The organism is Pseudomonas lurida (assembly GCF_002563895.1).
GTDB lineage: Bacteria > Pseudomonadota > Gammaproteobacteria > Pseudomonadales > Pseudomonadaceae > Aquipseudomonas > Aquipseudomonas lurida.
In genome coordinates, this window is record NZ_PDJB01000001.1 from 3,761,690 (window position 1) to 3,874,980 (window position 113,291).

Consider the following 113,291-nt stretch of genomic DNA (forward strand, 5'->3'; position numbering starts at 1 on the left):
AGAAATTCCAGGTCGGTGACTTCTGGATCACCCTGGCCACCCTGATGTTGCTGGGCGGTGCCGTGGGTAAATCCGCGCAACTGCCACTGCAAACCTGGCTGGCGGACGCGATGGCCGGCCCTACCCCGGTTTCCGCACTGATTCACGCGGCAACCATGGTGACTGCGGGTGTCTACCTGATCGCCCGTACCCACGGCCTGTTCACCCTGGCGCCGGACATCCTGCACCTGGTGGGCATCGTCGGTGGCGTGACCCTGGTACTGGCCGGCTTCGCCGCGCTGGTGCAGACCGACATCAAGCGGATTCTCGCCTACTCGACCATGAGCCAGATCGGCTACATGTTCCTGGCCCTGGGCGTCGGTGCCTGGGACGCGGCGATCTTCCACCTGATGACCCACGCGTTCTTCAAGGCCCTGTTGTTCCTGGCGTCCGGTGCGGTGATCGTTGCCTGCCACCACGAGCAGAACATCTTCAAGATGGGCGGCCTGTGGAAGAAACTGCCACTGGCCTACGCCAGCTTCATCGTCGGTGGTGCCGCACTCGCCGCCCTGCCACTGGTGACCGCTGGTTTCTACTCGAAAGACGAAATCCTCTGGGAAGCCTTTGCCAGCGGTAACCAGAACCTGCTGTACGCAGGCCTGGTGGGTGCGTTCATGACCTCGCTGTACACCTTCCGCCTGATCTTCATCACTTTCCACGGTGAAGCCAAGACCGAAGCACACGCAGGCCACGGCGTCTCGCACTGGCTGCCATTGTCGGTACTGATCATCCTGTCGACGTTCATCGGCGCCATGATCACCCCGCCTCTGCACGGTGTACTGCCACAAAGCGTCGGCCACGCCGGCGGCGAAGCCAAGCACAGCCTGGAGATCGCCTCGGGTGCCATCGCCATTGCCGGTATCCTGCTGGCGGCCCTGCTGTTCCTCGGCAAGCGCCGCTTCGTGACCGCCGTTGCCAACAGTGGCATTGGCCGCTTCCTCTCGGCCTGGTGGTTCGCTGCCTGGGGCTTCGACTGGATCTACGACAAACTGTTCGTCAAGCCTTACCTGGCTATCAGCCACATTCTGCGTAAAGACCCGCTCGACCAGACCATCGGTTTGATCCCGCGTGCCGCCAAGGCCGGCCACACCGCCCTGAGCCGCAGCGAGACGGGCCAATTGCGTTGGTATGCAGCTTCCATGGCGGCGGGTGCCGTGCTGGTGATCGGCGCCATCGTAGTGGTAGCGGTCTGATATGAACTTTGCGAACTTGCGAAAGGAAACGAGCCCGTCATGATTCTGCCCTGGCTAATCCTGATCCCCTTTATCGGCGGCCTGCTCTGCTGGATGGGTGAACGCTTCGGCGCCACCCTCCCCCGCTGGATTGCGTTGCTGACCATGTCCCTGGAACTCGCGCTCGGCCTCTGGCTGTGGGCCCATGGCGACTATTCATTTGCTCCGGCACCGGGTGTCGATCCCACCTTCGCGCTTGAATTCAAGCACGTGTGGATCCAGCGCTTCGGCATCAACGTGCACCTGGCCCTCGACGGCCTGTCGCTGTTGATGATCCTGCTGACCGGCCTGCTGGGTATCCTCTCGGTACTCTGCTCCTGGAAAGAGATCCAGCGTCACGTGGGCTTCTTCCACCTGAACCTGATGTGGATCCTGGGCGGTGTTGTCGGCGTGTTCCTCGCCCTCGACCTGTTCATGTTCTTCTTCTTCTGGGAAATGATGCTGGTGCCGATGTACTTCCTCATCGCGCTCTGGGGTCACAGTTCTTCGGACGGCAAGAAAACCCGGATCTACGCAGCGACCAAGTTCTTCATCTTCACCCAGGCTTCCGGCCTGATCATGTTGGTGGCGATCCTGGGCCTGGTACTGGTCAACTTCAACAACACCGGCGTGATTACCTTCAACTACGCCGACCTGTTGAAGACCAAGATGTCCCTGACCACCGAGTACATCCTGATGCTGGGCTTCTTCATCGCCTTCGCGGTGAAGCTGCCGGTGGTGCCGTTCCACTCCTGGCTGCCTGACGCTCACGCCCAGGCGCCGACCGCAGGTTCCGTGGACCTGGCCGGTATCCTGTTGAAGACAGCTGCCTACGGCCTGCTGCGTTTCGCGCTTCCGCTGTTCCCGAATGCCTCGGCCGAGTTCGCGCCGATCGCCATGACCCTGGGTCTGATCGGGATCTTCTACGGTGCGTTCCTGGCGTTCGCGCAAACCGACATCAAGCGTCTGATTGCCTTCTCGTCCGTTTCCCACATGGGTTTCGTACTGATCGGCATCTATTCCGGCAGCCAACTGGCACTGCAAGGCGCAGTGATCCAAATGCTGGCCCACGGTGTTTCGGCTGCGGCGCTGTTTATCCTGAGCGGTCAGCTGTACGAGCGCCTGCACACCCGTGACATGCGTGAAATGGGTGGCGTGTGGTCGCGCATCGCGTACCTGCCAGCGATCAGCCTGTTCTTCGCCGCTGCGTCCCTGGGCTTGCCAGGCACCGGTAACTTCATCGGTGAGTTCCTGATCCTGATGGGTGCCTTCGTGCAGACGCCGTGGATCAGCGCCATTGCCACTTCCGGCCTGGTGTTCGGTTCGGTCTACTCGCTGATCATGATCCACCGCGCCTACTTCGGCCCGGCCAAGTCCGACACCGTCCTGCAAGGGATGGATGCGCGCGAACTGATCATGGTGCTCGGCCTTGCGGTACTGCTGATCTACATCGGCGTGTACCCGCAACCGTTCCTGGACACTTCTGCCGCAACGATGCATGGCGTGCAGCAGTGGTTCGGCACCGCCTTCTCTCAACTCGCTTCGGCCCGGTAAGAGCGCTATGGAATTCACGATCCAACACTTTATCGCGCTTGCGCCGCTGCTGATCACCAGCCTCACCATCGTGGTGGTGATGCTGGCGATCGCCTGGCGCCGCAATCACTCGCAAACGTTCCTGCTGTCCTGTGCCGGTCTGAACCTGGCCCTGCTGTCGATCATCCCGGCCCTCAAGGTCGCGCCACTGGCGGTCACGCCATTGATGATGGTCGATGACTTCGCGTTGCTGTACATCGCGCTGATCCTGGTCGCGACCCTGGCCTGCGTCACCCTCGCCCACGCTTACCTCGGCGAAGGCGGCACCGGCTACCCAGGCAACCGCGAAGAGCTGTACCTGCTGATCCTGCTGGCTGCGGCCGGTGGCATCGTGCTGGTCAGCGCACAGCACCTGGCGGGCCTGTTCATCGGCCTGGAACTGCTGTCGATCCCGACATACGGCCTGGTGGCCTACGCCTTCTTCAACAAGCGCTCCCTGGAAGCCGGCATCAAGTACATGGTGCTGTCGGCGGCCGGTTCCGCGTTCCTGTTGTTCGGTATGGCCCTGCTCTACGCCGAAGCCGGCAACCTGAGCTTCACCGGTATCGGTCACGCCCTCGCGGCCACCAGCATGCCTGCGCCGATTGCCCAACTGGGCCTGGCCATGATGCTGATCGGCCTGGCGTTCAAGCTGTCGCTGGTGCCGTTCCACCTGTGGACCCCGGACGTGTACGAAGGCGCCCCGGCGCCAGTGGCTGCGTTCCTGGCCACCGCGTCGAAAGTGGCTGTGTTTGCGGTGATGGTACGTCTGTTCCAGATCTCCCCTGCCGCCAACACCGGTGTGCTGAGCACTGTACTGACCGTGATCGCCATCGCATCGATCCTGTTCGGTAACCTGCTGGCCCTGACCCAGAACAACCTCAAGCGCCTGCTGGGTTACTCGTCCATCGCCCACTTCGGCTACCTGCTGATCGCCCTGGTGGCGAGCAAAGGCCTGGCCGTTGAAGCCATGGGTGTGTACCTGGTCACCTACGTGATCACCAGCCTCGGCGCGTTCGGCGTGATTACCCTGATGTCCTCGCCGTTCAAAGGCCGTGACGCCGACGCCCTGTACGAGTATCGCGGCCTGTTCTGGCGCCGCCCGTACCTGACCGCCGTACTGACCGTGATGATGCTGTCCCTGGCCGGTATCCCGCTCACTGCCGGCTTTATTGGCAAGTTCTACATCGTCGCCACCGGCGTTGAAGCTCACGAGTGGTGGTTGGTAGCTTCCCTGGTCCTGGGCAGCGCCATCGGCGTGTTCTACTACCTGCGCGTGATGGTCACCCTGTACCTGATCGAGCCAAACCTGCGCCGCGTGGATGCCGAGTTGCATTGGGAACAGAAGGCAGGCGGTGTAATGCTGCTGGCCATCGCCCTGCTCGCGTTCTTCCTGGGCGTGTACCCGCAACCGTTGCTCACCCTGGTGCAGCACGCGGTGCTGGGCGTTTGATCGCTTAGCGGGATGCAGTAAACAAAAACGGCGCCTTAGGGCGCCGTTTTTGCGTTATGGGGAACAGTCAGGACACCGCAGCGCGGTGAATCGACGCGTTAAAACGCGATACCGACCTTGAACCCGTACTCATTACGCTTGAGCTTGGTGTTGTCGGCCACTTCGGAATCACCGTCGAGCTTGTACTCGGTGCGGGTGTAGTACAGGCCCGCGACCACCGGCAGGTCACCCTTCTGGTTCATCAGCAGGCTGACTTCGGCGTAGGGATTGGTGCGGTCCTTGAGGTCCACGGTGTCGCTGCCAAAGTCATCCACCTTGAGCTTGGTGCGGCCATCGATGGTACGACGGGCGCCGGCTTCGACACGCAGGGTCATATCGTCGAACTGGTGGTTGTAGCCCAAGGCCGCCTTGGCGAACGGGGACTTGTTGGTGAGTTTCACATCGAGGTCGTTGATTTCTGGCTCGTAGCGGGTCCAGGTGTAGCCACCGCCCACGATCACGTCGACAAAATTGCGCGCATCCAGCGCGGCTCGCCAGCCGAGATCCAGGTCGGCCTGGCCTTCCTTGAGCTTGTTGTCGCTCTTCTCGCCGTACTTGGCTTCAATGCCGGCCTGGTAGATAAAGCCGGACTCCGCGGTGAGCTTGTTACCGAAGTTGTAGAACAGGCCCGCTTCGGGCATGTGGCTCTTGTCGCTTTGGCTGCCGCCTTCGAATTTGAAATCGTTGTAGCTGCCCAGGATCCCGAAGGTGGAAATCGGGTCGGTGGACGGTGCGGCGAACACCGCAGCAGGCGCAGCGACCAGCGCCAGCAGCGAGGAACCCTTGAGGAATTTTCCGAATAGCTTGGACATCGTTTACATCTCCTTGTCTGGTGAGCAAATTATTCAGGAACCGCTTCGAACCCCGCCTTGCACGAAAGGTTCGAATTAATTTGCACCGACTTGAAGATAAAACGGTTCAGCGAAGGCTCTAGCTCAATATTCTCAAGCGACAGGCAATACAAGACGATCAAGCGCTTGGCGAAGCGTGGCTGAAACCGGCACCCGAACTCCAAAGGTCGCAGTCAGCAAGTCCAACAGCTCATCGGCGCTTTCGAGCGTGCGTTTTTCACTCGGCCGATCCAGGTAATGCACCGCATAACTGGCGTTGTTCAGGGTATGCCGCTTGCCTGGCGCCAAGCGCGCAACTTTCAGTTGACCCACAAAAGGCGAATCCGGGTGTGTGGAGACGTACCAGTTGCCGATCTCGTAGTCGATGGCCGCCTGCACTTGCAAGTCGAACACATACAGCCCGCGCCACTCCCCTGCCACCTGCGCCCACAGCGTGTAGCTGCCCTGCCCGTCGAAGGTCAAGCGGTAGGGTTCATGCGCCGTGGCCTGTACCGTGTCGGTATCCAGCTGCAACGGGCTGCTGGGCACCATGCCGCCAAAGCCGACGTCGCTGATGTAACGCACACCCTCCAGCGTCACCAGGCTCAACCGATGGGTGCGCGCGGTGTGTGCCTCCGGCGGCCCGCCCATCACTACCCGACCGGTAATGCCGCGTGCGTCAAAGCCGAGTTCCTGCAAGAGCGCCAGGAACATCTGGTTCAACTCATAGCAATAACCGCCCCGCCCTTCCAGCAGCACTTTTTGCTCGACGCTGGGCAGGTCGATAGGCACCGGCACGTGCATCAATGTCGACAGGCTCTCGAAAGCAAACGTGCACACGTGGCGCAGTTGCAACGCCTGCAAGGTTTGCAGGGTCGGCGCGGGCGGTGCGTCATAGCCCAGGCGTTGCAGATAGAGGCGGCTATGGGTCAGCAGGGGCATGGTGCAATCCTTGGGCGCGAAGGGATGGCATCACTATGCCGCGCCACCATGCAGATTGTCATTTTGAATGAACCTTTTTGAACGCTCCCGTATCCATCTATAACAACACAGGGAGGCAACATGAGTACCGCAAAAATCTACACCATCCACTACCAGCTGCATGGCAAACCGAAGTCCTTTGTGGTGCGCGCCGAAGTGATGAACAACGCCGAGGCCTGGCATTGGGCGGCCGTTGATGCCGACATTGCGCACGTGAGTCGCGTTGGGCGCGTGGGGCACGAGCAGGTGAAGAAGACGACTCGGCCTTGGGCGGAGAAGTTTGGCATTACCGAGGTAACGTGGGTTGCACCCAAGTAAGGGGGAAAGCCCCGCTATATAGGGCGGGGCTTTCGGCCAACAGCGAAGATTAACATTCGGCACAGAGTCAGCCATGCCCAACGGCTTAACGCCAAGGACAGTGGGTCAGGGAACCTGGTCGTCTACAAGACTTCCACCAGCTCAAACTCTTCGGCGACAAGCTCCATGGCCTCGTCGAACGAGCCCTCTCTTTGAAAAAAATCTCTATGCCCCTGCATCCAGTACGGGAGGCTGAGATCCCCTTCACCTTCCTTCCGTGCAAAATCTTGATCAACGTCGCAGTAACGAACGACACGCAGCAAGATAACCCGAATGACACATACCGGTTCGCGCCTACTGTTGAGGATGATGCTGTAGCCGCCAATGGTGGGTGATTCATCTTCACGGTTGAATGACGAAAGCGAGCAACACGTGGCCGTTTTTATTCCGCTGACAACACGTTCAGCCAGCTCATCGGCCATTTCAGGAGTATCCCCAAATGACCATGCAATGGCGCCGGGGTACCTGGCCTTTAAATCCTCAAGGGTGCTCATGACTAAATCCGTTTAAATCAGGTTGTTGGCGATCTCGCATAAGCCCTGGCTAAATGATCACGGTCGAGGCCTGTGCGCCACTCGGTTGCTGAAGATACTTTATTCTGGTCCAGCAAGGAGGTGATGAAAAAAAACGCCAACCTATGTCGACGTTCAAGATAAAAAAGTGCGCCAGGCCAGCGTTTAAATAGCCAAAGAGAGACTCAAAAACGCACCGTGGCGATGCTTCATTCGCCCACAGCGCTGAGCAACACGGTATCTAGCTCACGGCTTCAAATCGCCCAGAGGATCGTAAGGTGGCTTCTTCTCGTCCTCATCCTTTTTCTCCTTGTCCAATGGCGCAATAGCCGGCCCGATAGGGTCAACCTGCGGATCCGACACATCCGGCGAGTCCGGGTCAAAACCCAGCTCATCCTTGCCACTTGCATGCTCGTCTGAAGACGGGCCTTTCGGCGTATGACTCACGGCGTTCTCCTTGTTTAAAGCGGACGGGCTTTGTCGTGGAGGTTTTCCAGGTTTTCTTCGACGCGCTCTACATCGTCATTGTCTTCGCGCTCTTTCGGGTCGTTGGGGCGCAACGCATCGTTGTCGCGCTCCTCTTCACCGGGTGTGCGGTCAGGGTTTGGGGTACCGGGGGGTGGCTGGTTGTAGTCAGACATGATGGTTCACCTCAAAGGGTCTACACAGGTTTAGAGAAACCGCCGTGCGCCATCGTTCAACTTGTTTGCCCAGGCGTGAGATGATGCCGGCCCCTCCTGGAGACATGACCCGGATGTTCGAACTCAAACCCTGCGACCCCGTGACCTTCCGCCAACAGACCCGGCGCAGCACGCTGATCGTCGCCGTGCTGTTCCTGGCCCTGGCCATGGTGCTGTCGAGCCTGGCGGTAATGCTGTTCGGCGAACCTGGCGGTGACAATTTGCGCTTCAACGTCGGCGGTGTGTTTGCCGGGGTACTGATCACCGTAGCCCTGGTGCGTGGCCCGTTCTGGACCCAGCCGTGGCTGGCGTCGGCGGTGTATGGCTGGCAACTCAAGCGCAGCCTGATGAGCGTGACCAATGTGATGCACAAGGTGAACGAGCGCGTCCAGACCAATGACCCGACGGCGATCAAAGTGCTGCGCTTCTATCACCTGGGCCTGACGCAGATGCATGAACTGGATGCCAACTCCAGCGCCCAGGTGCAGTTGGTCGCCGAGGTTGAGGCACACAAGGCCAAGATGCAGGCACTGGGGATCGATACCGAGCAAACCCGCTTCGACCCTGCTTGGCTGGAAGCCTTCAAGACCGCTTAAGCCAATACACCGTCAGCTGGAAACCTTTGCCCGCCAGCAGAACACCGCGCTCACTGCAATCGCCGCGCCCGCCAGGCCAAACACCCAGGGGGCGGAGGCAATCGGCAGCAAGAGGCCGGCGAGCAATGGGCCGAGGCCAGCGCCGATATCCCGCCACACGGCATTCGAGGCCAAGGCCGACACGCGCATCGAACCTGGGTTGCGCTCGGCCACGAGGGTGGTCACCAGTGGCAGTTGCAGCGCGCGCAGTACCAGCACCGCCGCCGCGCCGACAATGACCCAATAACTGCCGAACGCGGTCAGGGCCAGGGCACTCAAGAACGAAAACAGCAGCAACATCGACGTGGCGCCAAATCGCTGGGCCGCGCGGCCGCCCAAGGGGCTCAGGAGCATTTCCGAGACATAACGCAGCGCCATCAGGCCACCGGCGATGAGTACCGCATCACCCCCCAGCAGCTTCTGCGCCTGGATCGACAGGCCGAAGATAAACAGGCCATCCAGTGCCACCCCTTCGATAAACGACCACACCGCCACACTGTCGGGCCACTTGAAGCGCCGCCCCGGCGTGGTGTGCAGATCATGCCCCGCCGCAGGCAAGCTGCGCGCCACCCACACCCCCACCAGGCAACACCCGGCCAGAATCACAAAGATCGGGCGCGGCCCCGCCCACAGCGTCAGCCAGCCGCCCAGTGGCAGCGCCAGCATCGGCCCGAGGGCAATCAGCGCGCGGGAACGCCCAGCCCGGCGTGCGGCACCGGCCGGCTCCGACGTGGCCAACACTTGGGTCGACAGGTTCAGCGCGGCGAAGCACAGGCCCCACACCAGTCGCAGCCCCAGCAACGCGGCGAAGCCCGATAACACCGAGTTGCCCAAGGCACACAGGGTCGCGGCACCGGCGGCGATCATGCAGGTCAGGCGGTCGCCGTTGCGTGCGTAGAAATTGAGCACGTGCCGGTAGCCGAAAATCCGCACCAGGCGGTTGGCCGCCAGTAATACCCCGGCCTGGGCCAGGGTGATACCAAAGGCCTGGGACTCCATCGGCAGCAGCAGGTAGAGCAACACGTCACTGGGCAAGCATAAAGCCAGGGTCAGCGCAGCTCGGCGCGAGTGCGTATCAGCAGTACGGAGGGCCAGGCTGGACATAAATCTGAAACATCCCGAAATACTCAGGTCGCCACGGTAGCCTTCCGCCGCTCTGTTTTACAACGCCCAATCACGTCTTTTTGCCGTAGGGCAGCACACGCAAGCCACTGGCCACGGCCCCCACCAGGGCAAACCCGCAGCCCAGCCACAACGCATAGTGCGGCCCGCTGCCCAGTGACAGGTGGAAACACAACGCCACCAGTGACGCCCCCAGCGTTTGCCCCAGCAACCGCGAAATCGCTACGATGCCACTGGCCCCTCCGCTGCGAGCCAACGGCGCGCTGGTCATCAATGCCTTGAGGTTGGGCGACTGGAAGAACCCGAAACCGGCGCCACACAGCGCCATGCGCCAGCCGATATCGAACGCCGAGGCCCCACTGCCCAGGGTGGCCAACGCGGCCATTCCCACGCTGAGCATCAACAGGCCGATGCCGCACAGCACGCCAAGGGACACACGGTCGGCCAGACGTCCCGCCACCAGCGCCATCACCGCCACCACGGCCGGCCACGGCGTCATCAAGAAACCGGTTTCCACTTGGCTATGGCCCAGCACCGCCTGCAACATAAATGGCAACGACACAAACGCCAGGCCCTGGGCGCTGAAAGCACAGATAGCGGTCAGGGAAGACAACGCAAAGACCGGACGCTTGAACAGGTCCAGCGCCAGCATCGGCGCCGGGTGCCCGGCCTGGCGCCGCAGCAGCAAGGCGCCGCACACCAGCGCCACGGCGATCAAGCCCAACGTCAGCACGCCCTGGGCCCCGTGCACCGCTGTGCCCAACCCCAACACCAACAAGGCAAACAGCCCCGCGCACAACACGGCGGCAAGACGGTCGAAGGCATGCCCGGTCATTGGCAGGGTCGGCAACGAGCGCAGGCCCAATAGCAGCGCCAGCAACCCCAAGGGCACATTGATCAGGTACAACCAGTGCCAGGTCGCCACCGACAGGATCGCTGATGCGGCGGTTGGCCCCAAGGTAAACGCCAACCCCACCACCAGGGAGTTGTAACCCAGGCCACGCCCGAGCATTTTCGAAGGGTAGATATGCCGCAACAACGCCGTGTTCACGCTCATGATCGCCGCCGCCCCAAGCCCCTGCGCCACCCGTGCGGCAGTCAGGGTGACCAGCGAACCCGCCAGCCCGCACAACAGCGACGACACGATAAACAGCAGTAACCCGCCGAGATACACCCGGCGATGCCCCAGCACGTCACTGAGCGAAGCAAACGGCAGCACCGTGGCAATGATCGCCAACTGGTAGGCATTGACCACCCAGATGACCGAGGCGGAATCGGTGCCAATCCCCTCGGCCAGGGTCGGCAAGGCCGTGTTGACGATGGCCGTGTCCAGTGTCGCCATGCCGATCCCCAGGGAGATCGCGATCACGGCCGGCAAGCGTTTATTGAGGGGCAACCCATCGGCAACAGAAGACATGAACAATCCGCGCAGGTGACAAAGGCTCCAGATTACGGGCAGGCGAGCATTTTTTCAGTGGACAATTGCCTGGCTGTCAAAATATTCATGTTCAGCCGGCACAGCCGCGCGCTACCAGAGTTCTCCTACAGCTTCCCACCGCCTATTTTGCAACCTTGGCGGTTTCTCCCCGCTCTTGAGAACCCAGCCCGTGTCCAAGACTCACGAACCCGCTCCATCCGTCTCGAGCAATGACCGTCGACAATTCCTGCAGCTGGCCGGCGCTGGCGCAGGGGCACTTTTGCTCGCAGGGGCACTGCCCAGCGTTGCGGCGCCTACCGCACCCGTTACACCGCCCAAGCCTGGCGATGAGGCTGACCCGCACCAGGCGTTGGCCCGGTTGATGGCAGGCAATCACCGCTTCGCCGCCAATGTCACTCAGCGCCACGACTTCATGACAGAACGGGAAATACTGGTGAGTCACCAACACCCTTTCGCGACGGTGCTGGGTTGCGCCGACTCAAGAGCTGCCCCCGAGCACATCTTCGACACCGGCCTGGGCGAGCTGTTTACCGTACGAGTAGCGGGCAACTTCGTGACCGACAACGAACTCGCCAGCCTCGAATATGCCGTCGCAGTGCTAGGCACGCCTGTGGTCATGGTGCTCGGACACGACAGTTGCGGCGCACTCTCGGCCGCGGTCAAGGCCATCCAGGAAAACGCCACTTTCCCCGGCAAGATCCAGGGCCTCGCGCAAGCCTTCAAACCCTCCGTGAACAAGGTATTGAAGGCTCCTGGCCCATTGCTTGCCAATGCCATCGCGCAAAACGTCATCGACACCGTCGCGCGCCTCAAGCACGAGCCTGGCCTGCTGCGCGAGGCCGTGGCCCAAGGCAAACTCGGCATCGTCGGCGGCGTTTACCGATTGCACAGCGGAGTCGTGGAGTTGATCGCTTAAGGCCCTCAGGTTCGCCAGTGTCCACTGTTCGCCATCACTCCCACAGCGTCGGCAAAACCGGCCTGGGGCGTGGTATTCAAGGTCACCAGTCCCACGCACCGACTCGGCTTCAGCGTCGCCGCGCGCGTGGCCACCCGCCCGCCCGCTTCCACGCCTGCCAGGACCGCTTCGGGGATGTGCAGCGCATTCATCAGGTCCAGCACATCCTGGCCGAGCACGGCGTCGTCTGCAGTGCGCAGGTACGGAACGATCACGCGAAAGCCCTGGGCGGCCAGCGGCGCCGTCAGGTCGGCAAACACGTGGACATCGGCTGCCAGCAAAATGATCGCCCGTCCCTCCTGCGCCCCGAACTGCTCATAACGGATCTCCTGGTCATCGGTACTCACCTGTTGCACCGCAAACGCCGGTGCGGCGATCACCACCGCTGCCAGCAGTAAAAAATCACGACGATCAAACATGACTCACCCCCACAATCAATTCACTGCCGAGCCAACCGGCCAGGTACTCGCCCGCCTGTATCACGCCCGCCTCTTCGCCCAGGCGCTGCACCAGCCATTCACACAGCCCGGCAAAACTGCCGTCGGCCTGCACGTGCTGCAACGCCTGAAGTTCCTGCGCATCCACCTGGCGCAAGCGCGAGGTGAATTGACGCCGCCACACCAGCAAGCCGCCCGGTTGCGCCAGCATCACAGCTTCGGGCGCGGGCACGTCCTGCCACAACGCCGACCAGACCGCCTCGGCATTGGTGGTCAGGCCGTGGCAACGCAACGACGGCGTCAGTTGCAGCACCGCTGTGTCCCAGTCCAGCCCAACCAACGCCTGCGGCGTCAGGGGCAGCGCATCAGCGGCGACGAAAGCTTCGTTCAGGGCGGACTCGATCCAGGCCAGCTCATGCACATCCGGATTGCGCGGGAACACGTGCCTTAACGTCGCGTAGAACCCCTCGGGGTACGCGTCCAGTGTCCAGGCATGAGGCGGGTGGCGGTCGATGTGGGTGATGCTCGCAGCCAGGAAGACCTCCTCCCCGAGCCAGCGGCGCAGGTTGGGAAACGCCTGTTCCAGGCAACCCACCAACTGTGCGCGGTAGTTGTTCTGGTACACCGCCAGGCCTGCGTGATCATCGCCCAATAATTGCGCGGACGCGTCCGAGGCGCTCACCAACCACTCGCGAAAGGTCTGCTGTAGCTGCGCCAGGTTCATCGCTTTGCCCCCAAGGTGCGGGCCAACGCCAGTTCGTGAAGCAATTCGGCGAGCGGTGGGATCTCGTCATCGCGCTCGATCATGGTCGCCACCGGGCCGAGCCGGGTAATGGCGTGCGCGTACAGCGCCCAGACCCCGGAGCACACTGGGCTGTCATGGCTGTCGATCAAGAGGCCGCGGCCCTGGCTGTGGCCCGCCAGGTGCACCTGGCGCACCCGCTCGGCAGGGAGGCCCTCGAGAAACGCCAGGGCATCGAAACCGTGGTTGCTGGCACTGACAAACACATTGTTGACGTCCAGTAGCAGTTCACAGCCGGTGCGCTTGGCCATGGCCCCGATAAATTCCCACTCGGTCATGGAGGCGCCCTCAAATGCCAGGTAACTGGAGGGGTTCTCGAACAGCAGGGTGCGGCCGAGCACGTCCTGGGCCTGGTGGATATTGGCGCACACGCGCGTCAGTGCTTCGTCGGTGTAGGGCACGGGCAACAAGTCATGGGCGTTGAAGCCTCCGCTGCGCGACCAGCTCAGGTGGTCGGAGACAGACAGCGGCTCGACCTCGTCCACCAGCGACTTGAGGCGCAGCAGGTAGTCCATGTCCAGGCCCTCGGCCGTGCCGATGGACATGGACACCCCGTGCAGCGCCACCGGGTAGCGCTCGCGCACCTGGCGCAGGATATGCCGGGGCTGGCCGCCCGCGACCATGAAGTTTTCGGAGATCACTTCGACGAAATCCACGGGCACCGAGGTCTCCAGGAAGTCGCCGTAGTGCTCCTTGCGCAGCCCCAGGCCATAGCCTGAGAAGTGAGGGTTGGATATCGGCATCGCGGACCTTCGCAAAGAATAAGTGGCGAGCCCGCAGGGGGCTCGCCGGGTGGTTTACTTCGGTTCGGTCAGGGTGCCGCCGGCCTTCAGGCACTCGGACGGGGTCTTGACGATCACGCCTTCGCCCTTGCAGCTGTTGAGGCCCTTGCAGTCGTTCTTGGCGGTGGCGCACAGGCTGGTGCCCTTGCACGTGTTGACGCCGTAGCAACGGCCGGGTTTTTCCTGCGAGTCGGCAGCGCTGGCGGCCGTGGCGAACGAGGCCGATGCCATGGCGATCAGGGCAGCAGCGGCAGCGAGGCTCAGGCGGGATTTGAGTGCAGTGCTCATGGGTGTTTCTCCGGGGGGTGGGGTGAATTACTGGATAACGGAAGCCGCGTCTTCGATGACCTTTGCCACAGCCTCAGGCTGGGAGATGTACACCGAGTGGCTGGCTTTGATTTCGGTGACCTTGGAACCGGCACGCTTGTACATCCAGCGCTGCAGGTCCGGGCTCAGGGCACGGTCTTCGGTGGAGACCACCGCGTAGGTCGGTTTCTTGTGCCAGGCCGCGGCCCAGACGGTGCCGCCGAACAACGCCGTGGTCGCGGGCACTTGGGAGGCGGCCATGAAGTCGGTGCGGTTAGTCGTCAGGTCGGCGGCAAAGTCGGCGTTGAATTGGGTGCGATCAAAGAACAGGTGACCGTCGCGGCTGGCCTTGATGTCATCACTGGGCGCCGGCATGGAGCCGATCAACTGGGCCATGTTCTCGCCCACTTCCGGCTGCAGTGCCGACACGTAGACCAGCGACTTGACCTTGTCGCGGTCGCCGGCAATCGAGATCACCCCGCCACCGGAACTGTGGCCCACCAACACCACCGGGCCGACTTGCTGCTCCAGCACTTCGCGCGCCTCGGCCACATCGGCAGCCAGGCTCTCGTGGCCCTGGTGCACCACGGTGACCTTGTAGCCCTTGTGGATCAGAATGTCGTGCACCACGCGCCAGCCTGAACCGTCGACAAATGAACCGGGCACAATCACGACGCTTTTACCGGTGCCGGGCAATGGCGCGTCGGCCGCCTGGGCCAACATCGGAACGGTCAGGGCCATGCCAATGGCCAGGGAAGAAAGCATGCGCATTGGAAATCTCCATCAAAGTTACGAACGTTTGCCCGAGATCAGGCGGTCCAGCGACCAGGCTCCACCGCCGTACGCCAGCAGTGGCAACAGCAGGCCCGCCCAGGTCAGGTGCACCGGCCAGGCATCGGGGTACACAAACACCTCGATCACCAGGGTCATGCCCAGCAGCACGGCGGCGGCCGGACGGGTCAACAGGCCCAGCACCAGCAACAGCGGGAACACATGCTCGGCGTAGGTCGCCAGGTGCGCTGCCCACTCCGGCGGGATCAGCGGCAGGGCGTATTCCGAGCGGAACAGCGTGTAGGTCGACGGCTTGAGTTCAAGGAACCCGCTGACCTTGGTGCGTCCTGACAGAAAGAACACCGCCGCAATGCCCACCCGAGCCACCAGCAACAGCAGGGCCTGTGGCAGCAGTCGCTGGATCACCCTCGTCGAGGCCGCTCGGCTCACGGCTGCTCCGTCAGGCTGCCGAGGCCTTTAGGCGTCTTGATCTGGGTGCAGGTGCCCTTGTCGACCAGCACCCACGCGTTGCCTTGGTAGTCGGCGGTGGCGGTGCCGGCACACGAAGTGCCTTTGCCCGCGGCGCAATCGTTGGCACCGGCGAGGGACACGCCGAAGCATTTTTCCTGGGGCTTGGGCTCATCGGCATGGGCCACGGCCGCAAAGGCGCTGATGGACAGGGCGAGGGTTGCCGCGAGGGCTGCGTAGGGACGCTTCATGGGGGGTGAGTCTCCTGGCTTGACTGAGTGTGGCCAGGGCGCCTTGGGGTCGGTGACCGCCTGCGCCAGCTGGTGGACAGAGTTAAAGCCAGGCGTGTATCCGCTCTGTGTCGCGAACGCGATAGAACGTCATGCGGGTGTATCAGGGGGGGACGGGGATACAGTCCGATACACAGTCGATAAAACAGTGCCAAGACAAGGGCGCTTTATTCGGCATCCCGAACGCCACCCCCTGCGAACTATCCGTCTTTGCGCAAGCGTGCGTTTCGGCGGCGTCGGTTACCGCAAAAATCACCACGAATGGGTAACGCGCCCCCCGCCCCCAGCCTTCAGATGGGTGTTGCCGGAAACATCGTACTCAGGTCCAGATGACCATCCTTCAACGGTGGGCACCAGTAGTACCCACCGGTCAACGGCTTACTGATGCGATACAGACCATCGACAATCCCATCCTCCAACCCACTCATCCGCCGCAACTGCGCTTCGAACGCATTGAACGAATGGCCAAACGCAAGGAACATCAGCCCAGCCTGACCGTTCTCGGCCCACGGCATGGAACGGCGTACCACGAAGGCTTCCGGCGTGAAGCTCTCCTGGGCGGTGCGCTTGGTGTGGGCAGATTCGGGCGCGTCGTCCAACTCTTCGTTGTCGCCATGCCGGCGGCCAATGATGTGGTCGCGCTCTTGCGCAGGCAAGGCGGCAAAGCCGTCGAGGTCGTGCTGCCATTGCTGGATCGCGGCGAAGCTGGCACCGCTGTCGGTCAGGGCGGCTTCGACCGCTGCGTCGTCGTGGGGGTTTTCGGTACCGTCTTCGTAGTCGGTGAGGTCGAAGCCGGTCTTGTAGCGGAAACCTTCGGTCATCTGCACCAGGCGAAACGCCGGGGCCAATGCCTTTTCCAGTGCACGGCTGCGCAACAGCAATTCACCGCGGTCCTCACCCTGCTGCCATACCCACAATGCCTGCTGGGTAGACGGGTTATGCGCGCCCGGCCCACTGACCGTGGGGAATGGGCGCAGACCGTCAATGCGGGCGCCCAGCGCGGTGACCAGCGGCTCGCCAACACCGACCACTGTCGCCGTGTCGGCCAGCTGTACCAACGCATCCAGCGCAGCGGGCACGGCTGCCAGGGTATCCACGGCGAAAAACAGATGGCGTGCCTGCAACGGCACCGGTGTGACAAGAATGCCCGGCTGGTACTGACTCATGTGAACTCCTTCAAGAAAGCCGCGCAGTTTAACCTTCAGGCGCAGTGCGACGCACAAGAAAGCGCGCGAGCCTTGCCATAGAGCCTATTGTTGGGTGACTCTCTAGTCATGTTTTGCAACTATTCCAGGGGTAGCGACATGACCACCAGCAACCTGCTCGCCCAGCTGTTTCCCACCTGCGCCGCCGACATTCCCGAACAGTTCCGCCTTGCGGCGCCCATCGAACAGCGTGATTACCTGGTCGACGGCCAGTTGAAGGTATGGAACGGTCCCTTGGCCAAGGTGCAAAGCCCGGTGCAACTGGGCGACGAACGCGTGCACATCGGCAGCACGCCGCTGCTGGATGCCGAAACCGCCCTCACCGCGCTCGACGCCGCGGTGCGCGCCTATGATCGCGGCCAGGGTGAATGGCCGACCCTGCGCGTGGCAGATCGTATCCAGCATGTCGAAGCGTTCCTGCGGCGCATGCGGGAACAGCGCGACGCGGTGGTCAAGCTGCTGATGTGGGAGATCGGCAAGAACCTCAAGGATTCACAGAAAGAGTTCGACCGTACCTGCGACTACATCACCGACACCATCAATGCCCTCAAAGAGTTGGACCGCCGTTCCAGCCGCTTCGAGCTGGAGCAAGACACGCTTGGCCAGATCCGCCGCGTACCACTGGGCGTGGCGTTGTGCATGGGGCCCTATAACTACCCGCTGAACGAAACCTTCACCACCCTGATCCCGGCGCTGATCATGGGCAACACCGTGGTGTTCAAGCCGGCCAAGCTCGGCGTGCTGTTGATCCGCCCGTTGCTGGAGGCGTTCCGCGACAGCTTCCCGGCCGGGGTCATCAACGTGATCTACGGCAGCGGCCGCGAAACCGTCAGCGCGCTGATGGCCAGTGGCAAGATCGATATCTTTGCGTTTATCGGCACCAACAAAGCCGCGAGCGACCTGAAAAAGCTGCACCCGAAACCACACCGTCTGCGTGCGGCACTCGGCCTGGACGCAAAAAACCCAGGCATCGTGTTGCCTGAGGTGGACCTGGACAATGCCGTGAGCGAAGCCGTGACCGGGTCCTTGTCGTTTAATGGCCAGCGCTGCACCGCGCTGAAAATCCTGTTCGTGCATGAAGACGTCGTCGACCGCTTCATCGAGAAATTCAACCAGAAACTGGCCACGCTCAAACCCGGCATGCCGTGGGAAGACGGCGTGGCGCTGACGCCGTTGCCTGAAGTGGGCAAGGTGGACTACCTCAACGAGCTGGTGGCCGACGCAGCGCAGCACGGTGCCAACGTAGTGAATGAGAATGGCGGCAGCAGTCGAGGGTCATTTTTCTACCCGGCGGTGCTGTACCCGGTGAACCCGCAGATGCGCGTGTACCACGAAGAGCAGTTCGGCCCGGTGGTGCCGATCGTGCCTTACCGCGACTTGCAGACAGTGATCGACTATGTGCTGGACTCGGACTTCGGCCAGCAACTGAGTATCTTCGGCACCAGCGCCGTGGAGGTCGGGCGCCTGGTGGACACCTTCGCCAATCAGGTCGGCCGTATCAACATCAACGCGCAGTGCCAGCGTGGTCCCGACACCTTCCCCTTCAACGGGCGCAAGAACTCGGCCGAGGGCACGCTGTCGGTACATGACGCGTTGCGCGTGTTCTCGATCCGCACGCTGGTGGCGACCAAGTTCCAGGAAAGCAACAAGGCGCTGGTCAGCGACATTTTGCGCAACCGTGACTCAAGCTTCCTGACCACCGACTACATTTTCTGACAGCACCTGGGAGCCTGTGTGAAAGCAGGCATCTGTGGCGCTGGCTTGCCTGCGATGCAAGCACCGTGGTGCTCCCGCCACACTGGGTCTACGCGATCGCAGGCAAGCCAGCGCCCACATTTGATCGAGTCACCCCTGACTTTTTGAGGCCACTTTAATACCGATGAACCTGCACCTACCTCTGTTTGCCCGGCGCCTGCTACGTCCCCTGCTCGACCCCTACCGTCGCTATCGCCACGCCAAGCTGATCCACGCCGTGCGCGTGTCCATCGGGTTGCTGGCGACGATCCTGCTGACCACGGGCATCAACCTGCCCCACGGTGAGTGGGCGTCGGTCACCATGCTGATCGTGATCGGCGGTTTGCAGCACCACGGCAATATCGGCAAGAAAGCCGTGGAGCGCGCCTATGGCACGTTGATCGGCGCCAGCGTCGGCTTGTTGCTGGTGGTGCAGCAGGCCTACTTTGGCCAGCCGTTCTTGACCTACCTGTTGATGTCGGCGGTGTGCGGGTTCTTTTCGTATCACGCCATCGGCAAGGGCGGCTACATTGCGCTGCTGTCGGCGATCACCGTGTTTATCGTCGCGGGCCATGGAGACAACCCGATCTCGGATGGCTTGTGGCGCACGGTCGATATCCTGATCGGCATCGTCCTGGCCCTGGCGTTCTCCTTTGCCTTGCCGCTATACGCTGTGTACTCGTGGCGCTACAACCTGGCCAGCGCGTTGCGCGATTGCGCGGCGATCTACAGCCGAATCATCAATGGCCAGTCGGTCACCGACGATGAACACCTCAAACTGCTCAACCGCTTGAACGCGGCGATGGTGCAGTTGCGTTCGCTGATGCCGTCGGTGTCCAAGGAAGTGCGGATTTCGATGACGGAACTGGACGCGATCCAGCGGCATTTGCGCATGTGCATCAGCACCCTGGAAATCCTCGGAAATACCCGCCCAGATCCCCGGGACGAACAAGCGATGGCGAGGATGCAGGTGATGCTGAAAGCCGAACACCGGCAGATTCGAGTGCAGCTGGTAGGGATGGCGCGCGCCTTGAAGTCGGGCGTGACGGAGCGGTTGGAGCGGCCCAGTCACATCACGGGCGCCGAGCCAGCGCTGGATGCGCCGGTGTACAGTGCCCTGGATGGTTATCGGTTGTTGACGGTGCAACTGGCGGCAAACATTGATGCAATGCGCCAACGCCTGGCCAAAAGTGCCGGACACTGGAAGATTTAGAAGGTGGCGCGTCGACGCTGTTAACCGCCTCAGCACTTTCATACTTTTTCCTACATATTTTTCACGATTTATTCACATCCAGAGACGTAGGGTGAAGCCTCATCCGTTACAAACGTTGCACATCAAGCCCGCCGCCCCAGCGGGCTTTTTTTTGCCTTGCAAAAACACGTCTGCAAAACACGGCAGGCTTGAGGTGGCCCCAACAGGGATCAGCGCGAAACCTTGGCGGCGGGCGCCGACGCTTGTTCACGAATAGCCCGCTGGGTGTCGAGCACCCTGGCCAAGGCATTTTCCGCTTCCGGGCTTTGCTGCGGCACGCGAATCGCCGCCGACACCAGGGTGATCAACTTGGCCATCACTTCGGCATCCGTGGCCGGGCGCCCCAGGCTCATGGAGTTCATCAGCAGGCGCAGTTCAGTGCCGGCCATCACGCCGGATATCGCCTTGAGGGCAAATTGCAGGCGCACCCCCAGTTCATTGCGCGGCAGCTCGGGCAAGGCCAGGGCAAAGGCTTCGAAGAAGCGCTGGAACACCGGCTGGTAATGCACCTTGAGGTATTCCTGGATAAACGGCGATGTATCGCTGTAGACCCGCCCCAGGAACCGGATGAACGAACGCCCTTCCCCACTGGCGCTCGCCGGATCGCTACGCTCAAGGCCCATGGCCGGGGCAAACAGCACGCCGAGCAGGGTGTCGCAATCCAGCGGGCCGTCGGACTCGGCCTCACAGCGCGCGAGCAATTCCAGGCGCTGCTCGTTGAGCGGCTCCAGGCGCTGCATCAGCAGGGTTTTCATCAGGGAGTCCTTGTCCCCGAAGTGGTAGTTCACCGCAGCCAGGTTGACCTGGGCACGCTCGGTAATCTGCCGCAACAAAACCGCATCGTATCCGTACTTAATGAAGAGAGCCTCTGTCGCATCCAGCAGTCGAGTCTTGGTAATGTTTGGAGCGCTGACTTTCTTCGCGACCATAGAAGTTCCACGTGGGAAATATTGTTTTAAAAAATAATTTGATTTTTTATACCGGTGCCGTCGTCCGAAAGCAAGTAGTGACACACCGCCATATGATCGAAAGCCTTTGCTGGCGGGCTCGTTGAGCCTAGTCGAACGGATTCTGGACGGCCTGCAGTGCCATGGCAGAAATCGTTTCAAGGGGTGAAACCGCTCTATATCGATGGCTGGCGAAGCCGCTGGAACACGGTTAGTATTCAAACAATATTTTAAAAACAAGAAATAAAACCAGTCCGTGACGCGTACCAGGCAGCTCCCGAACTTGTAACAATGCTTTTCCAGGGACAGCACGGCACCGTCGAGACTGCAGGCGTAGTCATGATGACAGATACCCGCGCGCACCCAGGCTTGATCTCACTGCACGGCATCGGCAAAAGCTATCAGCTGGCCGGGCAACACCTGTCCATTCTCAATGATGTCTGCCTGTCCATTGCCAGCGGTGACAGCTGCGGCATCCTCGGCGCGTCCGGCTCCGGCAAAAGTACCCTGCTTAATATCCTTGGCCTGCTGGACCTGCCCAACTGCGGCGAGTACCGCTTTGCCGGGCACGACATTTTCAACGCCACCCCCGATGAGCTGGCGGCGATCCGCAACCAGCAAATCGGTTTCGTGTTCCAGAGCTTCAATCTGCTGCCACGCCTCAGTGCCCTGGACAACGTCGCGCTGCCCCTGGGTTATCGCGGCGTGTCGCGCCATGAGTCGGTGGAGCAGGCCCTGCGCATGCTCGAACAGGTCGGCCTGGCCGACCGCGCACACCACCGCCCCGCCGACCTCTCCGGCGGCCAGCGCCAGCGGGTCGCCATTGCACGGGCCCTGGTGGGCAAGCCTTCGGTGATCCTGGCCGACGAGCCGACCGGTAACCTCGACAGCACCACGGCCCAGGAGATCATGGACCTGTTGCTGGCACTGAACCGCGAGCAACAGGTCACGCTGATCATCGTCACCCACGACCCGCACATCGCCGAGCGCCTGGACCGCAAGATCCTGGTGCGCAATGGCGTGGTGAATGAGGCCGGGCGCCCATGAGCCTGCGGGTCGAACAGAGCGTCAGCCAACTGCTGCATGAAGCGTTCGTCAGCCTGCGCACCCTGGGCAAGCGCTCGGTCCTGGCACTGCTGGGCATTGTCATCGGCAGCTCGTCAGTGGTGGCGTTGATCAATATCGGGCACAACGCAGCAGTGGATGCCGCGATGATTTTCAAGGACATGGGCACCGACACCCTCGTCGCCCAGTTCCCGTCCAAAGGCAGCGGCACGGTGATGATGCCCGCCCGCCTCGACCTGGACGCCGTGCGCCAAACGGTGTCGGGCATTGCCCATATCGGCGCCCTCACGTTGTTCAGCGGGCCCATTGTGTTTCACGGCCGTACCGTCAATGCCAACTTCGTCGGCAGCACACCGGGCATCCAGGACGCGATGCGCCTGGCGGTGCAACAAGGGCGTTTCCTCTCAAGTTTCGATGCCAGTGAAACCTACGGCGTGATCGGCAGCCAATTGGCCGAGGCCCTGGGGGCGCCGGGCGACCCGCTGCAACTGGGCGACCGCGTGCGTATCAACGACTACCTGTTCCTGATCGTGGGCATCCTGCGCAGCCAGCCCCGGGCGATGTTGATGCCGGTGCAGGCCAACGAGTCGCTGTTCATCCCCGCCGAAGGCATGCGCCGCATCTATGCCCTGCCGCAGATCGGCAACGTGATCATCCGCGCCATGCCCGGCCAGGACATGGAACGGCTCGCCCAGGAGGCGGCCACCGCGTTGAGGCCCCAACTTCCCGACCACGATGTGGATATCCAGGTGCCTCAGCAAATGATCGACGGCATGACCCGGCAAAGCCGCACCTTCGCCTATCTGCTGCTGGCCCTCGGTGCAATCTCCCTGGTGGGCGGTGGCGTGGGCGTGATGAACGTGATGCTGATGAACGTGTCGGAGCGGCGTCGCGAGATCGGCATTCGCATGGCACTGGGCGCGCGTCAGCGAGATATCCGTAACCTGTTCCTGCTCGAGGCCGTGACCCTCACCGCCGTCGGCGCGCTGTGCGGCGCGGTCCTGGGCATGACCGCTGCCTGGCTGTACGCCTGGCTGTCGGGCTGGGCGTTTGCCCTGGCCGTCGCCGCCCTGCCGCTGGGAGTAGGCAGTACGTTACTGGTGGGGCTGTTTTTCGGCATCTACCCGGCGGTCTCTGCCTCACGGCTGCAGCCGGTGGAGGCCCTGCGCGATGAATAGGTGGCTGTTCTGGCTTGCCCTGGTCAGCCTGCCGGGCATGGCCGCCGACGTGGTGATCAAACCGTCGGCACCGAGTACGACCCGCAGCGGCTACGACCGCAGTGTCTCGCTGAATGCCCAGGTCACCACCATGACCCTGGGTGATGCGGTGTACCTGGGCTTGCGCAATAACCCGGCGATCCGCAGTGCGTACCTGCAACGGGTGGCGCAGAAATTCGACCTGCGCGTGGCCGAAGATGTGTTCAACCCCAAGCTCACGCTCAACAGTTACTACCGCAGCACCCGCGGCTCCGCCGACAATGCGCGCAATGCCAACGTGGCGCCGGCCACCAGCCTGCTCGGTGAGTACGGCACGCGCTTGAGCATGGCCTGGACCCAACAATTGAACAACGCAGACCGCGCCGGCCGCTACCGCAGCGACGGCCTGGACCTGGCAATCATCCAACCGCTGATGCGCGGCGCCGGCTGGGACGCCACCACCGCGCCGCTGCGCCTGTCGCGCCTGGCGGAGCAGGCCAACCGCCTGAACCTCAAGGCCACCGTGGCGCAGACCATCAGCCAGATCATCGCCACCTACCGCGAATTGCTGCGCGCCCAGGAGCAATTGAGCATCGTGCAGGACGCCCTCAAGCGTTCCGGCACCTTGCTGGAAGTGAACAAGGCGCTGATCAGCGCCGGGCGCATGGCCGAATTCGAAATCGTACAGACCGAAGCCGATATCGCCACCCAGCAACTGGGTGTGGAAGAGGCGCAGAACCAACTGGACTCCAGCCGCCTGGCCCTGCTGCGCCTGCTGGCCCTGGACCTGTCCACGCCGATCCGCGCCACCGAAGCCCTGGAGGCCAGGCCCATGCAGATCGACAAGCGCCAGGCCTTCAACCTGGCGCAAACCCAGCAACCGGAATACCTCGCCGCCCTGCTCGGCAGCCAGCAGGCCGACCTCGACCTGGTGATCGCCAAGGACTCCGGGCGTTGGCAGGTGGACCTCGTGGCCGGTGCCAACCAGGTGCGCGACGCCTACGATAACGATGCCGGCCGCTCCAACAACCGCACCTGGGAGAGCTACGCTGGAGTGCAGGTGCAAATCCCCATCGGTGATATCAGCACGCGCCAGGCCGAAGTGCGCGCGCGGGTGAATGTGGAGGACCAGGAGATCCGCATCACCGATGCCCGCCAGGAACTGGAACGCAGCGTCAACGACGTGGTACGCGACCTCGGCACCCGCTGGCGCCAATATGAAATCTCCCAGCGTGCGGTGGAGTTGTCGCGACGCAAGATCGAGATCGAGCGGGAAAAACTCAGCGCCGGGCGTTCCACCAACTTTCAGGTGCTGAGCTACGAGACCGACCTGCGCAACGCCGAAAACGCGCAACTCAATGCGCTGATCGCTTATTTGAACGCCCAGACCCAGCTCGACTTGACCCTGGGCATGACGCTGGAAAGTTGGGAAATCGCCCTCAATGACTACTAATCAGAAACGCCTGCTGGGTGCTGTATTGATCGTGCTGCTGGGCGGCGCGGGCCTGGCCTTGCGCAGTCCGGCCTCCGACCCAGCCAGCACCGCCGAGCAGTGGCTGGCCATCAAGCCCGACGCGCTGGTGCACCAGATCGGCCTGGTGGGCAAGATCGAACCCGACACCACCATCACCCTCACCGCGCCCTTCGACGGCAATGTGCAAGCCAACCTGGTGGAACAAGGCCAGCGGGTCGAGGCCGGCCAGGTGCTGTTGCGCATGGACCCGGCCACCCTGGAAGTGCAACTGCGTGACGCCCTCTCGGCCCAGCTCAAGGCCCGACGCACCGTGCAAGAGATGCATGACTGGGACAGCAGCCCCGCAGTCGGCCGCGCGCGCCGCAGCCTGCGCACCACGGAAATGAACGCCGGCAATACCCAGCGCAAACTCACTGAAAGCGAAAACCTGTTCAAGCGCGGCATCATCCCACGCAACGAACTGGACGACCTCAGGCAGCAGGTCCAACAGCAACAGCTCGACCTTGCTTCGGCCCGCAGCGAACTGCAGCAGGCCATCGAACAGGGCAAGGGCGAATACCGCCAGATCGCCGACATGGAACTGACCAATGCCACGGTGAAATACGACGCCTTGAATAAGCTGCTCGAGGGCAAGGACGTCAAGGCGCCGTTCTCAGGCATCGTGGTGCCACCGCCCGGCAATACGTCCGCCCAAGGGGGTGGCAACAACAATGCCCCGGTCCAGGCCGGCAGCAAGGTCAGCCAGGGTCAGGTGCTGTTCGGCCTGGCGAATATCGAACGGCTGAAAATCGTCGCCAAGGTGTCGGAACTGGACATCAACCAGCTGCACCAGGGCCAGGCGGTGGAAGTGCTGGGGGACGGGTTCGATGGCGAGCGGCTGACCGGTTCGGTCAGCGCGGTCAGTGGCTTGGCGATTGCCGGTGACAGCCAGGGCAGCGCGCAGTTTCCGGTGACCCTGTCGATCCCCAAGCTCACGCCGCAGCAGTTGCAGCGGGTGCGGCTGGGGATGAGCGCGCGGTTGACCATCGTGACCTACAACAATGCGCAGGCGATTGTGATTCCGAGCCAGGCGATCCAGCCGGACATGACGGTCGAATACCGCGAGGCCATGGACAAGCCGGTGGAGCAGGTAAAAGTGACCACCGGGCAATCGACTGCCCAAGGCGTGGAAGTATTCGGCCTAAAGCCAGGGTTTGTGAAAATCCCCAGGTAAATGAAGTGCCAAATGTGGGAGCGGGCTTGCCCGCGAAGGCGGAGTGACAGTCGATACATTCATTGACTGATCCGACGCATTCGCGGGCAAGCCCGCTCCCACATTTAGATTTGTGTCAGCCTGGCGGCAGGCGCCTTGGCCTGAATCACCCCTGTGCATCCACCACTGCCCCCGGCATCCGCCGCAATCCCCCAACGCCAGCGGCCCGGTCTGGATCAGCCAAGTGACCACCGGGCAATCGACTGCCCAAGGCGTGGAAGTGTTCGGCCTAAAGCCAGGGTTTGTGAAAATCCCCAGGTAAATGAAGTGCCAAATGTGGGAGCGGGCTTGCCCGCGAAGGCGGAGTGACAGTCGATACATTCATTGACTGATCCGACGCATTCGTGGGCAAGCCCGCTCCCACCTTTAGATTTGTGTCAGCTTGGCGGCCAACGCCTTGGCCTGGATCGCCACATCGGTCACCGCCGTACTCTCCCACCACATCCCCCGCAACGGCGGGCCCATGGCGAATAACCGCTGGCTGACCCGCCCCTGTGCATCCACCACGGCCCCGCAGGCATCCGCCGCAATCCCCAACGCCAGCGGCCCGGGCTGGATCAGGCCACGCTTGAGCAACTGTTGCGGCAATGGCCGAGCCACCCGGCGCCAGTCGTATTCGATGCCACTGGAGTTGATCAGCGCTGCGCCCGAGACCAGGGTGATCCCTTGCTCGCCGCGATGACGCAAACGAATTGTCACGCCTTCAGCCGAAGGTTCCAAGCCCTTGAAGGAGGCAGCCCGGATGCGCAACCGCCCCTCGTCATGCAAGCGCGCCACCAACTGCGCGCTCAGCGGCGGCGAGCGGTGGTGATGACTTTCCCACCACGGCCGCACATGCCTCACGAACTGGCGTTTCTCGCGCTCGCTGGCCTGGCTCCACAACCGGCCGATGTGTGCACGCACCGTGTCCAGCGGCGCTTGCCAATCGATCCCCTGCGCTTGTGCAATGCCACATTGCCGACGCACCTCGCGCAGCAATTGCCGTGGGCTGCGCAGGCGCTGGTCCTCGCTGAGAAAATCCACCCAGCCCGGCGGTTGCCGGCGCACATGAGGCAGTAGGCCGTGGCGCGAGAAAACCTCGATCGGCCCACGATGCCCAGCCTGCTCCAGGGAGACTACGGCGTCGACCATGGTGAGCCCGGAACCGATGATCAGCACCGGCGCTTGCGGGTCAATCTGGGTCATCGCTTGCACGTCCCAGGGGTCAACCGCCGTCGCGTTCAACCCGCTGGACTGGGTCTGCGGTGTACGCGCCGCCGGGAACATGCCGGTGGCCAGTACCACAAGCCCGCCGCGCAGTGGCTGGCCGTTATCGAGGGTCAGCAGCGTTGAGGCGTCCTCCCTTTGCAGGTCGACCACTTCGCCGCGCACGTGCTCAACGCTGGAGGCGGAACGTGCCTTTGCCTCGGCCAGGCGTTGCTGGGCATACAAACCAAATATCCCGCGCGGCGGGAATAGTTCGCTGATCGGCACGTGCTGCTGGTCCGACTCGGGCCAGCCGCCAGCGCCGATGTAGTCGGTGAGCCATTGGGTCAGGTCGTCGGGGTTGTCCGGGTCGACGCTCATGCGCGCCGCATTGCCGTTCAAGGTGTGGCCCAGTTCGACGGCGCTGTAGGCCTCGCCACGCCCCAGTTCAGCGCGCGGCTCGATTACCAGGATCCGGCGCTTGCCGGGCAGGCGCAAGAGTTGCACGGCCAGCATCGTGCCGCTCAGGCCGCCGCCGATGATCAGCACATCAGCGTTGCGGATGGATTCAGTCATGCAGGGTCGCCCTTACTGTTTGCCCAGGTAAAAGTCATGCAAATCGCCGCGCGCCAGCAGTTCAGCGGCGCTGCCACTCAAGGCTACGCGCCCAGTATCCAATACGTAGCCGTGGGACGCATAGGTCAACGCAACGTTGATATTCTGCTCGGCGACCAGGAAGCTCACCTGCTGCTCGCGGTTGAGCTGCGCGATGATCTCGAAAATCTCCTGCACGATCATAGGCGCCAACCCCATGGACGGCTCGTCGAGCAGTACCAAAGCAGGACGGGTCATCAACGCCCGGCCGATGGCGACCATCTGTTGCTCGCCGCCCGAGGTGAGCCCGGCGCGGGTGTGGCGCTTGGTCTTGAGCCGCGGGAACCAGGCATAGAGGCGTTCCAGGTCGTGCTCCATGTCCCGGCGGCTCAAGCGCCTGACAAAGCCGCCGCTGCGCAGGTTGTCCTCGACGGTCAACTGGCCGAACACATGACGACCTTCCAGCACATGGACCATGCCCTGGCGCACGCGTTGGCTGGGGTCGATCCCGGCCAGGTCGACGCCTGCGTATTCGATCACCCCACGGCTGACCTCGGCCCGCTCGGCACGCACCAACCCCGAGATGGCCTTGAGCGTGGTGCTCTTGCCGGCGCCGTTGGCACCAAGCAAGGCCACGATCGCGCCCTTGGGCACGTTCAGCGACACCCCGGCCACCGCCAGGATCGCGCCGTCGTAGATCACTTCGATATCGTTGACGGTCAGCAGCGACGGGCGCGCGACGTCGATGGCGGGTTGGTTCATGGTTTATTCATCCCCGGTGCAGGTACGCGGCGTCAGGCCTTTTTCCTTGGCGAACGCGGCTGACTTTTCATCGATCAACGGACGCAACAGCGCGCGGTCGGCGGCGATCCAGTCGCTGATCAGCGTCCAGTTGGCGCCGTCCCACTGTTGCACCCGCGCCGAGCCGCCGCCTTCGTGGTCGCGGCACGACAGCTTGAGGTTCTGCATCAGGCCCAGGTAGCCCATGTCTTTCAAGCGCGCGTCGTCGATGTTCAGGTGCTCCAGGCCCCAGCGACCTTCTTCGCCATTGAGCGGGCGCTTGCCGAACTTGGCCTGGCCGGTGCGAATCGCTTCCACCGCGACCGCGGCATTCACCAGGCCGGAGTTGTAGTAGACGCTGCCGAAGTTCTTCAGGTCCTTGAGGTCACTGTGGCCCTTGTCGAGGATGTACTGCTTGAGGCGTTTGTGGATCTCGAAATCAGCCCCGGCCGGGTATGGCGTCAGGGCCAGGTAACCCTTGGCGGCGGCACCGGCAGGCAATACGTCCTCGCTGGAGCTGGCCCAGATGTCGCCGACGATGTGGTCCACCGGGAAGCCGAAGCGCGCAGCGGTCTTTACCGCGACCGGTGTGGACACGCCCCAGGTGCGCAGGAACACCCAGTCCGGGTTGGCCTGGCGCACCTGACGCCATTGCGCGGATTGCTCGTTGCCTGGGTCGGCGACCGGGATCTGGATATTGTCGAAACCGTATTTTTCCGCCAACAACTTCAGCGGTCCGAGGGTTTCGCGACCGTAGGCCGAGTCGTGGTAGACCGTGGCGATCTTCTTGCCCTTGAGTTTGTCGAAACCGCCTTCACGCTGGGCGATGTAGTTCACCAGCGTCGAGGCTTCGCTGTAGAAGGTCAGCATCACCGGGAAGTTATAGGGGAATACCGTGCCGTCGGTGGCTTCGGTGCGGCCGTAGCCGAGGGTGATCAGCGGGATCTTGTCCACTTCGGCGCGCTCGCTCAGCGCATACGCCGCCGGTGCGCCGTTGGGCTGGTACACCGCGACCGGCGCGCCATCCAGGCCATTCTTGAAGCGCTCGTAACACTCGATGCCCTTCTCTGCCGTCCACTCGGTCTCGCACTCCTGCCACACCAGCTTCACACCGTTGATGCCGCCTTCGACTTCGTTGATGTAACGCAGGTAGTCGATCATCCCGGCCCACACCTGCACGCCACTGGAGGCATACGCGCCAACGCGGTAGGTGGCCAGGGGGATGAATTGCTGGTCGGGCGAGGCCATCGCCTGGGGGACGGCACCGGCCAGGGATGCCAGCGTAAACGCGGCGCCGATCAAGGAACGTTTCAAGGATGCACGCATGGGGGCTCTCTATCAGTCAGTACAATAAGGTTCAGAAACGCAGCGGCCACTGCCGCACACGGTCACGCAGGTTGTGCAACAGGCGGATCAAGCCCTCGGGTTCCTTGATCAGGAACACGATGATCAACACGCCAAAGATAATTTTCTGCAAGTTCTGCAACTGCCCCGCATCCACCGAGCCACCGAACAGTGCCTGCCCGGCATGGCTGAGGAAGATCGGCAGCAGACTGATAAAGGCCGCGCCGACAAAGTTGCCAGCGATGCTGCCCATGCCGCCGATAATGATGATGAACAGGATCTGGAAGGAGCGATTGATATCGAAGCTGCTGGCGCTGGCCGTACCCAGGTAGGCAAAGGCCCACAGCGCGCCGGCTATCCCCAGGTAGAACGAGCTGACCGCGAACGCCAGGCGCTTGTAGCGCACCACCGGGATGCCGACCACGGCGGCGGCGGTGTCCATGTCACGGATCGCCATCCAGTTGCGCCCGACCTAGCTGCGCACCAGGTTGATGGCGGTCCAGGTCAACAGCAGCACGGTGACCAGGGTCAGCAGGTAGCGGCCCAACGGCGTATTGAGGTCGTGACCGAACAACGCCAGCTTCGGCGCGGAGATGGTCCCGGACGAGCCGTAGTTGTAGAACCAGGGAAACTTGACGAACAGCCACTCCAGGAAAAACTGCGCGGCCAGGGTGGTGACCATCAAGTAGAAGCCCTTGATCCGCGAGCTGGGCAGGCCGAACAGCAAGCCGACCACGGCGCTGATGATCCCACCGCCCAGCAACGCCACCGGCAACCCCAGCTCCGGCAGGCGCAGCAGGAACCCGTAGGTGGCAAACGCGCCCACGGCCATGAAGCCGGCGGCCCCGACAGAGGTCTGGCCGGTGTACCCGGTGAGCAGATTAAGGCCCAGCCCGGCCAGCGACAGCACCAGGAACGGGATCAGGATCGCATTCAGCCAATAGTCATTGCCCCACAGCGGCACCACGACAAAGGCCAGCACCAGCAGGCCGATCAAGGCCCAGGGGATGCGCCGCTGGATCAGCAGCAGCGGCGCGGTTTCTTGAACAACGGGGATCGACATGGTTTCAGACTCGCTCGATGGCGCGCTCGCCAAACAGGCCGGCGGGACGGATATACAGGAAGGCCAAGGCCAATACGTAGGCGAACCACGGCGTGATACCGCCGCCGATCAACGGGCCGATGTACACCTCGGCGAGGTTTTCCGCCGCACCGACAATCAGCCCTCCGACAATCGCCCCGCCAATCGAGGTAAAGCCGCCGATGATCAGCACCGGCAAGGCCTTGAGCACCACCAGCGACAGCGAGAACTGCACGCCCTGGCGCGCGCCCCACAGCAGGCCCGCCACCAGCCCGACGATCCCGGCCACCGCCCAGACGATCTGCCAGATACGGTTGAGGTTGATGCCGATGGACAGCGCCGCCGTGGTGTCATCCGCCACTGCCCGCAGTGACACACCGATGCGGGTCTTGTTGAACAGCAGCGCCAGCACCGTCACCAGCACCACGGCGGCTGCGGCGGCAATCAGGTCGAATTGGCTGAGCATCAGCGGGCCGACGAACAGCGGCACGTCGTCGATGCCCAGGTCGAGGGCGCGCACCTGGGAGCCCATCAAGCCCTGGGCCAGGCCTTCGATAATGAACGACAGGCCCAGCGTCGCCATGAACAAGGTGATCTGCGAACGGTTCACCAGCGGCCTCAAGACCAGACGCTCGATGAGCAAGGCGCCGATGATCATCACGATCACGGTCAAGAGCAGCGCCAGGGCAAACGGCACCCCCTGGTCATGCAGGCTGACGAAGGTCAGCGCGGCAAACAGCAGCATCGAGCCCTGGGCGAAATTGAACACACCACTGGCCTTGTAGATCAGCACGAAGCCAATGGCGACCAGGGAGTACATGGTGCCGGCGAGCAGGCCACCGAGCAGGGTTTCGAAAAAAAAGGTCATGCGTCTACCACTCCCAGATAGGCCGCGATCACCTCGGGATTGGCCTGCACGTCGGCCGGCGTGCCGTCGCCCACCTTGCGCCCGTAATCGAGCACCACCACGTGGTCGGACAAGCCCATCACCACGCCCATGTCGTGCTCGATCAACACCACGGTGGTGCCGAGGTCGCGGTTTACGTCGGCGACGAAGCGCGCCATTTCCTGTTTTTCCTCGGCGTTCATGCCGGCCATGGGCTCGTCCAGCAGCAACAAGCTGGGGCCTGCGATCAACACCCGGCCCAGTTCCACGCGTTTTTGCAGGCCGTAGGACAGGTTGCCCACCAGCACATCCCGGTGGGCTTGCAGTTCAAGGAATTCGAGAATGCCCTGGGCGCGCAGCCGGAACCCCTCGGCTTCCCGGCGCGCGCGGGGCAAGCCCAGCGCTTGCTCGATAAAGCTGCTGCGCATATGCCGTGACAGGCCGGTGAGGATGTTGTCGAGCACGCTCATCTTCTTGAACAGCGCGTTGTTCTGGAAGGTGCGGCCGATACCTCGCCGCGCGGCGCCCAAGGGGTCAATGCGGTGGAAGTGCTGGTCCTCGAAGACGATCTCACCGGCATCGAAGCGATACACGCCATTGAGCACATTGAGCAACGAGCTTTTACCGGCGCCATTGGGCCCGATCAGTGCACAGATCTCGCCGCGCGCCACGTCGAAGGACAAGGCATTGATCGCCTTGACGCCCTTGAACGACAGCGAGATATCCCGTACTTGCAGAATGGCCTGGCTCATGCGATGTCCCGTGTGAATTCAGCCAGCCAGGTTGGCTCGGCGGTCGGTTTAAGCGGCTGCCAGATGTAGGCCAAGCGTTGGAAACCCAGCAGCTTGCGCACGCGGTTTTTCAGCAGGCGGCGCAGGCCGCTTTGTGGGTGCGCGATGGCCCAGTCGCACAGGCGTCGGCCCCAGGTGCCGTGAGGGGCGAGGCGGCTTTCGATATCATCGGCCAGGTGCTGCAAACGCGCGGGCGACAGCAGCAGGCCGGTGGGCGCGACTTCACTGCGATCACGCCGCGCCGAGGCCAGGCTTTCCGGAAATGCCAAGCCATGGCCGCTGTTGAGCCATTGCTCCAGCACCACGGCCAAGCCACCTTGCCAATGGGTGCCCTCTTCGCTCCACAACGCGGTTTCGCCCGAGGGGTGCCACCAGCGGGCGAGGTGTTGGGCGGGTGCCAACGGGCCGAGCAACTGGGCGAAATCCAACAGATTGGCCGACCGCCAATGCCGCGCGTACTGGCGGCCCAGCGCGTATGAATGGGTGGGACGAATGCGCCACAGGTGTTGCTGCAGCGCCTCCGGTTCCAGGTCATCGGCCAGGGTCAGCACTTGCCCGCCGATGGATTGCGCCGCCAGCGCCAGCAACAACAGGTTCGGCTCGAATGCACCGCTGAGTGCCAGCCGCGACTGCTCGCTGAAACCCTGCTGGCGCAAACCATCGGCCAGGCGCTCGACGTCACGCAAGGCATCGATCCAGCGCCACGCGTACCACTGTCCCTGGCGCTTGTGGCGCAGGGCGGTGTGCAGTGGTGTGATCTGCGCCCAGTGGCGCAGTTGTTCCAACGCCTTGGGCAGGTCGCCGAGCAGCTCGGCGGGCCATTCCAGGACCAGCGGACGTTTGAGTTCGTGCACGCTCATAGGGGGGTGCTCCTATTCAAGTGATGTGCGTGCGGTGGTCCGCTGGCCGGGATCGATCAAACAATAAAGATCAAACGGTGGGCGCTGGCTTGCCGGCGATGGCGGGCTGTCAGTGGAGACATCTCTGGCTGCCCCACCGCTATCGCCGGCAAGCCAGCGCCTACATTGACCGAGGTGTTCCAATCATAGGGTGGTGGCTTTGAGGTCGCGGTAGCCGGCGCCAGGATGGTTAGAGGCCAACCTCGCACCGTCGCCAAACAGCTTCTCGCGCAAAGTGCCCGGGGCGTATTCGGTCTTGTACACGCCGCGCTTCTGCAACGTCGGCACCAACAGGTCCACGGCGTCGATGAAGGTTTCGTGGGTGAGCGCATAGGCCAGGTTGAAGCCGTCCACATCGGTCTCCTCGACCCATTCCTGCAGCAGGTCCGCTACGGTTTCCGGGCCGCCGACGAACAAGGGGCCAAAGCCGCCGATTCCAACCCAATCGGCCAGCTCGTTCGGCGTCCAGACCTTGTTCGGATCCGCCGTGGAGAAGGCTTCAACCGCCGATTGAATCGCGTTGGTGTGCACATGCTTAAGCGGCTCATCGGGCTTGAACTGGCTGAAGTCGATGCCGGTCCAGCCGGAGATCAACGCCATCGCACCTTCGTAGCTGACGTAGGACTTGTATTCCTCGAACTTGGCCTTGGCCTTCGCATCGGTCTCGCCGACGATCACCGTCTGCAGGTTGAAGATCAGGATCTTCTTCGGATCGCGCCCGGCCTCGGCAGCTCGGCGGCGGATGTCGGCGACGGTCTTTTTCAGCAGGACCTTGGACGGCGCGGCGACGAAGACGCACTCGGCCTGCTCGGCAGCGAACTGCTTGCCACGGCTGGACGCGCCAGCCTGGTAAAGCACCGGCGTGCGCTGCGGTGACGGTTCGCACAGGTGAATGCCGGGGACCTGGAAGTGTTTGCCGACATGACGGATCTCGTGGATCTTGCTCGGATCGCTGAAAATCCGGCGCTCGCGGTCGCGCAGCACCGCCCCCTCCTCCCAACTGCCTTCCCAGAGTTTGTAGCAGACCTCCAGGTATTCCTCGGCGTAGTCGTAGCGTGCGTCGTGTTCAGTCTGGGCCTTCTGGCCGAGGTTCTTGGCGCCGCTTTCCAGGTACGAGGTGACGATGTTCCAGCCAATACGGCCCTTGGTCAGGTGATCCAGGGTGGAGAGACGGCGGGCGAACGGGTACGGGTGTTCGAACGACAAAGACGCCGTCAGGCCGAAGCCCAGGTGTTCGGTGACCAACGCCATCGGCGCGATCAACGACAGTGGGTCATTGACCGGCACCTGGGCCGCCTGGCGAATCGCCGCGTCGCCGTTGCCGTTGTAGACATCATAGATACCCAGCACGTCGGCGATGAACAGGCCATCGAACTTGCCGCGCTCGAGGATCTTGGCAAGGTCAGTCCAGTATTCCAGGTCCTTGTACTGCCACGAACGGTCACGCGGATGCGCCCACAGCCCAGGGGATTGGTGGCCGACACAGTTCATGTCGAAGGCATTCAAGCGGATTTCACGGGACATCAAAGCACTCCGTTGAGGTGGTAGTTGCCGACAACCTGGTATTTCCAGCGCAGAGGGTCATCGAGGGTCGGCGGCAGTGCAGTGCGTTGGCCGGTCAGTTCGAATTCGGCGTTGCTGGCAGCGATCAGGGCTTCGGCGGCGGCGATCTGCGCCTCGGTGGCGGCGACCGGGCTGGGATGGGTGTCGGCGCGCTCAGCCAAGGCGGCAGCCACATCGACGCGGATCTGCAGATCGCCGAAGCGGCTGATCACATAAGGGTCGTCGCTTTTCTCGACGTGGCGGCGGTTGCTGTCCAATAGTTGGCGCGCCTGATTCAGCACGGGGCTCAGTGGGGTCATGGGCAGGTCCTCAGTTCCAGGCGTGGCGAGCTGGCTTCACGCCGTTGAGCACGAAGTTGCCGATCAGGTGGTATTTCCAGCGGGCCGGGTCGTGCAGGGTGTGGGTGCGTGCGTTGCGCCAGAAGCGGTCAAGGTTATGTTTGCCGGTCACCGAACGGGTGCCGGCCAGTTCGAAGAGTTTGCTGCTGGCGAGCAAGGCGGTTTCCGCCGACAGCACTTTGGCCTGGGCGACCACCAGCGAGGCGTGGGCCACGCTGTCTTCATTCGGCTCGGCGAGAGCACGGTCCACGGCCTGGCCAGCCTTGGCGAGAATGGCTTCGGTGCCGTGTGCGCGCCATTCCAGGTCGCCGATGGCAGCGATGGTGAACGGGTCTTGCCAGCCGTGATCCTGATGGCTGTCGATCCACGGGCGCGCCTGGCGTGCGTAAATCTTCGCCTGCTCCAGGGCACCCAGGGCGATGCCCGTGTCGACCGCTGCCTGGATAATCTGCGAGATGGGACCGTTGGCGGTGGGTTGGTCGAAAGCCTGATGGGCGGGGATCACTGCGCTGCGGGGCACGGTCACACCGTCGAGGGTCACGCCGCCGCTGGCGGTGGTGCGCTGGCCGAAGCCGTCCCAGCTGTCGATGACCGTCAAGCCCGGGGCATCGCGCTCGACGAAGGCGATAAACGCCTGGCCGTGTTCGTTATTGCCGACCGTCGGCACGATGTGGGCGAACAGTGCGCCGGTGCAGTAGAACTTCTCGCCGTTGATTTGCGCGCTATCGCCATGGAAGCGAATCTGGGTGTCGAAGGTCCCGGCATGCTTGCTCTTGGCTTCGGAGAAGGCGTTGCCGAAACGGTAGCCGGCCAGCACCTTGCCGAAATAGTGGCGCTTTTGTTCCTCGGTCGTGGTTTGCAGCAGGATGTCCACCACACCCAGGTGGTTCTGCGGGATTTGCCCCAGGGACGGGTCGGCGGCGGAGATCAATTTGATCACCTCGGCCACGGTCACATAGGACACCTCGGCGCCGCCGTAGGCCTTGGGAATGGTGATGCCCCACAGGCCGCTGGCGGAGAATTCGTCGAGCTCGGCGACCGGCAGGCGACGCTCACGGTCGCGCTCGCTGGCCTCGACGGCAAACCGTGCGGCCAGGCGCGTGGCGACTTCGATGGCTTCCGCGTCCGAGCGGATGATATGGGCAGGGTGTTGAGGGTGGGCTGACATGGGCCGACTCCAGGCTCCTAGGGAATGACCTGGTAATTGCAGGAGTCGTGCCTGAATTTAATCGCCAATGAAATCAGCGGGTTGCTGGAAATTCAACGCAGGAGAGCGGGTTTCAAACCAGCAAAGTGTCCATCCACTGTTGCCGGGTGAACAGTTAGATCACCACGGTTCGCACGAAGCACACCGCCACGTCGCCGTCATTGCGATAGCCGTGGGATTGGCGGCTGGCGAACATGTAGAACTCACCGGCCGCGACGTGTTTTTCTTCGTCGTCCAGGATCAGGGTCAGTGCGCCTTCGTACACAAACAGCTGCACGCTCCAGCCTTCCGGGTCCGGCTCAGGGCTGTAGCGATCACCGGGCTCCAGGCGCATCTCCCACAATTCCACCTCGCGCCGGGCGTTGGCTTTGGCCAGCAACACCGCTTTGCTGCCGGGAATATCACCGGCCCAGGCCAGCTCGTTGATACGGCTGTGATCGGGCGCATCAGGCGCCTGGATCAGGTCGCTGAAGGCCACGTCCAATGCTTCGGCCACCCGGTCGAGGGTAGACAGGCTGACGTTCTTTTCACCGGCCTCGATGGCCACCAGCATGCGCCGGCTGACCCCGGACTTTTCCGAGAGCGCGGTTTGGCTCAAGTCGGCGGCATGGCGCAGGCGACGAACGTTCTGGCTGACGTGCTGCAGGACCGAAGCCCGTTGTGGATTTTCTTTGTGCACTATATTGCTCAATGGGTGGGTGTGCGCAGTATACTGCCCAGCGTGCGGCGCATTGTGCGGTCCGTGCCTTTCCCTTGCAAGACCGAGCCGCCATGACCACCGCAAACGCCTCCCCTCGTTTCAACCGTTTCAGCAAAGCCGAATGCATCCTGGTGGTGATCACCATGATCTGGGGCGGTACCTTTTTGCTGGTGCAGCACGCGATGACCGTCAGTGGACCGATGTTTTTCGTCGGCCTGCGGTTTGCCGCGGCGGCGATCGTGGTGGGGTTCTTTTCCCTGCGCACCCTGCGCGACCTGACCCTGTTCGAGTTGAAGGCCGGGGTCTTTATCGGCGTAGCGATCATGTTTGGCTACGGCTTGCAGACCATTGGCCTGCAGACGATCCTGAGCAGCCAGTCGGCGTTCATCACCGCGCTCTACGTGCCTTTCGTGCCGTTGCTGCAATGGCTGGTCCTGGGCCGGCGCCCGGGGTTGATGCCGAGCATCGGCATCATGCTGGCGTTCGCCGGGTTGATGCTGCTGACGGGGCCTGCGGGCGCTTCGCTGAATTTCAGCCCGGGTGAAATCGCCACCTTGATCGGTGCGGTGGCGATAGCGGCCGAGATCATTTTGATCAGCGCATTTGCCGGCCAGGTGGACGTGCGCCGGGTGACCGTGGTGCAACTGGCCACCGCGTCGCTGTTGTCGTTCCTGATGGTGGTGCCGATGGGTGAAGCACTTCCAGGGTTTTCGTGGTTGCTGCTGTTCAGCGCGGTGGGCCTGGGCTTGACCAGTGCGGTGATCCAGGTGGCGATGAACTGGGCGCAGCAAAGTGTCTCGCCCACGCGGGCCACGTTGATTTATGCCGGTGAGCCGGTGTGGGCGGGCGTGGTGGGTCGGATCGCCGGGGAGCGCTTCCCGCCGATTGCGATGGTGGGGGCGGCGTTGATTGTGGCGGCGGTGATTGTCAGTGAGATGAAGACCAAGGGACAAAAAGCCCTCGAATTGCGAGATGAGCGGGAACAGGAACAACAGGGTTAAGGTCCGACGGGATGCGGTGGCTGTCAAATCGCCATCGCGGGCACGCCCAGCTTCCACAGAGAGCGATGTGGCGCGCTGGAATGGGGTCGCCTGAAACAATGCTAAATGAGCGGTTTCGGCCTACCTTGTAGGATCCTGCCACATCTTGCCGTTTGGTGATCGTGAAAGCGGCACGTATGATGCATCCCAAACTCCCGCAGATTAGAAGCCTATGTCTTTGATAGTTCTACTGCTTCTGCCGTTTATTGGCAGCTGTCTGGCGGCCTTGCTGCCGCACAACGCACGTAACACCGAGTCCCTGCTGGCTGGCCTTGTGGCCCTGGTCGGTACCGTTCAAGTTGCCCTGCTCTACCCCCAGATCGCCCACGGTGGCGTGATCCGCGAAGAATTCATGTGGTTGCCCAGCCTCGGGCTGAACTTCGTGTTGCGCATGGACGGGTTTGCCTGGCTGTTCTCGATGCTGGTGCTGGGCATCGGCACGCTGGTGTCGCTGTACGCGCGCTATTACATGTCGCCGGACGACCCGGTGCCGCGCTTCTTCGCGTTTTTCCTGGCGTTCATGGGCGCGATGCTCGGCCTGGTGATTTCCGGCAACCTGATCCAGATCGTGTTCTTCTGGGAACTGACCAGCCTGTTCTCGTTCCTGCTGATCGGCTATTGGCACCACCGCGCCGATGCGCGACGCGGTGCATATATGGCGTTGATGGTCACCGGCGCCGGCGGCTTGTGCCTGCTGGCGGGCGTTATGTTGCTGGGGCATATCGTCGGCAGCTACGACCTGGACCAGGTGCTGGCGGCGGGCGACCAGATTCGCGCGCATTCGCTGTACCCGGTCATGCTGGCACTGGTGCTGATCGGCGCCCTGAGCAAAAGCGCCCAGTTCCCCTTCCACTTCTGGCTGCCCCATGCGATGGCGGCCCCTACGCCGGTGTCGGCGTATCTGCATTCGGCGACGATGGTGAAGGCTGGCGTGTTCCTGCTGGCCCGCCTGTGGCCGTCGCTGTCCGGCAGCGAAGAATGGTTCTGGATCGTCGGCGGTGCCGGCGCCCTCACGCTCCTCCTCGGCGCCTACTGCGCCATGTTTCAGAATGATCTCAAGGGCCTGCTGGCCTACTCCACCATCAGCCACCTCGGGCTGATCACCTTGCTGCTGGGTCTCAACAGCCCGCTGGCTGCCGTCGCGGCCGTGTTCCATATCCTCAACCACGCCACGTTCAAGGCCTCGCTGTTCATGGCGGCGGGCATCATTGACCACGAAAGCGGCACGCGGGATATCCGCAAGCTCAGCGGGCTGGTGCGCTTGATCCCGTTTACCGCGACCCTGGCGATGGTGGCCAGTGCCTCCATGGCGGGCGTGCCGCTGCTCAACGGCTTCCTGTCCAAAGAAATGTTCTTCGCCGAAACCGTGTTCATTACCTCGACCGCCTGGGTAGAGTTTGCCCTGCCGTTGGTTGCGACCATCGCCGGCACGTTCAGCGTGGCCTACGCCCTGCGGTTCACCGTCGACGTGTTCTTCGGCCCTACCGCAACCAACCTGCCACATACGCCGCATGAACCGCCACGCTGGATGCGTGCGCCGGTCGAGCTGCTGGTGTTCACCTGCCTGCTGGTAGGGATCTTCCCGGCCCAGGTCGTCGGTTCGATCCTCGCTGCCGCCGCGCTGCCGGTGGTGGGCGGCGTGCTGCCGGAGTACAGCCTGGCGATCTGGCACGGCTGGAACGCGCCGATGATCATGAGCCTGGTGGCCATGTCCGGCGGCGTGGTGCTGTATTTGCTGCTGCGCAAGCAACTCAAGCGTGGCCGCTTCAAGTATCCGCCCGTGATCAGCTACTTCAACGGCAAGCGCGGCTTCGAGCGCAGCCTGGTAGTGATGATGCGCGGCGTGCGCCGGATCGAAAAACGCATCAGCACCAAGCGCCTGCAGACCCAGCTGTTCCTGCTGGTACTGGTCGCGGTCGTCGGCGGCATGATCCCGATGCTCAACAGTGGCCTCAGTTGGGGCGACCGGCCGAAGATCCCAGGGTCCATCGTGTTCGTGACCCTGTGGCTGCTGGCGATTGCCTGTGCCTTGGGCGCAGCCTGGCAAGCCAAGTATCACCGGCTGGCGGCCCTGACCATGGTCAGCGTGTGCGGCCTGATGACCTGCGTCACCTTCGTGTGGTTCTCGGCGCCGGACCTCGCGCTGACGCAGTTGGTGGTCGAAGTGGTCACCACTGTACTGATCCTGCTGGGCCTGCGCTGGCTGCCACGGCGAATCGAAGAAGTCTCGCCACTGCCCAGTTCGCTGCGCAAGGCACGCATCCGTCGCCTGCGTGACTTCCTGCTGTCCACCGTGGTGGGCGGCGGCATGGCGTTGCTGTCCTACGCGATGCTGACCCGCCAGACACCCAACGATATCTCCTCGTTCTACCTCAGCCGCGCCCTGCCCGAAGGCGGCGGCAGCAATGTGGTGAACGTGATGCTGGTGGACTTCCGTGGCTTCGACACCCTGGGTGAAATCACCGTGCTCGGCGCCGTCGCGCTGACGGTGTACGCCCTGCTGCGCCGCTTCCGCCCCTCCAAGGAAAGCATGCAGCTGCCTGCGCAACAGCGCCAGTTGGCGCCGGACGTGGCCACCGACCTGGTCAACCCGCGCCAGGCCAGCGACACCGCGTTGGGCTTCATGATGGTGCCGGCGGTGCTGGTGCGCCTGCTCCTGCCAATTGCGCTGGTGGTGTCGTTCTACCTGTTCATGCGCGGCCACAACCAGCCGGGCGGCGGGTTTGTCGCCGGCCTGGTGATGTCGGTCGCGTTTATCCTGCAATACATGGTCGCCGGCACGCAGTGGGTAGAAGCACAGATGAGCCTGCGGCCGATGCGCTGGATGGGCTTCGGGCTGTTCTCGGCGACCCTCACCGGGCTTGGTGCGCTGTTTGCCGGCTACCCCTTCCTCACTACCCATACTTGGCATTTCAGCCTGCCGGTGCTCGGCGATATTCATGTCGCCAGCGCCTTGTTCTTCGACGTCGGCGTGTACGCCATGGTCGTAGGCTCCACGCTGCTGATGCTCACCGCCCTGGGTCACCAGTCCGTGCGGGCCCATAAACCGAGCAACCAGGCCAAAGTGGTTGCCGCAACGGAAGGAGCCGCCTGATGGAAGAAGTCATCGCAATTGCCATTGGGGTCCTGGCGGCCTCCGGCGTCTGGTTGATCCTGCGGCCACGGACATTCCAGGTGGTGATGGGCCTGTGCCTGCTGTCGTACGGGGTCAACCTGTTCATTTTCAGCATGGGCAGCCTGTTTATCGGCAAGGAGCCGATCATCAAGGACGGCGTGCCGCAAGACCTGCTCAACTACACCGACCCGCTGCCCCAGGCCCTGGTGCTCACAGCCATCGTGATCAGTTTCGCCATGACGGCGTTGTTCCTGGTGGTACTGCTGGCCTCGCGGGGCCTGACCGGCACTGACCACGTGGACGGCCGGGAGCCCAAGGAATGAATTGGGTCAACCAACTGATCGTCGCTCCCATCCTGCTGCCGTTGCTCACCGCCGCACTGATGCTGATGCTCGGCGAAAAACGCCGTCCGCTGAAGGCCAAGATCAATCTGTTCTCCAGCGTCATCGGCCTCGGCATCGCGATCCTGCTGTTGTACTGGACGCAAAAAGGCGGCCCCGGCTCGATTGGCGTCTACCTGCCGGGCAACTGGCAGGTGCCATTCGGCATTGTGCTGGTGGTCGACCAACTCTCGGCGTTGATGCTGGTGCTCACCGGGATCATCGGCGTGAGCGCGCTGCTGTTCGCCATGGCCCGCTGGGACCGTGCCGGTACCAGCTTCCATGCGCTGTTCCAGATCCAGATGATGGGCCTGTACGGCGCATTCCTCACGGCGGACCTGTTCAACCTGTTCGTGTTCTTCGAGGTGCTGCTGGCGGCGTCCTATGGCTTGATGCTGCACGGTTCCGGCCGTGCGCGGGTATCGTCGGGGCTGCATTACATTGCAATCAACTTGCTGGCCTCGTCGCTGTTCCTGATTGGCGCGGCGATGATCTACGGTGTCACCGGCACGCTGAACTTCGCGGACCTCGCGCTGAAAATCCCGCTGGTGCCCGAGGCCGATCGCGGCCTGTTGCATGCCGGTGCAGCCATCCTCGCGACAGCATTCCTGGCCAAGGCCGGCATGTGGCCGCTGAACTTCTGGTTGGCACCCGCCTACTCTTCGGCCAGCGCGCCGGTGGCGGCGATGTTCGCGATCATGACCAAGGTCGGCGTGTACACCGTGCTGCGCCTGTGGACCCTGCTGTTCTCCGGCCAGGCCGGTGCGTCGGCGCTGTTTGGCGGTGATTGGCTGGTGTATGGCGGCATGGCGACCATCGTCTGTGCGGCGCTGGCGATGGTGGCGGCGCAGCGGTTGGAGCGCATGGCCAGCTTGAGCATCCTGGTGTCGGCCGGGATCCTGCTGTCGGCCGTGGGTTTCGCCCAGCCAAGCCTGACCGCCGGGGCGCTGTTCTATCTGGTCAGCTCCACCTTGGCGCTGAGCGCGCTGTTCCTGCTGGCTGAGCTGATCGAGCGCTCGCGCTCGGCCAACGACCTGCCGCTGGACGAAGAAATCGACGCGCTGCCCAAGGCCATGGAGTCCCTGCATCCACGGCCCGGCGTCAACCTCGATGATGAGCAGAAAGCCGTGGTCGGCCAGGTCATTCCCTGGACCATGGCGTTCCTCGGCCTGAGCTTCGTCGCCTGCGCCCTGTTGATCATTGGCATGCCGCCGCTGTCCGGATTTATCGGCAAGCTCAGCCTGTTGAGTGCGCTGGTCAATCCACTGGGCCTGGGCGTTAGTGTCGATGAACCGATTCGCCCCGCGGCCTGGGGCCTGGTGGCACTGCTGATCCTCTCCGGGCTGGCGTCGCTGATCGCTTTCGCACGGCTGGGCATCCAGCGCTTCTGGACCCCAGAGGAGCGCCCATCACCGCTGTTGCGCCGCTACGAGTGCGTGCCGATCTTCTTCCTGCTTGGCCTCAGCATTCTGCTGACCTTCAAGGCCGAACCGCTGATGCGCTACACCCAGGCCACCGCCGTCAGCCTGAACAACCCGGAACACTATGTGATGGCGGTGATGGCGACCCGTCCGGTGCCAAGCCCTGAAGCCCAGGCGGCCGCGCTGGAGGTGCAACCATGAAGCGACTGTTTCCAGCCCCATGGCTGTCCCTGGCGTTGTGGGTGTTGTGGCTGGTGCTGAACCTGTCGGTCAGCCCCGGCAACCTGCTGCTGGGCGCCGCCCTTGGCTTTCTTGCGCCGCTGATGATGGCACCGCTGCGCCCCTTGCCGATCCGCATCCGTCGCCCCGGCGTGATCATCCGCCTGTTTTTCCTGGTGGGCCGCGATGTGATCGTCTCCAACCTGCAAGTGGCGTGGGGCGTGCTGATGTGCGGCTCGCGCCCGCCGCGTTCGCGCTTCATCAAGATCCCCCTCGACCTGCGCGACCCCAACGGCCTGGCCGCACTGTCGATGATTACCACGGTGGTGCCCGGCACCATCTGGTCGGAACTGGCGCTGGACCGCAGCATCCTGCTCTTGCACGTGTTCGACCTGGAGGATGAAGCGCCCTTCATCGAGCACTTTAAGACCACCTACGAGCGGCCCCTGATGGAGATCTTCGAATGAGCGCCCTGCTCTCCAATGCGATCCTGTTCAGCCTGTTCCTGTTCTCGCTGGCCATGGTGCTGACGCTGATCCGCCTGTTCAAGGGCCCTTCGGCCCAGGACCGGGTACTGGCGCTGGACTACTTGTACATCCTGGCGATGCTGATGATGCTGGTGCTGGGCATTCGCTATGCCAGTGACACCTACTTTGAAGCGGCGCTGTTGATTGCGCTGTTTGGCTTCGTGGGCTCGTTTGCCCTGGCGAAATTCCTGCTGCGTGGGGAGGTGATTGAATGATGCCGTTGTGGATGGAAGTAGCCGTCGGGGTACTGCTGGTGTTGAGCAGCGTGTTTGCGCTGATTGGCGCCATCGGGTTGTTGCGGATGAAAGACTTCTTCCAGCGCATGCACCCGCCGGCGCTGGCGTCGACGTTGGGTGCCTGGTGCGTGGCACTGGCATCGATCATCTATTTTTCGGTGCTCAAGTCCGGGCCGGTGTTGCACGGGTGGTTGATTCCGATCCTGTTATCGATCACCGTGCCGGTGACCACACTGCTGCTGGCCCGCACGGCCCTGTTCCGCAAGCGCATGGCCGGTGATGATGTGCCGGCCGAGGTCAGCAGCCGCCGCTGAGTCCTCAGAAACACAGAGGTCCAAAGGTGGGAGGGGGCAAGCCCCCTCCCACATTTTGAACTGTGTCAGGCAAAAGATCGGATTCTGACCGCCAATTCCGCCAACCCCTCATCATCGGCCCGCACATGATCGTGGGACGAGATGTACCCTTCATATGCCTCGAAGAACTTGTCCACCTTCGAACTCAGCGGCTTGAAGGTACTATCGCCGCCGGTCCCATGCATGGGAAACAACTTCGCATGCAGATGATCCACCCCATACCCTTCCAGCATCATCCCCGTACGGGCCACATCGGGAAACGCACGGTCGATCTGAAGCGCGGTTTTCTTCGCTGCAACGGCAAGCCCGGCCAACACCTCATCCGGCTGCGCAAACGCATAGCTGCCGTAGTGCTGCTTGGGGATCACCACGCTGAAACCCGGTGTATTGGGGAAAATCGAGAGAAACGCCATATGCTGGTCGTCTTCCCACAGAATGTGCGCTGGGGAGGTCTTCTTAACAATGCTGCAAAAAATACAATCCATTTAAATCACCGCCAGTTTCATCGTGGGTTTGGTCGTGTCGACCATCTAAAGCTAGGATGCGGCAGGCGTCAAAATAAATAGGCACTTTCAGATATGTCCGAAGGACACATGCGATGAGCACCCTCTACACCCCCGCCACCGCCGCGGCCGACGTTGAAACCACCCTTGCCTGGCTCGGCGGGCGCTGGAAACTGATCATCCTGTTCCACCTGTTCGGCGGTCAGGTGCAGCGGTATTCTGACCTCGAGCGGCTGATCCCGGACATCTCGCAGAAGATGCTCGCCCAGCAACTGCGCCAGCTCGAAGCCGATGGCCTGGTGCATCGCACCGTCTACCCGGTGGTGCCGCCCAAAGTCGAATACCGCATGACCGAGTGGGGCCAGAGCCTGTGCCCGGTGCTGGATGGCCTGCTCAAATGGCAGGCCGCCAAGCCGACGAGTTAGACCGTAGGCACGGTACCGCCGTCGATCACGTACTCGGTGCCGCTGATCGACGCGGCGCGGGGCGAGACCAGGAAGGCAATCAAGTCGGCCACCTCCCGGGGCTTGGCCGGGCGCCCAAGCGGAATACCGCCCAAGGCCTGCATGATGATCTGCTTGCCACCCTCGTAATCCGTTCCCGCCTGCTCCGCCAGACGCTCAGCCAGCGCCACCGCCGCGTCGGTCTCCACCCAGCCCGGCGAAACCCGCACCACTCGAACCCCCTTGGGCGTCACTTCTTTCGACAAGCTCTTGCTGTAGGTCGCCAACGCCGCCTTCGCCGCGGCATACGCCGTGGTCGACTCCGGCAACGGCAGCTCCCGCTGGATCGACGTGACATGAATAACCACCCCTGCCCCTCGCTCGATCATCCCCGGCAACAGCGCCCGATCCACCCGCACCGCCGCCATCAGGTTCTGGCCGAGTGCACTCGCCCACTGCTCATCATCGAGCACCGCAAAACCACCGCCTGGCGCGCTGGAGCCGCCGAGCACATTGACGATGATATCGACGCCGCCGAAGTGGTTTTTCACCGCCTCGGTAGCACTGGCACAACCTGCGGCAGTGGCCAGGTCGGCGACGATGAAATGCACGCCTTCGGGCGTCGAATCCGCCGCTGAACGCGCGACCGAAATTACTTGGGCACCTTGTTCACGCAACACCGCCACCACGGCGGCGCCGATACCTTTGGTGCCACCGGTGACCAGTGCACGAAGGCCTTTGAGGCCAAGATCAAAACTCATGGAAACGACTCCTGGGTAAACGAAGACCGCAGGATAGGAACCGGGCGCGCAGGCCACAAGAACGCACGAAAAGGTAATGGGCTCACTGAAAAGTAAGTGCCTGGATTCCGGGGCCCTCATAACACGCCCACCCGTAGAAGCCGGCTTGCGAGCACCTACAGATGCAATGCCCCCCGTCATTACAGGATCGGCGCGCCGAATCTGCTCAGGCGTGGCATCCAGTGATCCAGGATCTGCGCCGACGCCAGGACATGATGTGCCCGTCCGATCAGCAGCCGACGCGGCACGACGCCGATATACCGGGAGTCATCGCTGTTATCACGGTTGTCCCCCAGCATGAAATAACTGTCGGCCGGCACCACCACCGGCCCGAAGTTGCGCAACGCCCGCACCGTTGGCATGAACTGCACGGTGCGCTGACGGTTGGCCACCCGTTCACTCAGCTTGATCCCCGGCACCGTATGACCGGGAACAATGGGCTCACTGATGTCTTGCGCGTCACTGTAAGTGGCCGGCACGCCGTTGACCCACAACACCTCGTCTTTCATTTCCAGGGTGTCACCGGGGATGCCGACAATGCGCTTGATCAGGCGCATGCCATCCTTGGGCGATGAGAACGTGACCACATCACCGCGCTGTGGGTTATCGAGTTTGGCCAGGGAGATATCCGTGAGCGGGACCTTGAGGTCATACGCCACGCGGTTGACCAGCACCACATCGCCCTCCAGTAAAGTCGGGCGCATGGAGCCGGAGGGAATGGGGTTCCAGTCAGCCAGGGAGGTACGGAACACGCCGAAGCACAACCAGAAAATAATTGCGTAACGGTAACGGATCAGCCAACTTCGCATACATCCTCGCACGACAGAAAGGGGCATCAGGACTGTTTCTTGGACGCCCGGTTTTTGCACGCGCGGATTAAATCAACATTAGCGTCCACGCGCACTAAAAGGAGTTTTCGCCATGGATATCCGATGTTCAGTCTTCATCGCAGCCAGCATCGACGGCTTTATTGCCCGCCCGAACGGTGATATCGAGTGGTTGCACCTACCAGAGTACGAAACCGCCAAGTTGAACGGCGTGACCTATGAACGCTTCATCGCCACGGTCGATGCACTGGTAATGGGTCGCAAAACCCTGGAGAAAATCTTGTCCTTCCCCGAGTGGCCCTACGAGGGCACGCCCGTCATTGCGCTCTCCCACCAGCCTCTGCAGATCCCTGCGCACCTGGAGGGCAAGGTCGAGGTCATGGCAGGAGACGTCACCTCACTCGTGGCAACATTAGCCGAGCGCGGCATGAAGCACCTCTATATCGACGGAGGCCAGACGATCCAGGCGTTTCTTGAAGCGGGCCTGGTCAATGAACTGATCATCACACGTATCCCGGTTTTACTCGGGCAAGGGATTCCACTCTTCAGCCAGATCGGTCGACAACTTGAGCTTCGCCATATCGGCACGCATGAGTCGGACAATGGTTTTGTTCAAAGTCGGTATCAAGTGATGCAATCTTCATAGCGGCGGCAGACACTCATATCGCGCAAGACGGACAGGAGGTCAGGATGACTAAGCACATTATTGTTATCGGCGGCGAGTCCACCGAAGACATGCAGCGTATGACACGTATCGATAAACACATCGTCGCGTCATCAGGCAAAACTCACCCTACTGTGCTCTACATCTCCACCGCCAATGGCGATGACCGAATCAAGATGTCCGATTTCACCGACAAATATGAAAGCGCTGGCTGCCGTGTAACCACGCTGGCATTTTTCATTTCACCCTTCCCCACCGCCAATCATGTTTCATCACTCTTTGAGCAAGCCGACATTATTTACGTACCAGCTTGCTGCCAGGAGCACTGTGTCCGCATTTCAGCTCAGAAGCAGGAAGGGAAACGTCGTTTGTCGAGCTTGTTCAGCGTGAGGGGATACGGCCCGCCTACGCAGTCGATGATGGCGTCGCTTTGCATTTCAAGGACGGCAAGTACCACGAGACGATCTATAACGACGCCGCTAGTAACGCCTATAAAGTCAGTACAAGGCCCCCCTACCTAGCACAGGTATTGCAAACTTCAGGTGGGTAAACGCAGCAAGGAAATTTCCGACAACGTTTTAGGGTTGTCGCTCGGAAGATCGCTGCCTAATCCTCGGTGGTCGCTGCAAATTGAGCGACCGGGTTTCGCAGCCCGGTTAAACTCTAGACGCACAGCGTCCACCTCAAGATAGCGGGCGCTTTTTTATGCCTGATGTTATGGCGGCTGTGCGCGGGATACCTTCGGGTATGCCGGGTGCCTAGAGTCCCGGTCTGCGAACCTGCGCACAGCTGCCACCCGGGTATCGTTTCGCAGCGATGGGTGGTAGCTCCAATACTCTAGGAGCTTCGTCATGATCAAAGACAGTCCGAAACCGCCGTCAGACTCAGCCGCGTTTCACACTGCGGCTCATCGAGCAATTAACCACTATCTGAACCCACCTGAGAAACCAGAGCCTTCTACTGAGGACCATAGTTTATTTACCGTACGCGAAGGATTAGACGTCGAGACGCTGCTGGTCAACGCGTCGGAGGATCTTGCCTCGGTTCAAGCGCTGGCAAGCCATTTGGCTTTTGAGATCGACGGCAATCCTCGCAGCGTGGCCTTGGGAATGTGTCGGATGCTGGAGGGGATCCAGCTAATGGTGGATAAAACACTAAGCCTCAAAGACCACCCAACTCACACATAAATCTGAAACCGAAGAGTTCGCAAAGTGGGCACGGTAAAAACTGGGGGAGCTGGCTTGCCTGCGATTGCGGTGGGTTAGTCAACATTTCCGGTGACTGACACGCCGTCATCGCAGGCAAGCCAGCTCCCACACTGGACCGAGTGAGCCGTTAAAACGGTGTGCAAAAAAAACGCCCCGAACCAGTCGGGGCGCTTTTTGTTCAGCGTTTACCGATCAGGCCTGATCAGCCAACCGCCACGTCGTCCCACCCTTGCCGTCTTCCAACACCACACCCATCGCGGTCAGTTGGTCACGGATACGGTCGGATTCTGCCCAGTCTTTGTTAGCCCGTGCAGCCAAACGCGCCTGGATCAACGCGTCCACTTCAGCCGCATCCACACGCCCTTCGGCGCCGGCTTGCAGGAAGTCATCGGCTTCCATCTGCAACACGCCCAGTACGCTCGCCAGTTCTTTCAAGCGCGCTGCCAGGCCCGCCGCTGCGTCGAGGTCGCTCTCACGCAGGCGGTTGATCTCGCGCACCATTTCGAACAGCACGGCGCAGGCTTCCGGGGTGCCGAAGTCGTCGTTCATGACCTCGGTGAAGCGCGCAACGAACGCTTCGCCGCCTGCAGGTGCCACGGATGGCAAGCCTTTCAACGCATGGTAGAACCGCTCCAGGGCGCCCTTGGCGTCCTTGAGGTTGTCTTCCGAGTAGTTGATGGCGCTGCGGTAGTGGCTCGACACCAGCAGGTAACGCACCACTTCCGGATGGTACTTTGCCAGCACGTCGCGGATGGTGAAGAAGTTGTTCAAGGACTTGGACATCTTCTCGCCATTGATGCGGATCATGCCGCAGTGCATCCAGGCATTGGCGTAGGTCTTGCCGGTGGCGGCTTCGCTCTGGGCGATTTCGTTTTCGTGGTGCGGGAACTCAAGGTCGCTGCCGCCGCCATGAATGTCGAAGGTGTCGCCCAGGCAGCAGGTGGACATCACCGAGCATTCGATGTGCCACCCCGGACGGCCGGCGCCCCATGGCGACTCCCAGCTTGGCTCGCCGGGCTTGGTGCCTTTCCACAGCACGAAGTCGAGCGGGTCCTGCTTGGCTTCATCGACTTCGATGCGTGCGCCGATGCGCAGGTCTTCGATTTTCTTGCGCGACAGCTTGCCGTAGCCCATGAACTTGGCAACGCGGTAGTACACGTCGCCATTGCCCGGGGCGTAGGCATAACCCTTGTCGATCAGGGCCTGAATCATCGCGTGCATGCCAGGGATGTGGTCCGTGGCACGCGGTTCCATGTCCGGCTTGAGGATGTTGAGGCGCGCCTCGTCCTCGTGCATCGCGGCGATCATGCGCTCGGTCAGCGCGTCGAACGACTCGCCGTTTTCATTGGCGCGGTTGATGATCTTGTCGTCGATGTCGGTGATGTTGCGCACATAGGTCAAGTCATAGCCGCTGAAACGCAACCAGCGGGTCACCAGGTCGAAGGCAACCATGCTGCGGCCGTGGCCGATGTGGCAGTAGTCGTACACGGTCATGCCGCACACGTACATGCGCACCTTGTTGCCATCCAGCGGCTTGAAGACTTCTTTGGTTTTGCTCAGCGTGTTGTAGATCGTTAGCACGATGCTTCCTTTTCTCTCTATGCAAAGCCGCTCACGGCTGCATCACTGGCCCCACGAATCACGCAGGGTCACGGTACGGTTGAATACCGGCTGACCTGGTTTCGAGTCCTTGATATCCGCGCAGAAGTAACCTTCGCGCTCGAACTGGAAACGGTCTTCCGGCTGTGCGTCGCCAAGTGATGGCTCGGCACGACAACCCGTGAGTACTTGCAGGGAGTCAGGATTGATGTTGTCGAGGAAACTGGCGCTGTCTTCGGCCTTTTCAGGGTTCGGCGAGCGGAACAGGCGATCGTACAGGCGCACTTCGCACTCGATGCTGGCAGCGGCCGGCACCCAATGGATCACGCCTTTGACCTTGCGGCCTTCAGGGTTCTTGCCCAGGGTGTCCGGGTCGTAAGAGCAACGCAGTTCGACGATGTTGCCATCGGCGTCCTTGATCGCTTCGTCGGCACGGATAACGTAGCTGCCGCGCAGGCGCACTTCGCCATTGGGCTCCAGGCGCTTGTAGCCCTTTGGCGGCTCTTCCATGAAGTCATCGCGGTCGATGTAGATTTCACGGGCGAACGGCAGCTTGCGCACGCCGAGTTCTTCTTTCTGCGGATGACGTGGCAGCTCGAGGTGGTCGACCTTGTCTTCCGGGTAGTTGGTGATCACGACTTTCAACGGACGCAGCACGCACATGGCGCGCGGGGCGTTCGCGTCGAGGTCCTGGCGAATGCTGAACTCAAGCATGCCGTAGTCGACCACGCCGTCGGAACGGTTGGTGCCGACCATCTCGCAGAAATTGCGGATCGATGCCGGGGTGTAGCCGCGGCGGCGGAAGCCCGACAGCGTCGACATGCGTGGGTCGTCCCAGCCGTTGACGTGCTTTTCATCGACCAGTTGCTTGAGCTTGCGCTTGCTGGTGATGGTGTAGTTCAGGTTCAGGCGGCTGAACTCGTACTGGCGCGGGTGTGCCGGTACCGGCAGGCTGTCGAGGAACCATTCGTACAGCGGACGGTGGCTTTCGAACTCCAGGGTGCAGATGGAGTGGGTGATGCCTTCGATGGCGTCCGACTGACCGTGGGTGAAGTCGTAGTTCGGGTAGATGCACCACTTGTCGCCCGTCTGGTGGTGATGGGCGTGGCGGATGCGGTACATGATCGGGTCGCGCAGGTTCATGTTCGGCGAGGCCATGTCGATCTTGGCACGCAGCACGCGGGCGCCGTCCGGGAACTCGCCGGCGCGCATGCGGTTGAACCAGTCCAGGTTCTCTTCTACCGAACGGTCGCGGAACGGGCTGTTCTTGCCCGGCTCGGTCAGCGTGCCACGGTATTCCTTGGCCTGCTCCGGGGTCAGGTCGTCAACATAGGCCTTGCCGGCCTTGATCAACTCGACGGCCCAGTCGAACAGCTGGTCGAAATACTTGGAGGCATAGCGCACTTCACCGGACCATTCGAAGCCCAGCCACTTGATGTCGCTTTCGATGGCGTCGATGTATTCCTGGTCTTCCTTGGCCGGGTTGGTGTCGTCGAAACGCAGGTGCGTGACGCCACCGAACTCCTGGGCCAGGCCGAAGTTCACACAGATCGACTTGGCGTGACCGATGTGCAGGTAACCGTTGGGCTCTGGCGGGAAGCGGGTGACGATCTGCGTGTGCTTGCCCGAATCCAGGTCCGCCTGGATGATCGGGCGCAGGAAGTTGACCGGGACGGCAGGTCCGGCCTTGGAATTCGAGGTAGGGTCGACAGTGGGCTTGCTCATAGGATCCTTGAACAGACAGGTTCGTGGCCGGTTGGGGCCAGACAAAACAAAGGCGATATCATAGCTGATGCTGTCAAGACACTGACAGAGCGCGGCCAAAAACTGCTGCTTTAATTGCCCCGGCGGTAAAAAACCACCTCGAAATTCCCGCCGGGCACGCTAAACTGCGCCCCTTGGCCGCAGTTTCGCCATACCGGTCGCGGTGCCCAGGCGCCCAAACCCACGAATTCCCTGAAAAGAGTAGTGAACATGACTCAAGTCAAACTGACCACCAACCACGGTGACATCGTCATCGAGCTGAACGCCGAGAAAGCGCCGATCACCGTCGCCAACTTCATCGAGTACGTGAACGCCGGCCACTACGAAAACACCGTTTTCCACCGTGTCATCGGCAACTTCATGATCCAGGGCGGCGGTTTCGAGCCTGGCATGAAAGAAAAGAAAGACAAGCGTCCAAGCATCCAGAACGAAGCGGACAACGGCCTTTCCAACGACAAGTACACCGTCGCCATGGCCCGTACCATGGAGCCGCATTCGGCCTCCGCGCAGTTCTTCATCAACGTCGCCGACAACGCCTTCCTGAACCACAGCGGCAAGAACGTGCAGGGTTGGGGCTACGCGGTATTCGGTAAAGTCACCGAAGGCCAGGAAGTCGTCGACAAGATCAAGGGCGTGCAGACCACCGGTAAAGCCGGTCACCAGGACGTTCCGGTAGAAGACGTTATCGTCGAGAAAGCCGAGATCGTTGGGTGATATTGCTGATTTCAGATTTGCATCTGGAAGAGGAGCGCCCGGATATCACCCGGGCGTTTCTGGATCTGCTCCACCACCGCGCCCGAGGCGCCCAGGCGTTGTACATTCTGGGGGACTTCTTTGAAGCCTGGATTGGCGACGATGGGATGACCCCCTTCCAGCGTTCGATTGGCGCAGCCCTGCGCGAGCTGAGCGACAGCGGCACCCCGATTTTCATCATGCATGGCAACCGCGATTTCCTGATCGGCAAGGCGTTCTGCAAAGCTGCAGGTGCCACCTTGCTCAAGGACCCGAGTGTCGTGCAGCTCCATGGCGAGCCCGTGCTGTTGATGCACGGCGACAGCCTCTGCACCCGCGACGTCGGCTATATGAAGCTGCGGCGCATCCTGCGCAACCCGATTGTGCTGTTTATCCTGCGGCACCTGCCGCTGGGCACGCGCCATAAACTGGCACGCAAGCTGCGCAGTGAAAGCCGCGCGCAGACCCGCATGAAAGCCAACGACATCGTCGATGTGACCCCCGAGGAAGTGCCACGGGTGATGCAGCAGTTTGGCGTGCGCACCCTGGTCCACGGCCACACCCACCGCCCCGCCATTCACAAGTTGCAGATTGGCGACCAGGCGGCCAAGCGCATTGTGCTGGGGGATTGGGACAAGCAGGGTTGGGCGTTGCAGGTGGATGAGCAAGGGTTCCAGTTGGCGGCGTTTGACTTCGTCAATCCGCAGTTGGCGTTACCTGGAGCCTAAGCCCAGGCCCGACACCCTTCAACTGTGGCAACTGGCTTGCTTGCGATGCAGACACCTCGGTGTCTCAGATGCATCGAACTGAAGCTATCGCAGGCAAGCCAGCTCCCACAGTGGATTGCATTCCAACGCTATGACGGTCAGTGGCCGGAGGCCTCCGGCCCCGCCTTCGCCCCAAACGGCGGCTTGGCCAGCCACACCAGCAACATCAACCCCATGAACATCCACCCCAGCAACGTGAAGTAATCCACGGTGGACATCATGTAGGCCTGGCTGGTGAGGATCTGGTCCAGCTGCGTGTAGGCCTTCTGCCCTGCCCCGCCCAACGCCTGCAGGGCATCGCGGGTCGCGGAGTCATAGGTGGTCATGTTCTCGCTCATGTACGCATGGTGCTGGTCCGCACGGCGAATCCAGATCCAGGTGGTCAGCGAGGCCGCGAAGCTGCCGCCCAGGGTCCGCAGGAAGGTCGCCAGGCCCGCGCCGTCGGCAATCTGCTGTGGTGGCAGATCGGACATCAGGATGCTGAGCGTCGGCATGAAGAACAGCGCCACGCCGATGCCCATGAACAGCTGCACCAGGGCGATATGCTGGAAGTCCACCTCATTGGTGAAGCCCGCACGCATGAAGCAGCTCAAGCCAATCGCCAGGAACGCCAGGCCTGCCAGCAGGCGCAGGTCGAACTTGTGTGCGTACTTGCCGACGAACGGCGACATCAGCACCGGCAGGATACCGATCGGCGCGACCGCCAGGCCCGCCCACGTGGCGGTGTAGCCCATCTGGGTCTGCAACCATTGCGGCAGGATCAGGTTGATGCCGAAGAAACCCGCGTAACCGAGGATCAACACGATGGTGCCGATGCGGAAGTTGCGATAGGCGAACAGCCGCAGGTTGACCACGGGGTGTTTGTCGGTGAGTTCCCAGATGATGAACACCGCGAGGGCAATCACCGAAATCGCCGCGCCAATGATGATGAAGTTGGATTCGAACCAGTCCAGGTCGTTGCCCTTGTCGAGGATGATCTGAAGGGCGCCGACACCGACGATCAGGCTCAACAGCCCCACATAGTCCATTGGCTGGAAACTGGTGACCACCGGACGTTTCTTCAACTGCGAACGCACCACCATCACCGCAAAGATCCCGATCGGCACGTTGATGAAGAAGATCCACGGCCAACTGTAGCTGTCGGTGATCCATCCGCCGAGAATCGGCCCCGCAATCGGCGCCACCACCGTGACCATCGCCAACAGCGCCAGGGCCATGCCTCGCCGCGCGGGCGGATAGACCGCGATCAGCAGCGTCTGGGTCATCGGGTACAACGGCCCGGCCACCAGGCCTTGTATGACCCGGAACGCGATCAGCTCGGGCATTGAGGTGGAAATACCGCAGAGGAACGACGCCAGCACAAACAGCAGGGTCGCCCACAAAAACAGCTTCACCTCGCCAAACCGGCGGCTCAACCAGCCGGTGAGCGGCAAGGCGATGGCGTTGCTCACCGCAAACGAGGTGATCACCCAGGTGCCCTGCTCCGAACTCACGCCGAGGTTGCCGGAAATAGTCGGCAACGCCACGTTGGCGATGGTGGTGTCGAGCACCTGCATGAAAGTCGCCAGCGACAGGCCAATAGTGGCCATCAACAGGCTGGGTGGCGTGAAGGAGGCGTTATTGCTCATCAGCGTTGCGCAGCCTTGGGTGTTGCCGTGCTGTTGTCATGAATCAACTGATTGATCATGGCGTCAGCCTCGGCCAATTGGCGGTCGTACACGTTGGTGGTGAACGACGCCTTTTGTGGCGCCTGTTGCGCCAGCACCGGGCCGCTCTGGTCGTGCAGGTCCACGTTGACCACCGTGGAGAGACCTACGCGCAGTGGGTGCTTGGCCAGCTCTTCGGCGTTGATATGGATGCGCACCGGCACCCGTTGCACGATCTTGATCCAGTTACCGGTGGCGTTCTGCGCCGGCAGCAGGGCAAACGCGCTGCCGGTACCGGCGCCCAGGCTGTCCACGGTGCCGCTGTACTTCACGTCACTGCCATAGATGTCCGACTCGATGTCCACCGGTTGGCCAATGCGCATATCGCGCAGCTGGGTTTCCTTGAAGTTGGCATCGATCCACAACTGGTTCAGCGGGATCACCGCCATCAACGCCGTGCCGGGTTGCACACGCTGGCCCAGTTGCACGGTGCGCTTGGCGACGTAGCCGGTGACCGGTGCAATCAAGGTGCTGCGCGCATTGGTCAGGTAGGCCTGGCGCAATTGCGCGGCCGCCGCCTGCACATCCGGGTGGGAGCTGATGACCGTGTCATCCACCAGCGCGTTGCTGGTTTTCAATTGCTGCTCAAGGTTGGTCAGGGCGTTCTTGGCCGCCGTCAGGCTGTCACGGGCGTGAGACAGTTCTTCCTGGGAGATCGCCCCGCCCTGGGCCAGGGTCTTGCGACGGTTGAAGTTGTCTTGGGCGGTTTGCACGTCGGCTTTCTGTGCATTGACCTGGGCCTTCATGCCATCGACGTTGCTGTACAGCCCCCGCACCTGGCGCACGGTGCGGGCCAGGTTGGCCTGGGCGCTCTGCAGGCCAACGGCGGCGTCGTTCGGGTCGAAGTTGACCAGCACCTGGCCTTCGTGGACCAGGTCGCCATCATCGGCGCCGATGCTGACCACGGTCCCTGTCACCAGCGGGGTGATTTCAACCACGTTGCCGTTCACATAGGCATCGTCGGTGCTTTCGTTGAAGCGGCCGTAGAGCTCATACCAGCCCCACACGCCGACCACGCCGAGGATGACGATCAGCGCCAGGCCGATCAGCATCACTTTGCGTTTGCGTGGGTTGTTGTCTTGTTTGGGTTGTTCGCTTGCGTGGGTGTTTTCGGCAGTGGCCATGACAAATACCTCAAATTATTCCGTGCGTGTGGCTGGGGTGGTCGCTGCCACGTTGTCGGCGCTGTAGCCGCCGCCCAGGGCCTGCATCAATTGAATCGACAGATCGATCTGCGCCGCATTCAGGGTCGCCAGCTGACGCTGGGCCTGCAGCAATTGCTGTTCGATGCTGAGCACATCCAGGTAGTTACCGATCCCGGAGCTATAGCGCTGCACGCCGGTGTCGTAGGACTGCCGGGCAATGTCCGCAGCGTGTTGCTGGGCCTGGATCTGCCGGCCGGTGTCGCGCAGTTGCGAAAGGGTGTTGCCGATATCGCCCAAGGCTTGCACCAGGGTCTTGTTGTACTGGGCCACGGCCAGGTCGTAGTCGGCGTCACGCGCATCGAGGTCCGCGCGCAGCCGCCCGCCGTCGAAGATCGGCAGCGAGATCGTCGGTGCAATGTTGAAGAAGCGGCTGGCCGAACCGAACATCGCATCACCCAGCAACGACTCGGCCCCGGCGCTCGCGCTCAGGTTGAGGTTGGGGTAGAAGCGGGTCTTGCTCGCATCGATGTTTTTGCCTGCAGCCTCGACACGCCAGCGCGCGGCAATGAGGTCCGGGCGACGGCCGAGCAGCTCGGCCGGCAGCACCGACGGCACGGCGACGGCGCTGGGTTTCAGCACGGCGGGCCGGGCCAGTTCATTGCCACGGTCCGGCCCCTTGCCGAGCAACACCGCCAGGGCAATCTTGGCGCTTTGCAGTTGTTTTTCCGCATCGATCAATTGCGACTGGGAGCTGGCTTCCAGGCTTTCGGTCTGCTGGTACTGGTACTGACTGTCGATGCCCGAGTTCAGGCGGCGCTTGCCCAGGTCGAGCATCTGCCGGGTACGCTTGAGGTCGTCGTTGGCCAGGTCCCGCACGATATGGGCCTGCCCCAGGTCGCTGTAGGCCTTGGCCACATTGGCGGCCAGGGTCAGGCGTGCCGCCTGCTGATCGACCTGGGCGGCACGCGCCTCACCCAACGCGGCCTCCCAGGCAGCACGCTGGCCACCCCAGAGGTCGAAGTTGTAATTGAAGCTGGCGCCGACGTTGCGCACGGTCGAATAGGCATCACCTTCACCGCGCGGGTCCTGGTCTTTGGCCAGGCGTGAACGGCTGACACCCGCGCTGGCGTCCAGGGTCGGCATGCGCTCGGCGTCTGCAGCGTAAGCAGCGGCTTCGGCCTGATGGGCACGGGCGCTGGCGACTTGCATGTCGGGGCTGTTTTCCAGGGCTTCCTGGATCAGGCCGTCGAGCTGTGGGTCGCCGAGGCTTTTCCACCAGTCGGCGGTGGGCCAGGCGGCACTCGACAAGGTCATGCCGCTGAGGGATTTACCGGTTTGCAGGGTGTTGGCGTCGAGGCGTTTGCCTTGGGTGTCGAGGCCACTGTAGTTGGCACAACCGGCCAGTGTCATCGCCACCAGCACCAGGCTGAATGCGCGTGTGTTCATGAATTACCTACCCGCTGGATGACGATGGCGTCACCTGCTGCGACGAGAATTTTCTTGAGGATGTTTTCCAGGGTTTGCAGCTCGCCGGGCTCCAGGGCGCCGGCCAGTTCGTTCATCGACTGGGCGCCAATGTGCGGCAGCATGTCCGCCAGGCGCTGGCCGTCTTCGGTGAGCACCAGCCGCACCTGGCGCCGGTCCTGCTCGGAACGTTGGCGCGCCAGCAGGCCCTTTTGTTCCAGGCGGTCGAGCATGCGGGTCATGGAGCCGCTGTCCAGGGACAGGTTGCGACACAGCTCCGCCGGGGTATCGACGTCGAACTGGGCAATGATGATCAACACCTTGAACTGCGCAGCGGTCACGCCGTGCGGCTCCATATGGGTGTCGATAATGCGGTCCTTGAGCAGCGCCGCCCGGCCCAGGAGCAGGCCGAGATGGCAGTTGCGAAAGCTGTCAGGGGTGAAGTGGGGCATCGGAAGTCACCTTATTACTGCCTAGGCAGTGAATGTATGACAAGATGTTACTGCTTAGGCAGCGAATGTCAAATGGAATTATTAGCTTGCTTGGTAATTGCGCGACAGGCGGGCTGGAGGGCTGGCACATGTGAAAAGGGGCTTGCCCCCGATGGCGGTGTTTCAGTCAGCCCCCACTTGACTGACCCACCGCCATCGGGCGCAAGCCCCCTCCCACTTTGTTAACCGAGCAAGGTTCAGAAATCGCGTTTGTAGAAGATATCCAGGGAGCTGGCCACGCCGCTCGCCACTTCCAGGTAGACCTTCTTGCTCAACAGGTAGCGCAACGCAATCGTGCTGGCCGGTTCGAACACCCCGACCCCGTAACGCAGGCTGAGTTTCTCGGTGATCTTGCCGCTGGCTACCACGGCGGTGTTGTTGCCGCTGCCCTGGGTGTCGAGGTCGAAGTCCTGGATGCCCAGCTTGTTGGCAAGGTCCGAGGTCACTCCGGCGCTGCCCATGAGGCCCAGGCCCAGTGCAGCTTGGGCCAGCATGTTGTTATCTTCGCCGGTGCTGCTCAACGGACGGCCCAACACCAGGTAGGACAGTGCCTGCTCCTGGCTCATGGCCGGCTCGGAAAAGATTTGCGTCGTGGGTTGTTCGGCGCTGCCGCTGAGGCGGATGCCGGCCACCACATCGTCGGTCTTGCGGATCGCCTCAATGTCCAGGTACGGCTGGTCAAGGGGCCCGGCGAACAGCAAGCGCGCGCGGCGCACGTCCAGCCGCTGCCCATAGGCTCGGTAGCGACCATCGTTGAGCCACAGCTCGCCACGGGTGTCGAGGTTGTCGCCGATATGCACCTGGCCTTGCACCTTGGCGGTGAGACCGAAGCCGGAGAAGTTGAGCTTGTCTTCACCCACCACCACGTCGATGTCCATGGCCATCGCCATTGGCGGCTTGCCCTCTTCGGTCTGGCTACCGACGATCACGGTGTCATCGGAGACCTTGACGGTGGACGGCGGCAGTTCGCGCACCGTGATATCGCCACGTGGGATGTGCACTTTGCCGGCGACGGCCAGCTTATCGTTCTTCAGGCTGATTTTCAGGTCGGGCGCCACTTCCAGAACGGCGTATGGCTCGACCGTGACCGGCAATTGCGAGCCTTGCAAACTCAGATCCACCACCAGCGCCTGGCCCCAGTCGATCTGGCCCTTGAGGCTACCCTGCCCCGCCTTGCCGCTGCGCCAGGCGCCGTTGAGCTGCACACTTTCGCCCGCAATCAGCGCTTGTACATTCAAGCCTTCGAGACTGATGGGCAGTTCCGGGCCCGACACCTCGCCTCCCACCAGGTTCACGTTGCCGTTGACCTGGGGCGCCAGCAAGCCACCGGAGATACGGCCGTTGCCATTGAGCTTGCCGGTGAGGGTTTCCACCATCGGCACAAAGGGTCGTGCCACCGCGAGGTCGAGGCCGGCGAGGCTGAAGTTGCCGGTGATGGGCTTGTTTTTCGGCAAGGGGTTGATCTGCGCCTGCACCAGCAATTCACCGAGCTTGCCACCGCGGAAGTTCAGCTGTGTGTCGATGCGCTTGGGGTTGAGGGTGGTTTCCAGCTTCAACGTGTCATACGGGAAATCCAGCCACTGGTCCTTCTCCTTGACGCGCAGGGTGCCGCCACTGGCGTCCACCGAGACCACGCCTTTGGGGCCGCTGTCCGGCAGGTCCAGTTGAAGGTCGGCGTTGAGCTTGCCCTGCCAGGCAAAATCCTTGGGCAAGAACGCCGCCAGGCTGTCGATGGGGAATTGTTTGAGGTGGTAACGCAGCTTCGGCTCAGGCATCAGGCGCTGGTCTTCGCCGCACAGGCTGGCAGGCCCGGACACCCAACAGTGCGCGGCGAACGTGAGCTTGCCATCGGCCAAGCGCTCGATCTTCGCTGGCGCCTGCAGCTTCCAGTCCTGGCCTCCGGCTTGTACATCACCACTGGCCAGGCGCCCGCGCCAATTGCCCTTGTCGAGATTGCCGTCCAATGCCAGGGCCAGCTTGACCAGCGGGCCGGCCAGGTCCAATTGGACTTTCTGGTACTTGATATCGCCTTGGGCGCTGGCGGTCAGGGTGCCGACCTGGGTGTCGCCGGACTGGATGCCGCTGCCCTTGAGGTCGATCTTGGCGCGCTGGGCGTTATCCAGGTTGGCGTCGAGGGTGAGGCTTTGCAGGCGATTGTCAGCAAACGCCAGTTGCTGGCCCTTGAGGGCGAGCTTGCCCTGCGGGGCGTTGAGGCTGCCCGCCACGTCGAGTCGGCCGTTGACCTGGCCGCGCAACTGCGGCCACAACTGGGCCAGGCGCGCCAGTTTGATATCGATCTGCCCGGCCAGGCGTTGTTGCAGGCTGCCACTGCCATTGATGCGGTTGTCGCCCAGGCGGATATCCAGGTTGGCCAATGTCCATTGCTCGCCCGCCCCTTCGGCCTTGGCTGCCAGTACCGCGGTTTGCCCGCGAAGGCGCCCCTTGAGGTCGAGGTCGGCATCCAGCTTGAGGTGCTCGTTCTTGAACTCGCCTTTGCTGCGCAGCGGCCCGGCCAGGGTACCGGGCAGTTCAGCCACCCAGTACGCCGGGTTCAGCGCCGACAGGTCGAGCGCCGTGTCCCAGGCAATGCCATCGGCAAATTGCAGGTTAAGGTGGCCTTCGGCCTTGCCTTGGCCGGCGGTCAGTTTCAGCTCGGGCAAAAAGACCTGCTTGAGGTCGCCACTGAACGGCGTGACCACATTGAACTTGCCCGCCGGGCCATCGAGGTCGGCCTTCAGGTTGCCCAGGTAGTTGCCGTCTTTGTAGGAGACCTCGCCATTGAACGTACGCAAGGCGACTTGCGGCTCGTCAATGACCGGGTAGAGGCGATGCCAGGGGAAGTCCAGCCAGTCGATCTTGGCGTCGGCGCTGAACCCTTGTTGCCAATCCAACTGGGCCGTCAGCTTCAGGCTTTGCTTGTCACCGGCACTCAGGTCCAGGCCGGCGATCTGCGCGCCCTTGGCGTCGACCTTGCCTTGCAGCAGCAAGTCCACCGGACCTTTTTCCGCCGGCAACACGGCCTTGCCCATCAATTGGTAACCGCGGTTCAAATCACCTTTGGCGGTGAGGTCGAGTTGATTGAGTTGCAGCGTGTCGGGCAGATCGGCGCTGGGCTTGAAGCCGTCGGCGGTGATGTGCAATTGAGCCGGGAGATTTTCCACCAGCGGCTGCAGCTCTGCGCTGAGCTTGGCCGGCAGGTAGCCCGTGCTGTCGGCGTCGAGCTTGAGGGTCTTGAGCAAATCGCCGTCGACCTTGAGCGCCACCTTCCACGGTGCACCGCCTGGCGCATACGGCAGGCTCAGGTTACCGCTGGCGCTCAACGGCCAGTCGCCGGTGGGTTGCAGCAGGCCGGCCAGGTCCAGCACCAGGTCATCGCGCTGCAGGTGCACCGAGTCGATCTGCAGGCCGGCGGCGGTCCAATGCGCCGCCAGTTGCAGGCCCTTGAGTTCCTCGCTGCCGTTGAACAGCAGGCTACCGACGCGAACGTCGCCCACTTGGATCGACACCGGCAACTTCACGTCGGGCAGTTCGATTGGTCCGCTGCTGTCCTCGGTGCTCGGTGGAAATTGCAGGCTGACCTGCTCCACGTCCAAGCGGTCAATGCACAAGGTCATGCGCAACAGGCACGCCGGTGACCAATCAAACTGGGGCGCCTGGAGTTCGACGCGACTGCTGCCCTGCTGCCACAGTAAATGCTCGGCGCTCCACTGGCCGCCCAGGTGGCCCTGGAAATTTTCCACGCTCAAGCCCGGTACGCGGGCCAAAGCCCAGCGGCTGCCCGCCTGGGTGCCAAGTACCGCCCACAGCGCCAATAACAACACGGCAAGGCTGGCCACCACGGCCAGCCCCGCTATTTTCACACCACGCATCACAGCTCAGGCCCCATGGAAAAGTGCAATCGAACGCCGCCCGGGTCTTCCAGGGCATGGGCTAGGTCAAGGCGGATTGGGCCGACCGGCGAGACCCATCGGATACCCACGCCCACGCCGGTTTTCAGGCTGGGCAGTTCCAGGGAGTTGAAGGAGTTGCCCTGGTCGATAAAGGTCGCGATCCGCCATTTCTCGGCGATGGAATATTGATACTCGGCACTCAAGGCCACCATGTAGCGGCCACCGATGCGGTCGCCACGATCGTTCTCGGGCGACAACGTCTGGTACTCGTAGCCACGTACGCTCTGGTCACCACCGGCAAAGAAACGCAAGGACGGCGGCACGGATTTGTACCCATTGGTGGCACTGCCGCCCACCTGCGCGCGCGCGAGGAAGCGGTGGTTGTCCCACAAGGTGGTCAGCCCTTTGACCATGGCCGTGCCGTAGAGCAGGTTGGTATCGGAACCCAGCCCTTCTTTCGCCACCTTGGTGTCGAATTGCAGACGGTAGCCGTGGTGCGGGTCGATGCGGTTGTCACTGCGCAGGTAGGAGTAACTGATCCCCGGCATGACCAGGTTGCTCAGGCCGGAGTCATTGCCCAGGCGATATTCTTCGCGCTGGTATTTGAGCGAAATCACCCGGGTCCAACCGCTCGGCAACTTGCTGTGCCACTCGGGGCCGAGGGTGAGCAATTTACTCAGGGTGTCGGTGTTGGCGATTTCTTCATTCTGATAACCGCCGGCGAAACGCAGCTTGTCGGTAAGCGGCGGGTCGAGGGGGATGTCGTACCACAGGCCAACGTTCTGCCGTGGCGCCGACAGCTCGGCCTCCCAGCCATAACTGTGGCCTTGAGGGTTGACCCAGTGGCGGGTCCAGTTGGCTTTGCCGCGCGGGCCGACGTCAGTGGAGAACCCCAGGCCCAGGCCCATGGTGCGTGGCTTGCGGGTCTCCAGGCGCACGGCGACAGGAATGATGTCATGCGTCGAAGCGGCCGGGGCGGCGTCCACGCGCACACCTTCGAAAAAACCGCTGGCCTGCAGGTTCTGGTTGAGTTCGGCGATCAGTTCGGAGTCGTAAGGCGTGCCACTTTTGAACGGCACCATGCGTTGCAGCAGTTCTTCGTCAAACGGTGTATCACCGGCAAAACTGACGTTGCCGAGGGTATAGCGCGGGCCGCTGTCGTAGACGAGTTCGATATCGGCGACGCCGGCCTGCGGGTCTACCGAGAGTTTCTGGCGGGTGAAGCGACCGCTGAAAAAGCCGTAGCGCGACGCCTGGTTCTGGATCAGACGCTTGGCGTCTTCGTAATGGCCATGGTTGAGCACGGCACCGGATTTGAGGTCGTCGCTGACGGGCACGCGAAAGGCCTTGAGGTCGGCGGCAGGGCCGTCGACCCGAATGGTCACGTTACGCAAATGCACCGGCTCACCGGGGTCGATGGTGAGGATCAGGCGCGGGTTCTTGCCGCCCTTCACGTCACTCTCGATCTGTGGCTGATAGAAGCCTAGAGCCTGCGCAGCTTTGCGCGCCTGCTCCTCGGCGCCACGGCTGAACCGCAGCAAGGCCTCTTCATCACGATCGCCCACCCCGCCGATATAGCCTTCGATGTTGGCTTTCAACGCGTCGTTTGCGGGTTTGATCCGCACGTCCAATTCGCTCTGCGCCAAGGCGCCGCAGCTTGTGAACAGCAGAACCAAGCCGCTGGTAAATCTTCCTGGAAACTTCATAGGCGCGGATGCTACACGAGCTGGGGAGAAACTTAGAACTCAGACAATTCTGAAAAATTCTGCGCTAAGCCGTTGCAGCATGTAACGACTGGGGGTTGGGGTGAAAAAACACGTGCTCCAGAACGGGTCCGACAGCGACTTCACCAATTTCCTCATAACCCTGACGCTTGTAGAAATCCAGGTAGCGTGAGTTGCCCGTGTCGAGCACTACACCGGAGGAATGAGGGTCTTCGGCACACCAGTTATGCACGGCCTCCAGCAATTGCTCACCATAATGCTTGCCCTGGAATTGCGGGTGAATACCCAGCAATGGCAGCACGTGCACCGACTCATTGGGCAGGCATGCCAGCACCGCGTGATGGTAGTCGAGGTAGCGCCGCGTACCGCGCACGCCCGTGCTCAGCCACATGCGCAATTGCCAGGCCCAGCTCTCGGTAATCCCCAGGCGCCGCTGCGGTGGCGCGATCAAGGCGATGCCGATCAACCGGTCGTTGACGAACAGGCCAATGGCCGGAAGCTTCTGAAAAAAGTGCTGCTTGACCAGCTCGCGCACGGTGGCGCGTACCCGCTGCTCGTAGCCCGGCCGCTCGGCTTCAAAGATATAGGCAAAGGTCGGCTCGTGACGGTAGGCCTGATACAGCAGGGAACGGGCCTCGCGGGAATAGCCGCTGTTGAGCAGGCGAATTTCGGCAATGGCAGTCGAGGTGTCAGGCATACGATCAATCTCCCTGGGCACCGCTCAGGAGGCGGCGTTCTTATGGGTACGAACCCACGCAGCACGAGTCGTTCCCAGACATTAGCAGTGCATCTGTCCTACCGCCACGCTGGCCCCCGTCCGACTTGTCCGCTAGCATCGCCCTTTTGCCAGACTGGACTGCCGACCATGAAAATCGTCTCCTTCAATATCAACGGGCTGCGCGCCCGCCCTCATCAGCTGGCGGCGCTGATTGAAAAGCACCAACCCGACGTGATCGGCCTGCAGGAAACCAAGGTCCACGATGATCAATTCCCACTGGCCGAAGTCCAGGCCCTGGGTTATCACGTGTACTACCACGGCCAGAAAGGCCACTACGGCGTGGCCATGCTCTCGCGCAAAGAAGCCTTGAGCGTGCACAAAGGCTTTGCCAGCGACGAAGAAGATGCCCAGCGTCGCTTTATCTGGGGCACCTTCGCCGACGAAAATGGCCACCCGGTCACCATCATGAACGGCTATTTCCCCCAGGGCGAAAGCCGCGACCACCCCACCAAGTTCCCGGCCAAACAGCGCTTTTATGAAGACTTGCAGCACCTGCTGGAAAGCCAGTTCAGCAATGACCAGGCACTGGTGGTGATGGGCGATGTGAATATTTCCCCGGAAGACTGCGACATCGGCATCGGCGCCGACAACGCCAAGCGCTGGCTGAAAACCGGCAAGTGCAGTTTCCTGCCAGAAGAACGCGAATGGATGGCCCGCCTGAAAAACTGGGGCCTGGTCGACAGCTTTCGCCACCTCAACCCGGACGTGGCCGACCGCTTCAGCTGGTTCGACTACCGTAGCCGTGGCTTTGAAGACGAGCCCAAGCGCGGGCTGCGCATTGACGTGATCCTGGCCTCCAATGGCCTGCTGCACCGGGTCAAGGACGCCGGCGTGGATTACGATCTGCGCGGCCTGGAAAAACCGTCGGACCACGCGCCGATCTGGCTCGAACTGAGCTGAAAACACCCTCCTTTGTGGGAGCGATAGCCACAGGTTGCTACAGAACGCTGTAGCAACCCCGGTAACCACGATGCGAAGCGAGCCGCTTTTGATCTTGATCTTGATCGTGCTTTTGATCTCAGGCGCCCCATCAAACACGCTGGCCGGAATTCGACAGGGATTTGGGGGGTAAACCGGCAGGGATGCCGGTTTAGCCGCCCCGCGCCATGGAGGGCGCGTGGCGGCGGCCCCCCAAATCACTGTCGGATTACGGGCACACCGAGCGTGAGCGAGGTGCCGAGTGTTGGGGCAAGAGCCTTTTGGTTACTTTGGGGCTCTTTTCCAAAGTGACCCGCCGTCAGGGCGGAACCCATAGCAGCCGTGACCTAAATAACGGATATGTACCCGGTCTGATCCGACATCCAGGCCGGCTGTCAGGCCGCCTTCGCGGGCAAGCCCGCTCCCACATTTTTGGATCGTGGGGTGACAGTTAGATTGCCGTCGGCTGTCAGACCGCTTTCGCGAGCAAGCCCACTCCCACATTTTTGGATCGCGGGGTGACAGGGAGATAGTGGTTGGCTGTCGGCCCGGCTTCGCGGACAAGCCCGCTCCTACCGTCGAGCGTCATATTGTTGAAACCTGCCTGACTTATTCTCGTCGCACTCCCTTTGGCTTGAGAAGGTGCCAGCATGAAGCTGCGCGTTCTGTTCCTGCTGACCCTGTTACCCCTCGTTTCCATGGCTGCTCCCCTCCCCGTTCCCGATCAAGGCCCTGCGTTACGCATCCAGGGTTCCAACACCATTGGCGCGGCGCTGGGTCCGGCGTTGGTCAAGGGGTTGATGGAACACCAGGGCTTGCAGGGCGTGCACATAGAACCCGCCGAAGGGCCCAATGAACAGCGCGTGATTGGCAAGACGCGCCAGGGCAAGGCCGTGACCATCGAGGTCGCGGCCCATGGTTCCAGCACCGGGTTCACGGCGCTGAAGAAAGCCACCGCCGACCTGGCGGCATCGTCTCGTCCGATCAAGGACAGCGAGTTGGTCGACCTCGAACCCCTCGGCGACCTCAAGAGCCCCGAAGCAGAGCAAGTGATCGCCATCGACGGCCTGGCGATCATCCTCAACCCGCAAAACCCGTTGAATAGCCTGAATACCGAGCAACTGGCGCAGGTCTTCAATGGTGAAGCCAGTACCTGGGAGGCCGTGGGCGGCGTCGGCGGGCCGATTCATGTGTATGCACGTGATGACCAATCCGGCACCTACGACACCTTCAAGGACCTGGTGCTGCGCCTGCGTGGCAAACCACTGGCACCTTCTGCCAAGCGCTTCGAGTCCAGCGAGCAACTGTCCGACGCGGTCAGCCAGGATCCCCAGGGTATCGGCTTTATCGGCCTGCCCTACGTGCGCCAGGCCAAGGCAGTGGCGATTGTGGACGGCGACTCACAACCGATGTTGCCACTGAACAGCCTGATTGCCACCGAGGATTACCCACTGTCCCGTCGGTTGTTTTTCTACCTGCCGCCGTCGGGCCATAACCCGTGGGCCAAGGCGCTGGTGGACTTTACACAGAGCAGCAAGGGCCAGGCGATCGTCGCGGCCAGCGGGTTTATCGCTCAGCAGGTGCAGGCGATGGATGTCGAGCCTCGCGCCTCGATGCCCGAGGACTATCAAGCGATCGCGCGTGAAGCGAAGCGCTTGACGGTGAACTTTCGTTTCGAGGAAGGCAGCGCCAGCCTGGATAACAAGGCTCGCCAGGACCTGCAACGGGTGGTGGCCTATATAAGAAGCCACGCCAAACTCGACAAACAGGTCACGCTCGTGGGGTTCGGCGACGCGAAGAATGACCCGCAGCGAGCGGCGTTGCTGTCGAAGCTTCGGGCGATGGCGGTGCGCCGGGAGTTGGTCAAGAGCGGCGTGGTGCTAAGGGAGATTCACGGGTTTGGCGCACAGATGCCGGTCGCGGCGAATACGGCAGATGAAGGCAGGATCAAGAATCGGCGGGTGGAGGTGTGGGTGTACTGATCCGGGGGTTGCGGGGTGTCTGGGCCGGCCTCTTCGCGAGCACGCTCCCACAGCCGAGCGCATTCTCATGTTGGAATACGGTCGACTGTGGGAGCGGGCTTGCCCGCGAATACAGGCAACTCGGTGTTACTGCCCGCTGCGCATCAGCTCTTTAGGCACGTACTTGCCAATCTCGAACTTGCCGATCGCCGCCCGGTGCACTTCGTCCGGGCCGTCGGCCAGACGCAGGGTGCGTTGCATGGCGTACATGTAGGCCAGCGGGAAGTCATTGGAAACCCCGGCACCGCCATGGATCTGGATCGCACGGTCGATCACCTTCAAGGCCACATTCGGCGCGACCACCTTGATCTGGGCGATTTCGCTTTTTGCCACTTTGTTACCCACGGTGTCCATCATATAGGCCGCCTTCAGGGTCAGCAGGCGCGCCATGTCGATCTCCATCCGTGAGTCGGCGATCTTGTCGATATTGCCGCCCAAACGTGCCAGCGGCTTGCCGAACGCAGTACGACTGACGGAGCGTTTGCACATCAATTCCAAGGCGCGCTCGGCCATGCCGATGGAACGCATGCAGTGGTGGATACGGCCTGGGCCAAGGCGACCCTGTGCGATTTCGAAACCACGGCCTTCACCGAGCAATACGTTTTCGTAGGGCACACGCACATTGTCGAACAGCACTTCGGCGTGGCCGTGGGGCGCGTCGTCGTAGCCGAACACTGGCAGCGGGCGCACGATCTTCACGCCGGGGGCGTCCACCGGCACCAGGATCATCGAGTGCTGCTGGTGGCGCGGCGCATCCGGGTTGCTCAGGCCCATGAAGATCAGGATCTTGCAGCGCGGGTCGCAGGCACCGGAGGTCCACCATTTCTTGCCGTTGATCACCCACTCGTCACCCTGGCGCTCGGCGCGGGCAGCCATGTTGGTCGCGTCCGAGGACGCCACGTCCGGCTCGGTCATGGCGAATGCCGAGCGGATCTCGCCGCGCAACAATGGCTCCAACCAGCGTTGCTTCTGTTCTTCGTTGGCGTAGCGCACCAACACTTCCATGTTGCCAGTGTCGGGGGCGGAGCAGTTGAACGGTTCCGGCCCCAGCAAGGAGCGACCCATGATTTCCGCCAGGGGTGCATATTCAAGGTTGGTGAGGCCGGCGCCCAGTTCGGATTCCGGCAGGAACAGGTTCCACAGGCCTTCGGCTTTGGCCTTGGCTTTCAACTCTTCCATGATTGCAGTGGGCTGCCAGCGGTCGCCTTCGCTGACCTGGCGTTCGAACACCGGCTCGGCCGGGTAAACGTAAGCGTCCATGAACGCAGTGACGCGTTCACGCAGTTCCTGAACCTTGGGCGAATAGGCGAAATCCATGAGCAGCTCCCTTCTCTGAGAGGTTGTTTAGGTCATGCAATCGATGCTAGAACAGCGCTGATAATTTACCTAGCCTATTCTCGGCGTGTATTAACATTCATCACCGATATATGATCGACGTATGGCCACCTAACAATAAGAGCGCAACGAAATGAATCTGAGCAAGGTCGACCTCAACCTGTTTATCGTCTTTGACGCGATCTACACCGAAGCCAACCTGACCCGCGCCGGGCAGATTGTCGGCATCACCCAACCGGCGGTGTCCAACGCTCTGGCCCGACTGCGCGAAACCTTCAACGACCCCCTGTTCGTGCGCACCGCCCAAGGCATGGTGCCCACCCCGATGGCGCAGAACATCATCGGCCCGGTGCGCAATGCGCTGTCGTTGCTGCGGGTGTCGGTACAGGAAAGCCGCATCTTCAACCCGCAACAGGCGGCCAAGACCTACCGCATCAGCATGACCGACCTCACCGAGGCCGTGATCCTGCCGCTGCTGTTCCAGCGCCTGCGCCGCCTGGCACCCACTGTGGTGATCGAGAGTTTCCTGTCCAAACGCCGCGAGACCACCAAGGAGCTGGCTGCCGGGCGCCTGGATTTTGCCGTGGACGCGCCGCTGAACACCGACCCGCAGGTGCGCCACGTCAAGCTGATGGAAGACCGCTACGTGTGCGCCATGCGCAAGGGCCACCCCATGGCCGGCAAGGACAAGCTCACCCTGGACGACTACCTGTCGCTGACCCATATCCATATCTCCAGCCGCCGCAATGGTCTGGGCCACGTTGACCTGGCCCTCGGCAAGATGGGCATCCAGCGCAAGATCGCCCTGCGCTCCCAGCATTACCTGATGGCGTCGCAAGTGTTGCAGCAAACCGACATGGTCATGACCGTACCCGAGCGCTTCGCCCGTCGCCACGAACTGCACTGGTTCAACCTGCCGGTCAACGATGTGCCGCCGGTTGAAACCCACCTGTACTGGCACGAAAGCACCGACCAGGACCCGGCCAACCGCTGGATGCGCGAGCAGATGATTGAGTTGTGCCAGCAGGTGACGGCCCACGAGAAGAAGTTGGATGGCAAGCAGTGAGCGCGCGCCCTTGACGTTTACGTCAACCTGCCATTAGCTTAACGCCAAGACCTTCTTGAGCGCCCCCATGAGCACGACCTACAGCATCTCCGACCTCGCCCGCGAGCTCGACATCACCACCCGCGCCATTCGATTTTATGAAGAGCAAGGCCTGCTGGCCCCGGAGCGCCGGGGCCAGGAGCGCATCTACTCGGCGCGCGACAAGGTCAGCCTCAAGCTGATCCTGCGCGGCAAGCGCATCGGGTTTTCCCTGGCCGAATGCCGCGAGCTGATCGAACTCTACGACCCAAGCAGTGGTAACCACGTCCAACTCAACAGCATGCTGGCAAAAATCGCCGAGCGCCGTGAGCAGTTGGAACAGCAACTGCTGGATATCGAACAAATGAAGCTGGAACTGGACACCGCCGAAGAGCGCTGCACCCAGGCCCTGGCCCATACCATGCGCCAGGCTGGCCACTGATCAGAAGGTAACTGCCATGTCCCTCCCCTCACACGTACGGCTGGTGGAAGTCGGCCCGCGCGACGGCCTGCAGAACGAGGCCCAACCCATCAGCGTGGCGGACAAGGTCCACTTGGTCGACGCGCTCAGCGCTGCCGGCCTGAGCTATATCGAGGTCGGCAGCTTTGTCTCGCCCAAGTGGGTGCCACAAATGGCCGGTTCGGCGGAGGTTTTCGCGCAGATCCAGCGCAAGCCCGGCGTGACCTATGGAGCCCTGGCGCCAAACCTGCGAGGTTTTGAGGACGCATTGGCGGCCGGCGTCAAGGAAGTTGCGGTGTTTGCGGCCGCGTCCGAGGCGTTTTCCCAGCGCAATATCAACTGTTCCATCAGTGACAGCCTGGCGCGTTTTGCGCCGATCATGGCGGCGGCCAGGCAGCACGGGGTGAACGTGCGTGGCTATGTGTCGTGCGTGCTGGGTTGCCCGTATGAAGGCGAGATCGCGCCGGAGCAAGTGGCGGCGGTCGCGCGGGAGTTGCATGCCATGGGCTGCTATGAGGTGTCCCTCGGCGACACCATCGGCACCGGCACGGCAGGCGCCACGCGGCGGCTGTTCGAGGTGGTCGGGGCGCAGGTGCCTCGGGACAGGCTGGCGGGGCACTTCCATGACACCTATGGCCAGGCCATCGCCAATATCTACGCCAGCCTGCTGGAAGGGATCACGGTGTTCGACAGCTCTATCGCGGGCCTCGGTGGCTGCCCCTACGCCAAGGGCGCCAGCGGTAACGTCGCCACGGAAGATGTGTTGTACCTGCTCAACGGCCTGGGCATCCATACCGGTATCGACCTGCAGGCATTGATTGGCGCAGGCCAGCAAATCAGCAACGTGTTGGGCCGACCTACCGGCTCACGGGTGGCGAAGGCCCGTAACGCCGGTTGAGTAGCGTAGCCGTGACAATGTGTTACCGCACGCCTACACATCGAGTAACACGGGAACATATTTTGTCGTATTTGCCGTAGGCCATTTCCTACATAAAATTTATCTTGTTGATTTTACAGGGTTTTTAAAAGTTGGCACGGCTTCTGCTATCTCTATGGCATAACAAGAATAAAAAGCGCCAAACCTAATAAAAATAAGACGAAACGACTCTGACATAACAAAAACAACACGGCAGAGACGCAGCTAACAGATTTTTTTGGAGAAGATGTGCTTCGCAGGGTACGGCGTGCCGAAACCCGCAACCGGTTAGAGAAAAATAAAACTACCTCAGGTAGCTACCCACTGGTTGGATCGATAACGAAGAAGCAGGTCAGCGCTCAAAAAAATACGTTTGCTCTTGACCCCGGATGGGGGTCGCTAAAAACAGCGGTAAAGGGAAACGGTTGCTAAAAACAACAATAGACCGCCCCTCAATAATAAAAAAAGAGCACGCAACGACAAATTAAAGGGGACCTTCGGGTCCCCTTTGTGCTTCCCGGGTTTTGACAATTCACCTGACACGCTGCCATTCAATGTGAGCGCTGGCTTGCCTGCGCCCACAAATAGACACCAGGCAGCCAGTCACTCCTGCGTTCGCAGCTCCTCGATGCTGATTTCGCGCATGCGGAATTTCTGGATCTTGCCCGTCACGGTCATCGGAAACTCATCCACGAACTTGAAATGCTTGGGCGTCTTGAAGTGTGCGATGCGGCCCTTGCACCAGGTTTGCAGCTCAAGCTCATTGGCCACATGGCCTGGATGGAACTTGACCCAGGCGACGATGGCTTCGCCGTAACGCTCATCCGGAATGCCGATAACCTGCACATCCGCCACCGCCGGATGAGTGAAGAAGAACTCCTCCAGCTCACGCGGATACACGTTCTCGCCGCCGCGAATGATCATGTCCTTATTGCGCCCGGCGATACATACGTAACCGTGGGCGTCCATGCTCGCCAGGTCGCCGGTGTGCATCCAGCCGGCGTCGTCGATGGCCTCGCGGGTGGCGTCCGGGTTGTCCCAGTAGCCGAGCATCACGCTGTAGCCACGGGTGCACAACTCACCGATTTCACCGTGCGCAACCGTATTGCCATCGGCGTCGATGATCTTGTTTTCCAATTGCGGCTGGGTGCGCCCGACGGTGGTCACGCGGCGCTCCAGATCGTCATCCGCCCCGGTTTGCAAGGACACCGGGCTGGTTTCAGTCATGCCGTAGGCAATCTGCACCTCGTTCATGTGCATCTCGCTGATCACGCGCCGCATCACCTCGATGGGGCACGTGGCGCCGGCCATGATGCCGGTGCGCAGGGTGGACAGGTCGAAGTCACCCAGCCGTAGGTGATCGAGCATGGCGATGAACATGGTGGGCACGCCATACAGGCCGGTGGCGCGTTCTTCGGCGACGGCGGTGAGCGTCAATAGCGGATCGAAGCCGTCATTGGGATAGATCATGGTGGTGCCATGGGTGATGCAGCCCAGGTTGCCCATGACCATGCCGAAGCAGTGATACAGCGGCACCGGGATCACCAGGCGGTCTTGCGCGGTCAGGCCCAGGCTTTCGCCGACCATGTAGCCGTTGTTAAGGATGTTGTGGTGACTGAGGGTGGCGCCCTTCGGAAATCCGGTGGTGCCGGAGGTGTATTGGATGTTGACGGCCTGGTCGAAGTGCAGGTTGGCCTGGCGGGTGTGGAGTTTGTCGGGCGCAATGCCTGCCCCGAGCGCCGAGAGCTGCGTCCAGGGCAGGAATCCCGGGGGTGGGCTGGGGTCGAGGCTGATCATGCCGCGCAGGTCGGGGTTCAGTGCCTGCAGCATCCCATGGTAGTCGGAGGTCTTGAACGACCCGGCGCAGACCAGCCATTGGCAGCCGGACTGCTTGAGCACGTACTCCAGTTCACTGCTGCGATACGCCGGGTTGATATTGACCAGGATCACGCCGAGCTTGGCGCTGGCGATCTGGCTGATGCACCACTCGGCGCAATTGGGTGCCCAGATCCCCAGCCGGTCGCCAGCCTGCATGCCCAGGGCAAGAAAGGCACGCGCGTGCAGGTCCACCGTTTCAGCCAGCTGCCGCCAGGTGTAGCGGCGCTGCTGGTGACGCACCACCAGGGCCTCGCCATCGGGATGGAGTGCGACGGTTCGATCGAAGGCCTGGCCAATGGTCATGGCCAGCAAGGTCTTGTCCTGAGCGCCACGGCTGTAGCTCTGATTCGGTTGATCCATAACGACCCCTGTTGTCTTTTTTGTAGGTTGACGTAAACGTAAACTACGATTGACAGCGCCGTAACGCAAGTTTACGTTAACGTAAAGGTGAGCGCCCTCCCCTGGCGCCCTCCACACAACAACAAAGCTCACATTAAGGTGCCTGTCCATGAGTTACCCGTCCCTGAACTTCGCCCTCGGTGAAACCATCGACATGCTGCGCGACCAGGTGCAGTCCTTCGTGAGCAAGGAAATCGCGCCCCGCGCGGCCCAGATCGACATCGACAACCTGTTTCCCGCCGACCTGTGGCGCAAATTCGGCGACATGGGCTTGCTGGGCATCACCGTGCCGGAAGAATACGGCGGCGCCGGCCTGGGTTACCTGGCCCACGTGGTGGCCATGGAAGAGATCAGCCGGGGCTCGGCGTCGGTGGCGTTGTCCTACGGCGCGCACTCCAACCTGTGTGTGAACCAGATCAACCGCAACGGCAACCACGAGCAGAAACTCAAGTACCTGCCCGCACTCATCAGCGGCGAGCACGTCGGCGCCCTGGCCATGAGCGAGCCGAACGCCGGTTCCGATGTGGTCTCGATGAAGCTGCGCGCGGATAAACGCGGCGACCATTACGTGCTCAACGGGAGCAAGACCTGGATCACCAATGGCCCCGATGCCAGCACCTATGTGATCTACGCCAAGACCGACCTGGAAAAGGGCCCGCACGGCATTACCGCGTTCATCGTCGAGCGCGACTGGAAAGGCTTCAGCCGCAGCAACAAGTTCGACAAGCTGGGCATGCGTGGCTCCAACACCTGCGAACTGTTCTTCGACGACGTGGAAGTGCCGGAGGAAAATATCCTCGGCGCGCTCAATGGTGGCGTGAAAGTGCTGATGAGCGGCCTCGACTATGAGCGCGTGGTGCTGTCCGGCGGCCCTACCGGGATCATGCAGGCGTGCATGGACCTGATCGTTCCCTACATCCACGACCGTAAGCAGTTTGGCCAGAGCATCGGCGAATTCCAGCTGATCCAGGGCAAGGTCGCCGACATGTACACCCAGCTCAACGCCAGCCGCGCCTACCTCTACGCGGTGGCCCAGGCGTGCGAGCGTGGCGAGACCACGCGCAAGGATGCGGCCGGGGTGATTCTCTACAGCGCCGAACGCGCCACGCAAATGGCGCTCGACGCGATCCAGATCCTCGGTGGCAATGGCTACATCAACGAATTTCCGGCCGGGCGCCTGCTGCGCGACGCCAAGTTGTATGAAATCGGCGCCGGCACCAGTGAAATTCGCCGGATGCTGATCGGTCGCGAACTCTTCAACGAAACCCGCTGAAGGAGCGCCCCATGGCCACCTTGCACACCCAGCTCAACCCGCGCTCGGCGGAGTTTGCCGCCAATAGCGCGGCGATGCGCCAACAGGTCGACGCCCTCCAGACCCTGCTTGCCCATGTGCAACAAGGCGGCGGCGCCAAGGCCCAGGAACGGCACACTTCGCGCGGCAAACTGTTGCCTCGCGAGCGTATCAACCGTTTGCTCGACCCAGGCTCGCCGTTCCTTGAACTCAGCCAACTGGCCGCCCACCAGGTGTACGGCGAAGACGTGCCGGCCGCCGGGGTGATCGCCGGAATCGGCTGCGTGGAAGGCGTCGAATGCATGATCGTCGCCAACGACGCCACGGTGAAAGGCGGCTCCTACTACCCGCTCACGGTGAAAAAACACCTGCGCGCCCAGACCATCGCCGAGCAGAACCGCCTGCCATGCATCTACCTGGTGGACTCCGGCGGTGCCAACCTGCCGCGCCAGGACGAAGTGTTTCCGGACCGCGAGCACTTCGGGCGGATCTTCTTCAACCAGGCCAACATGAGCGCCCAGGGCATCCCGCAGATCGCCGTGGTGATGGGCTCGTGCACCGCAGGCGGCGCGTATGTGCCGGCGATGGCCGACGAAGCGATCATGGTGCGCAACCAGGCCACCATCTTCCTCGCCGGGCCACCCCTGGTGAAGGCCGCGACCGGTGAAGTGGTGAGTGCCGAAGACCTCGGCGGTGCCGATGTGCACTGCAAGGTCTCCGGTGTGGCCGACCACTATGCCGACAGCGATGAACACGCGCTGGCGTTGGCGCGGCGCAGCGTGGCCAACCTCAATTGGCGCAAGCAGGGTGAGTTACGGCAACGCCCGCCGGTGGCGCCGTTGTACAGCAGCGAAGAGTTGTACGGCGTGATCCCCGCCGACGCCAAGCAGCCGTTTGATGTGCGTGAAGTGATCGCGCGCCTGGTGGACGGTTCGGTGTTCGATGAGTTCAAGGCCCTGTTTGGCACCACGCTGGTGTGCGGTTTTGCGCACTTGCACGGCTACCCGATCGCGATCCTGGCCAACAATGGGATTCTGTTCGCTGAGGCGGCGCAAAAAGGCGCGCACTTTATCGAGTTGGCCTGCCAGCGCGGCATTCCTTTGCTATTCCTGCAAAACATCACCGGTTTCATGGTCGGCCAGAAATACGAAGCCGGCGGCATCGCCAAGCACGGTGCCAAGCTGGTCACGGCAGTGGCCTGCGCCAAGGTGCCGAAGTTCACGGTGATCATCGGCGGCAGCTTTGGCGCCGGCAACTACGGCATGTGCGGCCGCGCCTATGACCCGCGCTTCCTATGGATGTGGCCGAACGCACGCATTGGCGTGATGGGTGCCGAACAGGCGGCCGGCGTGCTGGTGCAGGTCAAGCGCGAGCAGGCTGAACGCGCCGGCGTGGGGTTCAGCGCCGAAGAGGAGGCGGCGATCAAGCAGCCGATCCTCGACCAGTACGAGACCCAGGGTCACCCCTACTACTCCAGCGCACGCCTGTGGGATGACGGTGTGATTGACCCGTTGCAGACCCGTGACGTGCTCGCGCTGGCGTTGTCCGCGTCGCTGAATGCCCCTATCGAGCCGAGCCGCTTCGGCGTGTTCCGCATGTAAATGGAGCTGTACCCCATGAGCGATTTCAACACCCTCGAACTGATTACCGACAGCCGTGGCTTCGCCACGCTGTGGCTCAGTCGTGAAGCCAAGAACAACGCGTTCAATGCCGAAATGATCCGCGAACTGATCATCGCCCTCGATCAGGTGCAGGGCGATCCGTCCCTGCGCTTTCTCGTCCTGCGTGGGCGCGGCAAGCACTTCAGCGCCGGGGCCGACCTGGCCTGGATGCAGCAGTCGGCCGAACTGGACTACCACACCAACCTGGACGATGCCCGCGAACTGGCGGAGCTGATGTACAACCTGGCCAAGCTGAAGATCCCCACCCTCGCGGTGGTGCAAGGCGCGGCCTACGGTGGCGCGCTGGGCTTGATCAGTTGCTGCGATATGGCGATTGGCGCGGATGACGCGCAATTCTGCCTGTCGGAAGTGCGCATCGGCCTGGCGCCGGCGGTGATCAGCCCGTTCGTGGTGCAAGCCATTGGCGAACGCGCGGCGCGGCGTTATGCCCTGACCGCCGAGCGTTTTGGCGGCCAACGCGCGCGCGATATCGGTTTGTTGGCGGAAAGTTACCCCCTTGGCGAGCTGGACCATCAGGTGGAACAGTGGATCGCCAACCTGCTGCACAACAGCCCGGCGGCGATGCGTGCCAGCAAGGACTTGCTCCGCGAAGTGGGCCACGGCGCCCTCACCCCGGCCCTGCGCCGCTATTGCGAAAATGCCATTGCGCGCATTCGCGTCAGCGCCGAGGGCCAGGAAGGCTTGCGCGCCTTCCTGCAGAAACGTCCACCGAGTTGGCAGCCCCAGGAGCCGCGTTCATGAGCACATTGACGACACTGCTGGTGGCCAACCGGGGCGAGATTGCCTGTCGGGTGATGCGCACCGCCAAGGCCATGGGCCTGACCACTGTGGCAGTGCACAGCGCCACTGACCGCGATGCACGCCATAGCCGTGAGGCGGATATTCGTGTCGACCTGGGTGGCAGCAAGGCCACCGACAGCTACTTGCAAATCGACAAATTGATCGCCGCCGCCCAGGCCAGTGGCGCCCAGGCGATTCATCCAGGTTATGGCTTTTTGTCGGAAAACGCAGGGTTTGCCCGCGCGATTGAAGCAGCCGGCTTGATCTTCCTCGGCCCGCCCGCCTGCGCGATTGATGCCATGGGCAGCAAATCGGCCGCCAAGGCGCTGATGGAAACCGCAGGCGTGCCCCTGGTGCCGGGTTACCACGGCGCAGCCCAGGACCTGGAAACCTTCCGCGCCGCCTGCGAGCGCATCGGCTACCCCGTGCTGCTCAAGGCCACGGCCGGTGGCGGCGGCAAAGGCATGAAGGTGGTCGAGGACGTCAGCCAATTGGCCGAAGCTCTCGCGTCGGCCCAACGTGAAGCGCTGTCGTCCTTCGGCAATGGGCAGATGCTGGTGGAAAAGTACCTGCTCAAGCCTCGCCACGTGGAGATCCAGGTGTTTGCCGACAAGCATGGGCATTGCCTGTACCTCAATGAACGGGACTGCTCGATCCAGCGTCGTCACCAAAAAGTGGTCGAGGAAGCGCCTGCGCCGGGGTTGAGCGTGGAACAACGCAGGGCCATGGGCGAAGCCGCCGTGCGCGCAGCCCAGGCCATCGGCTATGTCGGGGCCGGCACCGTGGAGTTTTTGCTCGATGCGCGCGGCGAGTTCTTCTTCATGGAGATGAACACGCGGCTGCAGGTGGAGCACCCGGTGACCGAAGCGATTACCGGGCTGGACCTGGTGGCTTGGCAGATTCGCGTCGCCCAGGGCGAGGCGCTGCCGATCACCCAGGAGCAGGTGCCGCTGATCGGCCATGCGATTGAAGTGCGCCTGTATGCCGAGGACCCGGCCAATGATTTCTTGCCGGCCACCGGGCACCTGACGCTGTACCGCGAATCCACCCCGGGGCCGGGGCGCCGCGTGGACAGCGGTGTGGAGCAAGGCGACAGCGTATCGCCGTTCTACGACCCCATGCTCGGCAAGCTGATCGCCTGGGGCGAGGACCGGGAACAGGCGCGACTGCGGTTGTTGGGCATGCTCGACGAGTTTGCCGTGGGCGGGCTCAAGACCAACCTGAGCTTTTTGCGGCGCATCATCGGGCACCCTGCGTTTGCGGCGGCCGAGTTGGATACCGGGTTCATTCCGCGTTACCAGGAAGAGCTGCTGCCAGCACCGGGAGCACTCAGCGATGAATTCTGGCAAGCCGCAGCGGCGGCCTACATCCAGAGCTTGCCGCCGGGTGATGGACCTTGGGCGGACACGCGGGGGTTTCGTGCCGGCCTGCCAGCCGAGGTTTCGCTGCATTTGTGCTGCAATGGCCAGGATCGACTGGTGACATTGGGCCCAGAGACGCCAACGTTGCGGGGTGAACAGTTGCTGATCGAGCAACAGGGCGTGCGCCGCAGCCATCTGGCGGTGCGTCATGGCCACACGGTTTATCTGCGTTGGGATGGCGAGATGCAAGGCGTGACGCTCTTCGACCCGATTGCAGCCGTCGAGGCCAGCCAGTCTCACCAGGGCGGCCTGACAGCGCCTATGAACGGCAGCATTGTGCGAGTACTGGTAGAGGTGGGCCAGCAGGTGGAGGCCGGCACGCAACTGGTGGTGCTGGAAGCGATGAAGATGGAACACAGCATCCGCGCACCCCAGGCCGGGGTGGTCAAGGCACTGTTCTGCCAGGAAGGCGAAATGGTCGCGGAAGGTTGCGCGTTGGTGGAACTCGAAACGGCGGGTTAAAACTTTGCCGTAGCCTGCACGACCACACCAAGAACTCGACAATCGGCGGTCAACAACTGTTTCGGATAGGTGGGATTGAGCGGCACCAAGTAGCGCTGGCCGCCCTCTTCCAGCAACTGGCGAAAGGTCGCCTGGGGACGCTCTGCCCACTGGGCAACCACCAGTCTGCCGGGTTCGGCGGCAATGGCCGGGTCGACCAGGATCATCATTCCCGCACTGACGCTCAGGCCGCTGGGCGCAGTCATGGCGTCGCCCGTGACCGGCAGCCAGAACGCGTCGCCATGGGCCTGATAATCCGTCAATTCGAAGCGGGCTGCGCCGTAGGCCGCTCGCTCTTCGCGAACTTCGCACAGCCTTTTCCAATCGCTGACCGGGTAACGGAAATACGGGTTGTAGTTTTTTCGCGGGGGCGCTTGATTGGCACGCTCGCGAATATCCAGCGCAACTTCCAGGTACCCCAGCCCCAGCGCTGCCAGCACCCGGTTCATGTCCACCAGGCTCGGCGCACGGCGTTTGTTGAGCCAATGGCCAACGCCGCCCTGGGACATGCCCAGGCGCTCCGCCAGTTCACCCTGCGTGACCTTGCGGTCTTCCATGTTGGCCCTGACCAACGCGATCCAGTTATCCATGGGGGCTGACGATACGTCACGCAGGTTTCAGGGCAATAAACAGTTTGTAGTAATCCATAAAACGACATAAATACGATACGTACTATCATCGGACATAAGGTTTTCGACACCCACCCAGAGTACCGCCCCTTATGACGACAAGCCCGTATCTCCTGCCCGAAATCCCTGAAGACGCCGAACTGCACGACCTGCGCAGCAGCGGCGCCGCCCAGCGTGCGTTGGACTTTTACTTGAAAGAAGATATGTCGGCATCAGTCCCTGATGGGACGCTGTTTGCCATCAAGCCAGGCATCAGCCAGGAAGAAGCCCTGGTGCATGCCTCCGATCTGTTGCGCAGCGCAGCGGCCACGGCGTATGAATCAGCGAGCAGCCATCAGGGCAGTCATCGGGACCTGGCGTTTTCAGTGGTGTATTTGATCGATATGGCGAAAGCGATGGTGGAGCGTTCGTTGCAGGTGCCAGAGGCTCAGGCGAACGGCTAACAGGCGCGAAGAAAAAAAATTTCTATCTCGTGGATAAAAACATTTGACTTGCAAATGATAATGATTATTATTGGACCCAGCTGATCGCGAGATCAGTCGATAGACCAAGGGACCTTAGGTCGGACTCTTGGAATATCTCCTCATCAGGCTAATCACGGTTTTTGACCCGGCTCTTTGGCCGGGTCTTTTTTTTGCCAGTTTTCCTGGCATGGCTTCAGGCTAATGAAGACTGTGTGTTGCTCGATGGCGCGCATGGTAGCAAAAGACCATCGCTAAAAGAAAGCCAGGCGGACGCTCTAGCCCAGATCTTTGCGAAATAGCGCTTGAGAATCAATCTCATAGATTCTAAGCTGCTGCGGCGTCACGGATGACGCCCCCCTCCCCCGCGCAACAATTTTGCATCCAGCCTTTACCAGACTCCTGTGTAATATAGCCGCCACAACACTCATATTCAGGCAACCAGACTATGACCGTGGCCTTGACGTCCATCAGGATCAGCACCGACTTCGACAGTGGCAATATCCAGGTACTGGATGCCCATGACTCCTATCAGTTGCTGCTGGCAATCGAACCCGATACGCGCAGTGCACACTTCCAGTGGTTCCACTTCAAGGCCGAAGGCATGCACGTGGGCCACACCCACACCTTTCGCCTGAGCAATGCTGGCAAGTCGTCTTACCCACACGCGTGGAGCGGCTACAACGCGGTAGCGTCCTACGACCATATCAACTGGTTCAGGGTGCCCTCGCGCTTTGATGGGGAAATCCTGCATATCAGCCTTGAGACCCGCGAGAAACAAGCCTGGTTTGCCTATTTCGAACCCTACAGCCGCGAACGCCACGACTGGCTGATCGAGCAGGCCCTGAGTCGCGCTGACACCCAGTTGCTGGCGACCGGGAAAAGCGTCGAAGGCCGAGATATCCAGCTGCTACGGCGTGGCAAGGGTGGCGAGGGCCGACGCAAGATCTGGATCATCGCCCAACAGCATCCTGGCGAGCACATGGCCGAATGGTTCATGGAAGGCATCATCGAACGCCTGCAACAAGACGGCGACGACGAGATGAAAAAACTACTGAAAGTCGCCGACCTGTACCTGGTGCCCAACATGAACCCGGACGGTGCCTTCCACGGCCACCTGCGCACCAACGCCATGGGCCAGGACCTTAACCGCGCCTGGCAGAGCGCCAGCCAGGAGATCAGCCCGGAAGTACTGTTCGTACAACAACAGATGGAAACGTACGGCGTCGACCTGTTCCTTGATGTTCACGGCGACGAAGAAATCCCCTACGTCTTCACGGCCGGCTGCGAAGGCAACCCCGGCTATACCCCGCGTATCGAGGCGCTGGAAAAGCACTTCCGCAGCCACTTGAGCAGCCTGACCCGTGACTTCCAGACCACCCATGGCTACACCCGCGACCTGCCGGGCCAGGCCAACATGACGCTGGCGTGCAACGCGGTAGGCCAGAAATACGACTGCCTGTCCCTGACCCTTGAAATGCCATTCAAGGACAACGACGACGCGCCTAACGCGAAAACCGGCTGGTCAGGTGAACGCTCCAAGCAGCTGGGCAAGGACGTATTGAGTACGGTCGCTGACATCGTGACGACCCTACGCTAACGCTGCGGTAACCGGCTTGTCGGCGATGAGGCCCTTGATGACTGCATGGCTTTGAAGGGCGCCATCGCCGGCAAGCCTGTTCCTACACGCGCTTGCTGCCGGTCATGCTCTGCAACACGCCATCGCGCCGGATCAACCCATGGAACAGCGCCGCCGCCAGGTGCAACAACACCGTCAGGAACAGCAGGTACGCCAAAAACCCATGGGCCTTGCGCAGCACCGCGAACAACGGTGCATTCGCGCCCACCAGCGCCGGCAATTGCACCGAGCTGCTGAGCATCACCGGGTCACCCGCCGCCGAAATCATCGCCCAGCCCAGCAGCGGCAATACCAGCATCAAGGCATACAGCACCAAGTGGGAGGCCTTGGCTGCCAACACTTGCCAAAGCGGCAAGTCGCTGGGCAACGGCGGTTGGCGTGTGGAGAAGCGCACCACCAGCCGCACGATCACCAAGGCCAGGATCGCGATGCCCAGCGGCTTGTGCAGGTGGATCAACCATTCATGCCGTTCTGAGACAGAGGCCGCCAGGCCCGCGCCGATGAACAGCATGGCGATGACCATCAGCGCCATCAGCCAGTGCAGCAGGCGCGCCAGGGGCGCGAAAAACCGTGGTTGGGCATTCATGGCTTCGACTCCTGAGGGGCGCTGTGCAACGAGCTGACTTCGCCGGCGCGGCGCAGATAAGAACTGGCATACGCCGCAGAACGTGCTGCCAGCAAGGGGTCATTGGAGGCTTCGATGCCACGGGGCAGAATCAGCGGGTCGAAGTTGATATCGCGGCAATCACCGTCCGCTTGCGGCTGGCTGCTTTGCACGACCAGGGTGCCGGCGTTGATGACCTTATGCTCGCCGGTCCAGGCCTTGCTCGCATCGTCCAGCGGGTCGCCGGGGTTGGCTAGCGTCATGTTCAACTGCCAGCGCAGCGGCCCGGCTGCCAGGCGCTGCACCAGGTCTTTTTCGAGGAAGTCACTCCCCGCCGGCGCGGCATCCCCCGCCGCATCCTGACTCTGGGGCACGACGCCCCAACGCACGGCCTGGCGCTTGCCATCGGCGCCCACCAGATAAAACGCGTTGATACCGTTGTACGTTTCAGTCGCATAACTGGCAGACGGCTTGGCGGTCTTGACCCAGGCCAAAAACGGCGCGGACTCGGGGTGGGCGGCAAAAAACGCGGGCATGCTCGCCGGGTTCGGCTTGCCGGTGGCAGGGTCCGGTGCGCCGGCCTTGAGCAACTGGTAGAACGCTTCGGGTGTGCCCACCGGGAACACCGGCATGCTGTTCATGCCGGTGCGCCACTGCTGGCCGTTGGCCTGGCTCAATTGCACGGCAAAACTACGGATCGGCACACTGCTGTCCGGCGCATAGGGGTTGCCGCTGGGCAAGGCAAACCGGCCGATCAGCGGGGTCTTGGCCTCGGTGAACACCTGGGCGCTGGAGTAGGCACGGGCTTCGGGACTGCTCTCGAAATACCCTGCGACACACACACCCTTGGCATGGTTACGGCGGAAGCCGGGGTGCACGCCATTACTGGCTTCCAGGGCGTTGACCAGGGTTTTCGGGCGCAGGCGCTGTGGGTCGAGGGTGCCATTGACGTAGGCAAATGCCCCCGCCACAACCGCAACCACGGCACCGATACCCGCCAGGCGCGCGATAAGGCTTGCCGTGCTCAGCGGGGGACGGGGCGGTGATGAGTGATCTACCATGAAGAAACTCCAGGGCCAAAGCCCTTAGGGATGAACATTAGGTCGGAGCATTAAGACGAACGCCGATCGGCTCTATTCCCCGGCCCTGGATTTATTTCCCAACGCGGGGAATAACCTTCGACGCCGCACGTCTCTCTAGTCCCAGCGTAGTAAACAGCCCGATGCCCATGCATGAACTCGACGAACAGTTACGTGAACTCATCCCCAGGCTGCGGCGCTTTGCCGTGTCCCTGACCCGTAACGCCAGCAGTGCGGACGACCTGGTGCAGTCGACCCTGGAGCGGGGGATCATCAGTTGGGCCGATAAACGCGTCGAAGGCGACCTACGCGCCTGGCTGTTCTCGATCCTCTACCGGCAGTTCCTTGATGCCCACCGCCGCACCCGACGCTATGCACGCATGCTGGAATTCTTCACCGGGCGCGACGATGCGCAGCCGTCGGCGGAGCGCACAGTGATCGCCCAGTCGACCCTGCAAGCCTTCGATCAACTCAACACCGAGCAACGCGCGCTGCTGCTGTGGGTCTCGGTCGAAGGTTTAAGCTACAAGGAAGTCGCCGAGATTCTTGAGGTGCCCATCGGTACCGTGATGTCGCGCCTGTCCCGGGCGCGCCAAGCCCTGCGCCAACTCAGTGATGGCGAGATTGCCAGCCCTTCCCTGCGGATACTCAAATGATCAGCCTGCCCCCCAGCGAACGCGATTTGCATGCCTACGTCGACCACCAACTGCTGGAAAGTGATCGCCGTGCGCTTGAAACCTATTTGGCGGCCCACCCCGACGTCGCAGCCCAGGTCCACGCCTGGCAGCACGACGCGCAGCTGCTGCGCGCCGCGTTGGGGGGTGCCCTGCAACAGCCGGCCAACCCTGACCTGGACCCGGCGCTGATTCGCCAGCGTATCAAGCGTCAATCGCGCCGCCACCTCGCCAGCGCGGCGGTGTTGCTGATTGCCGTCAGCTTCGGCGGCCTCGCTGGCTGGCACGCCCGTGAAGCCACACAGCCAGCCCAATTGCCGATGGCCGATGCGATGCAGGCGTTCCGCTTGTTTGCCCAGGACGGCATCATGCCCGCCGACTACAAGGGCGAGGGTGGCGGCACAATGCAGGCCTGGCTCGATCGCTACTTCAACCAGGCGCATCGCCTGCCTGACTTGAGCGCATCCGGGTTTACGCCAGTCAGCGGGCGGTTGCTCACTACCGAGCAAGGCGCCGCGGCCATGGTGCTGTACGAAGACCCGCAAGGGCGGCGCATCAGTTTCTACATCCGCCCACCAGGCCCGGAAAACGGCTTCCTGCCCCGTGGCAGCCGCAGTGCGGATGGATTGCAGGCCCAATACTGGTCCGGCGCTGGCTACAATTATGCGGTGGTCAGCCCGGTGAATCAGCCCGCCCCGGCGATGCAGACGTTCTAGAAACCCACGTCGAGTACTACGTTGTCGAGGTAGGTGCCGGCGGGCGGCGTGCTCTGGTCGCTGTAGATCCTGGCGTTGTAGTTGAACACCTGGCTGCCGATGCCCAGGCCATTGCCGGGATTGACCTCGGCCGTGGAGCTGTCGCGGCGCGCCGCCCCCACACTGCCCCAGCGCGTGGTACCCGCACTTTTGAAGATGTCGTAGGCCAAGTAGTTACCGCCTGAAATCATCCGCCGCCGCCCGCCTACGCCGACGGCGTTCTGGCCGTCGCTCAGCCCCACGTTGTAGGCACTGCCCTTGGTGCAGGAGATACTCGCCTGCCCGCTCACCGTGGTGAAGCCACTGATTACCGGGGCACTGCCAAAGCTGATGTTGGGCGCCGTGATCTGGCAGTCATTGGTGACGGTCATGCTCACGGTCAACGCCGCCGTGCCGCTGCCTACGTCGCGGCCCAGGCAGATACCACCAATGCCGATGCCCGAGCAGTAGTTCCAGTTCCAGGCGATGTTCAAGGTCTCGGTGTACAGCCCCGCAGCGACGTTGCTGCCGGTGATGCTGCTCACGTACAGCGGCACGGTTTTCACTCCAGGCCCTGCGATCAACCCGATGCTCTGGGCAATGCCCCCCGCCCCGCCAAAATCAAACTGCGCCCCCCGGGCTATCGGAAAGCTGGTGCTGTTGCTGCCGTAGATCGTATAGCCGATAACATCGCCGGTAGGCCCGACCATCCCGGTCTTGGATGAGGTAATCGTCGCGTAGAAATGGTCGGAGGACACCAGCACCGAAATCAATGCCGAGGTGCAGCTCAACCCTGAGTTGGCCGTCGAACTGGCCTGCGCCGCCGTGCGCACCGTCATCGAACTGATCGAGCCAAAACTCGCCGGCGCCGTGGTGACCACCGAACACAGCGCCATGGCCTGGCCCGACAACATTACCCCCACGGCAGCCAGCCACCCGATCCCTCTCATTGGCACACCAACGGCCCGATCAACGGCACGCCCTGTTGCTGCTCGTCGATATCGAATCGCGCCTGGCAGGTACGCCCTTCACCCTGCGTGACCTGCAAGGTGTTATGCGCCGAGAGGTTTTCCAGGTACACCAGGCCATCCCAGCCGACCACCGCCTGCTGGTGACTTTGCTCGTGCACCACCAGGCTGCCCAGGGGCAATTCCTGATGCTGGGTGTCCACCAGGGTGACGCTGGCCGCGAGCACCCGGCGCAGGGGGAATTCGAGCAGGTAACCGCTGCCGCGCCGCACTGATACCCGCTGTTCCACATTCGGGCTCTGCACGTTGAGCGGCAGGTTCAACGGATCGATTTCATACTTGGCACGGTAATACGCGCTGCTCCATGGCACCAGCAGGTGGCCATTGCGGTCGGTTTCGCCCACCAGTTGGTTCTCGTAGCGCACCGGGATCCCGGCGAAGCCCTGGGTACTCACCACCACGAAGGCATCGTTGATGCGGTTGGCGGCAAAGGCGTCGCCCCCCATCCACACCAGCGAGCCGCTGGCATCCGCCCACCGTGTCTCGGCGTCGCTGCTGCCATAGACGCCGGCCTGCAACTGCACCGACTGCAAGCGCCACGTCAGGTCAGCCTGCCGGTAGGCCGGGCCATCGCCCTGGGCATAACCGAGGTTGTAGCCCACCCCGCCTTCGCTGGGCACAGCGTGGCTGTAGTTGAGGCGTTGGCGACTGGCGCCGTCCTTGCTGCGCTCGGCGCTCAAGGCCAGGCTGCCGTTGAGATCAAACGGGATCACCAGTTGCGCCTGCATCGCCCAATTGCTGTCACCAATCTCGCGGTTGGCCGACAGGTAGAAACTGGTATTGCGCCACAGCGGCTTGCTCCAGCTCAGGTTGAGCAGGCGCGTACGCGAATCGTCCGCCGCCTGTACGTCGAAATACCCCACGCCCAGGCTGCCGAAACGTTCCAGGTTAAGGCTCAGGGTCACCTGCTCGCTGCGTTTACTGAGGCTGGCGTAAGGCGTGTCGACCAGGGTCAGGTCGGCGTATTCGGCGTGACGCTCCACCCGCTGATAGGACAGGCTGTAGCGCGTGCTGTTGTATTGATAGCCCAGGCTCAGTTGCTGGCCACTACGGCCTTCGAACCGGCTTTGGCTGACAGCGGTATTGAGTACGCCGAAATTGCCCAGCCGCAGGTTGCCACCCACGCCGCCCAGGGTCAGGTCACTGGAGGCTTCGGCATGGCTTTCCAGGGTCAGGTTGTCGGAATAACCATAACGGAAGGTGCCGCTGGCCACGCCGGGGCCATAGGCGAAATCCTTCAGGGCGTATTCACGGCGCAAGGAACCGGCGGCCACCGAAAAATCCGTCAGGCCTTCTTGCAGCAGGGTGCTGGTCACATAGAACGGTACCGTGGTCGACACCTGACGACCGAGGGCATCAGTGGTCACCACCACGGCTTCGCCCGCGCCATTGATAAACGGCACATTGGTCAGGGTGTAAGGCCCCGGTTGCAGCAGCGCGCTCTCAGATTTGTAGCCATTGATGAACAGGTCTACCGACGACGGCACCGCTGCCTCACCCGCAAACTGCGGCAAGGGGTAAGTCACCAGGTCCGGACGCACCGCGAAGTCCCGGGAAAACTGCACGCCACCCAGGCGCACCGAGCTGCTCCAGGGCAAGGCGCCGCTGATCACGTCACCGGCCTCATAGGTCAGCAGCCGCTCATCATCGGAGAAACGCCAAGTGGTGTCATAGCGCCGGTAGCCGTTGGTGAAGGTACTGCTGCTGACGCCATCGGCCAGGGTCTGGCGGTGCTGGCCGGTAGTGGACAAGGTGCCCCAGCTGTCGAACAACCGCACTTCGTTCCAGGCGGCGAGGTAGCTGCCGCCTTCGTCGGTGTCGTTGAAATACAGGTCATAGTTGAGCAAGGCGCCGAAGCTGCTCATCGCCTGGGTACGCGGATAGGTGTTGCGGTTGCCGATGAATTGTTCCTGCAACCACGACGGCGGCACATCCAGCAGCAGGCGCTGGCCGTTGCTGTCGTAATCGCTGTGCAGGCCAGGAATCTTGTCCAGCGCCACACTGCCACTCGGCTCACCCGGCAGCTTCATGCCCACGTCCTGCAACGCACTGGCCGGCACAAAGAGTTGCCCGGCCCGTTGATCGACCGCAATAACGCGACCGGTGTCCATCTGGTTGACCACCAGTTCCAGAAACAACTGTGCATCAGCGACAGCCTCCATACTGCTCGGGGGCGGTGGCAGGTCGCCAGCCACGCCCGGAAGCGCAATCATTGCGCCGCCCAGCCCGCTTACCACCGACAGCCATATACCACGAGCCCGACCACGACTCACCATGGCATTGTGTCCTTCAATGGACATCTCCATCCGTTTAAAACCCGGGGCTATCCTGCCCCGCTACACGCTTGTTACCGTTGCGGCGCGAGGCTCTCCAACTGCGGCGCACCGTTGACCCTGACCTGAAGTGGCTGGTCGGACGACAGCCCATCCGGTACCGGCCAGCGCATGGTCGCGCCGGGCAGTACATAGCCCAGCAAGCCGTCGACCAAGGGCCGCGTCTGCCCACCCTGTTTGAACGCCGCATCGGTGAGGCGCGCATGCACGGCGCCCTGGTTGCGCACTTCGAGGTATTGGCGCCCCGCCACCGTGACGGTGTGCCAGCTCAAGTCCGGTTTGCCGGCGCCCTTGGGGTCGCGCTGGCGTGTGCTGTCTTCCTTGCTCCACAGGCCCGCGCCGTAGGCAAACAGAGGCACTGAATAACGCATCTGAAAGCGGATCGCTGCCGCGGTGTTCTTGCCCTCTGGCGGCGTGGGCACCTGCAAGGGCGAAGGGATTTCATCGATGATGATGCGGTAGGCCAGCTCTTGCCCTGGCGGCACTTCGCGGGTGCGGGTCAGGCGTACCAGTTGTTTTTGCCCTGGCTCGATCCGTGCCACGGGTGGGCTCCCGATCACATCGCGCTGGTTCTGGTATTGCTCGTCGAAACCGCTCTGGCTCCAGGCGAATACGCGAATCTGCAGGCTTGCAGTTTCGGTCCCGCGGTTTTCCAACCACAACGCGCTGGCCTGTTGATCGGCCTCCAGCACCGGGTCGATGGGCCAGATCAGCACTGAGCTGGCCGCCTGCACAAACCCCGCCGTGCATGCAGCACTCAAGGCAAGACCCGCGGCCCACAGCCGCCGGGAAGGTGAACGCATAACCCCACTCCTTATACCAATAGCCTTACCACGTCAGCTGCACCTGCAGCGTGTCGCTGTATGTCCCCCCAGGCTGATTGCCCGGCAATTGCACCCGCCCATAGATCGGCAAGCTGATGGTGTTCGCATCGCTGTAGGCCACGTTGACGCTCTGGCCTATCCCCAGGCTCTGGCTGAACGCCGCATCCCGAAACAACTGGTAAGCCACGCGCGCGCTGCCGCTGTTGAGCTGCAAATTGCGCCCGGTGCTGCTGTGCAGCCCGCCGTCGACGCTCATGCTCAGCGCCACCCCCGGCGTGCATTGCAACGTGACGCCCCCCGTCAGCGCTGCCGTGACTGTGTTGGTGGCCAGGGCCGAGTAGCTGCCGTAGGTCAGTGCGCCATAATTGGAGCCACCGCCCACAATCAGGCAGCCGGGGGTGATGGTCGCGCTCACCTGGAAGCTCTGGCTGGTCACTGCCGACAACGGCAGCGGCACCGCCAGCCCACAAGCCAGCAACGCTCTGAGCCACATCGCTAGAACGTCAGTTCCACGGCCACAGTGTCGGTGTAGGTGCCCGCCGGCAGCCCCGCCTTGCCCACTGCCCGACCGTAGAGGTTGACGGTCTGTGCCACGCCGGTACTGGTGGCGAGGGTGATCACCCCGTCAATCGCCAGCAGCGCGGAGTGGCCGCTGTCGGTGTAGAAGTCGTAGGGCACGAAGTTGCCCGCACCGTCGGCCAATGCGCGACTGCCACCCGGGGAAGCGCCGTCATGGGCGCCGGCGCGCACCTTGACCGCTGGCGTGGTGCCGCTGGAGCACAGGATCGACAACGCCCCACCGGTGCCGGTACCGCCCAGCAACTGGGCATCGGCGTTGGTGAACAGGCTGTTGGTGGTACCAAAATTCAAGGAACCGAAGTTCAGGCCGGTGGCCGCCCCGGAGCCGTTCACCTGGCAGCTGGCGATCAATATCAGGCTGGAGGTGATCTGCCCGGTCACCGTGGTGGCGGCGTTGAGGCTGGAAGCCATCGCCAGCCCCAGCGCACAGACGCCTAATCGCGAAACAAGTACATGCATGGTTTTCATCCTCTTGAGTTACCAGTCCAGTGTCACCGTCAACGTGTCGGTGTAGATCCCTGCCGGTAAGGCACTGGTATTTGCCACCACGGAGCCGAATACCGGGATCGGTATCTGGGTGCCCCTGGCCACGACAAAATTGCGTTGCTGCCCGATGCTGTAGGTGCTGCGCCCCTGCGGGTCGGCGGACAGTCGATAAGGAATCATCTGGCGTCCATTGCTCAGGCGCCGGGTGGTGCCGTCGGCGTTGGTGCCGCCATCGATGGTCACGGTGAAGCTCGAGACCGAGGGGTTGCAGGACACCGCCAAGGGCGCCTTGTCACCGTCGGTGATGCCAGCGCCGAGCGGGTTGCTCCAGGTCGGACCCTGGCTGCCGAAGTCGAGCATCGCCGTGCCGCCCGTGGGGTTGACCGGCGCGCTCTCAATGCCTTTGCTCACTTCGCAACTGGCAGTGATCACCAGCCGAGCCTGGATCAGCCCGCTGGCGGCAGCCGCCTGCGCGTCATCTGCCAGCACCAGCAGGCCGCCCATGGCCACCAGGGCCAGGCAACGGCTTACCATGTCACCGTCACCTTGAGCAGGTCGGTGTAGCGGCCGACGGCGGGAATGTCCTTGAGAGGCTCGATCCGGCCATAGAGCGGCAGGTCGACGAAACCGGCGTCCGGCACCCTGCCGCTGAGTGGCACGTCCACCGGCAAGGGCACGCGCCGCGCGGCGTCGGCGTAGATGCGATAGGGAATGGGTTTGGTTGACGAGGTGGCGCTGAGATAGCGCACTTCACCAGTGCCGCCATGCAAGCCGCCGTCGACGCGTACCTGGTAAGGCGTGTCGGGGTTGCACTCCAGGCGCGGCTGGCGCTGGCTGATCAGCGCCGCACTCAGGGGCCCGGCCGGGTCATCCAGACGCGGGCCGCTGCCGAAATCCAATACGCCAAGTTGCTCGATGCCAGCGCTGCGGGTAGTGCCCACCAGCTGGCAGCCCCGCTGCACGTCGATACGCACCTCCACCTGGAGCTGTGCACCGTAAGCCGTGCTGCAGAGCATCGCGCCCATGACTGCCAATACTGCTCGTCCCTTCACTGCCCCAACTCCTTGTACAGGGGTGACTCCTGTGTAGGAGGGTAGACACTTGCCGAGAAACTGCCAGTCTGGACAGGCGTGCATCCGTGACATGCTTTTTCGAGATAGCGCGTCGCGCCCTTATCTATTGGTCAAAACGCAACGAGCGCCCTAAAGTAAGCGACCACTGAAATACAGAGTGACTTGCATTGGCCGCGCTTTCCCTGATCCGTCGCCTGCTCGGTAACAAAACCGAGACCCTTGACGCCTCGCCCATCCCCGCGTTCTTTCAGCAAAAGGCCGAGCAACAGGGTTACACCCTCAGCACCGGCCAAACCCGAGCCATTGCAGCCCTGTCCCAGGAAACCCAGCACCTGCTCGCCGGCCAGCCCGCCCGCAGCCTCTACCTGCACGGGCCGGTGGGGCGTGGCAAGAGCTGGCTGCTGGATGGCTTTTTCCAGGCGTTGCCGATTGCCGAGAAGCAACGCGTGCACTTCCATGACTTTTTCGCCCAACTGCATCGCGGTATGTTCAAGCATCGCGACCAGGACGATGCCCTGGCCGTGACCCTCGATGAACTGCTGACAGACTGCCGGGTGCTGTGTTTCGACGAATACCATGTCCACGATATCGGCGACGCCATGCTGATCACGCGGCTGTTCAAGGCTCTGTTCGAGCGCGGTGTGCTGGTGCTGGTGACGTCTAACTATGCGCCCCAAGGCTTGCTACCCAACCCGCTGTACCACGAGCGCTTCAAGCCGGTAATCGACCTGATCGCCGCGCGCATGGAGGTGCTGGAAGTCAGCTCGCCCCAAGACTTTCGCAGCCTGCCCCAGGCCCAAAGCGAACAACGCTTTACCCGCGGTCGGTACGTATGGCCGGGAACCGCAAGCCAGCGAGTGGCACTGGGTCTTCCCGCTGCGGGCTGCCCCGCCCTACCCTTGGCCGTCGGCCACCGGACCTTGATGTGCCGCGGCCACACGGGACGCAGCGTTGCCTTCACCTTCAACGACCTGTGCGAACAGCTGACGGCGGTGATGGACTACCTGCTGCTATGCCAGGACTACGACCACTGGATCATCGACGGCCTGCCACTGTTGGCGGAGTGCCCGATTGCCGTGCAGCAGCGCTTTATCAACCTGGTGGATGTGCTTTATGACCGGGACAAACAGCTGGTATTGATCGGCGAACGGCCGCTCGATGTTGCCTTGGGCGGCCAGGCCATCGACCTCGCGCGAACGGCCAGCCGTCTGGGCCAATTGCAGCAGGCCGGCCCGCAACCTGCGCGCGACCCGGTATCATGAGCGCCATTTACGCCTTCTAGCCGAGTGACCGCGCCGTTCATGAATACCCTCGCCCAACTCAAGGCCGGCCAATTGGCCGGTATCACGCGCCTGGACCTGTCCTGCGGGCTGACTGAATTCCCGCGGGAAATCTTCGAACTGGCCGATTCCCTGGAAATCCTCAACCTCAGCGGCAACGCCCTGAGCAGCCTGCCTGACGACCTGCATCGCCTGCCACACCTGCGCGTGCTGTTTTGCTCCGACAATTTGTTTACCGAACTGCCGGCCAGCCTGGGCCAATGCGCCAAGCTGAGCATGATCGGCTTCAAGGCCAACCAGATCAGCCACGTGCCCGCCGCCGCCCTGCCGCCCCCGTTACGCTGGCTGATCCTGACCGATAACTGCATCAGCGAGCTTCCACAGGCATTGGGCGAACGGCCACTGCTGCAGAAGCTGATGCTGGCCGGCAATCAACTGGCGCAGTTGCCAGAAAGCCTGGCCAACTGCCATAACCTTGAATTGCTCCGCATCGCGTCCAACCGCTTCACGCGCCTGCCGCAATGGCTGCTGGCGTTGCCCAGCCTGACGTGGCTCGCCTATGCCGGCAACCCGGTGGAAATGGCCGTCGACGTGATGAGCGATGATGCGACAGCGAACATTCCCTGGTCCGAGCTGGAACTGGCCGAAGTGCTCGGCGAAGGCGCTTCCGGCATCATCCGCAAAGCACGGTGGAAACCATCAGGCAAAGCCGTCGCCGTCAAACTCTATAAAGGCAGCATCACCAGCGACGGCTCGCCGCTGCACGAAATGCAGGCCTGCATAGCCGCCGGGTTGCACCCCAACCTGATCAAGGTAGCGGGCCGCGTTGTCGGCCACCCCGACCACCAGGCCGCACTGGTGATGGACCTGATCGATCCCAGTTACCGCAACCTCGCCGCGTTGCCCAGCCTGGCTTCGTGCACCCGCGACGTCTACGAACCAGGCACCCGCTTCAGCCTTGAAGTGGCGTTGCGCCTGGCACGCGGGATCGCCTCGGTGGGCGCGCACCTGCACCGCCACGGCATCACCCATGGCGACCTGTACGGCCACAATATCCTGTGGAATGAAGCGGGCGATTGCCTGCTGGGGGATTTCGGCGCGGCGTCGTTCCATGCAACGGCGGATACCGTGGAGACCCGGGCGTTGCAGCGTCTCGAGGTGCGGGCGTTTGGGGTGTTGCTGGGGGAATTGTTGGAGCGGGTTGAGGATCAGGTCAGTGATGACCTGGTAGCACTGCAACTCAGCTGCTGTCAGCCCAATGTGTTGGCGCGGCCGGGGTTCGACGAAATCGAAACCTTGCTGGGTGCTATCCAACACGTCTAAACCAATGTGGGAGCGGGCTTGCTCGCGAAAGCGGCGTGTCAGTCGACCTACTTATTGACTGACCCACCGCATTCGCGGGCACGCCCGCTCCCACATTTAGATCACCTATAGCCCGCTAGCTATCAGCCCGCCAGACCGACGAACATGTCCTGCACGTCATCATGGTTGTCCAGGCCTTCGAGGAACGCTTCGACTTCTGCCATCTGCTCATCGCTCAAGCCACTCACCGGGTTCTTCGAGAGGTAGCCCAGTTTGGCCGACAGCACGGTGAAGCCCTGCTCCGGCAAGGCTTTCTGTACTGCGTCGAGGTCGGTGGTCTCGGTGATGAACAGGGTGGTGCCTTCTTCTTCACCGTCTTCGAAATCCTGGGCACCGGCTTCAATGGCGGCCATTTCCGGATCGGCGTCCGGGCTGTCCGGCGAGGCTTCGATCAGGCCGACGTGGTTGAAATCCCAAGCCACGGAGCCGGAAGCACCGAGTTGGCCCTTGCGGAACGCTACTCGGATTTCGGCCACGGTACGGTTGATGTTGTCGGTCACGCACTCGACGATCAGTGGCACCTGGTGCGGGGCGAACCCTTCATAGGTCACGCGGTGGTACTGCACGGTTTCGCCGAGCAGACCGGCGCCTTTCTTGATGGCGCGGTCCAGGGTTTCCTTGGGCATCGAGGCCTTTTTGGCCTGTTCCACCACCAGACGCAGGTGAGCGTTGGTCGAGGTATCGGCGCCGTTGCGCGCGGCGATGGTGATTTCTTTCACCAGCTTGCCGAAGATCTTGCCCTTGGCATTGGCTGCCGCTTCTTTATGTTTGACTTTCCACTGTGCGCCCATGACTCACTCTCTTCTATCCATCGCGCCGAAACGTCTACTGGCCGGCGCTTTGGGGGCAGAGTTTATAGGGCAAAAACGCTCTAATCCACCAAAAAACCGGCCATACCCCTCAGGTTCGCAAGGGTTTGATCGCCACGTTGCGGTCCGGCACGAAATCCCCGACCTGGGCCAGCACTGCCGGCCGGGCATTCCAGTACGGCATCAACACCAGCGAAGAAAACAACGCGGCCCCGGCAAACACGATAAACACCGTCACGGTATCGAAGTACCCCGGCAGCAGCCCGCCGAGGATCGCGCCCACCGAGCCGCAGCCATTCACAAAGCCGGCGGCGGTGGCACCGGCCTTGGCGGTGCCGAAGTCGATGGCAGCGGTGCTGCTGATCATCGAGTCCGGCCCGTACAGGGTCAGGCCCATGACAAACAGCAAGGCCATCACCAGCATCACACTGCCGGTATGCAGCGCCCCCATGAACAAGGCCAGGGCCACGGTCAGGGCCAGCAGGCTGAGCACACAGGCGGGCATGCGTCGGGCGCCGAAGAGTTTGTCGGACGCCAGGCCGATCAGTACCGGACCGAGCAAGCCCGCCAGCTCGAACGCCGTGGGCACGATCGCCGCCCCCACTTTGCCCACCGACGGCATCTGTTCATAGACGATCACCGGGCCCCACAACAGGATCGCGTAACGCGCCGGTTTCAACAGGAAATACGCCAGCCCCAGGGTCAGCACCGTGCGGTTGCGCAGGATCGCGCGTAATGGCTCCAGCACGCTGATGCGTTTTTCGGCGGCGGCCTCCTCCGCGCTCAACGCCGGCTCCGGTTCGACGGCGGGCAAGCCCACATCCTGCGGCGTGTTGCGCTGGAAGATAAAGAACAGCAGCGCCACCACCGCCACCACCGCTGCACTGGAGATAAATGCCGCGTGCCAACTGCCTATCAAGGTGTAGGCCCACCACCCCGCAAAGGGCGAGGCTACCAAGCCACCGAACGCGTAGCACGAACTCCACAACCCCAGTACCCGTCCGCGCTGCTGCGCCGGGAAGAAACTACCGAGGTTCTTGCACAACCCCGACCAGCCAGTGGACTGCGCCAGGCCTTGGATCAACATGCATGTCACAAAGATCGGCAAGGTCGCGAACGTGCCCATGACCAGGGCGGCGGCAGCGGAAATCAACAAGCCGCCCAGCACCACGACCCGCGGCCCGAAGCGATCGGCCAACATCCCCCAGGTGAATTGCCCGACGGCATACGCCGCCAGGTAGAGACCGTCCAGGTTGGCCATCATCATTTTATCGAGGGGGAAACTCGGGTCGTCGCCAATGCCCAGCTTGGCCACCGAGAACGCTTTGCGAGTGAAATAAAAGGCGGCGTACGCCAGCCAGGTGATGGCGAATATCTGCACGCGCCAACGCTTGATGCTACCCATAGGGATATTCATGGTGGTTCTGACCTCAGGTTGAGTGTGCCGGCAGAATCGAGAAGCAAATGCCTGTTTTTTTATTGTTGAGCACTGCAATACCGGTCCCCGGGGAACGGCATTGGTCAGATGAGCCCTGTTTGCCAGGGCTCATGGTCACCGCGGTTGTAGGACTCAACCTACAGCAACTGAGGCGTATAAAAGCAATGGCAGACTAATAGGTAAAATCGATTTATCGTATTTCAAATATAAGCTGAGCTTGTAGGAGGTCTGTTGATGTCGGTGTCTCATGCGCAACTCAAAGCCTTTCACGCCGTAGCGGTCCACGGCAGCTTTACCCAGGCCGCCGAACGGCTGTTCCTCACGCAACCGGCGATCTCCGACCAGGTGCGCAAACTTGAAGAGCGCTTTGGGGTGTTGCTGTTTCATCGCAACAAACGTGCAGTGCGCCTGACCGACCTGGGTGAACGCCTGCTCGCCATCACCCAGCGCCTGTTTGTGATCCAGGCCGAAGCCGAGGAACTGCTGCAAGACTCGCGCGCCCTGCTCACCGGCACCCTGACGCTGGCGGTGGACGCACCGGTCCACGTGCTGCCGCAGATCGCGCGTTTCTGCGAGCGCTACCCGGGCATCAGCGTGAAGATCGAAACCGGCAATACCGACGAATCACTGTCGCGCTTGTACAACTACCAGGCCGACCTGGCCTTGCTGGGGCGCGATGTCGATGACGAACGGCTCTTGTCGTTGCCCTTGCCCGACGACCAGCTACTGGCTTTTGTCGCGCGCAACCACCCGTGGGCCGGGCGCGAATCTATCTGCCTGGCGGACCTGGACGACACGCCCCTGGTGCTCAGGGAAACCGGCTCTGTCACCCGCCAGACCCTGGAGCAAGAGATGGGCCAGGCCGGGCTGCGCATTCGCCCGGCGATCCAGGTCGAAGGCCGGGAAGCCGCACGAGAAGCGGTGGTGGTGGGGATTGGGGTGGGGGTGGTCTCGGCGGCGGAGTTCGGCGCGGACTCACGGGTCTACGCCATGCCGATCCGCGATTGCAGCCAGCGGATGAAAGAAACCCTGGTGTGCCTCAAGGAGCAGAGCTCACGGCGGGTGGTGGCGACGTTCCTCGACATCATGCGCGAGAGTCTTCAGCCCGGCGCCAGCTCGAAGAACGCCTGAATCAGGCGCAGCGACCGGCGCCGCTCCATGCAACCAAGCACATGCCGGTTCACCAGGCCATCACCCAGTAGCGGCACCGCCCGCACGCGTGGGTCCTGGCTGACCTCCATGGACGAGACCACACCGACGCCCAACTCGGCGGCGACGGCCTCGGTCACCGCTTCCCGGCTGTCGAGTTCCAGCAGCACCTTGGGTTTTACACCGGTCGCGGCACACGCGTCATCGAACGTACGCCGGGTGATCGAACTGGGTTCGCGCAGCACCATGATCACCTCATTCAATTGCGCCAGGCGAATGCCCCCAGATTGCATCGCCCACGGATGCGCAGCCGGCACCAGCGCGCAGATCCGCGATTCACTCAACGGTTGCAGGTGCAGGCCATTGCGCGGCGCCACTTCGGTGAGCACGGCCACATCCGCATGCTCGGACAACAGCGCCGCCAGGGTTTCCTGGGCATTGCCCAGGCGCAGGTTCACGGTGATCCCCGGGTAACGCGATCGCAGGCTGGCGATCATTGGCATCACCAGGTGCGGGCCGTCCGCTGCCACTTCCAGCCGCCCGGTGAGCAATTGACGGTTGGCCTCCAGCATCGTCTGCGCTTCGTCCACCAGGCCAAAGATCGCCCGGGTGATTGACGCCAGGCGTGCGCCCTCCTCGGTCAACTCGACCCGTCGTGCGGTGCGCCGCAGCAACGGGATCTGGTAGTACTCCTCCAGTGCCTTGATGTGCCCGGTCACCGCAGGCTGGCTGATGAACAGCCGTGCGGCGGCACGGGTGAAGCTGCCCTCGCGGGCCACGGCATCGAATGCACGCAGTTGGAACAAATTCATGGCTATCGGCCTCACTGATAGCTCGCATAACAACAAACAATTTGATTGATAACAAGCCAAACTGCAATTTAAGCGCCGTAGCTTCAACCCCCGATGCCTTGCGAGGACTTGAGATGACCACTGCCGCGCCGATCCTGCTGACCCCTGGCCCCCTGACCACATCGAACCGCACCCGCCAAGCCATGATGGTGGACTGGGGGTCATGGGACGACCGCTTCAACCAACTCACGGCCAGCGTATGCGAGCAATTGCTGGCGATCCTCAACGGCGAAGGCAGCCACCATTGTGTCCCCTTGCAGGGCAGCGGCACCTTCGCCGTCGAAGCCGCCATCGGCACCCTCGTCCCGCGTGACGGCAAGGTGCTGGTGCTGATCAACGGCGCGTATGGCAAGCGCCTGGCGAAAATCTGCGAAGTCCTGGGCCGCGAGTTCAGCACCTTCGAAACCGCCGAGGACGAGCCCACTACCGCCGCCGATGTGGACCGTCTGCTACACGCCGACCCGGCCATCACCCACGTCGCCCTCATCCACTGCGAAACCAGCACCGGCATCCTCAACCCACTGCCACAGATCGCCCAGGTCGTAAAAGCCCACGACAAACGCTTGATCATCGACGCCATGAGTTCGTTCGGCGCGCTGGCAATCGACGCCCGCGAAGTACCATTCGACTCCCTGGTCGCCGCCTCCGGCAAGTGCCTGGAAGGCGTGCCGGGCATGGGGTTCGTCTTCGCCAACAAACAGGCGCTGGCCGCCGCTCAAGGCAATTGCCACTCCCTGGCAATGGACCTGTTCGACCAGCACAGCTACATGGCCAAGACCGGCCAGTGGCGCTTCACCCCTCCTACCCATGTAGTCGCCGCCCTGCACGAAGCGCTGCTGCAGTACCAGGAAGAAGGCGGCCTGATCGCGCGGCATAAACGCTACGCCAGCAACTGCCAGGCGTTGCTCGACGGCATGGCTGAACTGGGACTGCGCAGCTTCCTGCCGGCTGACATCCAGGCGCCGATCATCGTCACCTTCCATGCACCGCGGGACCCGCGCTATCAGTTCAAGGACTTCTACGAACGGGTCAAGGCCAAGGGTTTCATTCTGTATCCCGGCAAATTGACCCAAGTGGAAACCTTCCGCGTGGGCTGCATTGGCCATGTCGACGCGGCAGGGATGCGAGCAGCGGTCAAGGCAATCGCCGACGTGCTGCAAGAAATGGAAGTGTTGGACATTTGATTCCCCCATTACCCACAGGACCTGAATGATGAACTATCAAACCCCCAACACCCTCCAGGCCGTCATCCTCGACTGGGCCGGCACCGTGGTCGACTTCGGCTCGTTTGCCCCAACGCAGATCTTTGTCGAGGCCTTCGCCGAGTTCGACGTGCAAGTGTCCATCGACGAAGCCCGTGGCCCGATGGGCATGGGCAAGTGGGACCATATCCGCACCCTGTGCGACCAACCACAGGTTGCCGAACGCTACCGCAAGGCGTTCGGTCGCACCCCCACCGACGATGATGTGACCGCCATCTACCAGCGCTTCATGCCATTGCAGATCGAGAAGATCGCCGAACACTCGGCCCTGATCCCCGGCGCCCTCGACACCATCGCCCAACTGCGCAAGCAAGGCATCAAGATCGGTTCCTGCTCCGGCTACCCCAAGCAAGTGATGGACAAGGTCGTTGCCCTGGCGGCCACCAACGGCTATATCGCCGACCATGTGGTCGCGACCGACGAAGTGCCCAATGGTCGCCCATGGCCAGCCCAGGCGCTGGCCAACGTGATTGCGCTGGGCATCGATGACGTGGCGGCGTGCGTCAAGGTCGATGACACCGTGCCGGGTATCCTCGAAGGCCGCCGCGCCGGGATGTGGACCGTGGCCCTGACCTGCTCCGGCAATGCCCTCGGCCTGACCTATGAGCAGTTCTGCGCCCTGGAGGCTGCCACGCTGGCCAGCGAACGCAAGCGCATCGAGGCCATGTTCGAAGGCTCGCGCCCGCACTACCTGATCGACACCATCAACGAGCTGCCCGGTGTGATCGCCGACATCAACCAGCGCCTGGCGCGCGGGGAAATGCCGCAGACTCACTGACAGAGGTCAAAACAACGGCATTCAAGCCAGGCAAAGCGCTCAGAACCGGCATACAGTAAACGCACTCCGTCGCCAAAGAACGGAGGTATGCCCTGATGAGTGAGGAACCCAGCGATGCCGTGGAAAAACTCCGATACGCGCTACAGCACCATGTCGATCGCGTTGCACTGGTTGATGGTGGTGCTGCTGGCGGTGGTCTACGCCTGCATTGAGCTACGCGGCCAATTCCCCAAAGGCAGCGGTGCACGAACGTTGATCGTCGAGATGCACTTCATGTTTGGCCTCACCGTGTTTGTGCTGGTGTGGCTGCGCTTGTTCGCGCGCAGCCTGGGGGTGGCGCCGAAAATCATACCGGCGCCGCCGCAATGGCAGCGCCTGTTGGCAACCCTGATGCACGTCGCGCTCTACGCGCTGATGATCGGCATGCCGATAGCGGGCTGGCTGATTGTCAGTGCCGAAGGGCATTCGGTGATGTTCTACGGCATGGAGTTGCCGCCCCTGATCGGTGAGAACAAGGCGTTGGCCAAGCAGATCGAGGGCTGGCATGTGTGGTTCGGCAAGGTCGGTTACTGGCTGATCGGGCTGCATGCACTGGCGGGGATCGCCCACCATTACATCCTGCGGGACAACACCGCGTTGCGCATGCTGCCGGGTAGGAGCGGGCTTGCTCGCGAAGGTGGCGGGTCAGCCACCAAATCCACTGAGCGATAAGCCGCACTCGCGAGCAAGCCCGCTCCCACAGGGGATGCTCGTTAAACTGCAAACCCCCGGCGGCCTTGCAGGCCGCCGGTGTGGACGAAAACCACGCGCGTACCGGGGGTGAAGCGCCCGGCTTCGATCTGCGCCTTCAAGGCCAGTAGCGCCTTGCCGGTGTAGAGCGGTTCCAGAGGCAAACCGCAGGCCTGTTCGGTGGCTTCGATAAACGCGAGCAGCAACGGGTCGACGCTGGCAAAGCCACCGCGGCTGGCGTCCAGCAGTTCATAGCCGCCTTGCACGATGGCCTCCACGTTCTGCGCCACACCGTGGTCTTCCGGCACGGCCATGGCGCCGTACACCGGGTGTGCGCCCGCCTCTGCCAGCGCCAGGCCGGCCAGCGTGGTACCGGTGCCTGCGGCCAGCCACCAGGCGTCGTAGTCCGCCCAACCCAGAGTGTGCAACTGCGCACGCACCTGCTCGACCAGCACCGCGCAACCCAAGGCACCCGCACGGCCTGCGCCGCCTTCGGGCACAGGGTGCAAGCCCGGATACTGCTCGCACCATGGCCGCCAGAAACCGGGTTCATGCCGCGCCCGATAGCCGCCATAGCCCAGCCAATGCAGCTGCATGCCAAAGGCTTTCAGGTCGAGGACGGTGGGGGTGTCTTGCGCATGCCCGCGCAACAGGCCGACGGTGGGGAACCCGAAGCGCTTGCCGGCAGCGGCCAACGCGTGCAGATGGTTGGAGTAAGCGCCGCCCAGGCTGATGAGGCCGCGAGCGGTTGGCGCCTGCGCCAAGTGTCCGGTGAGCTTGAACCACTTGTTGCCGCTGATCAGCGGGTCGATGCGGTCCAGGCGCAGCACAGCCAACTCGACACCGTTCAGCCAATCCAGCTGCAAGGGTTCAAGCGGTGCGTGGGGAAGCCAATCGAAGGGACCCATCGGGAGGGATCTGCCTGGAAAACGGGGCGGTAGTCTAACACCGCCCCGCTCGGGGTCTTACAGCTCGGCAGCGAGACGCGAGCCCTGGTTGATGGCGCGCTTGGCGTCCAGTTCGGCCGCCACGTCGGCGCCGCCGATCAGGTGCACGTTCTGGCCTGCCGCGACCAGGCCGTCGTGCAGTTCGCGCAGCGGGTCCTGGCCGGCGCAGATAACAATGTTGTCCACCGCCAGCACCTGGGGTTCACCCTCGGCGCCAATACGGATATGCAGGCCTTCATCGTCAATCTTCAGGTACTCGACGCTGTTGAGCATCTGCACCTGCTTGTTCTTCAATCCGGTACGGTGGATCCAGCCAGTGGTCTTGCCCAGGCCATCGCCGACCTTGGAAGTCTTGCGTTGCAGCAGGAACACTTCACGCGCCGGCGCATGGGGTTGCGGCTTGATCCCGGCCACGCCGCCACGGGCTTGCAGCTGGGTGTCGATGCCCCACTCTTTCCAGAACGCTTCGCGGTCCAGGCTGGTGGACACGCCCTGGTGCACAAGGAACTCCGACACGTCGAAACCGATGCCGCCCGCGCCGATCACAGCCACACGCTTGCCCACCGGCTTGCGCTCAAGGATCACGTCCAGGTAGCTCAGCACCTTGGCATTGTCGATCCCTGGGATCGCCGGGGTGCGCGGCGCGATGCCGGTCGCCAGGATGATCTCGTCATAGCCGCCGGCCGCCAGTTGCGCCACGTCCACACGGGTATTGAGGCACAGCTCCACGTGGGTGGTCTGCAGCTTGCGCTTGAAGTAGCGCAGGGTTTCGAAAAACTCCTCTTTGCCCGGCACACGCTTGGCAATGTTGAACTGGCCGCCGATCTCGCTGGCGGAGTCGAACAGCGTCACCTGATGGCCACGCTCAGCGGCCACCGTGGCCGCCGCCAGACCGGCAGGGCCGGCACCGACCACGGCGATCTTCTTGATCTGCTTGACCGGCAGGTAGTTGAGCTCGGTCTCGTAGCACGCCCGAGGGTTGACCAGGCAGGTGGTCAGCTTGCCGCCAAAGGTGTGGTCCAGGCACGCCTGGTTGCAACCGATGCAGGTGTTGATCTCATCGGCGCGGCCGGCGGCGGCCTTGTTGACGAATTCAGGGTCGGCCAGGAAGGGGCGCGCCATGGACACCATGTCCGCATCGCCCTCGGCAAGAATCTGCTCGGCGATTTCCGGGGTGTTGATGCGGTTGGTGGTGATCAGCGGAATCTGCACCGCACCGCGCAACTTGGCGGTGACCTTGCTGAACGCGCCACGAGGCACCTTGGTGGCGATGGTCGGAATGCGCGCTTCGTGCCAGCCGATGCCGGTGTTAATGATGGTCGCGCCGGCGCCTTCGATGGCCTTGGCCAACTGCACGATCTCTTCCCAGGTGCTGCCGCCTTCCACCAGGTCAAGCATCGACAGGCGGAAGATAATGATGAAGTTCGGGCCTACGGCCTCACGCACGCGGCGCACGATTTCCACTGCCAGGCGCATACGGTTTTCGTAGCTGCCGCCCCAACGGTCGGTACGTTGGTTGGTGTGAGCCGCGAGGAACTGGTTGATGAAGTAGCCTTCGGACCCCATGATTTCCACACCGTCGTACTCGGCGACCTGGGCCAGCAACGAACAGGTGACGAAATCCTGAATCTGCTTTTCGATGCCCTCTTCGTCCAGCTCCTTGGGCTTGAACGGGTTGATCGGCGCCTGTATCGCGCTGGGTGCAACCTGCTTGGGGCTGTAGGCATACCGACCGGCGTGGAGGATCTGCATGCAGATCTTGCCGCCCGCCTCATGCACGGCCTGGGTAACGATCTTGTGCTTCTGCGCTTCTTCGTCGGTGGTCAGCTTGGCCGCGCCGGAATACACCCCACCTTCGTCATTTGGGCCAATGCCGCCCGTGACCATCAGGCCTACGCCACCCCGGGCGCGCTCGGCAAAATAAGCTGCCATGCGCTCGAAACCACCGGGTTTTTCTTCAAGGCCCGTGTGCATCGAGCCCATCAGGGTACGGTTGCGCAAGGTGGTAAAACCCAGGTCCAACGGGGCCAGCAGGTGCGGGTAGGCAACAGCGGTCATGGTCAAGCTCCACAACGGATCATCACGGGACGTGGCAGGCTCGAATGGCCTGCCATCGGTTTATGCCCCACAGACTAAGAGGCGCTGGTCGACGGCTCAATGACTGAAACTGACAACTTATTGATCCAAATGCACAGCGGCCCTTGGCAAGCCCGCCCATGGGCCCTACCCTAGTCGGCGAACCCTGCACACGGTCTGTTGTCTGTTCCCCCATGCGTAAACTTCTAGCTTTTACCGTCACCATGGCCCTGGTTGCCGCCGTCGCCGCGTATCTGGTCTGGACCCAGGAGCGCCCCGTGGCGCATTACCTGTCCGACCTGCGTATCACCCTCGCCGTCAACGAAGGCCTGCCTGCCGACCGTGGCAACTTGCTGGGCATCCAGCCGGAGCTGTTTCCGGCCGACTACCAGAGCCTTGAACGCCTGCACCTGAAGCTCGCGGCCTACCTGCAAAAAGCCCGTGACCTGGGGCTGATCAACGACAAGACCATCGTGGTGCTGCCCGAACATATCGGCACCTGGTTGATGCTCACGGGCGAAAAGAACGAGGTGTACCAGGCCCTGCACGTGAAGGACGCGATGAACTGGCTGTCGGTCAGCAACCCGTTGCTGTTTGCGCGCGCCTGGATCAGCGCCACGGGCGACAACCGCACCGATGACGCCTACCTGCGCATGAAAGCCTCTGGCATGGCGCAGGACTACCAGCGGTTGTTTGGCGGCCTGGCCAAGGAGTTCGGCGTCACGCTGGTGGCCGGCTCCATCACCCTGCCCAACCCGAGTGTCAGCCAGGGGCAACTGCAGGTCGGCCATGGCGCGCTGTACAACGCCAGCCTGGTATTCAGCGCCGACGGTTTGCCCGTGGGCCAACCGCAGCGCCAGCTGTACCCGATCTATGATGAACGCGGCTTTATCGAACCCGGTGATGAAAACGTCGTCAACGTGGTCGATGCCCCGGCCGGACGCCTCGGCGTGCTGGTGGGCAGCGACAGTTGGTACCCGGACAACTACCGCAAACTCAACGAACAAGGCGCGCAGTTGATCGCGGTGCCGGCCTTTGTGCTCGGCCGTGATACCTGGGACCGCCCTTGGCGCGGTTTCAAAAGCGTCTCCACCCCAAGCGAAATCAGCCTCAAGCCCGAAGAGCTCAGTGAGGGCGAAGCCTGGCGCCGTCTGACCCTGATCAGCCAGTCCCCCGTCAGCCAGGCCAGCGCGGGCATGAGCGTGTTCCTGCGTGGGCAGTTCTGGGACCTGGGCACTGCCGGGCATAGCTTCCTCAGCAGCCATGGGCAGATCAGCGCCGATGGCGAAGCCCGTGGCGCACGCTTGTTGAATATCTGGCTGTGAAACCGGTACGGCTGGGGGACCTGTCGGTGGGCTTCGTGCACACCCTGGCCGATGCCATCCACAGCCACGGGCTGGACCCGCAACCGTTACTGCTGCAGTACGGACTCGACCCAGCGCGCCTCGCCGAGGCGGGTGCGCGCCTGTCGATCCCGCGCTACATGCGCCTGGGCCATGCGGCCATCCAACTCACCGGCGACCCGGGCCTGGGCCTGCGCATGGGCCAGCTCAGCCGGTTGAGCCAGGCCGGGCTGGCGGGGGTTACCGCCGCCCAGGCCCCCAACGTGCGCGAGGCGGCGCGCGCGTTGACGCGCTTCGAAGCCCTGTATGGCTCCAATTATCGCGGTCAGTCGAGCTTCGTCGAGGATGCCGAAGGCGCTTGGCTGCGCTTCTATTCCATCAGCCCCTACAACGCCTACAACCGCTTTGTGGTGGACTCGATCATCGCCGGCTGGCTGCATCAACTGTCGAGCCTGGCCCAGCAACCGGTGCAGGCACAGCGCATCGACATCGAGTTTGAAGCGCCGGACTACAGCGAGCACTACAACACGCTGGGCGACATTCACTTCGGCGCCGACGCCAATCAACTGCGCCTCAACCAGAACACCCTGGCGCTGCGCAACCCGCAGCACTGCCCCAGTACCTGGCAATTGCTATTACAGCTGTGCGAGAGGGAATTGGAGCAGTTGACCCGCACTCGCAGCCTGCGCGAGCGCATCACCCGGTTGCTCGGGCCGATGCTCAATGGCGGCCGGGAACCCGACCTGGAAGAAGTGGCGGCACGCCTGAAGCTGCCCACCTGGACGCTGCGCCGCAAACTGGCCGAAGAAGGCACTCAGTTCCGCGCGATTCTCAACAATACCCGGCGCGACCTGGCCATGACCTACATTCGCGACACTGAACTGGCATTCGGCGAGATCGCCTACTTGCTCGGTTTTGCCTCGGCCCAAGCTTTTCAACGGGCCTTCAGGCGGTGGAACAACCAGACCCCAGGGGAATTTCGCCGCAGTCAGCGGCATTCCGCCTGAGCTCGGTCCTACAGCTCTGTTGCATCGTCTGCCGGTTCCAGCGGGTCTGACTCAATCGCGTGGTACTCGAGCAGTTCTTCCTGGTAATCGTCCATGGCGGACTCCTTGTTGGTGTTAAAAGCGGCTGCTGATTAATGACCTGCACAGCCAGCCTAAAGTGCCGTCATGACGAAAAAATGTCTGCGCCATGACGTTCCTGCACTCAAGGATTAAACGTAGCAGCGTTGCAGGGATTTAGCACTTGGGCTTCGAGGTGCTATTGCAATCATTGCAATTGCAATCGTTACCGTATTTCCATTAGGGTAATAGCATTCGTTGCCAGGTGACCCTTTCCATGACCGCCGCTACCGCACACGCCGCGCAGCTCTGTATTGATGCCTTGGGCACCGCCGCCCCCGCCAGCAGTTCCCCGCTGTACACCGTGACAAGCATGGCCAACACCCTCGAATCCAGCCGACAGGCCTGGGTGATACGCGGCCAGTCACGCTCCCGGCGCGCGGGTAACTGGCCCGGATGGTTTGCGCGCAACACCGTCGAAAAACCGTTGCTGTACCTGCACAGCGCGCAGTCGTCAGCGCAACTGAGTGCACTGTCGGACGTCACCCAACAGCGCGGCATTCTGTGCAACGACATCGAAAACCACCCCTCCCGCTGGCCCAAGGGTGCGCAACCTTCCTTGCCGTTGTGGCTGGCCACCCACCCGCGCTGCACTCCGTATGACCCGGCCTCGGGCGAAGAGGCGCGTGCGATTGTGCTGGCGGCGTTGCGTACCCTGTATGTCGACGGCAAGCCCGGGTTCTATTACCTGGCCCTGCATGATCATGAAGGCGCAGCGCCCCTGAGTGAGCAGGACCGTGAAGCCGCGCTCAAGGGCATGTATCCGCTGCAGCGGCACACGCTGGGGGATGTGCGATTGCTCGGCGCAGGCCGGGCGCTTGAAGAGGTGGCGCAAGCCAAGCGCTTGTTGGCACAGGACTGGAATATCACCGCCCAACTGTGGAGCTGCCCCAGCTACACGCGACTGGCCCGCGAGGCCGCTGCGGCCGAACGCTGGAATCGCCTGCACCCAAGGGGGCCCAAGCGCAGCTGCCATTTGCGTGATTGCCTGGCGGGGGATTCAGCGCCGGTCATTGCGGTGACCGGCTACCCGCAGGCGATTGTCGATCAGTTGGCGGGGTATGTGGATGCACGGTTCGTGGCGTTGGGCGCCGGGTCGGTGCAGACGGCGGCGCCGAGTCGGCATTGGGTGGTGGTATCCGCGTTAAAGGCATTGGCGGATGAAGGGCGGATCGATGCACTGCAGGTGGAAGAAGGCATGAAGCGGTACGCCCTGAAATGACGGGAATGCGATCGACAATGAGTGAGCGATCGTTCTCAGCGGTTGCGGCGGCTGCGGGTTTGTACGCCCGCTTCCATTGCCAGCCCGGCGGTGCGCTCCAACGCATCCGCAAACCCCTTGCGCTGCTCCAGCTCGAGCTGCGACAGGAATAACTCATCGACCGTGCTTTCGTAGATTTTCCACATCTTTTTACGCAGCACACGGCCGGCCTCGGTGATCGAGGCAAACGCCGCGCGGCCATCGCCGTCGGAGCGCGAACGCACCACCAGGCCGTCCTTTTCCAGACGGTCGACCAGGCGCGTGAGGTTGTAGCGCTCGATGGCGAGCACATCGGCCAGTTCGTGCATGCGACGAGTGCCGTCAGGGCCGCTTTCCAGGCCCCACAGTGCGTCGTACCAGGCGTACGGCGGAAGGTCCGCCTCTGCCAGGCGCCGCTCGATTTCACGGATGACCGTCCTGTGGGCCCTGACAAAACGGAACCATACATCCGGCTCTTTCGACGACATGCAACACCATCCGGGGAATTTCAAGAAGGTTGCAATAGTAGCTCATCCCGCGCTAGATTCGGTCATGTAGTTGCAATTGCAATCACTTTGCCGGCACTCCCACAAAGAGCCCGTCACTTGAAATCCGCCTACCCTGGAGCCTCACATGACCCCGAACAACGCAGTCAGACGCGACGACGACCCACAGGAAACCCGCGAGTGGCTGGAGTCCATCGAATCGGTGCTGTCCACCGAAGGCCGCCCACGCGCCCACTACCTGATCGATCAGTTGCTGGATTTCGACGTGGCGCGCCATGGTGACTTCTACGGGCGGGTGACCACGCCCTACGTCAATACAATCCCGGTGGACCGCCAACTGCCCTACCCCGGCAACCTGGCCATCGAACGCCGCACCAATGCGTTTATCCGCTGGAATGCCATGGCGATGGTGTTGCGTGCCGGCAAACACTCGGGTGTCGGTGGGCATATCGCGACCTATGCGTCAGCCGCGGTGCTGTACGACGTCGGCTTCGACCACTTCTTCCGTGGCCGTACCGACAGCTTTGACGGCGACCTGGTGTACATCCAGGGCCACTCCTCACCCGGTATCTATGGCCGGGCCTACCTGGAAGGCCGTATCAGCGAAGCGCAGCTCGACAACTTCCGCCGCGAGGCCGGCGGCGACGGTATTTCGTCCTACCCGCACCCGCGGCTGATGCCAGACTTCTGGCAATTCCCCACCGTGTCCATGGGCCTCGGCCCGATCACCGCGGCCTACCAGGCGCGCTTTATGCGTTACCTCGAATTGCGCGGCCTCAAGCAACATCAGGGCCGCAAGGTCTGGGCCTTCCTCGGTGATGGCGAAATGGACCAGCCGGAATCCCTGGCCGCCATCTCCCTGGCCGGGCGCGAGAAGCTCGACAACCTTATCTTCGTGGTCAACTGCAACCTGCAACGCCTGGACGGCCCGGTGCGCGGCAATGCCAAGGTGATCCAGGAATTCGAAAGCCTGTACCGCGCCGCCGGTTGGAACGTGATCAAAGTGATCTGGGGCGGTGGCTGGGATGCGCTGCTGGACAAAGACCCGAGCGGCCTGCTGCGTCAACGCATGATGGAATGCGTGGACGGCGACTATCAAAACTACAAGTCGCAGAACGGCGCTTATGTGCGCGAGCATTTCTTCGGCAAATACCCGGAATTGCTCGCGCTGGTTGCGGACATGTCCGACGACGAAATCTGGAAACTCTCACGGGGTGGGCATGACCCGGACAAGGTCTACAACGCCTATGCGGCTGCCGTGCGCCACACGGGCCAGCCCACCGTGATCCTGGCGAAAACCGTCAAGGGTTTCGGCATGGGTGAAGCCGGCGAAGGCCAGAACATCAACCATCAATTGAAGAAAATGGGCGCCGATGCGGTAAGGGCTTTCCGCGATCGCTTTGGCCTGGAAGTCGCAGACGACCAACTCGCCGACATTCCCTACCTCAAGCCCGCGGCCGACAGCGAAGAAGCCCGCTACTTCGCCGCACGCCGCCAGGCCTTGGGCGGCTACGTGCCGGCGCGCCACAGTGCGGTCGAGCCCTTGCAGATTCCCGAACTCGCCGCCTTCGCTACCCAGCTCAAGGACACCGGTGAACGGGCGATCTCCACCACCATGGCCTTCGTGCGGATCCTCGGCACCCTGCTCAAGGATCCGCACCTTGGCAAACTGATCGTGCCCATCGTGCCGGATGAATCGCGCACCTTCGGCATGGAAAGCCTGTTCCGCCAGATCGGCATCCACTCCGCCGTAGGCCAGCTCTATACCCCACAGGATGCGGGACAACTGAGCTACTACAAGGAAAGCAAGGACGGTCAGATCATGCAGGAAGGCCTGAATGAGTCTGGCGCCATTTCCTCCTGGATTGCCGCGAGCACGTCCTACAGCAACCACGGCCTCATGACGGTGCCGTTCTACATTTTCTATTCGATGTTCGGTTTCCAGCGGGTCGGCGACCTCGCCTGGGCCGCAGGCGATGCGCGGGCGCGTGGGTTCCTGCTGGGGGCCACGGCCGGGCGTACCACGCTGATGGGCGAAGGCTTGCAGCATGACGATGGGCACAGCCATATCCTGTCGTCGGTGATCCCATGCTGCGTGTCCTACGACCCGACGTTTGCCTACGAGTTGGCGGTGATCATTCGCGAAGGCATGCGGCGGATGTATGTGCAACAAGAGGACATTTACTACTACATCACCCTGCTCAACGAAAACTACCCGCACCCGGCAATGCCTGAAGGTGTGGAAGAGGGCATTCTCAAAGGCCTGTACCGGCTCAACACCAGCCCCCTGGCCCAGGTGCAACTGATGGGCAGCGGCTCAATCCTGCGCGAAGTGATCGCGGCGGCCGAGTTGCTCGAGAACGACTTCGGCGTGCACAGCAACGTGTGGAGTGCAACCAGCCTCACTGAATTGCGCCGTGACGGTCACGAGATGGAGCGCTGGAACCTGCTTCACCCGCAGAGCGAGCCAAGGGTGAGTTATGTGGAGCAATGCCTGGCCGGGGAAACGGGGCCGGTGGTGGTGGCGACGGACTACATGAAGCTCTTCGCCGACCAGATCCGCCCCTTTGTACCCGGCCGACGCTGTGTGGCGCTGGGGACGGACGGCTTCGGCCAGTCCGATACCCGTGAAGCCCTGCGGGCGTTCTTCGAAGTGGACCGGCATTTCATCGCACTGGCAGCCTTGAAGGCATTGGCGGATGACGGCGTGATCGGTCGTGAAAAAGTCAGTGAAGCCATCAGCCGCTACGGGATCAACGTCGACAAGACGAACCCCGTAGCCGTCTGAGTTACTGCGCAGGCGTCGGCAGGGGCGGGATCGCTTCTGTCGGCGGTGGCAGGTCCGGGTTGCTGGTTGCCGGCGCCGGTGCCGGTGCCGGTGCCGGTGCCGGTGCCGGCTCTGACTGCGGCGCGATCGGCGCGGTCTCGGCAGGCGGCGTGACGGGTTCGGAAACGGCCGGTTGCGAGACCGCAGGCTCTTCCTTCGGCGCCTCGACCTTCTCCGCAGCCGGAGCGGCTTTAGGCTCCGGCACACCCAGCTCGGTTTTCGGCTGCTCGGGAATGTGCTCGGCCTTCTTCACTTCCTGGGGCAGGAACACATCCACCAGCGCAAAGTAACGTTCGTAGAACTTCGGCGCCGAGACGGTCTCACTCGCCACCTTCACCATCGAATCATCGGTGGAGCCGATCGGCATCGACACCGAACCCAGCACGCCCACCCCCAGGCTCGCGGAGTTGTTGACCTTCTTCAGCGCGTAGCGATCCTGCAGGGCGTTGGCGAACATCGTCGAATGGTTGGTGCCTTTGCCATCGTCGGCACACACCACGTTGAAGCTGATCTGCAGGTGGGTCTCGCCGGTCTGCTGGAAGCTCTTGTTCCCCACGACCAGTTTCGGATCACTGCTGGTGATGATGTAGCCCTGGCTCAGCAAGGCGCGTCGTGCGGCTTCGCACGCCGCCACATCAGTTACCGGGTAATCCCGGGAAAACGTACCGGAGTCGTCGAAATTCTCATGTTCATAAATAGCGGTCTTGGGTGACGAGCAGCCCGCGGCGCCCGCCAACACCAGCGCCAACCCGAGGCTACGCAAGTGAAATGATGTCGACATTGAAAATCCTGAGGAAAACGGTCCGGGCGGTATTGTGCAACAGAAAGAGGCCTTGGCGCGCGCATTCCTGTCGGTAAAACGTCACAGCCTTAGATTGCAACACCTGCAGGAAAAAGGCCTGCACACATATGGTCAATAAACACGCGCAATTTGACCGAGGCATGGCGACTTGATGGCCACAACATCCAGAAACTGCCCCGGTGTTCCAGGTAGTCATCCAGCACGCGTTGCAGGCGCCCATCGGCAACGGCCTGGTTGACCATATAGTCCGGCAGGCAGGCTATGCCCAACCCTTCGTGCACCACATGGTTCAGGGACTCGATGGTGGTGCTGACCAACGGCGTGCGCAAGACGGGCTCCGAGGCGCCGGCTGCCAGGCGCAAAGGCCAGGGCTCCAGCTTGCCCGTGGCGCAGAATTTATGGCGCAGGCAGGCATGTTCGCTCAACTGCTGCGGCTGCTGCGGAGTCCCGTGCTGGCGAAAATAGCCGGGAGTGCCCACCAGTACCAACTGGTAATGCCCCAGGTGACGCGCCATCAAGCGCGAATCCTCCGGTTTACCGGTACGGATGACGGCGTCGAAGCCTTCCTCGATCACGTCCACCATGCGGTCGGAAAAGTCCACATCCAGTTCGATCTCCGGGTAGGCCCGCATGAAATCGCTGAGCACCGGCATCAACAGGCCGCGCACTTGCGGCACGCTGACACGCAACTTGCCACGGGGCGCGCCGCTGGCCTCCGTGAGTTCGCGCTCGGCCGCTTCGACCTCGGCCAGGATACGCCGCGATCGCTCCAGAAACAGCGCGCCTTCACTGGTCAGGGTGATGCTGCGGGTGCTGCGGTGAAACAGCCGCACGCCCAGGCGCTCTTCCATGCGTGCGATGCTCTTGCCGACGGCCGAAGATGTCACACCCAGTACACGCCCGGCGACGGTAAAGCTGCGCGTCTCTGCCACCTGCACGAATACCGAAAGGCTCCCCAAGCTGTCCATGA

General features: G+C 62.3%; 106 protein-coding genes and 2 pseudogenes (1 of these 108 cut by a window edge). 49 read left to right on the top strand and 59 right to left on the bottom strand.

The features are described 5' to 3' along the window. The 3 genes in view from nuoL to nuoN are tightly spaced (at most 39 nt apart) and all read left to right on the top strand, a layout consistent with a single transcriptional unit that may run on beyond the window. Positions 1-1,232 carry the 3' portion of an NADH-quinone oxidoreductase subunit L gene (gene nuoL / locus ATH90_RS16950; protein ID WP_034106852.1) on the top strand. The gene continues 622 nt to the left of window position 1, outside the view, so only the last 1,232 of its 1,854 coding nucleotides appear in the window; its start codon lies off the left edge, out of view; the stop codon is at positions 1,230-1,232. Positions 1,233-1,271: 39 nt separating this feature from the next. Continuing rightward, positions 1,272-2,804: an NADH-quinone oxidoreductase subunit M gene (gene nuoM / locus ATH90_RS16955; protein WP_010209575.1), complete on the top strand. Its 1,533-nt coding sequence runs from the start codon at positions 1,272-1,274 to the stop codon at positions 2,802-2,804. Positions 2,805-2,811: 7 nt separating this feature from the next. Beyond that, positions 2,812-4,275 (top strand): NADH-quinone oxidoreductase subunit NuoN, encoded by a 1,464-nt coding sequence (gene nuoN, locus ATH90_RS16960; RefSeq protein WP_012724956.1) that lies wholly within the window; start codon positions 2,812-2,814, stop codon positions 4,273-4,275. Positions 4,276-4,373: 98 nt separating this feature from the next. Here the strand turns inward: nuoN and ATH90_RS16965 are convergent, their stop codons facing one another. Continuing rightward, a complete protein-coding gene (locus ATH90_RS16965; RefSeq protein WP_034106856.1) occupies positions 4,374-5,126 on the bottom strand; it encodes an outer membrane beta-barrel protein in 753 nt (250 codons plus the stop codon). A gap of 132 nt (positions 5,127-5,258) precedes the next feature. Next, the gene (locus tag ATH90_RS16970) at positions 5,259-6,086 is read right to left on the bottom strand and encodes an arylamine N-acetyltransferase family protein (RefSeq protein ID WP_069077601.1); all 828 of its coding nucleotides are present in this window, start codon (positions 6,084-6,086) and stop codon (positions 5,259-5,261) included. Positions 6,087-6,206: 120 nt separating this feature from the next. Here ATH90_RS16970 and ATH90_RS16975 point away from each other — a divergent pair, with 120 nt between their 5' ends. Continuing rightward, on the top strand, positions 6,207-6,443 hold the full coding sequence (locus ATH90_RS16975; RefSeq protein ID WP_012724960.1) for a DUF6555 family protein: 237 nt from the start codon (positions 6,207-6,209) through the stop codon (positions 6,441-6,443). A 122-nt stretch (positions 6,444-6,565) separates the two neighbouring features. Here ATH90_RS16975 and ATH90_RS16980 read toward each other — a convergent pair whose 3' ends face one another. From ATH90_RS16980 to ATH90_RS16990, 3 genes are all read right to left on the bottom strand, one after another. After that, positions 6,566-6,976: an ASCH domain-containing protein gene (locus tag ATH90_RS16980; RefSeq protein WP_034106860.1), complete on the bottom strand. Its 411-nt coding sequence runs from the start codon at positions 6,974-6,976 to the stop codon at positions 6,566-6,568. A gap of 264 nt (positions 6,977-7,240) precedes the next feature. Continuing rightward, entirely contained in the window at positions 7,241-7,441 is a 201-nt protein-coding gene (locus tag ATH90_RS16985; protein ID WP_098466840.1) for a DUF6021 family protein, read from the bottom strand. 14 nt (positions 7,442-7,455) lie between these two features. Continuing rightward, complete coding sequence (locus ATH90_RS16990) at positions 7,456-7,635, bottom strand: hypothetical protein (RefSeq protein WP_034106863.1); 180 nt, start codon at positions 7,633-7,635, stop codon at positions 7,456-7,458. Between the two features lie 113 nt (positions 7,636-7,748). Here ATH90_RS16990 and ATH90_RS16995 point away from each other — a divergent pair, with 113 nt between their 5' ends. Further along, positions 7,749-8,270, top strand: a complete 522-nt coding sequence (locus ATH90_RS16995; protein ID WP_098466841.1) for a DUF3087 domain-containing protein — start codon at positions 7,749-7,751, stop codon at positions 8,268-8,270. A gap of 12 nt (positions 8,271-8,282) precedes the next feature. On the opposite strand, the gene ATH90_RS17000 is transcribed toward ATH90_RS16995, so the two are convergent. Further along, positions 8,283-9,413: an MFS transporter gene (locus ATH90_RS17000; RefSeq protein WP_034106867.1), complete on the bottom strand. Its 1,131-nt coding sequence runs from the start codon at positions 9,411-9,413 to the stop codon at positions 8,283-8,285. A gap of 70 nt (positions 9,414-9,483) precedes the next feature. After that, complete coding sequence (locus ATH90_RS17005; RefSeq protein ID WP_098466842.1) at positions 9,484-10,848, bottom strand: MFS transporter; 1,365 nt, start codon at positions 10,846-10,848, stop codon at positions 9,484-9,486. Positions 10,849-11,038: 190 nt separating this feature from the next. Between ATH90_RS17005 and ATH90_RS17010 the strand changes: the two genes are divergently transcribed. Continuing rightward, positions 11,039-11,785 carry a carbonic anhydrase gene (locus tag ATH90_RS17010; RefSeq protein ID WP_098466843.1) on the top strand — a complete coding sequence of 249 codons (747 nt, stop codon included), beginning with the start codon at positions 11,039-11,041 and terminating at the stop codon, positions 11,783-11,785. 5 nt (positions 11,786-11,790) lie between these two features. On the opposite strand, the gene ATH90_RS17015 is transcribed toward ATH90_RS17010, so the two are convergent. The 8 genes from ATH90_RS17015 to ATH90_RS17050 form a co-directional block, all read right to left on the bottom strand. Continuing rightward, entirely contained in the window at positions 11,791-12,243 is a 453-nt protein-coding gene (locus ATH90_RS17015) for an alpha/beta fold hydrolase (RefSeq protein ID WP_098466844.1), read from the bottom strand. Further along, positions 12,236-12,985 (bottom strand): HvfC/BufC N-terminal domain-containing protein, encoded by a 750-nt coding sequence (locus tag ATH90_RS17020; protein WP_098466845.1) that lies wholly within the window; start codon positions 12,983-12,985, stop codon positions 12,236-12,238. Before ATH90_RS17020 ends, ATH90_RS17015 begins: the two co-directional genes overlap by 8 nt. Further along, positions 12,982-13,806 (bottom strand): MNIO family bufferin maturase, encoded by an 825-nt coding sequence (gene bufB, locus ATH90_RS17025; protein WP_098466846.1) that lies wholly within the window; start codon positions 13,804-13,806, stop codon positions 12,982-12,984. The genes ATH90_RS17020 and bufB overlap by 4 nt, the downstream gene beginning before the upstream one ends. Before the next feature lie 54 nt (positions 13,807-13,860). After that, a complete protein-coding gene (bufA2, locus tag ATH90_RS17030; protein WP_034106881.1) occupies positions 13,861-14,133 on the bottom strand; it encodes a BufA2 family periplasmic bufferin-type metallophore in 273 nt (90 codons plus the stop codon). Between the two features lie 27 nt (positions 14,134-14,160). Then, on the bottom strand, positions 14,161-14,922 hold the full coding sequence (locus tag ATH90_RS17035; RefSeq protein ID WP_098466847.1) for an alpha/beta fold hydrolase: 762 nt from the start codon (positions 14,920-14,922) through the stop codon (positions 14,161-14,163). Positions 14,923-14,940: 18 nt separating this feature from the next. Beyond that, positions 14,941-15,372 (bottom strand): DoxX family protein, encoded by a 432-nt coding sequence (locus ATH90_RS17040; protein ID WP_098466848.1) that lies wholly within the window; start codon positions 15,370-15,372, stop codon positions 14,941-14,943. Next, positions 15,369-15,641, bottom strand: coding sequence for a BufA1 family periplasmic bufferin-type metallophore (locus tag ATH90_RS17045; protein WP_098466849.1), 273 nt, complete (start codon positions 15,639-15,641; stop codon positions 15,369-15,371). Before ATH90_RS17045 ends, ATH90_RS17040 begins: the two co-directional genes overlap by 4 nt. A 329-nt stretch (positions 15,642-15,970) precedes the next feature. Then, on the bottom strand, positions 15,971-16,846 hold the full coding sequence (locus ATH90_RS17050) for a Dyp-type peroxidase (protein WP_098466850.1): 876 nt from the start codon (positions 16,844-16,846) through the stop codon (positions 15,971-15,973). A gap of 138 nt (positions 16,847-16,984) precedes the next feature. Here ATH90_RS17050 and ATH90_RS17055 point away from each other — a divergent pair, with 138 nt between their 5' ends. Both ATH90_RS17055 and ATH90_RS17060 read left to right on the top strand, forming a co-directional pair. Then, positions 16,985-18,601 (top strand): NADP-dependent glyceraldehyde-3-phosphate dehydrogenase, encoded by a 1,617-nt coding sequence (locus ATH90_RS17055; protein ID WP_098466851.1) that lies wholly within the window; start codon positions 16,985-16,987, stop codon positions 18,599-18,601. A 169-nt stretch (positions 18,602-18,770) separates the two neighbouring features. Continuing rightward, positions 18,771-19,832, top strand: coding sequence for an FUSC family protein (locus ATH90_RS17060; protein WP_034106989.1), 1,062 nt, complete (start codon positions 18,771-18,773; stop codon positions 19,830-19,832). A gap of 209 nt (positions 19,833-20,041) precedes the next feature. Here ATH90_RS17060 and ATH90_RS17065 read toward each other — a convergent pair whose 3' ends face one another. Beyond that, complete coding sequence (locus ATH90_RS17065; protein WP_034106890.1) at positions 20,042-20,800, bottom strand: TetR/AcrR family transcriptional regulator; 759 nt, start codon at positions 20,798-20,800, stop codon at positions 20,042-20,044. 357 nt (positions 20,801-21,157) lie between these two features. Here ATH90_RS17065 and ATH90_RS17070 point away from each other — a divergent pair, with 357 nt between their 5' ends. The 4 genes from ATH90_RS17070 to ATH90_RS17085 are packed head-to-tail and all read left to right on the top strand — an operon-like array spanning position 21,158 to position 25,766. Beyond that, positions 21,158-21,865 carry an ABC transporter ATP-binding protein gene (locus ATH90_RS17070; RefSeq protein WP_034106892.1) on the top strand — a complete coding sequence of 236 codons (708 nt, stop codon included), beginning with the start codon at positions 21,158-21,160 and terminating at the stop codon, positions 21,863-21,865. Further along, positions 21,862-23,061, top strand: coding sequence for an ABC transporter permease (locus ATH90_RS17075; protein WP_098466852.1), 1,200 nt, complete (start codon positions 21,862-21,864; stop codon positions 23,059-23,061). The genes ATH90_RS17070 and ATH90_RS17075 overlap by 4 nt, the downstream gene beginning before the upstream one ends. Continuing rightward, the gene (locus ATH90_RS17080) at positions 23,054-24,532 is read left to right on the top strand and encodes a TolC family protein (RefSeq protein ID WP_034106896.1); all 1,479 of its coding nucleotides are present in this window, start codon (positions 23,054-23,056) and stop codon (positions 24,530-24,532) included. Before ATH90_RS17075 ends, ATH90_RS17080 begins: the two co-directional genes overlap by 8 nt. After that, positions 24,522-25,766, top strand: a complete 1,245-nt coding sequence (locus tag ATH90_RS17085; protein WP_098466853.1) for an efflux RND transporter periplasmic adaptor subunit — start codon at positions 24,522-24,524, stop codon at positions 25,764-25,766. The genes ATH90_RS17080 and ATH90_RS17085 overlap by 11 nt, the downstream gene beginning before the upstream one ends. Positions 25,767-26,171: 405 nt before the next feature. On the opposite strand, the gene ATH90_RS17090 is transcribed toward ATH90_RS17085, so the two are convergent. The 11 genes and pseudogenes from ATH90_RS17090 to ATH90_RS17140 all read right to left on the bottom strand — a co-directional run bounded on the left by ATH90_RS17090 (position 26,172) and on the right by ATH90_RS17140 (position 37,152). Beyond that, positions 26,172-27,566 carry an FAD/NAD(P)-binding protein gene (locus ATH90_RS17090; RefSeq protein ID WP_098466854.1) on the bottom strand — a complete coding sequence of 465 codons (1,395 nt, stop codon included), beginning with the start codon at positions 27,564-27,566 and terminating at the stop codon, positions 26,172-26,174. Positions 27,567-27,578: 12 nt separating this feature from the next. Continuing rightward, entirely contained in the window at positions 27,579-28,346 is a 768-nt protein-coding gene (locus ATH90_RS17095; protein ID WP_034106902.1) for an ABC transporter ATP-binding protein, read from the bottom strand. Between the two features lie 3 nt (positions 28,347-28,349). After that, complete coding sequence (locus tag ATH90_RS17100) at positions 28,350-29,690, bottom strand: ABC transporter substrate-binding protein (RefSeq protein ID WP_098466855.1); 1,341 nt, start codon at positions 29,688-29,690, stop codon at positions 28,350-28,352. Between the two features lie 31 nt (positions 29,691-29,721). Beyond that, a pseudogene (locus ATH90_RS17105) lies at positions 29,722-30,771 on the bottom strand (branched-chain amino acid ABC transporter permease). Positions 30,772-30,775: 4 nt separating this feature from the next. Beyond that, a complete protein-coding gene (locus ATH90_RS17110; protein WP_034106908.1) occupies positions 30,776-31,657 on the bottom strand; it encodes a branched-chain amino acid ABC transporter permease in 882 nt (293 codons plus the stop codon). Continuing rightward, positions 31,654-32,427, bottom strand: coding sequence for an ABC transporter ATP-binding protein (locus tag ATH90_RS17115; RefSeq protein WP_098466856.1), 774 nt, complete (start codon positions 32,425-32,427; stop codon positions 31,654-31,656). Before ATH90_RS17115 ends, ATH90_RS17110 begins: the two co-directional genes overlap by 4 nt. Further along, positions 32,424-33,326 (bottom strand): AMP-binding protein, encoded by a 903-nt coding sequence (locus ATH90_RS17120; protein ID WP_098466857.1) that lies wholly within the window; start codon positions 33,324-33,326, stop codon positions 32,424-32,426. Before ATH90_RS17120 ends, ATH90_RS17115 begins: the two co-directional genes overlap by 4 nt. Before the next feature lie 183 nt (positions 33,327-33,509). Next, on the bottom strand, positions 33,510-34,889 hold the full coding sequence (locus ATH90_RS17125) for an LLM class flavin-dependent oxidoreductase (RefSeq protein ID WP_098466858.1): 1,380 nt from the start codon (positions 34,887-34,889) through the stop codon (positions 33,510-33,512). Beyond that, positions 34,889-35,227 carry an acyl-CoA dehydrogenase gene (locus ATH90_RS17130; RefSeq protein ID WP_098466859.1) on the bottom strand — a complete coding sequence of 113 codons (339 nt, stop codon included), beginning with the start codon at positions 35,225-35,227 and terminating at the stop codon, positions 34,889-34,891. The genes ATH90_RS17125 and ATH90_RS17130 overlap by 1 nt, the downstream gene beginning before the upstream one ends. A 10-nt stretch (positions 35,228-35,237) precedes the next feature. Beyond that, positions 35,238-36,434, bottom strand: a complete 1,197-nt coding sequence (locus tag ATH90_RS17135) for an SfnB family sulfur acquisition oxidoreductase (RefSeq protein WP_098466860.1) — start codon at positions 36,432-36,434, stop codon at positions 35,238-35,240. A 154-nt stretch (positions 36,435-36,588) separates the two neighbouring features. After that, positions 36,589-37,152 (bottom strand): helix-turn-helix domain-containing protein, encoded by a 564-nt coding sequence (locus ATH90_RS17140; RefSeq protein WP_098466861.1) that lies wholly within the window; start codon positions 37,150-37,152, stop codon positions 36,589-36,591. 92 nt (positions 37,153-37,244) lie between these two features. On the opposite strand from ATH90_RS17140, the gene ATH90_RS17145 reads away from it, so the two are divergent. The 7 genes from ATH90_RS17145 (at position 37,245) to ATH90_RS17175 (ending at position 44,425) form a co-directional block, all read left to right on the top strand. Further along, entirely contained in the window at positions 37,245-38,174 is a 930-nt protein-coding gene (locus ATH90_RS17145) for a DMT family transporter (protein WP_034106921.1), read from the top strand. Positions 38,175-38,385: 211 nt separating this feature from the next. Beyond that, entirely contained in the window at positions 38,386-41,307 is a 2,922-nt protein-coding gene (locus ATH90_RS17150) for a monovalent cation/H+ antiporter subunit A (protein ID WP_034106922.1), read from the top strand. Beyond that, complete coding sequence (locus ATH90_RS17155; protein ID WP_003192163.1) at positions 41,307-41,651, top strand: Na+/H+ antiporter subunit C; 345 nt, start codon at positions 41,307-41,309, stop codon at positions 41,649-41,651. The genes ATH90_RS17150 and ATH90_RS17155 overlap by 1 nt, the downstream gene beginning before the upstream one ends. Further along, positions 41,648-43,330: a monovalent cation/H+ antiporter subunit D gene (locus ATH90_RS17160; RefSeq protein ID WP_098466862.1), complete on the top strand. Its 1,683-nt coding sequence runs from the start codon at positions 41,648-41,650 to the stop codon at positions 43,328-43,330. Before ATH90_RS17155 ends, ATH90_RS17160 begins: the two co-directional genes overlap by 4 nt. Continuing rightward, positions 43,327-43,815 (top strand): Na+/H+ antiporter subunit E, encoded by a 489-nt coding sequence (locus ATH90_RS17165; protein ID WP_034106927.1) that lies wholly within the window; start codon positions 43,327-43,329, stop codon positions 43,813-43,815. The genes ATH90_RS17160 and ATH90_RS17165 overlap by 4 nt, the downstream gene beginning before the upstream one ends. After that, a complete protein-coding gene (locus tag ATH90_RS17170; RefSeq protein ID WP_005789171.1) occupies positions 43,812-44,090 on the top strand; it encodes a K+/H+ antiporter subunit F in 279 nt (92 codons plus the stop codon). The genes ATH90_RS17165 and ATH90_RS17170 overlap by 4 nt, the downstream gene beginning before the upstream one ends. Continuing rightward, positions 44,087-44,425: a Na+/H+ antiporter subunit G gene (locus ATH90_RS17175; RefSeq protein ID WP_034106929.1), complete on the top strand. Its 339-nt coding sequence runs from the start codon at positions 44,087-44,089 to the stop codon at positions 44,423-44,425. Before ATH90_RS17170 ends, ATH90_RS17175 begins: the two co-directional genes overlap by 4 nt. A 65-nt stretch (positions 44,426-44,490) precedes the next feature. On the opposite strand, the gene ATH90_RS17180 is transcribed toward ATH90_RS17175, so the two are convergent. Further along, positions 44,491-44,949 (bottom strand): HIT family protein, encoded by a 459-nt coding sequence (locus tag ATH90_RS17180; RefSeq protein ID WP_098466863.1) that lies wholly within the window; start codon positions 44,947-44,949, stop codon positions 44,491-44,493. Between the two features lie 113 nt (positions 44,950-45,062). Here ATH90_RS17180 and ATH90_RS17185 point away from each other — a divergent pair, with 113 nt between their 5' ends. Further along, positions 45,063-45,392, top strand: coding sequence for a winged helix-turn-helix transcriptional regulator (locus tag ATH90_RS17185; protein WP_034106931.1), 330 nt, complete (start codon positions 45,063-45,065; stop codon positions 45,390-45,392). On the opposite strand, the gene ATH90_RS17190 is transcribed toward ATH90_RS17185, so the two are convergent. Both ATH90_RS17190 and lepB read right to left on the bottom strand, forming a co-directional pair. Then, positions 45,389-46,171 (bottom strand): SDR family oxidoreductase, encoded by a 783-nt coding sequence (locus ATH90_RS17190; protein ID WP_098466864.1) that lies wholly within the window; start codon positions 46,169-46,171, stop codon positions 45,389-45,391. The two genes, ATH90_RS17185 and ATH90_RS17190, sit on opposite strands and share 4 nt — an antisense overlap. A 179-nt stretch (positions 46,172-46,350) precedes the next feature. Beyond that, positions 46,351-47,019: a signal peptidase I gene (gene lepB / locus ATH90_RS17195; RefSeq protein ID WP_034106935.1), complete on the bottom strand. Its 669-nt coding sequence runs from the start codon at positions 47,017-47,019 to the stop codon at positions 46,351-46,353. A 112-nt stretch (positions 47,020-47,131) separates the two neighbouring features. On the opposite strand from lepB, the gene ATH90_RS17200 reads away from it, so the two are divergent. The 4 genes and pseudogenes from ATH90_RS17200 (at position 47,132) to ATH90_RS17210 (ending at position 48,888) form a co-directional block, all read left to right on the top strand. Continuing rightward, entirely contained in the window at positions 47,132-47,683 is a 552-nt protein-coding gene (locus tag ATH90_RS17200; RefSeq protein ID WP_098466865.1) for a dihydrofolate reductase family protein, read from the top strand. 98 nt (positions 47,684-47,781) lie between these two features. Next, positions 47,782-47,946 (top strand): annotated as a pseudogene (locus ATH90_RS29960) (peptidase E); the annotation flags it as partial. A 65-nt stretch (positions 47,947-48,011) separates the two neighbouring features. Beyond that, entirely contained in the window at positions 48,012-48,251 is a 240-nt protein-coding gene (locus ATH90_RS29965; protein ID WP_397457501.1) for a Type 1 glutamine amidotransferase-like domain-containing protein, read from the top strand. Positions 48,252-48,552: 301 nt separating this feature from the next. Then, positions 48,553-48,888: a DUF6124 family protein gene (locus tag ATH90_RS17210; protein ID WP_098466866.1), complete on the top strand. Its 336-nt coding sequence runs from the start codon at positions 48,553-48,555 to the stop codon at positions 48,886-48,888. Between the two features lie 213 nt (positions 48,889-49,101). On the opposite strand, the gene cysS is transcribed toward ATH90_RS17210, so the two are convergent. Continuing rightward, positions 49,102-50,490, bottom strand: a complete 1,389-nt coding sequence (gene cysS / locus ATH90_RS17215) for a cysteine--tRNA ligase (RefSeq protein WP_069077707.1) — start codon at positions 50,488-50,490, stop codon at positions 49,102-49,104. Between the two features lie 42 nt (positions 50,491-50,532). Beyond that, positions 50,533-52,233 (bottom strand): glutamine--tRNA ligase/YqeY domain fusion protein, encoded by a 1,701-nt coding sequence (locus tag ATH90_RS17220; RefSeq protein WP_034106945.1) that lies wholly within the window; start codon positions 52,231-52,233, stop codon positions 50,533-50,535. 249 nt (positions 52,234-52,482) lie between these two features. Between ATH90_RS17220 and ATH90_RS17225 the strand changes: the two genes are divergently transcribed. Both ATH90_RS17225 and lpxH read left to right on the top strand, forming a co-directional pair. After that, positions 52,483-52,986, top strand: coding sequence for a peptidylprolyl isomerase (locus ATH90_RS17225; RefSeq protein ID WP_034106947.1), 504 nt, complete (start codon positions 52,483-52,485; stop codon positions 52,984-52,986). Further along, the gene (lpxH, locus tag ATH90_RS17230; protein WP_069077709.1) at positions 52,983-53,732 is read left to right on the top strand and encodes a UDP-2,3-diacylglucosamine diphosphatase; all 750 of its coding nucleotides are present in this window, start codon (positions 52,983-52,985) and stop codon (positions 53,730-53,732) included. Before ATH90_RS17225 ends, lpxH begins: the two co-directional genes overlap by 4 nt. A 137-nt stretch (positions 53,733-53,869) precedes the next feature. On the opposite strand, the gene ATH90_RS17235 is transcribed toward lpxH, so the two are convergent. The 7 genes from ATH90_RS17235 to ATH90_RS17265 all read right to left on the bottom strand — a co-directional run bounded on the left by ATH90_RS17235 (position 53,870) and on the right by ATH90_RS17265 (position 64,888). After that, a complete protein-coding gene (locus ATH90_RS17235) occupies positions 53,870-55,399 on the bottom strand; it encodes a DHA2 family efflux MFS transporter permease subunit (RefSeq protein WP_034106951.1) in 1,530 nt (509 codons plus the stop codon). After that, positions 55,399-56,601, bottom strand: coding sequence for an HlyD/EmrA/EmrK family protein (locus ATH90_RS17240; protein WP_034106953.1), 1,203 nt, complete (start codon positions 56,599-56,601; stop codon positions 55,399-55,401). Before ATH90_RS17240 ends, ATH90_RS17235 begins: the two co-directional genes overlap by 1 nt. Before the next feature lie 15 nt (positions 56,602-56,616). After that, positions 56,617-58,068, bottom strand: coding sequence for an efflux transporter outer membrane subunit (locus ATH90_RS17245; protein ID WP_098466867.1), 1,452 nt, complete (start codon positions 58,066-58,068; stop codon positions 56,617-56,619). Then, positions 58,065-58,538 (bottom strand): MarR family winged helix-turn-helix transcriptional regulator, encoded by a 474-nt coding sequence (locus tag ATH90_RS17250; RefSeq protein WP_034106957.1) that lies wholly within the window; start codon positions 58,536-58,538, stop codon positions 58,065-58,067. The genes ATH90_RS17245 and ATH90_RS17250 overlap by 4 nt, the downstream gene beginning before the upstream one ends. Before the next feature lie 236 nt (positions 58,539-58,774). Next, the gene (locus tag ATH90_RS17255) at positions 58,775-62,446 is read right to left on the bottom strand and encodes a translocation/assembly module TamB domain-containing protein (protein WP_098466868.1); all 3,672 of its coding nucleotides are present in this window, start codon (positions 62,444-62,446) and stop codon (positions 58,775-58,777) included. After that, positions 62,446-64,173, bottom strand: a complete 1,728-nt coding sequence (locus ATH90_RS17260; RefSeq protein WP_034106960.1) for an autotransporter assembly complex protein TamA — start codon at positions 64,171-64,173, stop codon at positions 62,446-62,448. The genes ATH90_RS17255 and ATH90_RS17260 overlap by 1 nt, the downstream gene beginning before the upstream one ends. A gap of 64 nt (positions 64,174-64,237) precedes the next feature. Beyond that, positions 64,238-64,888, bottom strand: coding sequence for a GNAT family N-acetyltransferase (locus ATH90_RS17265; protein ID WP_034106961.1), 651 nt, complete (start codon positions 64,886-64,888; stop codon positions 64,238-64,240). 168 nt (positions 64,889-65,056) lie between these two features. Between ATH90_RS17265 and xthA the strand changes: the two genes are divergently transcribed. Next, positions 65,057-65,869 (top strand): exodeoxyribonuclease III, encoded by an 813-nt coding sequence (xthA, locus tag ATH90_RS17270; RefSeq protein ID WP_034106963.1) that lies wholly within the window; start codon positions 65,057-65,059, stop codon positions 65,867-65,869. A gap of 668 nt (positions 65,870-66,537) precedes the next feature. Further along, on the top strand, positions 66,538-67,869 hold the full coding sequence (locus ATH90_RS17275) for a substrate-binding domain-containing protein (RefSeq protein ID WP_098466869.1): 1,332 nt from the start codon (positions 66,538-66,540) through the stop codon (positions 67,867-67,869). A 126-nt stretch (positions 67,870-67,995) separates the two neighbouring features. Here the strand turns inward: ATH90_RS17275 and ATH90_RS17280 are convergent, their stop codons facing one another. Next, positions 67,996-69,225 carry an acyl-CoA dehydrogenase gene (locus tag ATH90_RS17280; RefSeq protein ID WP_029298342.1) on the bottom strand — a complete coding sequence of 410 codons (1,230 nt, stop codon included), beginning with the start codon at positions 69,223-69,225 and terminating at the stop codon, positions 67,996-67,998. A 151-nt stretch (positions 69,226-69,376) separates the two neighbouring features. Here ATH90_RS17280 and ATH90_RS17285 point away from each other — a divergent pair, with 151 nt between their 5' ends. The 3 genes from ATH90_RS17285 to ATH90_RS17295 all read left to right on the top strand — a co-directional run bounded on the left by ATH90_RS17285 (position 69,377) and on the right by ATH90_RS17295 (position 71,685). Further along, positions 69,377-70,309: a LysR family transcriptional regulator gene (locus ATH90_RS17285; protein ID WP_034107182.1), complete on the top strand. Its 933-nt coding sequence runs from the start codon at positions 69,377-69,379 to the stop codon at positions 70,307-70,309. Positions 70,310-70,376: 67 nt separating this feature from the next. Next, positions 70,377-70,769 carry a MerR family transcriptional regulator gene (locus tag ATH90_RS17290; protein WP_034107184.1) on the top strand — a complete coding sequence of 131 codons (393 nt, stop codon included), beginning with the start codon at positions 70,377-70,379 and terminating at the stop codon, positions 70,767-70,769. A 16-nt stretch (positions 70,770-70,785) separates the two neighbouring features. Continuing rightward, complete coding sequence (locus ATH90_RS17295; RefSeq protein ID WP_034107186.1) at positions 70,786-71,685, top strand: hydroxymethylglutaryl-CoA lyase; 900 nt, start codon at positions 70,786-70,788, stop codon at positions 71,683-71,685. Between the two features lie 621 nt (positions 71,686-72,306). Here ATH90_RS17295 and ATH90_RS17300 read toward each other — a convergent pair. Next, entirely contained in the window at positions 72,307-73,941 is a 1,635-nt protein-coding gene (locus ATH90_RS17300) for an AMP-binding protein (protein WP_098466870.1), read from the bottom strand. 148 nt (positions 73,942-74,089) lie between these two features. Between ATH90_RS17300 and ATH90_RS17305 the strand changes: the two genes are divergently transcribed. From ATH90_RS17305 to ATH90_RS17320, 4 genes are read left to right on the top strand one after another with little or no spacing between them, the layout of a single operon-like run. Beyond that, positions 74,090-75,253 (top strand): isovaleryl-CoA dehydrogenase, encoded by a 1,164-nt coding sequence (locus ATH90_RS17305; protein ID WP_034107190.1) that lies wholly within the window; start codon positions 74,090-74,092, stop codon positions 75,251-75,253. Positions 75,254-75,264: 11 nt separating this feature from the next. Then, complete coding sequence (locus ATH90_RS17310) at positions 75,265-76,872, top strand: carboxyl transferase domain-containing protein (protein ID WP_069077741.1); 1,608 nt, start codon at positions 75,265-75,267, stop codon at positions 76,870-76,872. Between the two features lie 15 nt (positions 76,873-76,887). Beyond that, positions 76,888-77,694: a gamma-carboxygeranoyl-CoA hydratase gene (locus tag ATH90_RS17315; RefSeq protein WP_098466871.1), complete on the top strand. Its 807-nt coding sequence runs from the start codon at positions 76,888-76,890 to the stop codon at positions 77,692-77,694. Then, positions 77,691-79,616: an acetyl/propionyl/methylcrotonyl-CoA carboxylase subunit alpha gene (locus tag ATH90_RS17320; protein WP_034107196.1), complete on the top strand. Its 1,926-nt coding sequence runs from the start codon at positions 77,691-77,693 to the stop codon at positions 79,614-79,616. Before ATH90_RS17315 ends, ATH90_RS17320 begins: the two co-directional genes overlap by 4 nt. Here ATH90_RS17320 and ATH90_RS17325 read toward each other — a convergent pair. Beyond that, positions 79,613-80,245 carry a LexA family protein gene (locus ATH90_RS17325; protein WP_098466872.1) on the bottom strand — a complete coding sequence of 211 codons (633 nt, stop codon included), beginning with the start codon at positions 80,243-80,245 and terminating at the stop codon, positions 79,613-79,615. The genes ATH90_RS17320 and ATH90_RS17325 overlap by 4 nt on opposite strands. Before the next feature lie 131 nt (positions 80,246-80,376). On the opposite strand from ATH90_RS17325, the gene ATH90_RS17330 reads away from it, so the two are divergent. Continuing rightward, positions 80,377-80,727, top strand: coding sequence for a DUF6124 family protein (locus ATH90_RS17330; RefSeq protein WP_034107201.1), 351 nt, complete (start codon positions 80,377-80,379; stop codon positions 80,725-80,727). Between the two features lie 466 nt (positions 80,728-81,193). Beyond that, positions 81,194-82,345: a M14 family metallopeptidase gene (locus ATH90_RS17335; RefSeq protein ID WP_034107203.1), complete on the top strand. Its 1,152-nt coding sequence runs from the start codon at positions 81,194-81,196 to the stop codon at positions 82,343-82,345. 82 nt (positions 82,346-82,427) lie between these two features. Here ATH90_RS17335 and ATH90_RS17340 read toward each other — a convergent pair whose 3' ends face one another. Beyond that, positions 82,428-82,970 carry a cytochrome b gene (locus ATH90_RS17340; protein WP_034107205.1) on the bottom strand — a complete coding sequence of 181 codons (543 nt, stop codon included), beginning with the start codon at positions 82,968-82,970 and terminating at the stop codon, positions 82,428-82,430. Next, positions 82,967-84,049, bottom strand: a complete 1,083-nt coding sequence (locus ATH90_RS17345; protein ID WP_098466873.1) for a catalase family peroxidase — start codon at positions 84,047-84,049, stop codon at positions 82,967-82,969. Before ATH90_RS17345 ends, ATH90_RS17340 begins: the two co-directional genes overlap by 4 nt. A 167-nt stretch (positions 84,050-84,216) precedes the next feature. Here ATH90_RS17345 and ATH90_RS17350 point away from each other — a divergent pair, with 167 nt between their 5' ends. Both ATH90_RS17350 and ATH90_RS17355 read left to right on the top strand, forming a co-directional pair. Then, positions 84,217-84,723 (top strand): sigma-70 family RNA polymerase sigma factor, encoded by a 507-nt coding sequence (locus tag ATH90_RS17350; protein WP_034108452.1) that lies wholly within the window; start codon positions 84,217-84,219, stop codon positions 84,721-84,723. Beyond that, entirely contained in the window at positions 84,720-85,457 is a 738-nt protein-coding gene (locus tag ATH90_RS17355) for an anti-sigma factor family protein (RefSeq protein ID WP_034107209.1), read from the top strand. The genes ATH90_RS17350 and ATH90_RS17355 overlap by 4 nt, the downstream gene beginning before the upstream one ends. Here the strand turns inward: ATH90_RS17355 and ATH90_RS17360 are convergent. From ATH90_RS17360 to ATH90_RS17390, 7 genes are all read right to left on the bottom strand, one after another. Continuing rightward, positions 85,454-86,425 (bottom strand): Csu type fimbrial protein, encoded by a 972-nt coding sequence (locus tag ATH90_RS17360; RefSeq protein WP_034107211.1) that lies wholly within the window; start codon positions 86,423-86,425, stop codon positions 85,454-85,456. The two genes, ATH90_RS17355 and ATH90_RS17360, sit on opposite strands and share 4 nt — an antisense overlap. Then, a complete protein-coding gene (locus ATH90_RS17365; RefSeq protein WP_098467693.1) occupies positions 86,422-88,779 on the bottom strand; it encodes a fimbria/pilus outer membrane usher protein in 2,358 nt (785 codons plus the stop codon). The genes ATH90_RS17360 and ATH90_RS17365 overlap by 4 nt, the downstream gene beginning before the upstream one ends. Before the next feature lie 71 nt (positions 88,780-88,850). After that, positions 88,851-89,639, bottom strand: coding sequence for a fimbrial biogenesis chaperone (locus ATH90_RS17370; protein ID WP_034107213.1), 789 nt, complete (start codon positions 89,637-89,639; stop codon positions 88,851-88,853). Positions 89,640-89,664: 25 nt separating this feature from the next. Further along, positions 89,665-90,153: a Csu type fimbrial protein gene (locus tag ATH90_RS17375; protein ID WP_034107215.1), complete on the bottom strand. Its 489-nt coding sequence runs from the start codon at positions 90,151-90,153 to the stop codon at positions 89,665-89,667. Positions 90,154-90,155: 2 nt separating this feature from the next. Further along, entirely contained in the window at positions 90,156-90,698 is a 543-nt protein-coding gene (locus ATH90_RS17380; protein ID WP_034107216.1) for a Csu type fimbrial protein, read from the bottom strand. Between the two features lie 18 nt (positions 90,699-90,716). Beyond that, positions 90,717-91,259, bottom strand: coding sequence for a Csu type fimbrial protein (locus ATH90_RS17385; RefSeq protein WP_098466874.1), 543 nt, complete (start codon positions 91,257-91,259; stop codon positions 90,717-90,719). Then, complete coding sequence (locus tag ATH90_RS17390; protein ID WP_052211139.1) at positions 91,253-91,750, bottom strand: Csu type fimbrial protein; 498 nt, start codon at positions 91,748-91,750, stop codon at positions 91,253-91,255. Before ATH90_RS17390 ends, ATH90_RS17385 begins: the two co-directional genes overlap by 7 nt. A 215-nt stretch (positions 91,751-91,965) precedes the next feature. On the opposite strand from ATH90_RS17390, the gene zapE reads away from it, so the two are divergent. Together zapE and ATH90_RS17400 are read left to right on the top strand one after the other, a co-directional pair. Then, positions 91,966-93,060: a cell division protein ZapE gene (gene zapE / locus ATH90_RS17395; RefSeq protein WP_098466875.1), complete on the top strand. Its 1,095-nt coding sequence runs from the start codon at positions 91,966-91,968 to the stop codon at positions 93,058-93,060. A 39-nt stretch (positions 93,061-93,099) separates the two neighbouring features. Then, positions 93,100-94,401, top strand: coding sequence for a protein kinase (locus tag ATH90_RS17400; RefSeq protein WP_098467694.1), 1,302 nt, complete (start codon positions 93,100-93,102; stop codon positions 94,399-94,401). Positions 94,402-94,523: 122 nt separating this feature from the next. Here ATH90_RS17400 and ATH90_RS17405 read toward each other — a convergent pair whose 3' ends face one another. Next, positions 94,524-95,231: a YebC/PmpR family DNA-binding transcriptional regulator gene (locus ATH90_RS17405; RefSeq protein ID WP_028616915.1), complete on the bottom strand. Its 708-nt coding sequence runs from the start codon at positions 95,229-95,231 to the stop codon at positions 94,524-94,526. A 109-nt stretch (positions 95,232-95,340) separates the two neighbouring features. Further along, positions 95,341-96,666, bottom strand: coding sequence for an MFS transporter (locus ATH90_RS17410; protein ID WP_034107223.1), 1,326 nt, complete (start codon positions 96,664-96,666; stop codon positions 95,341-95,343). Positions 96,667-96,921: 255 nt separating this feature from the next. Between ATH90_RS17410 and ATH90_RS17415 the strand changes: the two genes are divergently transcribed. Beyond that, a complete protein-coding gene (locus ATH90_RS17415; RefSeq protein WP_069077733.1) occupies positions 96,922-97,818 on the top strand; it encodes a LysR substrate-binding domain-containing protein in 897 nt (298 codons plus the stop codon). Here the strand turns inward: ATH90_RS17415 and ATH90_RS17420 are convergent. Beyond that, entirely contained in the window at positions 97,788-98,648 is an 861-nt protein-coding gene (locus ATH90_RS17420) for a LysR substrate-binding domain-containing protein (RefSeq protein ID WP_034107227.1), read from the bottom strand. The genes ATH90_RS17415 and ATH90_RS17420 overlap by 31 nt on opposite strands. A 113-nt stretch (positions 98,649-98,761) precedes the next feature. On the opposite strand from ATH90_RS17420, the gene ATH90_RS17425 reads away from it, so the two are divergent. The 3 genes from ATH90_RS17425 (at position 98,762) to ATH90_RS17435 (ending at position 101,438) form a co-directional block, all read left to right on the top strand. Further along, positions 98,762-99,871: a 2-aminoethylphosphonate--pyruvate transaminase gene (locus tag ATH90_RS17425; protein WP_098466876.1), complete on the top strand. Its 1,110-nt coding sequence runs from the start codon at positions 98,762-98,764 to the stop codon at positions 99,869-99,871. A gap of 28 nt (positions 99,872-99,899) precedes the next feature. Then, complete coding sequence (phnX, locus tag ATH90_RS17430) at positions 99,900-100,727, top strand: phosphonoacetaldehyde hydrolase (protein ID WP_069077731.1); 828 nt, start codon at positions 99,900-99,902, stop codon at positions 100,725-100,727. A 114-nt stretch (positions 100,728-100,841) separates the two neighbouring features. Then, positions 100,842-101,438, top strand: coding sequence for a cytochrome b (locus tag ATH90_RS17435; RefSeq protein WP_098466877.1), 597 nt, complete (start codon positions 100,842-100,844; stop codon positions 101,436-101,438). A gap of 41 nt (positions 101,439-101,479) precedes the next feature. Here the strand turns inward: ATH90_RS17435 and ATH90_RS17440 are convergent, their stop codons facing one another. Beyond that, entirely contained in the window at positions 101,480-102,364 is an 885-nt protein-coding gene (locus tag ATH90_RS17440; RefSeq protein WP_034107234.1) for a 1-aminocyclopropane-1-carboxylate deaminase/D-cysteine desulfhydrase, read from the bottom strand. Positions 102,365-102,421: 57 nt separating this feature from the next. Beyond that, on the bottom strand, positions 102,422-104,461 hold the full coding sequence (locus tag ATH90_RS17445; protein ID WP_098466878.1) for an NADPH-dependent 2,4-dienoyl-CoA reductase: 2,040 nt from the start codon (positions 104,459-104,461) through the stop codon (positions 102,422-102,424). Between the two features lie 212 nt (positions 104,462-104,673). Between ATH90_RS17445 and ATH90_RS17450 the strand changes: the two genes are divergently transcribed. The 3 genes from ATH90_RS17450 (at position 104,674) to ATH90_RS17460 (ending at position 108,168) form a co-directional block, all read left to right on the top strand. After that, positions 104,674-105,804: a carbon-nitrogen hydrolase family protein gene (locus ATH90_RS17450; protein ID WP_034107238.1), complete on the top strand. Its 1,131-nt coding sequence runs from the start codon at positions 104,674-104,676 to the stop codon at positions 105,802-105,804. Next, positions 105,801-106,829 carry an AraC family transcriptional regulator gene (locus tag ATH90_RS17455; protein WP_098466879.1) on the top strand — a complete coding sequence of 343 codons (1,029 nt, stop codon included), beginning with the start codon at positions 105,801-105,803 and terminating at the stop codon, positions 106,827-106,829. The genes ATH90_RS17450 and ATH90_RS17455 overlap by 4 nt, the downstream gene beginning before the upstream one ends. Before the next feature lie 334 nt (positions 106,830-107,163). Beyond that, positions 107,164-108,168, top strand: a complete 1,005-nt coding sequence (locus ATH90_RS17460; RefSeq protein ID WP_098466880.1) for a transketolase-like TK C-terminal-containing protein — start codon at positions 107,164-107,166, stop codon at positions 108,166-108,168. 35 nt (positions 108,169-108,203) lie between these two features. Here the strand turns inward: ATH90_RS17460 and ATH90_RS17465 are convergent, their stop codons facing one another. Further along, on the bottom strand, positions 108,204-108,674 hold the full coding sequence (locus tag ATH90_RS17465; protein WP_098466881.1) for a MarR family winged helix-turn-helix transcriptional regulator: 471 nt from the start codon (positions 108,672-108,674) through the stop codon (positions 108,204-108,206). 145 nt (positions 108,675-108,819) lie between these two features. Here ATH90_RS17465 and aceE point away from each other — a divergent pair, with 145 nt between their 5' ends. Continuing rightward, entirely contained in the window at positions 108,820-111,480 is a 2,661-nt protein-coding gene (gene aceE / locus ATH90_RS17470; RefSeq protein WP_098466882.1) for a pyruvate dehydrogenase (acetyl-transferring), homodimeric type, read from the top strand. A gap of 1 nt (position 111,481) precedes the next feature. Here aceE and ATH90_RS17475 read toward each other — a convergent pair whose 3' ends face one another. Both ATH90_RS17475 and ATH90_RS17480 read right to left on the bottom strand, forming a co-directional pair. Then, positions 111,482-112,300, bottom strand: a complete 819-nt coding sequence (locus tag ATH90_RS17475) for a DUF2242 domain-containing protein (protein ID WP_098466883.1) — start codon at positions 112,298-112,300, stop codon at positions 111,482-111,484. A gap of 89 nt (positions 112,301-112,389) precedes the next feature. Next, entirely contained in the window at positions 112,390-113,289 is a 900-nt protein-coding gene (locus tag ATH90_RS17480; RefSeq protein ID WP_098466884.1) for a LysR family transcriptional regulator, read from the bottom strand. Positions 113,290-113,291 lie beyond the last annotated feature (2 nt).

Coding starts and splice junctions, on each gene's coding strand:
- ATH90_RS17045 (WP_098466849.1), bottom strand. CDS start 15,641: ATGAAGCGTCCCTACGCAGCCCTCGCGGCAACCCTCGCCCTGTCCATC.
- ATH90_RS17245 (WP_098466867.1), bottom strand. CDS start 58,068: ATGAACACACGCGCATTCAGCCTGGTGCTGGTGGCGATGACACTGGCC.
- ATH90_RS17320 (WP_034107196.1), top strand. CDS start 77,691: ATGAGCACATTGACGACACTGCTGGTGGCCAACCGGGGCGAGATTGCC.
- ATH90_RS17450 (WP_034107238.1), top strand. CDS start 104,674: ATGCGTAAACTTCTAGCTTTTACCGTCACCATGGCCCTGGTTGCCGCC.
- ATH90_RS17255 (WP_098466868.1), bottom strand. CDS start 62,446: ATGCGTGGTGTGAAAATAGCGGGGCTGGCCGTGGTGGCCAGCCTTGCC.
- ATH90_RS17085 (WP_098466853.1), top strand. CDS start 24,522: ATGACTACTAATCAGAAACGCCTGCTGGGTGCTGTATTGATCGTGCTG.
- ATH90_RS17235 (WP_034106951.1), bottom strand. CDS start 55,399: ATGAGCAATAACGCCTCCTTCACGCCACCCAGCCTGTTGATGGCCACT.
- ATH90_RS17120 (WP_098466857.1), bottom strand. CDS start 33,326: ATGAGCGTGCACGAACTCAAACGTCCGCTGGTCCTGGAATGGCCCGCC.
- ATH90_RS17355 (WP_034107209.1), top strand. CDS start 84,720: ATGATCAGCCTGCCCCCCAGCGAACGCGATTTGCATGCCTACGTCGAC.
- ATH90_RS17080 (WP_034106896.1), top strand. CDS start 23,054: ATGAATAGGTGGCTGTTCTGGCTTGCCCTGGTCAGCCTGCCGGGCATG.
- ATH90_RS17340 (WP_034107205.1), bottom strand. CDS start 82,970: ATGAATGCCCAACCACGGTTTTTCGCGCCCCTGGCGCGCCTGCTGCAC.
- ATH90_RS17160 (WP_098466862.1), top strand. CDS start 41,648: ATGAATTGGGTCAACCAACTGATCGTCGCTCCCATCCTGCTGCCGTTG.
- ATH90_RS17475 (WP_098466883.1), bottom strand. CDS start 112,300: ATGTCGACATCATTTCACTTGCGTAGCCTCGGGTTGGCGCTGGTGTTG.
- ATH90_RS17035 (WP_098466847.1), bottom strand. CDS start 14,922: ATGCGCATGCTTTCTTCCCTGGCCATTGGCATGGCCCTGACCGTTCCG.
- ATH90_RS16995 (WP_098466841.1), top strand. CDS start 7,749: ATGTTCGAACTCAAACCCTGCGACCCCGTGACCTTCCGCCAACAGACC.
- ATH90_RS17200 (WP_098466865.1), top strand. CDS start 47,132: ATGGATATCCGATGTTCAGTCTTCATCGCAGCCAGCATCGACGGCTTT.
- ATH90_RS17290 (WP_034107184.1), top strand. CDS start 70,377: ATGAGCACGACCTACAGCATCTCCGACCTCGCCCGCGAGCTCGACATC.
- ATH90_RS17260 (WP_034106960.1), bottom strand. CDS start 64,173: ATGAAGTTTCCAGGAAGATTTACCAGCGGCTTGGTTCTGCTGTTCACA.
- ATH90_RS17050 (WP_098466850.1), bottom strand. CDS start 16,846: ATGAGTCAGTACCAGCCGGGCATTCTTGTCACACCGGTGCCGTTGCAG.
- ATH90_RS17075 (WP_098466852.1), top strand. CDS start 21,862: ATGAGCCTGCGGGTCGAACAGAGCGTCAGCCAACTGCTGCATGAAGCG.
- ATH90_RS17280 (WP_029298342.1), bottom strand. CDS start 69,225: ATGGATTTCGCCTATTCGCCCAAGGTTCAGGAACTGCGTGAACGCGTC.
- lepB (WP_034106935.1), bottom strand. CDS start 47,019: ATGCGAAGTTGGCTGATCCGTTACCGTTACGCAATTATTTTCTGGTTG.
- ATH90_RS17100 (WP_098466855.1), bottom strand. CDS start 29,690: ATGCGTGCATCCTTGAAACGTTCCTTGATCGGCGCCGCGTTTACGCTG.
- ATH90_RS17285 (WP_034107182.1), top strand. CDS start 69,377: ATGAATCTGAGCAAGGTCGACCTCAACCTGTTTATCGTCTTTGACGCG.
- ATH90_RS17400 (WP_098467694.1), top strand. CDS start 93,100: ATGAATACCCTCGCCCAACTCAAGGCCGGCCAATTGGCCGGTATCACG.
- ATH90_RS17210 (WP_098466866.1), top strand. CDS start 48,553: ATGATCAAAGACAGTCCGAAACCGCCGTCAGACTCAGCCGCGTTTCAC.
- ATH90_RS17225 (WP_034106947.1), top strand. CDS start 52,483: ATGACTCAAGTCAAACTGACCACCAACCACGGTGACATCGTCATCGAG.
- ATH90_RS17315 (WP_098466871.1), top strand. CDS start 76,888: ATGAGCGATTTCAACACCCTCGAACTGATTACCGACAGCCGTGGCTTC.
- bufB (WP_098466846.1), bottom strand. CDS start 13,806: ATGCCGATATCCAACCCTCACTTCTCAGGCTATGGCCTGGGGCTGCGC.
- ATH90_RS17425 (WP_098466876.1), top strand. CDS start 98,762: ATGACCACTGCCGCGCCGATCCTGCTGACCCCTGGCCCCCTGACCACA.
- ATH90_RS16965 (WP_034106856.1), bottom strand. CDS start 5,126: ATGTCCAAGCTATTCGGAAAATTCCTCAAGGGTTCCTCGCTGCTGGCG.
- ATH90_RS17385 (WP_098466874.1), bottom strand. CDS start 91,259: ATGGTAAGCCGTTGCCTGGCCCTGGTGGCCATGGGCGGCCTGCTGGTG.
- ATH90_RS17295 (WP_034107186.1), top strand. CDS start 70,786: ATGTCCCTCCCCTCACACGTACGGCTGGTGGAAGTCGGCCCGCGCGAC.
- ATH90_RS17145 (WP_034106921.1), top strand. CDS start 37,245: ATGACCACCGCAAACGCCTCCCCTCGTTTCAACCGTTTCAGCAAAGCC.
- ATH90_RS17090 (WP_098466854.1), bottom strand. CDS start 27,566: ATGACTGAATCCATCCGCAACGCTGATGTGCTGATCATCGGCGGCGGC.
- ATH90_RS17305 (WP_034107190.1), top strand. CDS start 74,090: ATGAGTTACCCGTCCCTGAACTTCGCCCTCGGTGAAACCATCGACATG.
- ATH90_RS17065 (WP_034106890.1), bottom strand. CDS start 20,800: ATGGTCGCGAAGAAAGTCAGCGCTCCAAACATTACCAAGACTCGACTG.
- ATH90_RS17420 (WP_034107227.1), bottom strand. CDS start 98,648: ATGAATTTGTTCCAACTGCGTGCATTCGATGCCGTGGCCCGCGAGGGC.
- ATH90_RS17165 (WP_034106927.1), top strand. CDS start 43,327: ATGAAGCGACTGTTTCCAGCCCCATGGCTGTCCCTGGCGTTGTGGGTG.
- ATH90_RS17380 (WP_034107216.1), bottom strand. CDS start 90,698: ATGCATGTACTTGTTTCGCGATTAGGCGTCTGTGCGCTGGGGCTGGCG.
- ATH90_RS17345 (WP_098466873.1), bottom strand. CDS start 84,049: ATGGTAGATCACTCATCACCGCCCCGTCCCCCGCTGAGCACGGCAAGC.
- ATH90_RS17020 (WP_098466845.1), bottom strand. CDS start 12,985: ATGAACCTGGCGCAGCTACAGCAGACCTTTCGCGAGTGGTTGGTGAGC.
- ATH90_RS17150 (WP_034106922.1), top strand. CDS start 38,386: ATGTCTTTGATAGTTCTACTGCTTCTGCCGTTTATTGGCAGCTGTCTG.
- ATH90_RS17250 (WP_034106957.1), bottom strand. CDS start 58,538: ATGCCCCACTTCACCCCTGACAGCTTTCGCAACTGCCATCTCGGCCTG.
- ATH90_RS17095 (WP_034106902.1), bottom strand. CDS start 28,346: ATGAACCAACCCGCCATCGACGTCGCGCGCCCGTCGCTGCTGACCGTC.
- ATH90_RS17435 (WP_098466877.1), top strand. CDS start 100,842: ATGCCGTGGAAAAACTCCGATACGCGCTACAGCACCATGTCGATCGCG.
- ATH90_RS17185 (WP_034106931.1), top strand. CDS start 45,063: ATGAGCACCCTCTACACCCCCGCCACCGCCGCGGCCGACGTTGAAACC.
- ATH90_RS16980 (WP_034106860.1), bottom strand. CDS start 6,976: ATGAGCACCCTTGAGGATTTAAAGGCCAGGTACCCCGGCGCCATTGCA.
- ATH90_RS17465 (WP_098466881.1), bottom strand. CDS start 108,674: ATGTCGTCGAAAGAGCCGGATGTATGGTTCCGTTTTGTCAGGGCCCAC.
- ATH90_RS17445 (WP_098466878.1), bottom strand. CDS start 104,461: ATGACCGCTGTTGCCTACCCGCACCTGCTGGCCCCGTTGGACCTGGGT.
- ATH90_RS17310 (WP_069077741.1), top strand. CDS start 75,265: ATGGCCACCTTGCACACCCAGCTCAACCCGCGCTCGGCGGAGTTTGCC.
- ATH90_RS17130 (WP_098466859.1), bottom strand. CDS start 35,227: ATGACCCCACTGAGCCCCGTGCTGAATCAGGCGCGCCAACTATTGGAC.
- ATH90_RS17070 (WP_034106892.1), top strand. CDS start 21,158: ATGATGACAGATACCCGCGCGCACCCAGGCTTGATCTCACTGCACGGC.
- ATH90_RS16975 (WP_012724960.1), top strand. CDS start 6,207: ATGAGTACCGCAAAAATCTACACCATCCACTACCAGCTGCATGGCAAA.
- ATH90_RS17125 (WP_098466858.1), bottom strand. CDS start 34,889: ATGTCCCGTGAAATCCGCTTGAATGCCTTCGACATGAACTGTGTCGGC.
- ATH90_RS17405 (WP_028616915.1), bottom strand. CDS start 95,231: ATGGGCGCACAGTGGAAAGTCAAACATAAAGAAGCGGCAGCCAATGCC.
- ATH90_RS17440 (WP_034107234.1), bottom strand. CDS start 102,364: ATGGGTCCCTTCGATTGGCTTCCCCACGCACCGCTTGAACCCTTGCAG.
- ATH90_RS17415 (WP_069077733.1), top strand. CDS start 96,922: ATGTCGGTGTCTCATGCGCAACTCAAAGCCTTTCACGCCGTAGCGGTC.
- ATH90_RS17110 (WP_034106908.1), bottom strand. CDS start 31,657: ATGACCTTTTTTTTCGAAACCCTGCTCGGTGGCCTGCTCGCCGGCACC.
- ATH90_RS17335 (WP_034107203.1), top strand. CDS start 81,194: ATGACCGTGGCCTTGACGTCCATCAGGATCAGCACCGACTTCGACAGT.
- ATH90_RS17325 (WP_098466872.1), bottom strand. CDS start 80,245: ATGGATAACTGGATCGCGTTGGTCAGGGCCAACATGGAAGACCGCAAG.
- ATH90_RS17170 (WP_005789171.1), top strand. CDS start 43,812: ATGAGCGCCCTGCTCTCCAATGCGATCCTGTTCAGCCTGTTCCTGTTC.
- aceE (WP_098466882.1), top strand. CDS start 108,820: ATGACCCCGAACAACGCAGTCAGACGCGACGACGACCCACAGGAAACC.
- ATH90_RS17055 (WP_098466851.1), top strand. CDS start 16,985: ATGACCACCAGCAACCTGCTCGCCCAGCTGTTTCCCACCTGCGCCGCC.
- ATH90_RS17115 (WP_098466856.1), bottom strand. CDS start 32,427: ATGAGCCAGGCCATTCTGCAAGTACGGGATATCTCGCTGTCGTTCAAG.
- bufA2 (WP_034106881.1), bottom strand. CDS start 14,133: ATGAGCACTGCACTCAAATCCCGCCTGAGCCTCGCTGCCGCTGCTGCC.
- ATH90_RS17000 (WP_034106867.1), bottom strand. CDS start 9,413: ATGTCCAGCCTGGCCCTCCGTACTGCTGATACGCACTCGCGCCGAGCT.
- ATH90_RS17005 (WP_098466842.1), bottom strand. CDS start 10,848: ATGTCTTCTGTTGCCGATGGGTTGCCCCTCAATAAACGCTTGCCGGCC.
- ATH90_RS16990 (WP_034106863.1), bottom strand. CDS start 7,635: ATGTCTGACTACAACCAGCCACCCCCCGGTACCCCAAACCCTGACCGC.
- ATH90_RS17410 (WP_034107223.1), bottom strand. CDS start 96,666: ATGAATATCCCTATGGGTAGCATCAAGCGTTGGCGCGTGCAGATATTC.
- xthA (WP_034106963.1), top strand. CDS start 65,057: ATGAAAATCGTCTCCTTCAATATCAACGGGCTGCGCGCCCGCCCTCAT.
- nuoN (WP_012724956.1), top strand. CDS start 2,812: ATGGAATTCACGATCCAACACTTTATCGCGCTTGCGCCGCTGCTGATC.
- nuoM (WP_010209575.1), top strand. CDS start 1,272: ATGATTCTGCCCTGGCTAATCCTGATCCCCTTTATCGGCGGCCTGCTC.
- ATH90_RS17240 (WP_034106953.1), bottom strand. CDS start 56,601: ATGGCCACTGCCGAAAACACCCACGCAAGCGAACAACCCAAACAAGAC.
- ATH90_RS17155 (WP_003192163.1), top strand. CDS start 41,307: ATGGAAGAAGTCATCGCAATTGCCATTGGGGTCCTGGCGGCCTCCGGC.
- phnX (WP_069077731.1), top strand. CDS start 99,900: ATGAACTATCAAACCCCCAACACCCTCCAGGCCGTCATCCTCGACTGG.
- ATH90_RS17365 (WP_098467693.1), bottom strand. CDS start 88,779: ATGGTGAGTCGTGGTCGGGCTCGTGGTATATGGCTGTCGGTGGTAAGC.
- ATH90_RS17330 (WP_034107201.1), top strand. CDS start 80,377: ATGACGACAAGCCCGTATCTCCTGCCCGAAATCCCTGAAGACGCCGAA.
- ATH90_RS17180 (WP_098466863.1), bottom strand. CDS start 44,949: ATGGATTGTATTTTTTGCAGCATTGTTAAGAAGACCTCCCCAGCGCAC.
- ATH90_RS17275 (WP_098466869.1), top strand. CDS start 66,538: ATGAAGCTGCGCGTTCTGTTCCTGCTGACCCTGTTACCCCTCGTTTCC.
- ATH90_RS17360 (WP_034107211.1), bottom strand. CDS start 86,425: ATGAGAGGGATCGGGTGGCTGGCTGCCGTGGGGGTAATGTTGTCGGGC.
- ATH90_RS17220 (WP_034106945.1), bottom strand. CDS start 52,233: ATGAGCAAGCCCACTGTCGACCCTACCTCGAATTCCAAGGCCGGACCT.
- ATH90_RS17350 (WP_034108452.1), top strand. CDS start 84,217: ATGCATGAACTCGACGAACAGTTACGTGAACTCATCCCCAGGCTGCGG.
- ATH90_RS17015 (WP_098466844.1), bottom strand. CDS start 12,243: ATGTTTGATCGTCGTGATTTTTTACTGCTGGCAGCGGTGGTGATCGCC.
- ATH90_RS17375 (WP_034107215.1), bottom strand. CDS start 90,153: ATGTGGCTCAGAGCGTTGCTGGCTTGTGGGCTGGCGGTGCCGCTGCCG.
- ATH90_RS17175 (WP_034106929.1), top strand. CDS start 44,087: ATGATGCCGTTGTGGATGGAAGTAGCCGTCGGGGTACTGCTGGTGTTG.
- ATH90_RS17300 (WP_098466870.1), bottom strand. CDS start 73,941: ATGGATCAACCGAATCAGAGCTACAGCCGTGGCGCTCAGGACAAGACC.
- ATH90_RS17480 (WP_098466884.1), bottom strand. CDS start 113,289: ATGGACAGCTTGGGGAGCCTTTCGGTATTCGTGCAGGTGGCAGAGACG.
- ATH90_RS17390 (WP_052211139.1), bottom strand. CDS start 91,750: ATGGGCGCGATGCTCTGCAGCACGGCTTACGGTGCACAGCTCCAGGTG.
- ATH90_RS16970 (WP_069077601.1), bottom strand. CDS start 6,086: ATGCCCCTGCTGACCCATAGCCGCCTCTATCTGCAACGCCTGGGCTAT.
- ATH90_RS17135 (WP_098466860.1), bottom strand. CDS start 36,434: ATGTCAGCCCACCCTCAACACCCTGCCCATATCATCCGCTCGGACGCG.
- ATH90_RS17265 (WP_034106961.1), bottom strand. CDS start 64,888: ATGCCTGACACCTCGACTGCCATTGCCGAAATTCGCCTGCTCAACAGC.
- ATH90_RS17370 (WP_034107213.1), bottom strand. CDS start 89,639: ATGCGTTCACCTTCCCGGCGGCTGTGGGCCGCGGGTCTTGCCTTGAGT.
- ATH90_RS17190 (WP_098466864.1), bottom strand. CDS start 46,171: ATGAGTTTTGATCTTGGCCTCAAAGGCCTTCGTGCACTGGTCACCGGT.
- ATH90_RS17460 (WP_098466880.1), top strand. CDS start 107,164: ATGACCGCCGCTACCGCACACGCCGCGCAGCTCTGTATTGATGCCTTG.